96 protein-coding genes and 1 tRNA gene (1 of these 97 running past the window's edge) are annotated in these 115,343 nt (G+C 71.0%); 45 read left to right on the top strand and 52 right to left on the bottom strand.

Features of this window, described 5'->3' with window-relative positions:
• From ABT147_RS28730 to ABT147_RS28715, 4 genes are all read right to left on the bottom strand, one after another.
• A protein-coding gene (locus ABT147_RS28730; RefSeq protein ID WP_351411305.1) for a DUF742 domain-containing protein crosses the window boundary here: on the bottom strand, positions 1-245 show its 5' portion. The gene continues 187 nt to the left of window position 1, outside the view; only the first 245 of its 432 coding nucleotides appear in the window; its start codon is at positions 243-245; the stop codon falls past the left edge of the window.
• The gene (locus tag ABT147_RS28725) at positions 242-649 is read right to left on the bottom strand and encodes a roadblock/LC7 domain-containing protein (RefSeq protein ID WP_351411302.1); all 408 of its coding nucleotides are present in this window, start codon (positions 647-649) and stop codon (positions 242-244) included. The genes ABT147_RS28730 and ABT147_RS28725 overlap by 4 nt, the downstream gene beginning before the upstream one ends.
• A complete protein-coding gene (locus ABT147_RS28720) occupies positions 646-2,283 on the bottom strand; it encodes an ATP-binding protein (protein WP_351411300.1) in 1,638 nt (545 codons plus the stop codon). The genes ABT147_RS28725 and ABT147_RS28720 overlap by 4 nt, the downstream gene beginning before the upstream one ends.
• Positions 2,284-2,598: 315 nt before the next feature.
• Positions 2,599-3,234, bottom strand: coding sequence for a TetR/AcrR family transcriptional regulator (locus tag ABT147_RS28715; RefSeq protein WP_351411297.1), 636 nt, complete (start codon positions 3,232-3,234; stop codon positions 2,599-2,601).
• A 192-nt stretch (positions 3,235-3,426) separates the two neighbouring features.
• On the opposite strand from ABT147_RS28715, the gene ABT147_RS28710 reads away from it, so the two are divergent.
• The 4 genes from ABT147_RS28710 (at position 3,427) to atzF (ending at position 10,259) form a co-directional block, all read left to right on the top strand.
• Positions 3,427-4,251: an urea amidolyase associated protein UAAP1 gene (locus tag ABT147_RS28710; protein ID WP_351411295.1), complete on the top strand. Its 825-nt coding sequence runs from the start codon at positions 3,427-3,429 to the stop codon at positions 4,249-4,251.
• A complete protein-coding gene (locus ABT147_RS28705; RefSeq protein WP_351411293.1) occupies positions 4,248-4,937 on the top strand; it encodes an urea amidolyase associated protein UAAP2 in 690 nt (229 codons plus the stop codon). The genes ABT147_RS28710 and ABT147_RS28705 overlap by 4 nt, the downstream gene beginning before the upstream one ends.
• Positions 4,934-8,482: a 5-oxoprolinase/urea amidolyase family protein gene (locus ABT147_RS28700; protein ID WP_351411291.1), complete on the top strand. Its 3,549-nt coding sequence runs from the start codon at positions 4,934-4,936 to the stop codon at positions 8,480-8,482. Before ABT147_RS28705 ends, ABT147_RS28700 begins: the two co-directional genes overlap by 4 nt.
• Positions 8,483-8,609: 127 nt before the next feature.
• Positions 8,610-10,259, top strand: a complete 1,650-nt coding sequence (gene atzF, locus ABT147_RS28695) for an allophanate hydrolase (protein ID WP_351411289.1) — start codon at positions 8,610-8,612, stop codon at positions 10,257-10,259.
• Between the two features lie 137 nt (positions 10,260-10,396).
• Here atzF and ABT147_RS28690 read toward each other — a convergent pair whose 3' ends face one another.
• The 11 genes from ABT147_RS28690 to ABT147_RS28640 form a co-directional block, all read right to left on the bottom strand.
• On the bottom strand, positions 10,397-13,246 hold the full coding sequence (locus ABT147_RS28690) for a DEAD/DEAH box helicase (protein WP_351411287.1): 2,850 nt from the start codon (positions 13,244-13,246) through the stop codon (positions 10,397-10,399).
• A gap of 153 nt (positions 13,247-13,399) precedes the next feature.
• A complete protein-coding gene (gene tatC / locus ABT147_RS28685; protein WP_351411285.1) occupies positions 13,400-14,359 on the bottom strand; it encodes a twin-arginine translocase subunit TatC in 960 nt (319 codons plus the stop codon).
• Between the two features lie 50 nt (positions 14,360-14,409).
• The gene (gene tatA / locus ABT147_RS28680; RefSeq protein ID WP_351411283.1) at positions 14,410-14,697 is read right to left on the bottom strand and encodes a Sec-independent protein translocase subunit TatA; all 288 of its coding nucleotides are present in this window, start codon (positions 14,695-14,697) and stop codon (positions 14,410-14,412) included.
• Positions 14,698-14,955: 258 nt separating this feature from the next.
• Positions 14,956-15,150 carry a hypothetical protein gene (locus tag ABT147_RS28675; RefSeq protein ID WP_351411280.1) on the bottom strand — a complete coding sequence of 65 codons (195 nt, stop codon included), beginning with the start codon at positions 15,148-15,150 and terminating at the stop codon, positions 14,956-14,958.
• Between the two features lie 10 nt (positions 15,151-15,160).
• The gene (locus tag ABT147_RS28670; protein ID WP_351411327.1) at positions 15,161-15,421 is read right to left on the bottom strand and encodes a hypothetical protein; all 261 of its coding nucleotides are present in this window, start codon (positions 15,419-15,421) and stop codon (positions 15,161-15,163) included.
• 142 nt (positions 15,422-15,563) lie between these two features.
• Complete coding sequence (locus ABT147_RS28665; RefSeq protein ID WP_351411278.1) at positions 15,564-16,562, bottom strand: helix-turn-helix transcriptional regulator; 999 nt, start codon at positions 16,560-16,562, stop codon at positions 15,564-15,566.
• Positions 16,563-16,576: 14 nt separating this feature from the next.
• Positions 16,577-17,530, bottom strand: coding sequence for a helix-turn-helix transcriptional regulator (locus ABT147_RS28660; protein ID WP_351411276.1), 954 nt, complete (start codon positions 17,528-17,530; stop codon positions 16,577-16,579).
• A gap of 152 nt (positions 17,531-17,682) precedes the next feature.
• Positions 17,683-18,054 (bottom strand): FKBP-type peptidyl-prolyl cis-trans isomerase, encoded by a 372-nt coding sequence (locus ABT147_RS28655; RefSeq protein ID WP_351411274.1) that lies wholly within the window; start codon positions 18,052-18,054, stop codon positions 17,683-17,685.
• A 62-nt stretch (positions 18,055-18,116) separates the two neighbouring features.
• Entirely contained in the window at positions 18,117-19,109 is a 993-nt protein-coding gene (locus ABT147_RS28650; protein WP_351411272.1) for an FKBP-type peptidyl-prolyl cis-trans isomerase, read from the bottom strand.
• A 130-nt stretch (positions 19,110-19,239) separates the two neighbouring features.
• Complete coding sequence (gene pafA / locus ABT147_RS28645) at positions 19,240-20,601, bottom strand: Pup--protein ligase (RefSeq protein WP_037701799.1); 1,362 nt, start codon at positions 20,599-20,601, stop codon at positions 19,240-19,242.
• Positions 20,602-20,610: 9 nt separating this feature from the next.
• Complete coding sequence (locus ABT147_RS28640) at positions 20,611-21,870, bottom strand: MFS transporter (RefSeq protein WP_351411270.1); 1,260 nt, start codon at positions 21,868-21,870, stop codon at positions 20,611-20,613.
• Between the two features lie 108 nt (positions 21,871-21,978).
• On the opposite strand from ABT147_RS28640, the gene ABT147_RS28635 reads away from it, so the two are divergent.
• A complete protein-coding gene (locus ABT147_RS28635; RefSeq protein WP_351411268.1) occupies positions 21,979-22,998 on the top strand; it encodes a LacI family DNA-binding transcriptional regulator in 1,020 nt (339 codons plus the stop codon).
• Positions 22,999-23,142: 144 nt separating this feature from the next.
• Here ABT147_RS28635 and prcA read toward each other — a convergent pair whose 3' ends face one another.
• The 6 genes from prcA to arc all read right to left on the bottom strand — a co-directional run bounded on the left by prcA (position 23,143) and on the right by arc (position 29,290).
• The gene (gene prcA, locus ABT147_RS28630) at positions 23,143-23,883 is read right to left on the bottom strand and encodes a proteasome subunit alpha (protein ID WP_351411266.1); all 741 of its coding nucleotides are present in this window, start codon (positions 23,881-23,883) and stop codon (positions 23,143-23,145) included.
• 67 nt (positions 23,884-23,950) lie between these two features.
• A complete protein-coding gene (prcB, locus tag ABT147_RS28625; RefSeq protein ID WP_351411263.1) occupies positions 23,951-24,796 on the bottom strand; it encodes a proteasome subunit beta in 846 nt (281 codons plus the stop codon).
• Positions 24,748-25,260 (bottom strand): endonuclease VII domain-containing protein, encoded by a 513-nt coding sequence (locus ABT147_RS28620; RefSeq protein ID WP_351411261.1) that lies wholly within the window; start codon positions 25,258-25,260, stop codon positions 24,748-24,750. The genes prcB and ABT147_RS28620 overlap by 49 nt, the downstream gene beginning before the upstream one ends.
• A gap of 120 nt (positions 25,261-25,380) precedes the next feature.
• On the bottom strand, positions 25,381-25,596 hold the full coding sequence (locus ABT147_RS28615) for a ubiquitin-like protein Pup (protein WP_123544333.1): 216 nt from the start codon (positions 25,594-25,596) through the stop codon (positions 25,381-25,383).
• Between the two features lie 181 nt (positions 25,597-25,777).
• The gene (gene dop, locus ABT147_RS28610) at positions 25,778-27,289 is read right to left on the bottom strand and encodes a depupylase/deamidase Dop (RefSeq protein WP_351411259.1); all 1,512 of its coding nucleotides are present in this window, start codon (positions 27,287-27,289) and stop codon (positions 25,778-25,780) included.
• A 234-nt stretch (positions 27,290-27,523) separates the two neighbouring features.
• Positions 27,524-29,290 (bottom strand): proteasome ATPase, encoded by a 1,767-nt coding sequence (arc, locus tag ABT147_RS28605; RefSeq protein WP_351411257.1) that lies wholly within the window; start codon positions 29,288-29,290, stop codon positions 27,524-27,526.
• Positions 29,291-29,543: 253 nt separating this feature from the next.
• Between arc and ABT147_RS28600 the strand changes: the two genes are divergently transcribed.
• Entirely contained in the window at positions 29,544-29,849 is a 306-nt protein-coding gene (locus ABT147_RS28600; protein ID WP_351411255.1) for a ferredoxin, read from the top strand.
• Between the two features lie 91 nt (positions 29,850-29,940).
• Here the strand turns inward: ABT147_RS28600 and ABT147_RS28595 are convergent, their stop codons facing one another.
• The 3 genes from ABT147_RS28595 to ABT147_RS28585 form a co-directional block, all read right to left on the bottom strand.
• Complete coding sequence (locus tag ABT147_RS28595; RefSeq protein ID WP_351411253.1) at positions 29,941-30,516, bottom strand: hypothetical protein; 576 nt, start codon at positions 30,514-30,516, stop codon at positions 29,941-29,943.
• Between the two features lie 229 nt (positions 30,517-30,745).
• Entirely contained in the window at positions 30,746-31,648 is a 903-nt protein-coding gene (locus ABT147_RS28590; protein WP_351411251.1) for a tRNA (adenine-N1)-methyltransferase, read from the bottom strand.
• Between the two features lie 125 nt (positions 31,649-31,773).
• The gene (locus ABT147_RS28585) at positions 31,774-33,579 is read right to left on the bottom strand and encodes a site-2 protease family protein (RefSeq protein WP_351411249.1); all 1,806 of its coding nucleotides are present in this window, start codon (positions 33,577-33,579) and stop codon (positions 31,774-31,776) included.
• A 219-nt stretch (positions 33,580-33,798) separates the two neighbouring features.
• On the opposite strand from ABT147_RS28585, the gene ABT147_RS28580 reads away from it, so the two are divergent.
• The gene (locus ABT147_RS28580; RefSeq protein ID WP_351411247.1) at positions 33,799-34,722 is read left to right on the top strand and encodes a RecB family exonuclease; all 924 of its coding nucleotides are present in this window, start codon (positions 33,799-33,801) and stop codon (positions 34,720-34,722) included.
• Between the two features lie 84 nt (positions 34,723-34,806).
• Positions 34,807-35,478, top strand: coding sequence for a response regulator (locus tag ABT147_RS28575; RefSeq protein ID WP_351411245.1), 672 nt, complete (start codon positions 34,807-34,809; stop codon positions 35,476-35,478).
• Positions 35,479-35,559: 81 nt separating this feature from the next.
• Here the strand turns inward: ABT147_RS28575 and ABT147_RS28570 are convergent, their stop codons facing one another.
• The 4 genes from ABT147_RS28570 to metH form a co-directional block, all read right to left on the bottom strand.
• Positions 35,560-37,143 (bottom strand): ABC transporter substrate-binding protein, encoded by a 1,584-nt coding sequence (locus ABT147_RS28570; protein WP_351411242.1) that lies wholly within the window; start codon positions 37,141-37,143, stop codon positions 35,560-35,562.
• Positions 37,144-37,235: 92 nt separating this feature from the next.
• Positions 37,236-38,840 carry an ABC transporter substrate-binding protein gene (locus ABT147_RS28565; RefSeq protein WP_351411240.1) on the bottom strand — a complete coding sequence of 535 codons (1,605 nt, stop codon included), beginning with the start codon at positions 38,838-38,840 and terminating at the stop codon, positions 37,236-37,238.
• A gap of 407 nt (positions 38,841-39,247) precedes the next feature.
• Entirely contained in the window at positions 39,248-39,952 is a 705-nt protein-coding gene (locus tag ABT147_RS28560) for an HAD family hydrolase (protein WP_351411237.1), read from the bottom strand.
• 214 nt (positions 39,953-40,166) lie between these two features.
• Positions 40,167-43,694, bottom strand: a complete 3,528-nt coding sequence (metH, locus tag ABT147_RS28555; protein ID WP_351411235.1) for a methionine synthase — start codon at positions 43,692-43,694, stop codon at positions 40,167-40,169.
• 415 nt (positions 43,695-44,109) lie between these two features.
• Here metH and ABT147_RS28550 point away from each other — a divergent pair, with 415 nt between their 5' ends.
• The 4 genes from ABT147_RS28550 to ABT147_RS28535 all read left to right on the top strand — a co-directional run bounded on the left by ABT147_RS28550 (position 44,110) and on the right by ABT147_RS28535 (position 49,454).
• Positions 44,110-44,874, top strand: coding sequence for an IclR family transcriptional regulator (locus tag ABT147_RS28550; RefSeq protein WP_351411233.1), 765 nt, complete (start codon positions 44,110-44,112; stop codon positions 44,872-44,874).
• A 473-nt stretch (positions 44,875-45,347) separates the two neighbouring features.
• Positions 45,348-46,136: an MIP/aquaporin family protein gene (locus ABT147_RS28545; protein ID WP_351411231.1), complete on the top strand. Its 789-nt coding sequence runs from the start codon at positions 45,348-45,350 to the stop codon at positions 46,134-46,136.
• A gap of 99 nt (positions 46,137-46,235) precedes the next feature.
• Entirely contained in the window at positions 46,236-47,774 is a 1,539-nt protein-coding gene (glpK, locus tag ABT147_RS28540; RefSeq protein ID WP_351411229.1) for a glycerol kinase GlpK, read from the top strand.
• Positions 47,775-47,837: 63 nt separating this feature from the next.
• Entirely contained in the window at positions 47,838-49,454 is a 1,617-nt protein-coding gene (locus tag ABT147_RS28535; RefSeq protein ID WP_351411227.1) for a glycerol-3-phosphate dehydrogenase/oxidase, read from the top strand.
• Positions 49,455-49,705: 251 nt separating this feature from the next.
• On the opposite strand, the gene mtnK is transcribed toward ABT147_RS28535, so the two are convergent.
• The 4 genes from mtnK to ABT147_RS28515 are packed head-to-tail and all read right to left on the bottom strand — an operon-like array spanning position 49,706 to position 54,666.
• Positions 49,706-50,914: an S-methyl-5-thioribose kinase gene (gene mtnK, locus ABT147_RS28530; protein WP_351411225.1), complete on the bottom strand. Its 1,209-nt coding sequence runs from the start codon at positions 50,912-50,914 to the stop codon at positions 49,706-49,708.
• Positions 50,915-50,929: 15 nt separating this feature from the next.
• Positions 50,930-51,976, bottom strand: a complete 1,047-nt coding sequence (locus ABT147_RS28525) for an ABC transporter permease (RefSeq protein ID WP_351411223.1) — start codon at positions 51,974-51,976, stop codon at positions 50,930-50,932.
• A 28-nt stretch (positions 51,977-52,004) separates the two neighbouring features.
• Positions 52,005-53,570 carry a sugar ABC transporter ATP-binding protein gene (locus ABT147_RS28520; protein WP_502983177.1) on the bottom strand — a complete coding sequence of 522 codons (1,566 nt, stop codon included), beginning with the start codon at positions 53,568-53,570 and terminating at the stop codon, positions 52,005-52,007.
• Positions 53,557-54,666, bottom strand: coding sequence for a substrate-binding domain-containing protein (locus ABT147_RS28515; RefSeq protein WP_351411221.1), 1,110 nt, complete (start codon positions 54,664-54,666; stop codon positions 53,557-53,559). Before ABT147_RS28515 ends, ABT147_RS28520 begins: the two co-directional genes overlap by 14 nt.
• A 561-nt stretch (positions 54,667-55,227) precedes the next feature.
• Between ABT147_RS28515 and ABT147_RS28510 the strand changes: the two genes are divergently transcribed.
• The 3 genes from ABT147_RS28510 to mtnB are packed head-to-tail and all read left to right on the top strand — an operon-like array spanning position 55,228 to position 57,154.
• Complete coding sequence (locus ABT147_RS28510) at positions 55,228-55,827, top strand: 1,2-dihydroxy-3-keto-5-methylthiopentene dioxygenase (RefSeq protein ID WP_351411218.1); 600 nt, start codon at positions 55,228-55,230, stop codon at positions 55,825-55,827.
• Positions 55,824-56,549 carry an acireductone synthase gene (gene mtnC, locus ABT147_RS28505; protein WP_351411216.1) on the top strand — a complete coding sequence of 242 codons (726 nt, stop codon included), beginning with the start codon at positions 55,824-55,826 and terminating at the stop codon, positions 56,547-56,549. The genes ABT147_RS28510 and mtnC overlap by 4 nt, the downstream gene beginning before the upstream one ends.
• Positions 56,546-57,154: a methylthioribulose 1-phosphate dehydratase gene (gene mtnB, locus ABT147_RS28500; RefSeq protein WP_351411214.1), complete on the top strand. Its 609-nt coding sequence runs from the start codon at positions 56,546-56,548 to the stop codon at positions 57,152-57,154. The genes mtnC and mtnB overlap by 4 nt, the downstream gene beginning before the upstream one ends.
• Before the next feature lie 220 nt (positions 57,155-57,374).
• On the opposite strand, the gene mtnA is transcribed toward mtnB, so the two are convergent.
• A complete protein-coding gene (gene mtnA, locus ABT147_RS28495) occupies positions 57,375-58,406 on the bottom strand; it encodes an S-methyl-5-thioribose-1-phosphate isomerase (RefSeq protein WP_351411212.1) in 1,032 nt (343 codons plus the stop codon).
• Between the two features lie 359 nt (positions 58,407-58,765).
• Here mtnA and ABT147_RS28490 point away from each other — a divergent pair, with 359 nt between their 5' ends.
• The 9 genes from ABT147_RS28490 to ABT147_RS28450 all read left to right on the top strand — a co-directional run bounded on the left by ABT147_RS28490 (position 58,766) and on the right by ABT147_RS28450 (position 70,549).
• Complete coding sequence (locus tag ABT147_RS28490; RefSeq protein ID WP_351411210.1) at positions 58,766-59,854, top strand: BMP family ABC transporter substrate-binding protein; 1,089 nt, start codon at positions 58,766-58,768, stop codon at positions 59,852-59,854.
• Entirely contained in the window at positions 59,835-61,466 is a 1,632-nt protein-coding gene (locus ABT147_RS28485; RefSeq protein ID WP_351411208.1) for an ABC transporter ATP-binding protein, read from the top strand. Before ABT147_RS28490 ends, ABT147_RS28485 begins: the two co-directional genes overlap by 20 nt.
• A 1-nt stretch (position 61,467) precedes the next feature.
• A complete protein-coding gene (locus ABT147_RS28480; protein ID WP_351411205.1) occupies positions 61,468-62,544 on the top strand; it encodes an ABC transporter permease in 1,077 nt (358 codons plus the stop codon).
• Positions 62,544-63,422: an ABC transporter permease gene (locus tag ABT147_RS28475; RefSeq protein ID WP_351411203.1), complete on the top strand. Its 879-nt coding sequence runs from the start codon at positions 62,544-62,546 to the stop codon at positions 63,420-63,422. Before ABT147_RS28480 ends, ABT147_RS28475 begins: the two co-directional genes overlap by 1 nt.
• Positions 63,419-64,210: a nucleoside phosphorylase gene (locus tag ABT147_RS28470; RefSeq protein WP_351411201.1), complete on the top strand. Its 792-nt coding sequence runs from the start codon at positions 63,419-63,421 to the stop codon at positions 64,208-64,210. The genes ABT147_RS28475 and ABT147_RS28470 overlap by 4 nt, the downstream gene beginning before the upstream one ends.
• Positions 64,207-65,505 (top strand): amidohydrolase, encoded by a 1,299-nt coding sequence (locus ABT147_RS28465; protein WP_351411199.1) that lies wholly within the window; start codon positions 64,207-64,209, stop codon positions 65,503-65,505. The genes ABT147_RS28470 and ABT147_RS28465 overlap by 4 nt, the downstream gene beginning before the upstream one ends.
• Positions 65,506-65,584: 79 nt before the next feature.
• Positions 65,585-66,256 (top strand): FadR/GntR family transcriptional regulator, encoded by a 672-nt coding sequence (locus ABT147_RS28460; RefSeq protein WP_152167661.1) that lies wholly within the window; start codon positions 65,585-65,587, stop codon positions 66,254-66,256.
• A gap of 181 nt (positions 66,257-66,437) precedes the next feature.
• The gene (locus tag ABT147_RS28455; RefSeq protein WP_351411197.1) at positions 66,438-69,386 is read left to right on the top strand and encodes an NACHT domain-containing protein; all 2,949 of its coding nucleotides are present in this window, start codon (positions 66,438-66,440) and stop codon (positions 69,384-69,386) included.
• 143 nt (positions 69,387-69,529) lie between these two features.
• Positions 69,530-70,549, top strand: a complete 1,020-nt coding sequence (locus ABT147_RS28450; RefSeq protein ID WP_351411194.1) for a PAC2 family protein — start codon at positions 69,530-69,532, stop codon at positions 70,547-70,549.
• Between the two features lie 119 nt (positions 70,550-70,668).
• On the opposite strand, the gene ABT147_RS28445 is transcribed toward ABT147_RS28450, so the two are convergent.
• The 5 genes from ABT147_RS28445 to ABT147_RS28425 all read right to left on the bottom strand — a co-directional run bounded on the left by ABT147_RS28445 (position 70,669) and on the right by ABT147_RS28425 (position 75,834).
• Positions 70,669-71,685: an SMP-30/gluconolactonase/LRE family protein gene (locus ABT147_RS28445; protein ID WP_351411192.1), complete on the bottom strand. Its 1,017-nt coding sequence runs from the start codon at positions 71,683-71,685 to the stop codon at positions 70,669-70,671.
• 364 nt (positions 71,686-72,049) lie between these two features.
• Positions 72,050-73,279: a cysteine--1-D-myo-inosityl 2-amino-2-deoxy-alpha-D-glucopyranoside ligase gene (gene mshC / locus ABT147_RS28440; protein ID WP_351411190.1), complete on the bottom strand. Its 1,230-nt coding sequence runs from the start codon at positions 73,277-73,279 to the stop codon at positions 72,050-72,052.
• Between the two features lie 336 nt (positions 73,280-73,615).
• A complete protein-coding gene (locus tag ABT147_RS28435; protein ID WP_351411187.1) occupies positions 73,616-74,497 on the bottom strand; it encodes an SCO1664 family protein in 882 nt (293 codons plus the stop codon).
• Positions 74,461-75,051 (bottom strand): DUF3090 domain-containing protein, encoded by a 591-nt coding sequence (locus ABT147_RS28430; protein ID WP_037701872.1) that lies wholly within the window; start codon positions 75,049-75,051, stop codon positions 74,461-74,463. Before ABT147_RS28430 ends, ABT147_RS28435 begins: the two co-directional genes overlap by 37 nt.
• A gap of 96 nt (positions 75,052-75,147) precedes the next feature.
• Positions 75,148-75,834: a histidine phosphatase family protein gene (locus ABT147_RS28425; protein ID WP_351411185.1), complete on the bottom strand. Its 687-nt coding sequence runs from the start codon at positions 75,832-75,834 to the stop codon at positions 75,148-75,150.
• A gap of 89 nt (positions 75,835-75,923) precedes the next feature.
• On the opposite strand from ABT147_RS28425, the gene ABT147_RS28420 reads away from it, so the two are divergent.
• Positions 75,924-76,919 (top strand): magnesium and cobalt transport protein CorA, encoded by a 996-nt coding sequence (locus ABT147_RS28420; protein WP_351411182.1) that lies wholly within the window; start codon positions 75,924-75,926, stop codon positions 76,917-76,919.
• Positions 76,920-77,009: 90 nt separating this feature from the next.
• On the opposite strand, the gene ABT147_RS28415 is transcribed toward ABT147_RS28420, so the two are convergent.
• Together ABT147_RS28415 and ABT147_RS28410 are read right to left on the bottom strand one after the other, a co-directional pair.
• On the bottom strand, positions 77,010-77,798 hold the full coding sequence (locus ABT147_RS28415; RefSeq protein WP_351411180.1) for a ferritin-like domain-containing protein: 789 nt from the start codon (positions 77,796-77,798) through the stop codon (positions 77,010-77,012).
• Between the two features lie 308 nt (positions 77,799-78,106).
• Positions 78,107-79,162 (bottom strand): LLM class F420-dependent oxidoreductase, encoded by a 1,056-nt coding sequence (locus ABT147_RS28410; protein ID WP_351411178.1) that lies wholly within the window; start codon positions 79,160-79,162, stop codon positions 78,107-78,109.
• A gap of 308 nt (positions 79,163-79,470) precedes the next feature.
• On the opposite strand from ABT147_RS28410, the gene ABT147_RS28405 reads away from it, so the two are divergent.
• Together ABT147_RS28405 and ABT147_RS28400 are read left to right on the top strand one after the other, a co-directional pair.
• On the top strand, positions 79,471-80,454 hold the full coding sequence (locus ABT147_RS28405) for an aldo/keto reductase (RefSeq protein ID WP_351411176.1): 984 nt from the start codon (positions 79,471-79,473) through the stop codon (positions 80,452-80,454).
• A complete protein-coding gene (locus tag ABT147_RS28400; protein WP_351411173.1) occupies positions 80,451-82,811 on the top strand; it encodes a helix-hairpin-helix domain-containing protein in 2,361 nt (786 codons plus the stop codon). The genes ABT147_RS28405 and ABT147_RS28400 overlap by 4 nt, the downstream gene beginning before the upstream one ends.
• Positions 82,812-83,029: 218 nt before the next feature.
• Here ABT147_RS28400 and ABT147_RS28395 read toward each other — a convergent pair whose 3' ends face one another.
• Positions 83,030-83,719, bottom strand: coding sequence for a hypothetical protein (locus tag ABT147_RS28395; protein WP_351411171.1), 690 nt, complete (start codon positions 83,717-83,719; stop codon positions 83,030-83,032).
• 48 nt (positions 83,720-83,767) lie between these two features.
• Here ABT147_RS28395 and ABT147_RS28390 point away from each other — a divergent pair, with 48 nt between their 5' ends.
• Positions 83,768-83,956, top strand: a complete 189-nt coding sequence (locus ABT147_RS28390; protein WP_005485166.1) for a DUF5703 family protein — start codon at positions 83,768-83,770, stop codon at positions 83,954-83,956.
• A gap of 85 nt (positions 83,957-84,041) precedes the next feature.
• Here the strand turns inward: ABT147_RS28390 and ABT147_RS28385 are convergent, their stop codons facing one another.
• The 3 genes from ABT147_RS28385 to ABT147_RS28375 form a co-directional block, all read right to left on the bottom strand.
• Positions 84,042-85,037 (bottom strand): chaplin family protein, encoded by a 996-nt coding sequence (locus ABT147_RS28385; protein ID WP_351411169.1) that lies wholly within the window; start codon positions 85,035-85,037, stop codon positions 84,042-84,044.
• A 130-nt stretch (positions 85,038-85,167) separates the two neighbouring features.
• The gene (chpH, locus tag ABT147_RS28380; RefSeq protein WP_351411167.1) at positions 85,168-85,401 is read right to left on the bottom strand and encodes a chaplin ChpH; all 234 of its coding nucleotides are present in this window, start codon (positions 85,399-85,401) and stop codon (positions 85,168-85,170) included.
• Between the two features lie 217 nt (positions 85,402-85,618).
• On the bottom strand, positions 85,619-86,944 hold the full coding sequence (locus ABT147_RS28375; protein WP_351411165.1) for a M20/M25/M40 family metallo-hydrolase: 1,326 nt from the start codon (positions 86,942-86,944) through the stop codon (positions 85,619-85,621).
• A gap of 198 nt (positions 86,945-87,142) precedes the next feature.
• On the opposite strand from ABT147_RS28375, the gene ABT147_RS28370 reads away from it, so the two are divergent.
• The 4 genes from ABT147_RS28370 (at position 87,143) to ABT147_RS28355 (ending at position 93,384) form a co-directional block, all read left to right on the top strand.
• Positions 87,143-87,227 (top strand) — tRNA-Leu (locus ABT147_RS28370).
• Between the two features lie 282 nt (positions 87,228-87,509).
• Complete coding sequence (locus tag ABT147_RS28365; protein ID WP_351411163.1) at positions 87,510-91,385, top strand: Pls/PosA family non-ribosomal peptide synthetase; 3,876 nt, start codon at positions 87,510-87,512, stop codon at positions 91,383-91,385.
• Between the two features lie 77 nt (positions 91,386-91,462).
• A complete protein-coding gene (locus ABT147_RS28360; RefSeq protein ID WP_351411160.1) occupies positions 91,463-92,845 on the top strand; it encodes a M1 family metallopeptidase in 1,383 nt (460 codons plus the stop codon).
• Positions 92,846-92,946: 101 nt separating this feature from the next.
• A complete protein-coding gene (locus tag ABT147_RS28355) occupies positions 92,947-93,384 on the top strand; it encodes a YchJ family protein (protein ID WP_351411158.1) in 438 nt (145 codons plus the stop codon).
• Between the two features lie 15 nt (positions 93,385-93,399).
• Here ABT147_RS28355 and ABT147_RS28350 read toward each other — a convergent pair whose 3' ends face one another.
• Positions 93,400-94,125 (bottom strand): FadR/GntR family transcriptional regulator, encoded by a 726-nt coding sequence (locus ABT147_RS28350; protein WP_351411156.1) that lies wholly within the window; start codon positions 94,123-94,125, stop codon positions 93,400-93,402.
• A gap of 143 nt (positions 94,126-94,268) precedes the next feature.
• On the opposite strand from ABT147_RS28350, the gene ABT147_RS28345 reads away from it, so the two are divergent.
• Complete coding sequence (locus tag ABT147_RS28345; RefSeq protein WP_351411154.1) at positions 94,269-94,787, top strand: gluconokinase; 519 nt, start codon at positions 94,269-94,271, stop codon at positions 94,785-94,787.
• Positions 94,788-94,929: 142 nt separating this feature from the next.
• Positions 94,930-96,327, top strand: coding sequence for a GntP family permease (locus tag ABT147_RS28340; RefSeq protein WP_351411151.1), 1,398 nt, complete (start codon positions 94,930-94,932; stop codon positions 96,325-96,327).
• A 61-nt stretch (positions 96,328-96,388) separates the two neighbouring features.
• Here ABT147_RS28340 and ABT147_RS28335 read toward each other — a convergent pair whose 3' ends face one another.
• The 3 genes from ABT147_RS28335 to ABT147_RS28325 all read right to left on the bottom strand — a co-directional run bounded on the left by ABT147_RS28335 (position 96,389) and on the right by ABT147_RS28325 (position 99,531).
• On the bottom strand, positions 96,389-97,012 hold the full coding sequence (locus tag ABT147_RS28335) for a cytochrome b/b6 domain-containing protein (protein WP_351411150.1): 624 nt from the start codon (positions 97,010-97,012) through the stop codon (positions 96,389-96,391).
• Positions 96,996-97,790, bottom strand: coding sequence for a molybdopterin-dependent oxidoreductase (locus ABT147_RS28330; protein WP_351411148.1), 795 nt, complete (start codon positions 97,788-97,790; stop codon positions 96,996-96,998). The genes ABT147_RS28335 and ABT147_RS28330 overlap by 17 nt, the downstream gene beginning before the upstream one ends.
• 85 nt (positions 97,791-97,875) lie before the next feature.
• Positions 97,876-99,531 carry an FAD-binding dehydrogenase gene (locus ABT147_RS28325; protein WP_351411146.1) on the bottom strand — a complete coding sequence of 552 codons (1,656 nt, stop codon included), beginning with the start codon at positions 99,529-99,531 and terminating at the stop codon, positions 97,876-97,878.
• 307 nt (positions 99,532-99,838) lie between these two features.
• Here ABT147_RS28325 and ABT147_RS28320 point away from each other — a divergent pair, with 307 nt between their 5' ends.
• From ABT147_RS28320 to ABT147_RS28285, 8 genes are all read left to right on the top strand, one after another.
• Positions 99,839-100,747 (top strand): DMT family transporter, encoded by a 909-nt coding sequence (locus tag ABT147_RS28320; protein ID WP_351411143.1) that lies wholly within the window; start codon positions 99,839-99,841, stop codon positions 100,745-100,747.
• Between the two features lie 289 nt (positions 100,748-101,036).
• The gene (locus tag ABT147_RS28315) at positions 101,037-101,552 is read left to right on the top strand and encodes an NUDIX hydrolase (RefSeq protein ID WP_351411141.1); all 516 of its coding nucleotides are present in this window, start codon (positions 101,037-101,039) and stop codon (positions 101,550-101,552) included.
• A 51-nt stretch (positions 101,553-101,603) separates the two neighbouring features.
• Positions 101,604-101,996: a YidH family protein gene (locus ABT147_RS28310; protein WP_351411139.1), complete on the top strand. Its 393-nt coding sequence runs from the start codon at positions 101,604-101,606 to the stop codon at positions 101,994-101,996.
• The gene (locus ABT147_RS28305) at positions 101,993-102,337 is read left to right on the top strand and encodes a DUF202 domain-containing protein (RefSeq protein ID WP_351411137.1); all 345 of its coding nucleotides are present in this window, start codon (positions 101,993-101,995) and stop codon (positions 102,335-102,337) included. The genes ABT147_RS28310 and ABT147_RS28305 overlap by 4 nt, the downstream gene beginning before the upstream one ends.
• 110 nt (positions 102,338-102,447) lie before the next feature.
• Positions 102,448-102,744, top strand: coding sequence for a hypothetical protein (locus ABT147_RS28300; protein ID WP_327743595.1), 297 nt, complete (start codon positions 102,448-102,450; stop codon positions 102,742-102,744).
• A 112-nt stretch (positions 102,745-102,856) separates the two neighbouring features.
• A complete protein-coding gene (locus ABT147_RS28295) occupies positions 102,857-103,768 on the top strand; it encodes an MBL fold metallo-hydrolase (protein WP_351411135.1) in 912 nt (303 codons plus the stop codon).
• A 153-nt stretch (positions 103,769-103,921) separates the two neighbouring features.
• Positions 103,922-104,956 (top strand): phosphotransferase family protein, encoded by a 1,035-nt coding sequence (locus ABT147_RS28290; RefSeq protein WP_351411323.1) that lies wholly within the window; start codon positions 103,922-103,924, stop codon positions 104,954-104,956.
• Positions 104,957-104,961: 5 nt separating this feature from the next.
• Positions 104,962-106,176, top strand: coding sequence for an acyl-CoA dehydrogenase family protein (locus ABT147_RS28285; RefSeq protein ID WP_351411133.1), 1,215 nt, complete (start codon positions 104,962-104,964; stop codon positions 106,174-106,176).
• Positions 106,177-106,395: 219 nt separating this feature from the next.
• Here ABT147_RS28285 and ABT147_RS28280 read toward each other — a convergent pair whose 3' ends face one another.
• A complete protein-coding gene (locus ABT147_RS28280; protein WP_351411130.1) occupies positions 106,396-106,989 on the bottom strand; it encodes a TetR/AcrR family transcriptional regulator in 594 nt (197 codons plus the stop codon).
• A 140-nt stretch (positions 106,990-107,129) separates the two neighbouring features.
• Entirely contained in the window at positions 107,130-107,894 is a 765-nt protein-coding gene (locus tag ABT147_RS28275; RefSeq protein WP_351411320.1) for an SDR family oxidoreductase, read from the bottom strand.
• Positions 107,895-108,105: 211 nt separating this feature from the next.
• On the opposite strand from ABT147_RS28275, the gene ABT147_RS28270 reads away from it, so the two are divergent.
• Both ABT147_RS28270 and ABT147_RS28265 read left to right on the top strand, forming a co-directional pair.
• Positions 108,106-109,365, top strand: coding sequence for an exo-beta-N-acetylmuramidase NamZ family protein (locus ABT147_RS28270; RefSeq protein ID WP_351411318.1), 1,260 nt, complete (start codon positions 108,106-108,108; stop codon positions 109,363-109,365).
• A gap of 104 nt (positions 109,366-109,469) precedes the next feature.
• Positions 109,470-110,789 carry a serine-threonine protein kinase gene (locus ABT147_RS28265; protein ID WP_351411128.1) on the top strand — a complete coding sequence of 440 codons (1,320 nt, stop codon included), beginning with the start codon at positions 109,470-109,472 and terminating at the stop codon, positions 110,787-110,789.
• Positions 110,790-110,830: 41 nt separating this feature from the next.
• Here the strand turns inward: ABT147_RS28265 and ABT147_RS28260 are convergent, their stop codons facing one another.
• Complete coding sequence (locus ABT147_RS28260) at positions 110,831-113,650, bottom strand: penicillin acylase family protein (RefSeq protein WP_351411126.1); 2,820 nt, start codon at positions 113,648-113,650, stop codon at positions 110,831-110,833.
• A gap of 334 nt (positions 113,651-113,984) precedes the next feature.
• On the opposite strand from ABT147_RS28260, the gene ABT147_RS28255 reads away from it, so the two are divergent.
• Positions 113,985-114,587, top strand: coding sequence for a hypothetical protein (locus tag ABT147_RS28255; protein ID WP_351411124.1), 603 nt, complete (start codon positions 113,985-113,987; stop codon positions 114,585-114,587).
• A gap of 60 nt (positions 114,588-114,647) precedes the next feature.
• Here ABT147_RS28255 and ABT147_RS28250 read toward each other — a convergent pair whose 3' ends face one another.
• Complete coding sequence (locus tag ABT147_RS28250) at positions 114,648-115,169, bottom strand: hypothetical protein (RefSeq protein ID WP_351411122.1); 522 nt, start codon at positions 115,167-115,169, stop codon at positions 114,648-114,650.
• Between the last annotated feature and the right edge of the window lie 174 nt (positions 115,170-115,343).

Below are 115,343 nucleotides of genomic sequence, written 5' to 3'. Positions count from 1 at the left end.
ATTCGGAGCAGCGCCGACTGCTCCGGAGCGGAGGACGGCGGCGGATCGGCGCGCGCCACGATTAACGTGACGAGGTCGATCGGGGCTCGCTCGCCGTCCTCACCGGTGAGGATGTAGAGCCGCTCGGGCGGCCGCCCCCCCGTGTCGCCCGTGGACTCGTCCTCGGACGCCGACGCGGGCGGCGGTGAGGGAGGGGGAGGCGGCTCGTGCTTGGGCTGGCGCCGGCGGCGACGCGGAGGGGTCATACGGTCTGCCCGTTCCGCCGCGGCGGACTGGTGAGGTGGGAGCCGATGCGGTCGACGAGGTCGCGCATGCGGTTGCTCATCAGCCCGGGTTCGGCGACCGAGTTGGCGAGCACCGCGAGGTAGGCGTTGGAACCGGCGGCCATCAGATAGAAGTAGCCGCCGTTGATCTCGATGATGACCATCCGCATGTGGCCGTCGCTCTGCGGGATCTCACCGGCCACGGCGCCGGCCAGGCTCTGCAGTCCCGCGCAGGCCGCGGCGACCCGGTCGGCGGCGTCCGGGTCGCCGCCGTGGCGGGCGATCCGCAGACCGTCGGCGGAGAGCACCACGATCTGCTGGATGCCGGGTACGCCGTCGGCCAGATCCTTCAGCAGCCAGTCGAAATTGGCCCGTTGCTGGATCACTTGAGGTCCCCCTCGTCGTCGGCCTCGATACGGGCCGGCTCGGTGTTCGCGGTGCTTGCGGTGGACGCCGTCGGGTCGTCCGGGTTCCGAAAGGCGTTCGGGTCGGGGTCGCCCTTGAGCCCGGCCATGAACGCCTCGACCCACATGCCGGGTGGGGCCTGCTCCTTCTCCGGTTCGGGCTCCGGCTGCCACACGGGGGCGGCGGCCATGGCGGCCTCGGCCGCGGCCTCCGCGGCGGCGGCCTCGGCGTAGCGCTGGCTGAGCGGGATCTTGCTGCGGCTGCGGCGCTGCGGCAGGCCGTTGGCCGTCCACTCGGTGACGACGGGGACGTCGTCCTCCATGCCCTGGCCCATGTCCTCCGCGGAGCTCGGGATCCGCGGTCCGGTGGTCGGGCGGCGACGCTTGGCCTTGCGGTTGGGGCCTTCGACCCCGCCGTTGTCCATGATCGTCACGGCGCCGGCGCCGATGCCGTGGGCGAGGCCGGGGGCGGGCTCCTCGGTGAGCAGGTCGCGCGGTACGACGACGACGGCCCGGACGCCGCCGTAGGCGGACGGCCGCAGCGAGATCTGCATGTTGTACATGGTCGACAGACGTCCGACGACGGCGAGGCCGAGGCGCGGGGTGTCGCCCATGTCCTGTACGTCGATGCCCTGCTGGGCCGCGGCGAGCATGTTCTCGACCTTGGTGCGGGTCTCCTCGCTGAGGCTGATGCCGCCGTCCTCGATCTCGATGGCGATACCGGTCTGCACCTCCACGGCGGTGACGTGCACCTTGGTGTGGGGCGGCGAGTAGCGGGTGGCGTTGTCGAGGAGTTCGGCGCAGGCGTGGATGATCGGCTCGACGCCGACGCCGTCGACGTTGACCTTGGCGATCGAGTCGAGCTCGATGCGGCGGTACTCCAGGATGCGGGACATGGCGCCGCGCAGCACGCTGTACAGCGGGACGGGCCGGGACCAGACACGGCCGGGGCGGCCGCCGCCGAGCACGGCGATGGAGTCGGCGAGGCGGCCGATCAGCGCGGTGCCGTGGTCGATGCGCAGCAGGTCGTCGAAGACCTCGGGGTTGCGCCCGTGGTCCTCCTCCATCTCCCGGAGTTCGTTGTTCTGCTGGTGGACGATCGCCTGGACCCGGCGGGCGATGTTCACGAACGAGCGCTGCGAGGAGTCGCGGAGCGCGTCCTCGCGGTCGACGATGGTGAGCAGGATGCGCAGCAGTTCGCGCTGCGACTCGGGGAGTTCGCGCCACTCGGTGTCGCCGTCGACGACATGGCGAATCACCTCTGCGGGGGATTCTCCACCGCGCAGCCGGTACAGCGCGGCGGGCAGGATCTCCTTGCCCAGCCGGATGAATTCCTGGTCGTGGGCGGCGATCCGCTGTTCGAGAAAGACGGTTCGCCGCTGTTGTTCGGCGCGCAGTTCACGGACCGTGCGACGGCCGCCGCGCATCGCGACGACGGCGACCGCGATCAGCAGGAGCGTCGCGAAGGCTCCGCACAAGCCGACGGCGAGCCGGACCGGTCCCGTCACCAGGGAGACGGTGGTCCCGGTCGCCGCGGCCATCAGTATCGCCGGGAGCGGCAGCACGCGCGCGTAGGGAAGTTCACGGCCACCGGGAGGCGATTGAACACTCACCATGTATGCCCTCTAAAAGCAGATCGGCTGAAGGTCGGGGGACTGGCGGGGAGTTGCTGGGGGTTGTTCGGGTTCATCCTCGAATCAAACTGGATCTTCGGTATTTTTTGGAACAAGCGCCCGAATACACCTCAACTCGGTGCGCTGCGGGCGAGCTTAGTCCGACCGGATCATCGCTGTGTCATATTCAGCAACCGACTGAAATCACCCTCGCGACAGGAGTACGCTCTGGTGATTTACACGCTGGGAGATCATTCGCACACAGTGCGTAACGTCGTACGGGCGTACGAGAAGAGGCTCTTGACAGGCCGAGGAACCTCAGACGCCGGCGATGCGCAGCGCGGCGTCCGCCGTCGCCTCGGCGAACACGGAGACGGATCGGTCGGGGTCGGAGCGGTGGACGAGGATGACGCCCTCGATCAGCCCGAAGACGAGATCCGTCCGCAGATCCAGCTCACTCTTGGCCAGCGCCCCGCCCGCGGCCGTCGCCGCGATCAACTGCCGGTAGGCGTCCTTCAGTTCGGCCCGTACGGCATGGAAGCCGGCGAAGCGTTCGGTGCGGACCTCCGGGAGGAGGTAGAGGCCGCCGAGGTTGTGCGGGCCCCCGCAGAGCAGGGCGACGTCCGCGCGGCACAGCTCCCACAGCCGCTCCCCGGCGGCGGTGCCGTCCCGGGCGAGGAGTTCACGGGCGTACGCGAGCGACGGCGTGACGGTGGACTCCAGCAGCTCGGCGAGCAGCTCCTCCTTGCCGGAGACGTAGTGGTACATGGACGCCTGCCGCATCCCGGCGCGCTCGGCGACGGCCCGGGTGGTGGTGGCCGCGTAGCCCCGGGTCGTGAACAACTCGGCGGCGGCCGCGAGCAGTTCGTCGCGGGGCGACAGCCCGCTCTCCGGGCGCCCTTCGGCCCGGGGCCTGCCGACCCGACGCCCACCGGTGCCCGCCGCGCTTCCCATGCGTTCGATCCTCGCACACGGCACCCGCGCCTCCGCTGTGACCGGTCGCACGGTTCGCCGCACCCCTGACGAGGCACGACCATCGTGAGGGGTCGGTAACTGCCCCGCAACGCAAGGGACATGGCGGCGACCCGCCCCGCCCTTAATTTCTGTCGCACGACAGAAATACACGCCGCACCCGGAGGTCCCGCGATGGCGACATCGACGACGTACGGAGCACGTGACCACGCCCGCGCACAGGAGGGCGCCCAGGCCGAGGCGATGCCCGTGGTGCCCGCGAGCCGCTGGCCGGACCCGCCCGGCGAGGCCGAGCGGCTGGTGTGGGCGGAGACGGTGGCGGGCGGCAACTACACCCACCGCGTGCTCGCCCGGGGCACGGAGTTCCGCCTCACCGATCCGCGCGGCGACGCCTGCGCGCATCTGCTCCTGCACCACGCCGACCGCCCCTGGGAGCGGCTGAACGTCGCCGACACCGTCAAGGTCCAGTGGAACGCCTACCTGGGCGAGGGCGTCCTGCTCCTGTCCGACCAGGGCCGCGTCCTCGCCTCGGTGATCACCGACACCTCCGGCCGGCACGACGCGCTGTGCGGCACCTCCACCCTCGTACGCAACACCGAGCGGTACGGCGACGGCACCCCGCAGTCGCCCTCCCCCGCCGGGCGCGAGCTGTTCAAGCTGGCCGCCGCCAAGAACGGCCTCGAACCCCGGGACCTGCCGCCCTCGCTCTCCTTCTTCCAGGGCGTGGCGGTACGCGAGGACGGCACCCTCGACTTCACCGGCTCCGCCGGCCCCGGCGCCGCCGTGACCCTGCGCGCCGAGCAGGACGTGACCGTACTGATCGCCAACGTGCCGCACCCCGCCGACCCGCGCCCCGAGTACGTCAGCACCCCGCTGGAGGTGCTCGCCTGGCGCGCCGAGCCGACCAGGCCCGGCGATCCCCTGTGGGACGCCACCCCCGAGGGCCGCCGCGCCTTCCTGAACACCGCCGAGTTCCTCACCGCGAGGGGGATCGCATGAAGACATCCGCTGCGGCGAGGTCGGCCGATCCGGTGACGGCCGTGGTCCCGGCCCGCGCCGCCTGGTCGTCCGTGATCCGCGCCGGCGAGTCCCTCACGATCACCGATCTGCACGGCAACCAGGCCGTCGACTTCCTCGTCTACGACGCCCACGACACCGCCGTCCGCTACAGCGCGCCCGACACCATCCACGCGCAGGGCGGAATCTTCCTCACCACCGGCAGTGTGCTGATGTCCAACGAGCACACCCCGCTGATGACCGTGACCGCCGACGACGTGGGCCGGCACGACACGGTCGGCGGCGCCTGCTCCAAGGAGTCGAACACCCTGCGGTACGGGCACCACACCTGGTCGCAGCACGCCTGTGTGGACAACTTCCTCGCGGAGGGCGCCAGGCACGGCCTCGGCAAGCGCGACCTCGTGTCGAACATCAACTGGTACATGAACGTGCCGGTCGAGAAGGACGGCACCCTGGGCATCGTCGACGGCATCTCCGCACCGGGCCTCGCCCTGACCCTGCGCGCCGAGCGCGACGTACTGGTCCTGATCTCCAACTGCCCCCAGATCAACAACCCCTGCAACGGCTTCCACCCGACGGCCGTGCGAGTGACGATCACCGGCGAGGCGACGACGACCGAACACATGACGCCCGTCCAAGACGTGACGACCACCGGAGCCGGCGCATGACCTTCGACACCGTGCTGGTCGCCAACCGGGGCGAGATCGCCGTCCGGATCATCCGCACCGCCCGCGAACTGGGCCTGCGCACGGTCGCGGTGTACTCCGACGCCGACCGTTCCGCCGCGCACGTCCGGCTCGCCGACGAGGCGGTACGGCTCGGCCCGGCGCCCGCGAAGGAGTCGTACCTCGACGCGGACCTGATCCTCAAGGCCGCCAAGGACACCGGCGCGGGCGCGATCCACCCCGGCTACGGCTTCCTGTCCGAGGACGCGGCCTTCGCCCGCCGCTGCGAGGACGCGGACCTCGTGTTCGTCGGCCCCACCCCCGACCAGCTGGAACTGTTCGGCGCCAAGCACACGGCACGGGAGGCGGCCGAGGCCGCGGGCGTCCCGCTCCTGCCCGGCACCGACCTGCTGCCCTCGCTCGCCGAGGCCCTCGACGAGGCTGCGACCATCGGCTACCCGGTGATGCTCAAGGCCACCGGCGGAGGCGGCGGCATCGGCATGTCGGCCTGTCACTCCGCCGCCGAACTCACGGAAGCCTGGGACCGGGTGCAGCGCGTCGCCGCCGCCTCCTTCTCCTCCGCCGGCGTCTACCTCGAACGCCTCGTCGAGCGGGCCCGCCATGTCGAGGTGCAGGTCTTCGGCGACGGCGACGGCCTCGTCGTCACCTTCGGCGACCGCGACTGCTCCCTCCAGCGCCGCAACCAGAAGGTCGTCGAGGAGGCCCCGGCCCCCGGCCTCCCCGACCACGTCCGCGAACGGCTGTCCGCCGCCGCCCGCGATCTGTGCGCGAGCGTCGAGTACCGCTCCGCCGGAACCGTCGAGTTCGTCTACGACGCGGCCCGCGAGGAGGCGTACTTCCTGGAGGTCAACGCCCGCCTCCAGGTGGAACACCCGGTCACCGAGGAGATCTACGGCGTCGACCTCGTCGCCTGGATGCTGCGCCTGGCCCGCGGCGACTCCGCCGTCGTCCAGGCCCCGGCCCAGCCCCGCGGCCACGCCGTCGAGGCCCGCGTCTACGCCGAGGACCCCTCCCGCGAACACCGGCCCAGCGCGGGCCTGTTGACGCGGGTCGAGTTCCCGGGGGGCGTCCGCGTCGACGGCTGGGTGGAAACGGGCACCGAGGTCACCACGTCGTACGACCCGCTGCTCGCCAAGGTCGTCGCGTACGGCCCCGACCGCGCGCACGCGCTGCGCAGGCTGGACGAGGCGCTGGCCAGGACCCGGGTCGACGGCATCGAGACGAACCTGGGCCTGGTCCGGGCGGCCCTCGACGACGAGGACTTCCGGCGGGCCACGCACTCCACGGCCACCCTCACGACCGTCACCGACCCGACCCCGCGCGTCGAGGTCGTCTCCGGCGGCACCCTCACCACCGTCCAGGACTGGCCCGGCCGCACCGGCCACTGGCAGGTCGGCGTCCCGCCCTGCGGCCCCATGGACGACCTGTCCTTCCGCCTGGGCAACCGGGCGCTCGGCAACCCCGAGGGCGCCCCCGGCCTCGAATGCACCCTCCAGGGCCCGTCCCTCCGCTTCACCCACGCCACCACGGTCTGTGTGACGGGCGCCCCCGCCCCGGTGAGCGTGGACGGCACCCCGGTCGCCCAGTGGGAGCCGGTCACGATCCCCGCAGGAGCGACGCTCTCCATCGGCGCCCCCACGGAACACGGCCTGCGCACCTACCTCCTCTTCGCGGGCGGCGGCCTGGACGTCCCCTCCTTCCTCGGCAGCGCGGCCACCTTCACCCTGGGCCGCTTCGGCGGCCACGGCGGCCGGGCCCTGCGCACGGGCGACGTCCTGCACGGCGGCGCGGCCACGGACGCGGGCGGCCCCGTCCCCCCGGAGTCGCGCCCGCACTTCCCCACCTCCTCCTGGCAGCTGGCCGCCCTCGAAGGCCCGCACGCGGCACCGGAGTTCTTCACCGAGGAGGACATCCACGAGTTCTACGCGGCCGACTGGAAGGTCCACTTCAACTCGGCCCGCACCGGCGTACGGCTGGTCGGCCCCAAGCCCCGCTGGGCCCGCACCGACGGCGGCGAGGCGGGCCTGCACCCCTCCAACATCCACGACACCCCGTACTCGGTCGGCGCCGTCGACTACACCGGCGACATGCCGGTCCTCCTCGGCCCCGACGGCCCCTCCCTCGGCGGCTTCGTCTGCCCGGCCACGGTGATCTCCACCGAACGCTGGAAGCTCGGCCAGCTGCGCCCCGGCGACACGGTCCGCTTTCTCCCGGTCACGGACGACGCCTCCCCCCGCCCCGCGATCGTCGACGGCGGCGTCCTGGCCCGCGACGGCGACGTGACCTACCGCCGCAGCGGCGACGACAACCTCCTGGTCGAGTTCGGCCCCATGCAACTCGACCTGGCGCTGCGGATGCGCGTCCACGCCCTGATGGAAGCGGTCGCGAACGCGGCCCTGGACGGCGTCACCGACCTCACCCCCGGCATCCGCTCCCTCCAGATCCAGACGAACCCGACGCTGCTCCCCCAGCCCGAACTCCTCACCGCCGTACGGCGGATCGTGTCGACCCTGCCCCCCGCCGACGAACTGGTCGTCCCCTCCCGCACCATCCACCTGCCCCTCTCCTGGGACGACCCCGCGACCCGCGAGGCCATCGCCCGCTACATGGCGGGCGTCCGCGACGACGCGCCCTGGTGCCCCTGGAACATCGAGTTCATCCGCCGCGTCAACGGCCTCGCCTCGGTGACCGACGTGTACGACACGGTCTTCGCCGCCGAGTACCTGGTCCTGGGCCTCGGCGACGTCTACCTGGGCGCACCGGTCGCGACGCCCCTGGACCCCCGCCACCGCCTGGTGACGACGAAGTACAACCCGGCCCGCACCTGGACGGCGGAGAACTCGGTCGGCATCGGCGGGGCCTATCTCTGCGTCTACGGCATGGAGGGCCCCGGCGGCTACCAGTTCGTCGGCCGCACCACCCAGGTCTGGTCCCCCTGGCAGCAACGCGGCGCCTTCGAGCCCGGCTCCCCGTGGCTCCTGCGCTTCTTCGACCGCATCAAGTGGTACCCGGTGGACGCCGACGAACTGCTCTCCCTCCGGGCGGACATCATCGCGGGCCGCTTCGTCCCACGCGTGGAGCACGGCACGTTCTCCCTGGCGGCGTACCGGACCTTCCTGTCCGAACACGCCGACTCGATCACCGATTTCAGGACCAGGCAACAGACCGCCTTCGCGGCGGAGCGGGCGGCCTGGGAAGCGGCCGGCGAGTTCACGAGAGCGGAGGCGGTGCCCACCCCTCCCACCACCCAGGCGGAGGTGCGCGTCCCGGAGGGCGGCCACCTGATCGAGGCCGAGTTCACCGCGTCCGTCTGGCAACTGAACGTACGACCGGGCGACCGGGTGACCACCGGCCAGCCCCTGCTGACCCTGGAGGCGATGAAGATGGAGTCCCGCGTCCTCTCGCCGACGGACGGCGTGGTCCATGAGGTCCTGACCCGACCGGGGGCCCAGGTGGAGGCGGGCACGGCATTGGTCGTTCTGGCGCCGACGGGCACCGGGGGCGACCGAAAGCCGGGTGGTCCGTGACCGCCCCACCGGGCGCCTTACAACTCTGCTGGTGGTGTGTGGGCAATCGTTCCGCAGGGCGGAACGGGTGGGCACACACCACCCACCGGCCCGCAGCCGACAGAACCACCCCCGCCAAGGAGCACAGATGTCGACCGTGACCCGAGTCCGCATGGCCTACGCCCGCATCGAAGCCGTGGACCGCCCCGAGATCTGGATCGACCTACGCCCCCAGCCCGAGGTCGAGGCCGAAGCCCGCGCCATCGACGCCCGCCTCGCCGCAGGCGACCCCCTCCCCCTCGCCGGCCGCCTCTTCGCCGCCAAGGGCAACATCGACGTCCACGGCCTCCCCACCACCGCCGGCTGCCCTGCCTACGCGTACACCCCCGACGCCGACGCCCCCGTCGTCGCCCGCCTCCGCGAGGCCGGCGCCCTCGTCCTCGGCACCACCAACCTGGACCAGTTCGCCACAGGCCTCGTCGGCACCCGCTCCCCCCACGGCGCCGTCCGCAACGCCCACGACCCGTCCAGGATCAGCGGAGGCTCCAGCTCCGGCTCGGCCGTGGCGGTGGCGCTCGGCATCGTCGACTTCGCGCTCGGCACCGACACGGCCGGCTCCGGCAGGGTCCCCGCCGCCTTCAACGGCATCGTCGGCCTGAAGCCCACCCGGGGCCTGGTCCCCACCACCGGTGTGGTCCCGGCCTGCGCCTCGATCGACTGCGTGACGGTGTTCGCCCGCACCCTCCCCGAGGCCGAACAGGCCCTGGCCCACATGACCTCCCCACCCGACCGCGCCCTCCCGCCGCTTCCGCCGCGCACCCCGGGCCCCTGGCGCGTCGCCGTCCCCCCACGCGACCAGCTGGGCGAGCTGGACGAGGGCTGGGCGGAGGCGTACGAGGCGGCGGTGACCCGGCTGACGGCCGCGGGCGCGGACGTACGCCCCCTCGACCTCACCCCGTTCACGGAGGCCGCGGCCATGCTCTACCAGGGCGCGTTCGTGGCCGAGCGCTACACGGCCGTGGGGAGCTTTGTCGACAAGGCGATCGCGGACGGCGTCGAGTCGCTGGACCCCACGGTCGCCGGCATCATCACCCGAGCCCGCGACATCCCCGCCCACCAGCTCTTCGCCGACCAGGACCGCCTGGCCGTCCTACGCGCCCGCGCGCTCGCCGAACTGGCCGACGCGGACGCCCTGTTGCTGCCGACGGCGCCGGGCCACCCGACGCTCGCGGAGGTCGCCGCCGACCCGCTGGGCGCGAACGCCCGCCTGGGCCGTTTCACCAACTCCACGAACCTGTTCGACCTGGCGGCGGTCGCCGTGCCCGCGGGCGAGGTGAACGGTCTCCCCTTCGGCGTGATGCTGATCGGCCCGGCCTTCACGGACGACCGCCTGGCCCGTGTCGCCGCCCTCCTCCGGCCGGAGGCCCACCTGGCGGTCGTGGGCGCCCATCTCTCGGGCCAGCCTCTGAACCCCCAACTGCTGTCCCTGGGCGCCCATCTGGAGCGGACGACCACGACGGCCCCCGTCTACCGCCTCCACGCCCTCCGCACGACCCCGCCGAAGCCGGGCCTGGTCCACGTGGGCGAGGGCGGCGCCCCCATCGAGACCGAGATCTGGCGCCTCCCCCCGGAGGGTCTGGGCCGCCTCCTGACCGCCCTCCCCCGCCCCATGACCCTGGGCACCATCGAACTGGCCGACGGAACCCGGGCCCCGGGCTTCCTCTGCGAGCCCGCAGCCCTCGAAGACGCCCCGGACATCACTCGGTACGGCGGCTGGAGGCACTACTTGGCCCGCTGAGCCCAGCTCCAGGCCTCCGTCAGGGGGACGGGCAGGCTTCTGCTGTCTTGGGGGCGCGGGGGACAGCGCGACCAGCCACAACTCACCCGCACCCGCCACACAACCCACCCCACCCCCCACAGCGGGCGCCCCACCACTCACCCCACCGAGGAGTAAGCCACAACCCCCCTCAACAACCCCTCGACCGCCTTACGCGCACTCTTCCCCACGGTCGACCCGGGCGGCGCGGCGGCCGAGATCTGCCCCAGCACATCGATCACCTGCTTGCACCACCGCACAAAGTCCCCGGCAGGCATCTCCGCCTCCCGCAACACCTCGTCCAGCCCCGACCCCGAGGCCCACATGTACGCGGACCAGGCGAAGCCGAGATCGGGCTCCCGCTGCCCCACCCCTTCGCTCTGGGTGATCCGGAACTCCTCCTCCAGCGCGTCCAGCCGCCCCCAGATCCGCACCATCTCCCCCAGCGCGGCCTTCGCGTTCCCGGACGGCAGCTTCGGCGCCATCGCGTCGTCCCCGACACGGGCCTCGTACACGAGCGCGGAGACACAAGCCGCGAGCTCCGCCGGCCCCAGCCCCTCCCACACCCCCGCCCGCAGACACTCACTGGCGAGCAGATCCAGCTCGCCGTAGAGCCGCGCGAGCCGCTTCCCGTGCTCGGTGACCTCGTCACCGCGCAGATAGTCCAGCTCGGTCAGCAGGGCGACGATCCGGTCGAAGGTCCGCGCGATCGTGTTCGTACGGCCCTCGATCCGCCGCTCCAGCTGCGCGGTGTCCCGCTTGAGCCGGTAGTAGCGCTCGGCCCACCGCGCGTGGTCCTCACGGTCGTCGCACCCATGGCACGGATGCGCCCGCAGATCGGCGCGCAGCCGGGCGATCTCACGGTCGTCGGCCGCCGCGGCCCGCCGCTTGCGGTGCCGGTCGGGCACGAGATGCCCGGCCTTGGTGCGCAGCGCGGACGCCAGATCCCGCCGTGACTGCGGCGAGCGCGGATTGAAGGACTTCGGGATCCGCATCCGCTCCAGGGCCTCCACCGGCACCGGGAAGTCCATCGACGCCAGCCGCTTGACCTGCCGCTCGGCGGTCAGCACCAGCGGACGCGGCCCGTCGTGATGCTCGAACCCGCGGTGGCCGTTGGACCGCCCGGCGGGCAGCCCGGGGTCCAGCACCAGCGCGAGCCCGGCGTACTTGCCGGTGGGGACATGGATGACGTCGCCCGGCTTGAGCTTCTCCAGCGCGACGGCGGCCTCGGCGCGCCGCTGGGCGGCCCCCTGCTTGGCCAGTTCGGTCTCGCGGTCCTTCAACTCCCGCCGCAGGCGCGCGTACTCCTCGAAGTCCCCGAGGTGGCAGGTCATGGACTCCTGGTAGCCCTCCAGGCCCTCCTCGTTGCGCTGCACCTGCCGGGAGATCCCGACGACCGACTTGTCGGCCTGGAACTGCGCGAAGGAGGTCTCCAGCAGCTCGCGCGACCGGTGCCGCCCGAACTGCTCGACCAGGTTGACCGCCATGTTGTACGACGGCTTGAAGCTGGAGCGCAGCGGATACGTACGGGTGCCCGCGAGTCCGGCGAGGTGGTCGGGGTTCAGCCCGCGCTGCCAGAGCACCACGGCGTGGCCCTCGACGTCGATGCCGCGCCGTCCGGCACGCCCCGTCAACTGCGTGTACTCGCCCGGTGTGATGTCGGCGTGCTGCTCGCCGTTCCACTTGACGAGCTTCTCCAACACCACCGAGCGGGCGGGCATGTTGATGCCGAGCGCGAGGGTCTCGGTGGCGAACACCGCCTTCACCAGGCCGCGTACGAAGAGTTCCTCGACGACCTCCTTGAACGTCGGCAGCATGCCCGCGTGGTGGGCCGCGATGCCGCGCTCCAGGCCCTCCAACCACTCGTAGTAGCCGAGGACATGGAGATCCTCGTTCGGGATGGAGGCGGTGCGCTCCTCGACGAGGGCGCGCACCTTGTGCCGGGACTCGTCGTCGTTCAGCCGGAGCCCGGCGTACAGGCACTGCTGGACGGCGGCCTCGCAGGCGGCGCGGCTGAAGATGAAGGTGATGGCGGGCAACAGGCCTTCGGAGTCGAGCCGTTCGATGACTTCGGGGCGGCTCGGGATCCAGATCCGGGAGCGCTGTCTGCGCTCTCGCTCACGGTCGGCCTCGCGCATGGCACGGCCCCGCCGGCGGTCCTGGTAGGAGGGCCGGCTCGCCTCCATCCGCGCCATCCTCGTCAGATCGGGGTTGACGGCCTTCTTGCTGCCCTCGCCCTCCTCGAAGAGGTCGTACATCCGCCGTCCGGCGAGCACGTGCTGGAACAGCGGCACGGGCCGGTGTTCGGAGACGATCACCTGGGTGTCGCCGCGCACGGTGTCCAGCCAGTCGCCGAACTCCTCCGCGTTCGACACGGTGGCCGACAGGGAGACGAGGGTGACCGACTCGGGAAGGTGGATGATCACCTCTTCCCAGACGGCGCCCCGGAAGCGGTCGGAGAGGTAGTGCACCTCGTCCATGACCACATAGCCGAGACCCAGCAGTGTCTGCGAGCCCGCGTACAGCATGTTCCGCAGCACCTCGGTGGTCATCACGACCACCGGGGCGTCGGAGTTGACGCTGTTGTCGCCGGTGAGCAGGCCGACCTTGTCGGCGCCGTAGCGACGGCACAGGTCGGCGTACTTCTGGTTCGACAGGGCCTTGATGGGTGTCGTGTAGAAACACTTCTTGCCCTGTTGCAGGGCGAGATGGACGGCGAACTCGCCGACGATCGTCTTGCCCGAGCCGGTGGGGGCGGCCACCAGGACGCCCTTGCCCGTCTCCAGCGCCTGGCAGGCCTCGATCTGGAAGGGGTCGAGGCCGAAGTCGTACATCGCGCGGAAGTCGGCGAGCGCGGTGGCCTGCTCGACAGCACGCTTGCGGGCTGCCGCGTACCGCTCGGCCGGTGAGAGGTCCTCTGTCATCGTGCTTTCGAGCGTACCGGGCCCCACTGACAACAGGACGATCATTATCCGGATCGTGCCACCGTCGAGATCCGGACCGCCTTCCGTCCGAAAAGAAGTCCGACCGCGAAGAAGGTCCGACAACGGCGGTGGGCCCCACCGAGAACGTTCGGTGGGGCCCACGGGCGTCGTCGCCGCACCCGGCGCGTCGGCCGGTGCTCAGGTGACGTCGTCGTATCCGTTGATCCGTTCCCGCTCGGGCTCCGTCTGCGCGGGGAGCGCCCTGCTCGCCGAGACGGTCTCGATCTCGCCGATGTCCTCGGGGGTGAGGTCCAGCTCGGAGGCCTCGTCGTCGGCGGGCTTCAGAGCGTCGCGTCGGTTCCGGCGCCTGTCGTTGGTCAGCGCGACGGCACACGCGCAGAAGTACAGGACCCAGATGGGACCGGCCAGCGCCATCATCGAGATGGGGTCGGTGCTGGGGGTGGCGATCGCCGCGAAGAGCGTGATGCCGAGGATCATGCCCCGCCACCAGCCGGCCATCTTCTTGCCGGAGAGGACCCCGCCGAAGTTCAGCATCACCAGGAGCAGGGGCAGCTCGAAGGAGAGGCCGAAGACGACGATCATCCGCATGATCAGGTTCAGCAGATCATCGAGGGGAAGCTGGTTGTCGCTTCCGATGATCGAGAACTGCAGCATGACGGACGCCATCTTGGGCAGCGACCAGTAGGCGAAGTAGGAGCCCATGAGGAACAGCGGGAAGCCCGCCGCCACGAACCCGAGGCCGTACTTCTTCTCGTTCCGGTGCAGGCCCGGCGCGACGAACGCCCAGAGCTGGTAGAGCCAGACCGGGGCGGCGAGCACCACGCCCGACGACAGCGCGACCGTGAGGGCGAGTGTGAACGGGCTCAGCAGACCGTTCTGCACGATGCGCGCGCAACTGGTCTGGCTGCTGTCCTTCGCCAGTTCGGCGAAGCTGTAATCGCACCCCACCGCCTGGAGGATGGGATCCGTGAAGAACTGGATGATGTCCTTGTAGAACATCGCCGCGACGACCGTCGTGACGACGATGGCCAGCAGGCTCTTGACAAGGCGGTTTCGCAGCTCGCGCAGGTGCTCCGCGAGGGGCATGCGCCCCTCGGGATCCTTGTCCTTCTCCGTCTTGCGGGCAGACTTGAGCAACCCACGTCCTCATCTCGTGCGGCAGGCCGGAAATCCTGTCCGGCCTTGCGTCAGCGCTTGGTCGTGTCCGTCGGCTCGGCGACCGGCCGGGCGGTGGTCACGTCGCCGGGAGCGGCCTGGATGGTGCGCTGCGCCGGGGTCTCGCTGTTGGCGTGCGGAGGCGCGGCCGCCGCGGTGGTGTCGTCCTGGCCGTCGGACTTCATGGCCTTGGCCTCGCTCTTGAGGATGCGGGCGGACTTGCCCAGCGAGCGCGCCATGTCGGGCAGCTTCTTCGCACCGAACAGCAGGATGATGACGACAAGGATCAGAATGATCTCGGTGGGGCCGAGGTTACCCATAGCTGTCTACCTTCTTCACCGAGGCGGCGGGTGGGGGCTGTCCGACCGGTCGGACACATGTCCGAACGATCGTGCTGGCAGCGATCGTAACGCTCAGGGGTAAACGTCGGGCAATCCCCGTGCGTACTCCCGATTCGCGACCCGGGCCTCGCTCTCCGTGCCGCGACAGGCAGCGTACCTGCCGAAGGTGAGAAGGTGACAGGTCGAAGTGGCGCAAAACGCACTCACCGGCCAAGTCACAGGGGCCTCGACGGCAACTCACAGAGCGTCCACAGAGCGGGCCGCGCTCGCCGTCGCCCGCTCCAGGTCCTCCGCCGCCCGGCCGATCCTCCGCGCCGACTCCGTGACCTGCGTACCCAGCCGCTGGGCCTCCAGAAAGACCCGCACGGCCAGCACCCCGAGCACGACAAGCCCCACAAAACCCACAGCCACCGCGACCATCGCCCAGAACATACCGCCGACCCTAGCCCGCCGAATGCAGCCGCAGGGTCCGCACCCCGCCCCCGGTGAGCAGCTCGACGATCCGCTCCCCGGCCGGTTTACGGACGGCCATGCCGCACTCGGGGCAGGTGAAGGAGTAGAAGGTGGTCTTGCTGGTGGCGCCGATGGCCAGGCGCAGCGCGCTCGCGCCCAGCTCGAAGTTGGCCCGGCAGTCGGGGCAGCCGGCCCTGAACACCACGTCGACCGCCTTCTGCATACCCGCGAAGGCGACCGCCACGGTCATCTCCCGGATCTCCTGGATCTCCTGCACACCGGACTTCACGCCGGCCTTCACACCCGACACAACCGACCCGCCGCTCACAGCCCTCGCATCTCCTTTTCCGGTCGTACGCCGTCCCCGCGACCTCGTCGTCACGGTCCCGTCGTCACGGTCCTGAGGTCCCCGCCTCGTCATAGGCCGCCAGCGCCTCGCGGGCCGCCCGGCGGGCCGCGTCGGCGAGATCCTGCGGGGAGACGATCCGGCCGTCGCGCCCGAGCCGCAGCGCCAGGCGCCGCAGCGAGGCGGGATCGGGCGTGCGCAGGCTGATGCGCAGCCCGCCGTCCGGCAGCTCCTCGGCGCTGTCGTGCGGGTAGTACTCGGCGACCCAGCGCCCACCGGGCCCCACCTCGACGACGACCTCCGGGTCCTCGGCGGCGGGCTGCACCAGCGCCTCCGACAGGTCCCGCAGCTCGATCTCGGGCGGCGCGGACGGCTCGTCGAGGATCTTGATCTCGGCGACCCGGTCCAGCCGGAACGTCCGCCGGGCCTCGGAACGGCGGCACCAGGCCTCGACATAGGTGTGCCCGACGCTGACCAGGCGGATCGGGTCGATCTCGCGCTCGGTGACCTCGTCACGGGCGGGCGAGTAGTAGCGGATCCACAGCCTCCGGCGCTCCGAGATCGCCCGGTCGACGTCCGCGAAGACCCCGCCCTCGGCCTCGAAGGTGACCGACAGCCGCGAGCTGGCGCCCGCCGCCTCCCCGGCCGCGCCCTCGACCTTGGCGGTGGCCCGCACCAGCGCCTGCCGGTCGCTCTCGCGCAGCCCGGGCAGCGTGGCCACCGCACGGGCGGCCACCAGCAGGGCGGTGGCCTCGTCGGCGGCCAGCCGCAGCGGCTCGGCCGCCTCCGCGCCGAGGGCGGCCGGGTTGTGCCACCAGATGCGCTCGCCGTCGGTGTCGATGTCCAGCAGATCACCGCCGCGGAAGCTGGTCCCGCACATGGGCAGCACATCGAGGTCCGAGACCAGCTCGTCCTCGGTGATCCCGAAGGCACGGGCGACGTCCTCGATCCGGGCGCCGGGCCGCTCCCGCAGATACGTCACCAGGGAGAGCATCCGCCGGGTCTGGTCGATGGCGTTCCCCGGCCGCGCCGGTTTTCCCACCACGTTCTTACGTCCCCTCAACCCTTGGCCACGGCACGCAGCCGGTCCACCACATCGGCCCGCAGCTCGGCGGGCTCCAGGACCACCACATCGGGCCCGAACTCCACCAGCCAGGCATCCAGACCGTGCCCGTACGGAATCTCCAACTCGTCCCAGCCGCCCCCGAGTTCCCGTACGGCGGAGGCCTTCGCCCGCAGCGGGTAGCCGGCACCGGAGCGCAGCCGGATCAGCGCGGAGCGGTCGGCGGTCTCCCCCGCCCAGCTCGCGACCGTCTCCCGTACGGTGACGACGTCCGGCACCTCGGCGGTGAACGCACCGCCCCGGCTTCGGACCTTGCCGGTGATCCGGGAGAGCCGGAAGACCCGCTCGGCGCCCCGGTCGCGGTCGAAGCCGGCCAGGTACCAGTGACCGCGCCAGCACTCCAGGGCCCACGGCTCGACATGGCGGGGCTCGGGGCGGGCGGCGGTGGCCTTGCGGTACTCGAACACCACCGGGCGGCGGTCGCGGCAGGCCAGCATCAGCGGTTCGAAGGCGGCCTCGTGCACCGGAATGCGTGGCTCCAGCGCGCCATGGCTCTCGTACGGGTCGACGTCCTCCGGCAGTCCGGCCGCGCGCAGCTTCTGCAGGGCGCCGCTCGCGGCACCGGCGAAGCGGGCCTGCTGCCAGACCTTCGCGGCGAGCCCGAGGGCGGCGGCCTCCTCGGCGTCGAGGGTGATGGGCGGGAGGCTGTTGCTGTCACGGCGGGCCAGATAGCCGACCTCGCCGTCGAGGTTCTCCACCGTCTCGATGACCAGGCCGAGTTCACGCAGGTCGTCCTTGTCGCGCTCGAACATCCGGTTGAACGAGTCGTCACTTCCGGCTTCGAGATAGGCCTCGATGGACTCCCGCAGCTCGCGCTTGCTGAGCGGCCGGCGCGTCCCCAGCAGACACAGCGCCAGGTTCATCAACCGCTCGGCCTTGGCAATGGCCATCGACGCCCTTCCCTCATGGGTGTTTCCGCGGCACGACCGTACCGCTACGAAGCGTCGCGGCAAAAGCCGAGGGCCCATGCCCGAACAGGCATGGACCCCTGACAGTCGACACCGGTCACGGCGCGATCGGCCACGACGCGGATTCCGACAGATCAGACCCCGAGCAGGTCCACCACGAAGATCAGCGTCTCACCGGGCTTGATCGCCGGAGTCGGGCTCTGGTTGCCGTAGGCGAGGTGCGCCGGGATGGTCAGCTGGCGACGGCCACCGACCTTCATGCCCTGCACGCCCTGGTCCCAGCCCTTGATGACACGACCGCCACCGAGCGGGAAACGGAACGGCGCCCCGCGGTTCCAGCTGGCGTCGAACTCCTCACCGGTGGAGAAGGACACACCCACGTAGTGCACGGTGACGGTCTGACCCGCCTGGGCCACCTCGCCGTCGCCCTCCCAGATGTCCTTGATCGCCAGCTCCGCCGGCGGCTCACCCTCGGGGAAGTCGATCTCGGGCTTCTCAATGCTCACGTCTTCAGGCTCCTGCTTGTATATGTACGGGACAACGCCGGACAGTCTCGCATCCCCGGGTCTCACATCTTCGCGAGGATGTCCACGGTGAACACCATCACGGAGTCCTTCTTGATGTCGCTGCCACTGGGCGGCGTGTCCCCGTAACCGAGCTTCGGCGGGATGACGATGAGAAGGCGACTGCCCACCTTCTTCCCGGTCATGCCCTGCGACCAGCCCTTGACGACCTGCTGCAACCCGAACGAACTGAGCGCCTCCCGGCTGTACGAGGAGTCGAACTCCTTGCCGGTGTCCCAGAGCACGCCCTTGTACTGCACCAGCAGACTGTCGTCGGCACCGACCTCGGGACCGTCACCCTCGATGATGTAGTTCGCGACGAGCTTGGCCGGCGGGTCGACCTTCGGGATCTCGATCGAGGGAGCCTTGCCGTCGGTGTTGGTGCCCACCTTCGGCAGATCCACGTTGTCCTGCGCGACCTTCGTGCCCTTGGCCGAGCTCTTGCCGTTGAACGTGTTCTGGATGTCGACGACGAAGACCAGCGTGTCGGTGCCCTTGATCCCCGCCTGCGCGTTGCCCTCGGTGCCGTAGCCCCAGGTCGGCGGCACCGCCATCTGCACCCGGCTGCCGGCCTTCTTGCCGGCCAGCGCGTACCGCCAGCCGTCGATGATGCCCTGCGGGGTGAGCTGGATGACCAGCGGCGTCTTACGGTCGTAGGAGTTGTCGAAGACCTTCGCCGTGGACCAGATCTGCCCCAGGTAGTTCGCCTGGATGTAGTCACCCTCGGCGACCGTCCGCCCGGTGCCCGCGATGACCGTCTTCACCGCCAGGTCCTTCGACGGATCCCCACTGCCCTTGGCGACGGTCGGCTTCTCGTCGAACTTCACCCCGCCCGTGATCGCCGGCAGCGGACCGTCCACGATCTTCGGCGGCTTCGCCCCGCTCGCCGACGCGGACGGGCTGCTGCTCGCCTTGGCCGAGTCGGACTCACCGTCACCACAGGCGGCGAGCGTGACCAGTCCAGCGGGAACAGCGATGAGGAGTGAGCGTCGGCGCACGGTGAAGGCCTCGTATCGGTCGATCTTGTCGGATGGCGTGCGCGCAACTCTACGACGTGAGAAGGGCGCCGTACGGCAAACGTACGGCGCCCCGCGTTGCGTTCCGGAAAGCCTCCCGGAACATTTCGGCTCACATTCCCGCGATCAGCTTCTCCACCCGGTCGTCGACGGAGCGGAACGGGTCCTTGCACAACACCGTGCGTTGTGCCTGGTCGTTGAGCTTGAGATGCACCCAGTCGACCGTGAAATCCCGACGCTGTTCCTGCGCACGCCGGATGAAGTCACCGCGCAGCCGCGCCCGAGTGGTCTGCGGCGGAACCGACTTCCCCTCGAAGATCTTCAAGTCATTGCAGATGCGGGTGGCTTGACCTTTCCTCTCCAACAGGTAGTAGAGGCCACGACGGCGGTGGATGTCGTGATACGCGAGGTCTATCTGCGCGACCCGCGGATGCGACATGGTCATGTTGTGCTTCGCCCGGTACCGCTCGATGAGCTTGTACTTCATCACCCAGTCGATTTCGGTACCGATCCGGTCGAGGTCCTCCGCCTCGATCGCGTCCAGCGTGCGGCCCCACAGCTCCAGGACCTGCTCGACGGTGCCCGTACGGATGCCGCGGCGCTCCACGAAGTCCACGGCCTTCTCGTAGTACTCGCGCTGCACCTCCAGCGCGGAGGCCTCACGGCCACTGGCCAGCCGCACCTTGCGACGGCCGGTCAGATCATGGCTGACCTCGCGGATCGCCCGGATCGGGTTCTCCAGAGTGAGGTCACGCATGACCGTGCCCGCCTCGATCATGCGCAGCACCAGGTCGGTGGCACCGACCTTCAGCAGCATGGTCGTCTCGGACATGTTCGAGTCGCCCACGATGACGTGGAGACGGCGGTACCGCTCGGCGTCCGCGTGCGGCTCGTCGCGGGTGTTGATGATCGGCCGGGAGCGGGTGGTCGCCGAACTGACGCCCTCCCAGATGTGCTCGGCACGCTGGCTCACGCAGTACACCGCACCACGCGGGGTCTGCAGCACCTTGCCCGCGCCACACAGCAACTGCCGCGTGACGAGGAACGGAATCAGGATGTCCGCGAGCCGGGAGAACTCCCCGTGCCGGGCCACCAGATAGTTCTCATGGCAACCGTATGAGTTGCCCGCCGAGTCCGTGTTGTTCTTGAAGAGGTAGACGTCGCCCGCGATTCCCTCCTCGTGCAGGCGGCGTTCGGCGTCGACCAGCAGTCCTTCGAGAATGCGCTCGCCGGCCTTGTCGTGAGTGACGAGTTCCGTCACGTTGTCACATTCGGGTGTCGCGTATTCCGGATGTGAGCCCACGTCGAGATAGAGGCGGGCCCCGTTCCGCAGAAACACATTGCTGCTGCGGCCCCATGACACGACACGGCGGAAGAGGTACCGCGCCACCTCGTCAGGAGACAGACGGCGCTGTCCCCTGAACGTGCACGTGACGCCGTACTCGTTCTCCAGCCCGAAAATGCGGCGGTCCATGACTGAACATTACGCCCGATCCACCGAGCTGAAACGGGGTTCGGCAGCACGGTTTGGATCATTTTCCGATGAGACCGCAACCACGGCACCCTCAGAAGGAACAGCGAGAACCCTCCCCGTGGCCAGCAGAACCAGCAACGACACGGCCCCCGCGGCACCCGGCACCACGAACCCCCACAGCGTCCCGCCCCACTCGACGACCGGCCCCGCGACCGCCGCTCCCGCCGACTGGCCCACCGTGAACGTCGTCACGATCCACGAGAACGCCTCCGTGACCGTGCCCCGCGGCGCGTGCCTGTCGACCAGAACGAACACACAGGCGATGGCCGGCGCCAGGAACACACCCGCGAGCGTCGTCAGCCCCGTCATCCCCACCGGACCCGGCATCAGCGTCAGCGGCACATAACAGACCGCCAGCAGCGCCACCAGCACCCGCAGACGACGCTCCGGCGCCCCGCTCCACCGCCGCGCACCGTACGCCGTACCACCCACCAGCGCGCCCAGCCCGACACCCGCCATCAGCCAGCCGTACACGGCGTCCCCGCCGTTGTCGTCCGCGTACGACACGGCCGCCACCGTGATCGAACCGAGCGCGACACCGACGAACAGGAACGCGCCGAGCAGCGCGAGCAACCCGGGCGAGCGCAGCGCGCCCAGCCAGTGCGCCTCGCGCGGCGCGGAACGCCAGGCCCGCGACGGCGGCGAGACCACCACCCACAGGGCACCCAGCACCCCGATGACACTGAGCACGACGAGCGCCACCGACGCCGACCACAGCGCCACGCACAGCGTCACCACCAGCGGACCGACGGTGAACATGACCTCCTGGGCCACCGCGTCCATCGCGTACGCCGTGTGCACCTGCTCCTCCTTGCGGAGCACCGTGGACCACAGGGCCCGCAGCCCGCCCTCCAGCGGCGGCGTGAACAGACCGGCGACCGCCATCGCGAGATACGCCACCGGCAGCGGATCCAGCCCCGAGAGGGCGAAGACGGTCATGGCGAGGGCGGAGACGACGGCCGCCGGCAGCTGCACGCGCGGCTGTCCGCGGAGGTCCACGAGCCGCCCGAGCAGCGGCTGCCCGACCGCGTTGGCCACCCCGTACACGGCCGCCAGCGCGCCCGCCAGACTGTAGGTGCCGCCCTCCGCGCGGACGAAGAGCACGATCGCGATCGCGGCGGTGGCGTTCGGCAGCCGGCCCACCAGCGTCCCGGCGAGCAGCCGCGCGGCGTGCCGCGTCCTGAGGATCTCGAGATATCCGGCGGCCATGTCCTGCCTCTCGATGAGCTCTCGACGAGCGAAGTGTTACGTATAACGTCCTCCGTCATACGTACCATGTGCCCTGTCCGCGAGTCCAGACGAAAGAGCAGGCCCACGGTGGCACGAGGTAGTACGCGCCCCACGAGCCGTGACGTCGCCCAGGCCGCCGGCGTCTCCCAGGCCGCCGTCTCCCTGGTCCTCGGCGACAAATGGCGCGGCCGCGTCTCGGAGACCACCGCCGAACGCGTACGCCAGGCCGCACGCGAACTCGGCTACCGCCCCAACCTCGCCGCCCGCAACCTCCGCCTCGGCCGCACCCGGACCGTCCTGCTGGTCGTCCCCGCCCTCACCACCGAGTTCTTCGCCGGCGTCTACACCGGCGCCGCCCGCGTCGCCGCCCGCCACGGCTTCGGCGTCGTCCTGTACCCCTCCCCCGAAGGCGTCGGCCCCGCCCGCGACCCCTTCGCCTCCGCCCAGGCCGCCCTCGACGGCGTGATCGCCTCCTCCATGGCAGCGGACGCCCTCACCGCGATCCGGGGCGACCAGCTCCCCCTCGTGATGCTGGACAGCGACCCCGAAGGCAGCCTCGGCGCCGCCACCGTCAACCTCGACATCCGCGACGGAGTACGCCAGGTCGCCGACCACCTGCTCGGGCTCGGACACCGGCACTTCCTGCACCTGGCCGCCGACATCCCCTCCTGGACCTTCGACGTCCGGGCCCGCGCACTCGCCGCACGGCTGGACTCGACACCGGGCACCACCCTGCGCACGGCCGCCGCACCGATCTCCATCGAAGGGGCGCTGGCCGCCGCCGTGGCGGCCCTGGCGGAGCCCGGCGGCCATGGGCGGCCCACCGCCGTGGTGTGCGACGACGACAAACTCGCCGCCGGCGCGTACAAGGCCGCACGGCGGCTCGGCCTACGCGTACCGGAGGACATCTCCGTCACCGGGCTCGACGACCTGGCCCTCGCCACGGCCCTCGACCCCGAGCTGACGACCGTACGGCTGGACGCGGAGCGGTTCGGGGAGCGCGGGATGGAAGCGCTGCTGGCCGTCCTGGAGGGGCGTACACCGGCGGAGGGGGACATTCCCGTGGAGCTGGTGGTGCGGGGGTCCACGGCACCACCAAGGTCCTGAGGAGGGGCGCCCGGCCGCGGGTCGTCGGTGGCTGACCGCGCAGTTTCCCGCGCCCCTTCCGGGCGCGCTGTCACTCAACGCCGTGCGCCCCGGCCTGTGTCGGCCGGGGCGCACTACGGGCGGGCTGTTTCCGGGGTGCTGGTGCTACTCGTCCTCGTCGGCGCTCTCGGCCTCGGTGGCGGCTCCGTCGGTCTCCAGCAGACGACCGAGCTGACGGCCGACGATCCGCTTGAACTTGCGCTTCTGCGGGCGCGTGCGGTCGAGGACGGCGACTTCGAGACGCTCGGCGGGGATCTCCCGCTGCGTGCCGTTGGTGTCACGGGACAGAGCCTGGACGGCGAGCTTCAGCGCCTCCGCCAAAGACATCCCGTCCTGATGACGCTGGTCCAGATAGCTGCTGATCTGCTCGGCGTTACCACCGACCGCGACCGAGCCGTGCTCGTCCACGATCGAACCGTCGTGCGGCAGCCGATAGATCTGGTCGCCCTCGGGGGTCTCCCCCACCTCGGCCACGACCAGCTCCACCTCGTACGGCTTCTCGGCCGCCGAGGAGAAGATCGTGCCCAGCGTCTGGGCGTAGACGTTTGCGAGACCACGGGCGGTCACGTCGTCACGGTCGTAGGTGTACCCACGGAGATCGGCGTAGCGCACACCACCGATCCGCAGGTTCTCGTACTCGTTGTACTTGCCGGCGGCCGCGAAGCCGATCCGGTCATAGATCTCGCTGAACTTGTGCAGCGCGCGGGACGGGTTCTCGCCGACGAACACGATGCCGTCGGCATACTGCAGCACGACCAGGCTGCGGCCACGGGCGATGCCCTTGCGGGCGTACTCCGCCCGGTCGGCCATGGCCTGCTGGGGTGAGACATAGAACGGCGTCGACACCGGTTATCCGTCCCTTTCTGTCGAAGTCACTGGATCACCTTGATAAGAGGGCCGTCGACCGGACCGGCTAGAGCAGCGCGGCGCGCGGGCCGTCGGGCTGCTCCAGACGCCGTTCCAGGATCGAGCGGGCGATCTCGGAGGACTCGTCGTCGGTGAGCCGACGGAAGCCGCTTTCGGTGATCACGGTGACGATGGGGTAGATCCGGCGGGCGACATCGGGACCACCGGTGGCCGAGTCGTCGTCTGCCGCGTCGTAGAGGGCCTGGATGACGAGAGTCGTGGCCTCGTCCTCGGAGAGGTCGGCACGGAACAGCTTCTTCATGGCCCCGCGCGCGAAGATCGAACCGGAGCCGGTGGCCGCGTAACCGCTCTCCTCGGAACGGCCGCCCGTCACGTCGTACGAGAAGATGCGGCCCTTGTCGCGGTCGACGTCGAAACCGGCGAAGAGGGGGACGACGGCCAGACCCTGCATGGCCATGCCCAGGTTGGAACGGATCATGGTCGACAGACGGTTCGCCTTGCCCTCCAGGGAGAGCTGCGCGCCTTCGACCTTCTCGAAGTGCTCCAGCTCCAGCTGGAACAGCTTCACCATCTCCACGGCCAGACCGGCCGTGCCGGCGATGCCCACCGCCGAGTACTCGTCCGCCGGGAACACCTTCTCGATGTCCCGCTGCGCGATCATGTTCCCCATCGTGGCCCGGCGGTCACCGGCGAGCACCACACCACCGGGGAACGTCACGGCCACGATCGTCGTGCCGTGCGGGGCCTCGATGACACCCTGGGTCGGCGGCAGCTGCCGCTTGCCGGGGAGCAGCTCCGGCTGGTGGTCCGACAGGAAGTCCATGAAGGACGACGACCCAGGCGTCAGGAAGGCAGCTGGTAGACGCCCGGTGCTACGAGTGTTGGCTTCCACGCGTTTCCTTCCACATATGTCGCAGCCCGCCTTATGACGTCGGGCCGATCCTTGAACTGCCCCAGCGCCGCGTTGCAGCTGAAGCACAGTACGCCTCGGACCCTACCCGTGTTGTGGCAGTGATCCACATGTTCGGCGGGGGCGGCAAGACAGATGCAACAGATGCCCTGCTGCTCGGCGAGCATCGCGTCCAACTCAGCTGGAGCAAGGCCGTACTTGCGCTGGAAGTAGCTGGTCCGGTTGCGCTCCGCACGACATCCTCGGCAGTAGCTGGCCCAGCCGTCCGAGGAGGACCTGTTGCGCTCCCACTCGGAATGCGGCTTGATCTGTTCGCATTGGGGGCATCGTTTGTGTCCGTGCGGGACAGGCACCTTGGGCCGGACCCTTTTCCCCTTGGCCTCCTGGCGCTGCCGGTAGTACTCGGCTGAGCACTCTCGGCAGTACGCCTGGAGGCCGTCGGGCATGGACTTATTACTGGCGAAAGCGGTTCGCGACAGATACTGCTTGCACCGCGAGCAGCGCCGCGATTCCGACTCTTCACCCACCGAACAATCCCCCGCTTCACCTTGAATTCAAAGGTGAAATCACTCGCCACCCTTCTGAACGAAGGACCTCACGAAATCCTCTGCGTTCTCTTCGAGCACATCATCGATTTCATCGAGAACCGAGTCCACGTCGTCGCTCAGCTTCTCCTGTCGTTCCTTAAGGTCTTCCGAGGCCTGCGCCTCGGGTGCTTCCTCGACCTCCTCGGTGGAACGGGTCGCCTTCTGCTGGCCGCCGCCGGTGTCCTTGGTCGCCATAACCCTCACCCCGCTCAGTTCGCCCGACATGGTCGGCATTCCTGCCGATCGGTCATGATCAGACCCTACAAGCCGGGTCTGACATTGGCCCCGTTGTTTGCACAACGTCCGGGGACCACCTCGATGATTCCCGGACGCCGCTGTTTCCACCCTGCCCGGCGGAACCGGATCAAAGCCCGGTTCAGCCGCCGGACAGGACCCTGACCAGGTCTTCTGCCGTGCGGCAGCGGTCCAGGAGCTCCTTGACGTGATTTCGCGTTCCGCGAAGCGGTTCGAGGGTTGGGACCCGCTGGAGCGAATCCCGCCCCGGAAGATCGAAGATCACCGAGTCCCACGAGGCCGCCGCGACGTCGTCCGCGTACTGCTCCAGACAGCGCCCGCGGAAGTACGCCCGGGTGTCCTCCGGCGGCTTCGTACGGGCCCGGTCGACGTCCGTCTCGGTCAGGAGCCGCTTCATCTTGCCGCGGGCCGCGAGACGGTTGTAGAGGCCCTTCTCGGCGCGTACGTCGGCGTACTGGAGGTCGACGAGGTGGAGCCGGGCGGCGTCCCAGTCGAGGTCGTCCCGGCGCCGGTAGCCCTCCATGAGTTCCCGCTTGGCGACCCAGTCCAGCTCGCCCGAGAGGCTCATGGGGTCGTTCTCCAGGCGGTTGAGGGTGTCCTCCCAGCGGCTCAGGACGTCCTTGGTCTGGTCGTCCGCGTCGGCCCCGAACCGCTCCTCCACGTACTTGCGCGACAGCTCGTAGTACTCCATCTGGAGCTGTACGGCGGTCAGGGTGCGCCCGCTGCGGAGGGTGACGAGGCGTTGCAGGGTCGGGTCGTGCGAGACCTGGTGGAGGGTGCGTACGGGCTGGTCGACGGCCAGGTCGACGGCGATGAAGCCGTCCTCGATCATCGAGAGGACCAGGGCGGTCGTCCCCAGCTTGAGGTAGGTGGAGATCTCCGAGAGGTTCGCGTCGCCGATGATCACGTGGAGGCGGCGGTACTTCTCCGCGTCCGCGTGGGGTTCGTCGCGGGTGTTGATGATGGGGCGCTTGAGGGTGGTCTCCAGGCCGACCTCGACCTCGAAGTAGTCGGCGCGCTGGCTGAGCTGGAAGCCGTGTTCGTGGCCGTCCTGGCCGATGCCGACGCGGCCGGCGCCGGCGAAGACCTGGCGGGAGACGAAGAACGGGGTGAGGTGGCGCACGATGTCCGAGAAGGCGGTCTCGCGCTTCATCAGGTAGTTCTCGTGCGTGCCGTAGGAGGCGCCCTTGTTGTCGGTGTTGTTCTTGTAGAGGTGGATCGGTTGGGCGCCGGGGAGCTGGGCGGCGCGTTCGGCGGCCTCGGCCATGATGCGTTCGCCGGCCTTGTCCCACAGGACGGCGTCCATCGGGTTGGTGACCTCGGGGGCGCTGTATTCGGGGTGGGCGTGGTCGACGTAGAGCCGCGCGCCGTTGGTGAGGATGACATTGGCGAGGCCGATGTCCTCGTCGGTGAGCTGGCTGGAGTCGGCGGCCTCGCGGGCGAGGTCGAAGCCTCGCGCGTCCCGCAGCGGGTTCTCCTCCTCGAAGTCCCAGCGGGCCCGGCGGGCCCGGTGCATCGCCGCTGCGTAGGCGTTGACGATCTGGGACGAGGTGAGCATGGCATTGGCATTGGGGTGGCCGGGGACGGAGATCCCGTACTCCGTCTCGATGCCCATTACTCGCCGTACGGTCATGCGGCCCTCCTTGCCCGGCGGCGTCCTCGGTCGGGGACGCTGCTCAAGTACCGCTGGCGCTCCGGTGCGTGTGCGGTGCCCGTCCCCGCACTGCGCGACTCGGCGGTACGAAAGAGCCTAGAACGGCTCTGCGCTGGTGGGGAGATCATTTGCGTCATTGCCTTGCTCCGGCCTTTACCCGAAAAACAGTCGGCTGCGGGTACCCACTGAGGGCACCCGCAGCCGCCCTGTGTTTTACAGGTACTGTCCGGTGTTCGCCACCGTGTCGATGGAGCGTCCGGTGTCGGAGCCCTGCTTTCCGGTGATCAGGGTACGGATGTAGACGATCCGCTCGCCCTTCTTTCCGGAGATTCGGGCCCAGTCGTCCGGGTTGGTGGTGTTGGGCAGGTCCTCGTTCTCCTTGAACTCGTCCACGCAGGCCTGGAGGAGGTGGGAGACGCGCAGGCCCTTCTGGTTCTTGTCGAGGAAGTCCTTGATGGCCATTTTCTTGGCGCGGCCGACGATGTTCTCGATCATGGCGCCGGAGTTGAAGTCCTTGAAGTAGAGGACTTCCTTGTCTCCGTTGGCGTAGGTGACTTCCAGGAAGCGGTTTTCCTCGGTTTCGGCGTACATGTGTTCCACTGCCGTCTGGATCATGCTCTGGACGGTGGTGGTCTTGGAGCCGCCGTGTTCGCCGAGGTCGTCCGTGTGGAGCGGAAGGCGCTCGGTGAGGTACTTCTGGAAGATGTCCTTGGCGGCTTCGGCGTCCGGACGCTCGATCTTGATCTTCACGTCGAGCCGGCCGGGTCGCAGGATGGCGGGGTCGATCATGTCCTCGCGGTTGGAGGCGCCGATGACCACGACGTTCTGCAGGCCTTCCACGCCGTCGATCTCGGCGAGCAGCTGCGGGACGATGGTGTTCTCCACGTCCGAGCTGACACCGGAGCCGCGGGTGCGGAAGAGGGATTCCATCTCGTCGAAGAAGACGATGACGGGGGTGCCCTCGCTGGCCTTCTCCCTCGCACGCTGGAAGACGAGGCGGATCTGTCGCTCGGTCTCGCCGACGTACTTGTTGAGGAGCTCGGGGCCCTTGATGTTGAGGAAGAAGCTCTTGCCCTGGGCCTGGCCGGTGACTTCGGCGACCTTTTTGGCCAGTGAGTTGGCCACGGCCTTGGCGATGAGCGTCTTGCCGCATCCGGGGGGTCCGTAGAGGAGGACGCCCTTGGGCGGGCGCAGTTCGTGCTCCTTGAACAGGTCCGGGTAGAGGTAGGGGAGCTCGACCGCGTCGCGGATCATCTCGATCTGGTTGCCGAGGCCACCGATCTGCTCGTAGCCGATGTCGGGGACCTCTTCGAGGACCAGTTCCTCGACCTCGCTCTTGGGCACGACCTCGTAGACGTAGCCGGAGCGGGGTTCGAGCAGGAGGGCGTCGCCGGGGCGGATGGTGATGTCCAGCAGGGGCTCGGCGAGCCGCACCACCCGTTCCTCGTCGGTGTGCCCCTGCACGAGGGCGCGCTCGCCGTCCTCGAGGATCTCCTTGAGGGTGACGATGTCGCCGACGCTCTCGTACTCCATGGCCTCGACCACGTTGAGCGCCTCGTTGAGCATCACTTCCTGGCCGCGCCGGAGCTCTTCCAGGTCGACGCTGGGGCTGACGTTCACGCGGAGCTTTCGGCCTCCGGTGAAGATGTCGGCCGTGCCGTCCTCGTTCGCCGTGAGGAAGACACCGAAGCCGGCCGGCGGCTGTGCGAGCCGGTCGACTTCCTCCTTGAGGGCCACGATCTGGTCGCGGGCCTCACGGAGTGTGTTGGCGAGCCGCTCGTTCTGTGCGGACACGCCGGCCAGATTGGTCTGCAACTCGACGATCCGCTCTTCGAGAATCCTCGTGTGTCGCGGAGAGTCGGCGAGCTTGCGTCGCAGGACGGCGATCTCCTGCTCAAGATAGGCAATCTGCCCGGCCGGGTCGTCGGACCCTCGTCCCGGGCGGATGCCGCGGTTCATGTCGTCGTCGTGGGCTGCCACGGTCCTCACCTCCTCCAAGGGGAGCTGGACGCTTCCAGACCCTACCTGGGTGGGTGTCGATTGAAACCCCTAGATCACAAAGACGGTCGGGGTGTGTCCGATCTTCACCCTTGCGCTCTCCCTCACGCCAGGGGAATACCCACCGAACATGATTGGGAAGCCGCCCCGGGTAGGGTCGAAGTGTTCAACACCCGTCAGAGCCCGCATCGTTCCCGACCGGCTCGACGATGGAATCGGCAGGACGGCAGGAGAGATGACCGTGCAGCAGGAGGCCGGGACCGGGGCCGAGGCGCTCGAGGTCTGGATCGACCAGGATCTGTGCACCGGTGACGGCATCTGTGTCCAGTACGCGCCCGAGGTGTTCGAGCTGGACATCGACGGGCTGGCCTATGTGAAGAGCCCGGACGACGAGTTGCTGCAGGCCCCGGGGGCCACAACGCCCGTGCCGCTGCCGCTTCTCATGGATGTGGTGGACTCCGCGAAGGAGTGTCCGGGTGACTGCATCCATGTACGTCGCGTTTCGGACAGCGTGGAGGTCTACGGGCCTGACGCGGAGTGATCCTGCGGGCACTCCGCGTCGCCCTGTGTCTGCTTTCTCACACCGGGTTTGCCGGGTGATCACTTCCCGTTCGCCCGGGGGCGGGCGGTGATCAGACGCTTTGTTCCCCGGCGGGTGTCGAGCGTACGAACGCCCCGTTCTTCCACTGCCACTTGACGGGGTCCGTGACGTCCGGGCAGCAGTTGGGCACGTCGGCCGACGAGTAGCCGTGCAGGGTCGCGGTGACGGCTGCGTCACGGACGGCGAAGTCCGTGACGGTCTTGCGGTCCTCGGGGTTCACCAGGGTGGCGACCACGCGGGGCCGCGCGGCGTCGGTGGAGCGGGTGAGGACGTACACGCCGTCGGGCGGGGTGCCCATGCTGGCGTCGCAGTGCGCGACGGCCACGGTCTCGGGGCGGCCGTCCCCGTCGAGGTCCTCGGAGCCCTTCTTCTTCACGACGACGCCGACGGGTCCGCAGTCGAGCGGGAGGTCGACCTCGGCGGGGTCGGGGGCCGCCACGATCGCGGGGGCCGGGGCCGCCTTGGGGACGGGCTGGGCCGCTCTCGCCGCGTCGGGCTGGAGGGCGGACGACAGGGCGACGACGCCGGCGAGGGCGGTGGCCGTGGCGAGCCAGTGGATGGGGCGGGTGTGGGTGTGTGCCAGTTCCGGGACGGCGGATTGCTGCACTAGGAGCGTCTCCTGAGGGTGCTGTGCCGGTTGGGATGTCCCGCATGGTGCCACACGTCACAGCGGGGGTGGAACGGCGGGGTACGTGGTTCCCGCAGCTTTCTGGCGGCGCGTCAACGGGAGAGCGCCGTGGCCGAGTTCCCGGGCGCTGCGGGGAACTCGGCCACGTCAAGGGCGCGTTGTACGCGGTGGGCGGGCCGCCCGTGGTGAGGGGTGGGCGGTGGCCCGGTCAGCGGCCGGTGCCGCCGTCGGCGTTGGGGCCGGAGTAGTCCTCGCCGTAGGCGCCCTTGGCGGGGCGGCGGCGGCGCATGGGGGGCTCGACGCCGTCGGCGAGGCGGCGGGCGGTGAGCAGGAACCCGGTGTGGCCGATCATGCGGTGGTCGGGGCGGACGGCGAGGCCCTCGATGTGCCAGTTGCGGATCATCGACTCCCAGGCGCTCGGCTCGTTGAAGCAGCCGATCTCGCGGATGGACTCCACGGTCCGGGCGAGCTGGGTGGTGGTCGCGACGTAGCAGCAGACGATGCCGCCGGGGACGAGGGCCTTGGAGACGGCCTCCAGGCATTCCCAGGGGGCGAGCATGTCGAGGATGACGCGGTCGACCTCGGTGTCGCTGAGGTGGTCCTGGAGGTCGCCGACGGTGAGCTGCCAGGCGGGGTGGGGGCCGCCGAAGTAGCGCTCCACGTTGGCCTGGGCGATCTCGGCGAAGTCCTCGCGGCGCTCGTAGGAGTGCAGCATGCCCTGGTCGCCGATGGCGCGCAGCAGGAAGCTGCTGAGCGAGCCGGAGCCGACGCCGGCCTCGACGACGCGGGCGCCGGGGAAGATGTCGGCGAAGGCGAGGATCTGCCCCGCGTCCTTGGGGTAGACCACGGCGGCGCCGCGGGGCATGGACAGGACGTAGTCGGGGAGCAGGGGGCGCAGCGCCAGGTAGGCGACGTTCCCCGTGGTGCGGACAACGCTGCCCTCGGGAGCGCCGATCAGCTCGTCGTGCGGGAAGGAACCCTTGTGGGTGTGGAAGTTCTTCCCCGCTTCGAGCGTGAACGTGTAGTGGCGGCCCTTGGGGTCGGTCAGCTGAACCTGGTCCCCGACCTTGAAGGGCCCGCGTCGGCGGGCGGCACCGGTCGGTTCGGACATGTGACCCAGCCTACCGGCGATTGGGAGGGCCGAGGACCACGGTGGGGATGCGCTCAGGTGCGCGGGGCACTTCGGGTCCGTCGTGGCTGGTCGCGCGATTCCCCGCGCCCCCTTCGGGGCGCGTCTCAGCTGGGCCGGGCCATCGCCTTCACGAACGCGCGTTCCACGTCGGCCGCCGAGAGGACGCCGTAGATCTCGCCAGAGTCCTCCACCACGAGGTATTCGGTGGCGGGGGCGGCGCGCAGGGCGTCGAGGAGTTCTTCGCCGGCGAGTTCCGCGGAGACGCGCATGCCGTCGGTGAGGTCCTGGGCGAGGCCGCTGACGGCGACCCAGGGGCGGCGGTGTTCGGGTACGCCGACGATGGCCGCCTCGCGGACGAGGGAGACGGGTTCGCCGTCGGGGCCGACGACGACGAGGGCGCGGGCGCCGGCTTCGTTGGCGCGGCGCAGGGCTTCGGAGAGGGGGGTGTCGGTCTCGACGGGGACGGCGCGGCGGGTGAGGGCGCGGGCCTGGAGTTCGGGCAGGTGTTCGCGCAGGCGGGCCATGCGGAGGCTGTTGCCTGCGCCGGTCCAGATGATGGCGGCGAGGATCGCGGCCAGCAGGGCGTCCAGGACGGTGTCCATGCCGACGCTGTCCTCGGCGGCGGAGCCGAGCAGTCCGGACTGGGTGAGCAGCGGGAGTCCGATGAGGACGGAGACGGCGAGGGCGCGGCCGACCCAGGCGGCGGCGACGGTGCCGGTCATCGGCTTGCCGGTGATCTTCCAGACGACGGCGCGGAGCATGCGGCCGCCGTCGAGGGGCAGCCCGGGGAGGAGGTTGAACGCGGCGACGATGAGGTTGGAGATCATCAGGCCGGCGAGCAGGACGCCGGGGACGGTGCCCGGTTCGACGGCCAGCAGGGCGACGTAGAAGACGCCGGCGAGGACCAGGGAGAGCAGGGGGCCGACGAAGGCCAGGACGAATTCGCGGCCGGGGGTCTCGGATTCCTTCTCGATCTCGGAGACGCCGCCGAAGAACTGGAGCTGGATGCGGCGTACCGGCAGCTTGTAGCGCAGGGCGGCGATGGTGTGGGCGAGTTCGTGGACGAGGACGGAGGCGTAGAAGGCGACCGCGAAGAACAGGGCGACGAGGTAGCGGAGGGCGCCGAGTTCGGGCAGGACGCGGTCGAGCTGGCCGCCGAAGACCCAGGTGATCAGGGCGGCGACGAGGAACCAGCTGGGCGCCACGTACACGGGTACGCCGAAGGGGCGGCCCATGAGGATGCCGCCACCGGGCCCCTTGGGGCGTCCGGGTGGTTTGGGCGCGGTGTCCGAGTGGGCGTGGGGGCGCGCGGACGACGCCGTGCGCTCCGAGTCGTCCGCCGGCGCCTTGTCCGGGTCGGCCCCGGTCGTGGGGGTCGCCGGGTCCGCCGGGGCCTTGCTCATCGGGTTCGCCCACGGTTCGTTCGACGGGGCGGGCCGCGGTCGGTCGCCGGGGGCCGGGGACGGCTGGTGCGCTGGGGCCGGGGACGGCTGGTGCGCGGGGGTTTCCGACGGGTCCGACGGCTTCGGGGGCTCGGGGGCGCGCTGTCCCTCGGCGGCGGTCTCCCTCTCGGCGGCGGTCTGCCCGGCGGTGGCGTTCTGCCCGGTGCCGCTCCGCTCCTCGTCGGTGCCGTGTCCCCCGGCGGTGTCCCGTGCTTCGCCGGGTCCCTCTCCCTCGGCGGCGCCGGAGTGGCGGGGCGTGCCCGGGGCTGCGGAGGCGTCGGCCGTGTCGCGGGGGGCTGCCGCTCGGGGGGTCTCGGGGGTGGGGGCGGCCTCGTCGGGGGTGGGGTGGGTGGGGGCCGGGGTGGGGGCGCCGTGCTCCGCCGGTGGCTCGGTCGTGTCGCGGTGTGCGCGCTCGGGCGCCTCGCCGCTGTCGGACCGCGGCTGCCCGCTCCCGCCGCTCGTCTCCACGATGTCCCCTCGTTCGAAGCGTCTTCCGCGCCCGGTGGCCGGGCGGAAGGGTCTGCGGTCGATGCTATGCCGTCGCCGGGGCGCGTTCCGCCCCGGCACCCCCTCTGTTTTCCCTCGCGTCGCACAGGGCACACGGGTGTCAGGCGGGTGTGGTGCCGGACCGTGGTCGGACGGGCCCGTGGCTGTCACTGTCAGTGGTGGGCCGTATGGTCTGGGGTCATGGAAACCAGCACCGACGGCACGCCGGCCGTCCCCGTGGGCGGCGAGGAAGGCCGTCCCGCCGTGCGGGCCGCCGCGCCGCCTGCCTCGCTGTCGCCGTCGCGCGCCAGTGACTTCATGCAGTGCCCTTTGCTGTACCGGTTCCGGGTGATCGACCGGCTGCCCGAGAAGCCGAGCGAGGCGGCGACACGCGGCACGCTGGTGCACGCGGTGCTGGAGAGACTCTTCGACGCTCCGGCGGCCGAGCGGACGGCGCCGCGGGCCAGGTCGCTGGTGCCCGGGCAGTGGGACCGGCTGCGGGAGACCAGGCCGGAGGTCGTGGAGCTGTTCGCGGACGACGCGGAGGGTGAGCGGCTGGCGCGCTGGCTGGCCGAGGCCGAGCGGCTGGTGGAGCGCTGGTTCACGCTGGAGGACCCCACGCGTCTGGAGCCCGCCGAGCGGGAGCTGTTCGTGGAGGCGGAGCTGGAGTCGGGGCTCAGGCTGCGCGGGATCATCGACCGGGTGGATGTGGCGCCCACCGGGGAGGTGCGGATCGTCGACTACAAGACGGGCAAGGCGCCGCGGCCGGAGTACGCCGAGGGCGCGCTGTTCCAGATGAAGTTCTACGCCCTGGTGGTGTGGCGGCTGAAGCAGGTGGTGCCGCGGCGGCTGCAACTGGTCTATCTCGGCAGTGGTGATGTGGTGACGTACGACCCGGTGGTCGCGGATCTGGAGCGGGTGGAGCGCAAGCTGCTCGCGCTGTGGGAGGCGATCCGGCTGGCCACGGAGACGGGTGAGTGGCGGCCCCGGCCGACGAAGCTGTGCGGCTGGTGCGATCACCAGTCGGTGTGTCCGGAGTTCGGCGGCACTCCCCCGCCGTACCCCCTCCAGGTGAGGTCGCCCGAGTCGGCCGCCGGTGGACAGGGCAGAATGGGCCCGGACTAGGGCCTGTCCGGTGGATCAGGTCTGGGCCACGGGGGCCCGCAACCGGCCTGATCCGAAGTCAGGCTCTAGCGAAGGAGACTTTTCGTGGCCGTCCGCGTCCTACTGGTCGACGACCAGCCGCTGCTGCGTACCGGTTTCCGGATGATTCTGGAGGCGGAGCAGGACATCGCGGTCGTCGGGGAGGCCGGAGACGGTCTGCAGGCGCTCGACCAGGTGCGGGCGTTGCAGCCCGATGTGGTGCTGATGGACATCCGGATGCCGCGGATGGACGGGGTGGAGGCGACCCGGCAGATCACCGGGCCCGGGCGGGACGGTCCGGCGAAGGTGCTGGTGCTGACCACGTTCGATCTGGACGAGTACGTCGTGGAGGCGCTGCGGGCGGGGGCCAGCGGGTTTCTGCTCAAGGACGCCCCGGCCAATGAGCTGGTGCAGGCGATCCGGGTGGTGGCGAACGGGGAGGCGATGCTCGCGCCGAGCATCACGCGTCGGCTTCTCGACAAGTACGCGGAGCATCTGCCGTCGGGCGACGAGCCGGTGCCGGACACGCTGCACACGCTGACCGACCGTGAGGTCGAGGTGCTGAAGCTGGTGGCCCGGGGTCTGTCGAACGCGGAGATCGCCGCCGATCTGTTCGTCAGCGAGACCACGGTCAAGACGCATGTGGGTCATGTGCTGACCAAGCTGGGGCTGCGCGACCGGGTGCAGGCGGCGGTGTACGCGTACGAGAGCGGGCTGGTGCGCCCCGGCGCGCAGTAGGAAACCGAGTGGCGGTACGCGCCGAGGGCGCCCTCTTCGCAGGTGGAAGAGGGCGCCCTCGGCGTGTGTGGCGGTCGCGTGTCAGTCCTTGCTGATCTCCCAGAAGCGGAAGACGGTCGACGCGTCCAGGCAGTACTCCAGGCCGTAGACGTTGTCGCCGACGACGGCGTACTGCTTGGCCTGCCAGACGGGGAGCAGGGGGACGTCGGTGGCGACGATGTTCTGCAGTTCGGCGTACTCCTTCTCCGTGCCCGAGCGCTCGCTCTGGGCGGCGGTCTTGGGGAGGAGTTCACCGGTGATGGTGGAGTTGCTGTAGTTGTTGTCCAGCACGTTGCCCTTGCCGAAGAAGGGGCTGGTGAAGTTGTCGGGGTCCGGGTAGTCGGGGATCCAGCCCTTGACGTACACGCCGTACTTGCCGGCGGCGATGTCCTTCTCGTACTGGTCGAAGGCGACGGACTCCACGGTGGCGTCGAACAGCCCGCTGTCGTTGAGCTGCTTGGCGATGGCCTCCAACTCCTGGTCGGTGGAGGGGCCGTAGCGCGTGGGGGTGGACCAGAGGGTCAGTTCGACCTTGTCGGTGATGCCGTCGGCGCGCAGGGCGGCCTCGGCCTTGTCCTTGGAGGGACGGGCGCCGTAGGTGTCGAAGAAGGCCGTGTTGTGGCCGGTGATACCGGCCGGGATGATCGAGTACAGCGGGGTGGCGGTGCCCTGGTAGACCTCGTCGACGAGGGCCTCGCGGTCCAGGAGGTGGGCGATGGCCTGGCGGACGCCGAGCTTGCCGGTGACGGGATCGTCCATGTTGAAGACGAGGTGCTGGACCTCGGCGCCGGTGCCGTCGACGATGTCGACGCCGTTGGCGGTGGAGGTGTCGGTCTCGATGTCGGAGATGTCGGAGGCGCTGAGGCCGCGGTAGGTGACGTCGAGGTCGCCCTCCAGCAGGTCCTTCTTCAGGGCGTCCTGGTCGCCGTGGAAGAACTTGAGGGTGACGCCGGTGTTCTCGACGTCGGCGGTGCCCTGGTAGTTCTCGTTGACGGTGAAGACGGCCTCGTCCTCGCCGAAGGACTCCAGCTTGTACGGGCCGGAGCCGACCGCTTCGCCGTCCTCGCGGAGGCCGTCGGCGTCGTAGGAGCTCTCGTCGACGATCGAGCCGGCGCCGGAGGCGATCTTGCTGGGGAAGGTGGCGTCGGCGTACTTGAGGTCGAAGCGGACGGTCTTGTCGTCCGGGGTCTCGACCTTGTCGAGCATGGGGAACATGATCGCGGGGCCGGCGTCGTCGTTGATCTTCAGCATGCGGTCGAAGGAGAACTTGACGTCCTTCGCGGTGAGCGCCTCACCGTTGCTGAACTTCAGGCCGCCCTTGAGCGTGCACTCGTAGACGGTGGTGCCGTTGTCCACGAAGGAGCATTCCTCGGCGAGGTCCGGTTCGGGTTCGGTGGCGCCGTTGGGGAAGCTCAGCAACGACTGGAAGACGTTGTTGAAGAGGAGCCAGGAACCGGGGTCGTAGCCGGAGGCGGGGTCGGTGGCCAGGACGTCGTCGGACATCCCCATCACGACGTTGGAACCGGAGTCCCCGGCGCCCCCCGAATCGGAGCCGCAACCGGTCAGCAGGCCGGCGGCAAGCCCTGTCGCCATGGTCAGGACGGGCCACTGGGTGCGTATGTTCACGTATGGATGCCTTGTGTCGTCGGGTGCATTGCGGGCGCTCCGGGCTCCCCCGAGGCCGACCGGCCTCTGTCCGGAGGGGTGGTGAGGTCCGGTCAGTCGCTTCTGCCGCGGCTCAGCTCCCAGAGCTGGAGCGTCGAGGCGGCGTTGAGGGCGTACTCGGTGCCGGTGATGTCGTCGCGGGCGGCGACATACTGCTTGCCCTGCCACAGCGGCAGGATCGGCACGTCGTCGGCGACGATGTCCTGGATGCCGGTGAGGCTGTCCGCGGCGGTGAGGCGGTCGGCCGCACGGCGGGACTCCGGGATCAGAGTGCCGCGGATCTTGCGGTTGGCGTACGGCGAGCCGAGGAAGTTGTCCTTGTCCAGGAAGGGCGCGATGTAGTTGTCGGCGTCGGGGAAGTCCGGGAACCAGCCCATGCCGTAGACCGCGTACTCGCCTTCCTGTTCGGCGGGGCGGAACGTGGACCAGGGGGTGCCCTTGATGGTCACGTCGAACAGGCCGCTGTCGTTGAGCTGCTTCTTCAGCAGCTCGAACTCTGTCTTCGTGGCCGCGCCGTAGTGGTCGGTCGTGTAGTGCAGGGTGAGCTTCACCGGGGTGGTGACGCCCGCGGTCTCCAGGGTCGACTTCGCCTTGGCGACGTCGGGTTCGCCGTACTTGTTGAAGAACGAGTTGGAGTGGCCGGTGATGCCGGCGGGGACCAGCGAGAAGAGGGGCTCGGCCTGGGAGCCGTACACCTTGGCGACGAGTTCGCCGCGGTCGATGACCTCGGCCATGGCCCGGCGGACGGCGGTGCTCCGGACCGGGGAGGCCTCGGTGTTGAAGGCGAGGTAGCGGATCTCCAGGCCGGCGGACTCGATCACGTCGATGTCGCTGTCGGCGGACTCGGAGAGCTTGGTGATCTGCTCCGGCGTCATGGTGCGGGCCATCAGGTCGATGTCGCCGTCCTCGAGGGCGGTGCCCATGGCGTCGGCGCTCTCGAAGGAGCGCAGCTCGACCTTCTCGTTCTGCGGGTCCAACTGCCCCTTGTAGTGAGGGTTCTTGGTGAAGACGGCCTTGACCAGCTCGTCGTTCTCGACCTCGGCGTCCAGGGTGTACGGGCCTGAGCCGTCGACCTCGAAGCCGTCGCGGAGCTTGCCCTTGTCGTAGTCGGCCGGGTTGACGATGCCGGCGACCGGGGTGGACAGCTTGTACGGGAGGGTCGCGTCGGGGCTGTTGAGGTGGAAGATCACCTCTTTGTCGCCCTTGGTCTCGACGAGGTCGATGGTGGACAGCAGGGCGAAGACACCGCTGTCGGCCTTGATGGAGCGGGCGCGGTCGATGGAGAACTTCACGTCCTCGGCGGTCACCGGGGAGCCGTCGGCGAACTTCAGGCCGGAGCGCAGGGTGCAGGCGTAGCGCTCGTTGCCGGTGTCGGTGAAGGAGCAGCTGGAGGCGGCCTCGGGTTCCGGTTCGCCGTCGCCGCGGGGCTGGACCATGAGGGTCTGGACGGTCTGGCGGAGGATGTTCCAGGTGCCTACGTCGTAGGCGTAGGCCGGGTCGATGGGGGCCGGGGCGTCCTTCGTGGCGGTGAACCGGTCGGTGGTGCCGACGGCGATCGCGTCACCGCTGTCGCCCGCGCTGTCGGTGGCACCGCAGGCGGCGAGTACCGGGGCGAGCAGACCGATCACGGCCGGCAGCACCAAGGTCTTGCGGTTCATGCGCGCTTGTTCTCCATAGCTGTGGTCCAGGACGGGTGCTGGCGGGGTGGTGCGAGCGCGTCCTGGGATGTACGGCGATGTTCTCGCGTCGAGATTAGCCCGCACCGCCAGAGAGGCCCGCGCACACCGGAGTTGAGTTCCCATCACGCTGCGGAACCGGCCGCGGACGCAAACGGTGTAGTGCGCACGGAATGTTTGGGTGCACCCTTCACCAATCGGGACACAAGGGCGTGCCCGGCACCCCTGAACGGGGGGATCGGAGGGGCCGGAAGGCCGTCCGGGACCCCCCTTCGAGTGGTAAACGTCACAGCCGAAAAGGGGTTCCCGGGCGCGGGAATTCCGTCATCGCGAGCGGTCGGAATTTCCTCTTCCGAGCCCTGTGCGTGATCTTGGAATTCCTTGCGCTTTCAATTTCCGGGCGTTGTCATCAGGCCGCGCAGAAAGGGCAGGTCGACCTCTTCCAGCGAGGTCACGACGGTGCGCCGGACGGCGGGGGCGATGGGGGCCACGGACGGGACGGCGACCACATGGCAGCCGGCGGCCTCGGCGGCGGCGACGCCGGTCGCGGTGTCCTCGATGACCGCGCACCGGGCGGGATCCGCGCCGAGGCCGGAGGCCGCGAGGAGGTAGGGGTCGGGGAACGGCTTGGTCCGCTCCACCTCGTCGCCCGCGACGGTCAGCGCGAAGTGCTGGGGACCGAGCGAGGTCAGGACGCGGTCGATGATGCGCCGGTGCGAGGCGGAGACCAGGGCGGTGGGGACGCCGTGCGCGGCGAGTTCGGCGAGGAGTCTGGAGGCGCCGGGCATCAGCGGCAGCGCGTGCCCGATACGGGCCTCGAAGCCGTCGTTGAGCAGCACGCTCAGCTCGGCGAGGGTGATGTCGGCGCCGGTGGCCTCGATCAGGAAGCCCGCGCTGCGGCTCATGGGGCCGCCGACCACGACATGGCGCCAGGAGTCGTCGAGGGCGTGGCCGAGGCCGGCGAAGATCTCGACCTCCACGTCCCACCAGAAACCCTCGGTGTCCACCAGGGTGCCGTCCATGTCGAGGAGCACGGCCTGCAGCGCGGAGCCTTCGGCCGTACGGGTTCCTAGCGCGGGGATCGTCGTGGTCATCCGGCGCACCTCCTTGGGGGACGAGCAGGCCGGCTCCCGGATGGGGAACCGGCCTGCGGTGGACCGACCAGTCTACGACGCCACGCGGGGAAGCGCCTTTCGTGAGGCGGCCCGCGCCCCGTGAGGGCGCGGGGTGCGCCCCGACAGGGGCGCGAGGAACTGCGCGACGAGCCACGACGCACCCGCAGCCGAAGACGGTCGGCCCAGCGGAGCGCTACCGCGCGTTGAAGTACTTCGCCTCGGGGTGATGGATCACGATCGCGTCCGTGGACTGCTCGGGGTGGAGCTGGAACTCCTCCGAGAGCTGTACGCCGATCCGCTCGGGCTCCAGCAGTTCCGCGATCTTGGCGCGGTCCTCCAGGTTCGGGCAGGCGCCGTAGCCGAGGGAGAAGCGGGCGCCCCGGTACTTGAGGTCGAACATGTCCTCGATCGCGGTCGGGTCCTCGCCCGCGAAGCCCAGCTCGGAGCGCACGCGGGCGTGCCAGTACTCGGCGAGGGCCTCGGCCAACTGCACGGACAGGCCGTGGAGTTCGAGGTAGTCGCGGTAGGAGTTGGCCTCGAACAGCTTGGCGGTCTCCTCGCCGATGCGGGAGCCGACGGTGACGACCTGGAGGCCGACCACATCGGTCTCGCCGGACTCCTCCGGGCGGAAGAAGTCGGCCAGGCACAGCCAGCGGCCACGGCGCTGGCGCGGGAAGGAGAACCGGGTCCGCTCGTTGCCGTCGTCGTCCAGGATGATCAGGTCGTCGTCCTTGGAGACACAGGGGAAGTAGCCGTAGACGACGGCCGCTTCGAGGAGGTTGTCGGTCTGCAGCTTGTCCAGCAGACCGCGCAGCCGGGGCCGGCCCTCGGTCTCGACGAGCTCCTCGTAGGTCGGACCGTCGCCGGTGCGGGCCTGCTTGAGCCCCCACTGCCCCTTGAAGAGGGCGCCCTCGTCGAGCCAGGTCGCGTACTCCTTGAGCTGGATGCCCTTGATGACGCGGGTGCCCCGGAACGGGGGCGTGGGGACGGGGTTGTCGGTGGCGACGTCGGAGCGGACGTGGCCCTCCTCCGGGTGCTCCTCGGCCAGGGGGGCCGCGGCCGTGGCCCGGACCCGGCGCTGCTTCAGCTCGGGCAGGACCGCTCCCGGCACGCCCCGCTTGACGCCGATGAGGGCGTCCATCAGGCGCAGGCCCTCGAAGGCGTCGCGGGCGTAGCGGACCTCGCCCTCGTAGATCTCGTGCAGGTCCTGCTCGACATAGGCGCGGGTGAGGGCGGCGCCGCCGAGGATGACCGGGTAGTCGGCGGCCAGGCCGCGCTGGTTCAGCTCCTCCAGGTTCTCCTTCATGATCACCGTGGACTTGACCAGGAGGCCGGACATGCCGATGACGTCGGCGCGGTGTTCGGCGGCGGCGTCCAGGATCGCGGATACCGGCTGCTTGATGCCGAGGTTGACGACGTTGTAGCCGTTGTTGGACAGGATGATGTCGACGAGGTTCTTGCCGATGTCGTGGACGTCGCCGCGGACGGTGGCCAGGACGATGGTGCCCTTGCCCTCGGCGTCCGACTTCTCCATGTGCGGCTCCAGATGGGCGACCGCGGTCTTCATGACCTCGGCGGACTGGAGCACGAACGGCAGCTGCATCTGTCCGGAGCCGAACAGCTCACCGACGACCTTCATGCCGTCCAGGAGGATGTCGTTGACGATGTCGAGGGCCGGTCGGGTCTGGAGGGCTTCGTCGAGGTCGGCCTCCAGGCCGTTCTTCTCGCCGTCGATGATGCGGCGCTTGAGGCGCTCCTCCAGCGGCAGGGCGGCCAGTTCCTCGGCCTTGCCGGCCTTCAGGGACTTGGCGGTGGCACCCTCGAACAGCGCCATGAGCTTCTGGAGCGGGTCGTAGCCCTCGGCCCGGCGGTCGTAGACGAGGTCGAGGGCCGTCTGCACCTCTTCCTCGCTGAAGCGGGCGATCGGCAGGATCTTGCTCGCGTGGACGATCGCCGAGTCCAGGCCCGCCTTCACGCACTCGTCGAGGAAGACGGAGTTGAGGAGGATACGGGCGGCCGGGTTGAGGCCGAAGGAGATGTTCGACAGACCCAGCGTCGTCTGCACCTCGGGGCGGCGGCGCTTGAGCTCGCGGATGGCGTCGATGGTGGCGATGCCGTCCTTGCGGGACTCCTCCTGACCGGTACAGATGGTGAAGGTCAGGGTGTCGATGAGGATGTCCGACTCGTGGATGCCCCAGTTCCCGGTGAGGTCGTCGATGAGCCGTTCGGCGATCTCGACCTTCTTCTCCGGGGTGCGGGCCTGGCCCTCCTCGTCGATGGTCAGCGCGATCAGCGCGGCGCCGTGCTCCTGGGCGAGCGCGGTGACCTTGGCGAAGCGGGACTCGGGGCCGTCGCCGTCCTCGTAGTTGACGGAGTTGATGACCGCCCGGCCGCCGAGCTTCTCCAGCCCGGCCCGGATGACGGGCACCTCGGTGGAGTCCAGGACGATCGGGAGGGTGGAGGCGGTGGCGAAGCGGCCGGCGAGTTCGGCCATGTCGGCGACGCCGTCGCGGCCCACGTAGTCGACACAGAGGTCGAGCATGTGGGCGCCCTCGCGGATCTGGTCGCGGGCCATCTCCACACAGTCGTCCCAGCGGGCCTCCAGCATGGCCTCGCGGAACTTCTTCGAGCCGTTGGCGTTGGTGCGCTCGCCGATGGCCATGTACGAGGTGTCCTGACGGAACGGGACGGTCTGGTAGAGGGAGGCGGCGCCCGGCTCGGGGCGCGGGTCGCGGGCGGTCGGCGCGAGGTCGCGGACGCGCTCGACGACCTGGCGCAGATGCTCGGGGGTGGTGCCGCAGCAGCCGCCGACGAGGGAGAGGCCGTACTCGCGGACGAAGTTCTCCTGCGCGTCGGCCAGCTCCGGCGCGGTGAGCGGGTAGTGGGCGCCGTCCTTGGTCAGCACCGGCAGGCCGGCGTTGGGCATGCAGGACAGCTGGATACGGGAGTGGCGGGCCAGATAGCGCAGGTGCTCGCTCATCTCGGCGGGGCCGGTCGCGCAGTTCAGGCCGATCATGTCGATGCCCAGCGGCTCCAGCGCCGTCAGCGCGGCACCGATCTCGGAGCCGAGCAGCATCGTGCCCGTCGTCTCGACCGTCACCGAGACGATCAGGGGGACGTCGTATCCGGCCGTCTCCATCGCCCGGCGCGCGGCGACCACGGAGGCCTTCGTCTGCAGCAGGTCCTGGGTCGTCTCCACCAGCAGCGCGTCGGCGCCGCCGGCCAGCAGGCCCTCGGCGTTCTGCTGGTAGGCGTCACGGATGGCGGTGAACGTGGTGTGGCCGAGAGTGGGCAGCTTGGTGCCCGGGCCGATCGAGCCGAGGACCCAGCGCTGCCGGCCGTCACGGGCGGCGTACTCGTCCGCAGTCTCGCGGGCGATGCGGGCGCCGGCCTCGGACAGCTCGGCGGTGCGTTCGGGGATGTCGTACTCGCCCAGCGCGGTGAGGTTCGCGCCGAAGGTGTTGGTCTCCACGCAGTCGACGCCCGCGTCGAAGTACGCGGAGTGCACCGAGCGGACGATGTCGGGGCGGGTGACGTTCAGGACCTCGTTGCAGCCCTCCAGCTGCTGGAAGTCCTCCAGTGTGGGGTCCTGGGCCTGAAGCATCGTGCCCATCGCGCCGTCGGCGACCACCACACGGGTGGCGAGAGCCTCGCGCAGGGCTTCGGATCGGGCCCGGCCGGCGGCGGCGGACGAAGGGGACGGGTTCGGCAACGAGGCCATGGAGCTGCTCCCTGGAGTGCGACGGCTGTCGGCTTTGCGACTTCCCATGGAAGCCGCACGCCGCAAGGGTAGCCCGGAGCGCCACGGACGGTCAGGGGAGTCCACGGGACGGACGGGCGTGGCGTACGCGGCCGAGTGCGGTTTACTCCGACGACGAAACGAACGACGGACACCACTCCGGCACCACACGCACACCCCACGATCACACGATCGCCGAACGGACACCGGTCGGGCACGGGTCGGGCACGGGTCGGGCACCGGTCGGGCACGGGAGCGTCACCCCGCGGCGAGTGTGGCCGAAAAGCTGTTGACGGCCATTGGCGAGAGGTCGGCAACGACCGGTAGTGTTCGACATTGCCGAACGATGGAAGTTCAGTCGCGTACGGCGGCCGAAGGGGACGGAGGCAGGACGGCGATGGCACGGAACATCCAGTCGCTCGAACGGGCGGCCGCGATGCTGCGCCTGCTCGCGGGCGGTGAGCGGCGACTCGGTCTGTCGGACATCGCCTCGTCGCTGGGCCTCGCCAAGGGCACCGCCCACGGCATACTGCGCACGCTCCAGCACGAGGGGTTCGTCGAGCAGGACGACGCCTCGGGGCGCTACCAACTGGGCGCCGAGCTGCTGCGGCTCGGGACCACGTATCTGGACGTCCACGAGTTGCGGGCGCGTGCCCTGGTCTGGACGGACGACCTGGCCCGTTCCAGCGGCGAGAGCGTCCATCTGGGGGTGCTGCACCAGCAGGGCGTGCTGATCGTGCACCACGTCTTCCGGCCCGACGACAGCCGGCAGGTCCTGGAGATAGGGGCGATGCAGCCCCTGCACTCCACGGCCCTGGGCAAGGTCCTGGCGGCCTACGACCCGGTGGCGCACAGCGAGGTCCTGGAGGGCGAGCGCAAGGCGTTCACCGACCGGACCGTCCATGCGCTGGACGACTTCGAGGGCGTCCTGGACATCACCCGCGCGCGCGGGTACGCGGCCGACGTCGAGGAGACCTGGGAGGGCGTGGCGTCCATCGCCGCCCCCATCCACGACCGGCGGCGCATGCCCGTCGGCGCGGTCGGCATCACCGGCGCCGTGGAGCGGCTGTGCCGCGAGGGCGAGCTGCGCCCCGAGCTGATCGCGGCCGTACGGGACTGCGCCCGCGCGGTGTCGCGGGACCTGGGCGCCGGACGGTTCTGACGGGCGCTGGGTCCGGCTCCGGCGGGCGTGGAGCCCGGCTCCGGCGACACCCGACCCCTCCCCTGACCTGCTCACCCGACCTGCTCGCCGACCTGCGCCCCGACCCATGAAGGCCGGGACACCCCCGCGGTGTCCCGGCCTTCGGCGCGTCCGGGCCGCCACGCGCGTACGCGTGGCGGCCCGGCCAGCGACCCGGCGCGGACACGCGTGGCGGCCGCCATAGCAGCCGCCTCAAGATCGATAGGCCACTTCGATCAATAACGATCGCGTTTTCGATAACAGGACCCTTGACTAGGCACTCTCGCCACAGCGAGACTCCCGTCCATCGGTCGACATTGTCGAACACCTACCGGCAATACGCGCTAGAGTGTGACGACGCCATGGGCCGACATCGCTCTCAGCCAACGAGAGCACGAACCACCGGTGGGACCCGGGGTTCGACTTCCCCTGGACGAAGGACAAAGGAGTCGCGGGTGTCCAGCTCCGACATCTTCATCGGCGAGACCATCGGTACCGCCATACTCATCCTGCTCGGCGGCGGTGTCTGCGCCGCTGTCACGCTGAAGGCCTCCAAGGCACGTAACGCCGGCTGGCTCGCCATCACCTTCGGGTGGGGCTTCGCCGTTCTGACGGCCGTCTACACCTCCGCGCCGCTCTCCGGCGCCCATCTGAACCCGGCCGTGACCCTCGCGCTCGCGCTGAAGAAGGACGGCATCGACTGGGACCAGGTCCCGGTCTACTGGGGCGGCCAACTGCTCGGCGCGATGATCGGCGCCGCGTTGGTCTGGGTGGCCTACTACGGCCAGTTCCACGCCCACCTCACCGACCGCGAGATCGTGGGCGAGCCGGACGTGTCCAAGTCCGTCGAGGCCCGGGAGACCGGCGCCGGCCCCGTGCTCGGCGTCTTCTCCACCGGCCCCGAGGTCCGCGTCGCCTGGCAGAACATCGCCACCGAGGTCATCGGCACCATCGTGCTCGTCCTGGCGGTCCTGACGCAGGGCCTGAACGGCGAGGGCAAGGGTCTCGGCACCCTCGGCGCCCTGGTCACCGCGCTCGTCGTGGTCTCCATCGGTCTGTCCCTCGGCGGCCCGACCGGCTACGCGATCAACCCGGCCCGTGACCTCGGTCCGCGTATCGTCCACGCCCTTCTGCCCCTGCCCAACAAGGGTGGCTCCGACTGGAGCTACGCCTGGGTCCCGGTGGCCGGCCCCCTGATCGGCGCCGCCATCGCCGCTGGCATCTACAACGTCGCCTTCGCTTAAGAGCACCGAGCCGCAGATTCCGGAACCACGTGATTTCGCGAAACGCTCAGCACGCGCCGTACGTACAGCCCCATACCCAGTGACTTTCAGGAGCACACCGTGACCGACGCCCACACCGCCGGCCCCTTCATCGCCGCCATCGACCAGGGCACCACCTCCAGCCGCTGCATCGTCTTCGACCGCGACGGACGCATCGTCTCCGTCGACCAGAAGGAGCACGAGCAGATCTTCCCGAAGCCGGGCTGGGTGGAGCACAACGCCACCGAGATCTGGACCAACGTCGAGGAGGTCGTCGCCGGAGCCATCGCGAAGGCCGGCATCACCCGCGACGACATCAAGGCCATCGGCATCACCAACCAGCGCGAGACCACGCTGCTCTGGGACAAGAACACCGGTGAGCCCGTCCACAACGCCATCGTCTGGCAGGACACCCGCACAGACGCCCTCTGCCGGGAGCTCGGCCGCAACGTCGGGCAGGACCGTTTCCGCCGCGAGACCGGCCTGCCGCTGGCCTCGTACTTCGCCGGTCCGAAGGCCCGCTGGCTGCTCGACAACGTCGAGGGTCTGCGCGAGCGCGCCGAGGCCGGCGACATCCTGTTCGGCACCATGGACAGCTGGGTCATCTGGAACCTGACCGGCGGTGTCAACGGCGGCCACCACGTCACCGACGTCACCAACGCCTCCCGCACCATGCTGATGAACCTGCACACGCTGGAGTGGGACGAGAAGATCGCCGAGTCCATCGGCGTCCCGCTGAACATGCTGCCCGAGATCCGCTCCTCCGCCGAGGTGTACGGCGAGGTCACCGGCGGCCGCCTCGGCGAGCTGCTCGGCGGCATCCCGGTCGCCTCCGCGCTCGGCGACCAGCAGGCGGCCCTGTTCGGCCAGACCTGTTTCGCCGAGGGCGAGGCCAAGTCCACGTACGGCACCGGCACGTTCATGCTGCTGAACACCGGCGAGAAGATCATCAACTCCTACAGCGGCCTGCTGACCACGGTCGGCTACCGGATCGGCGACCAGAAGCCGGTCTACGCGCTGGAGGGCTCGATCGCCGTCACCGGTTCGCTGGTGCAGTGGATGCGCGACCAGATGGGCCTGATCTCCACGGCCGCCGAGATCGAGACCCTCGCGCTCTCGGTCGAGGACAACGGCGGCGCGTACTTCGTACCGGCCTTCTCCGGACTCTTCGCCCCGTACTGGCGCTCCGACGCCCGCGGTGTGATCGCCGGCCTCACCCGGTACGTCACCAAGGCGCACCTCGCGCGCGCCGTCCTGGAGGCCACCGCCTGGCAGACCCGTGAGATCACGGACGCCATGACCAAGGACTCGGGCGTCGAGCTCGCGGCCCTCAAGGTCGACGGCGGCATGACCTCCAACAACCTGCTGATGCAGACCCTCTCGGACTTCCTCGACGCCCCCGTGGTGCGCCCGATGGTCGCCGAGACCACCTGCCTCGGTGCCGCCTACGCCGCCGGTCTCGCCGTCGGCTTCTGGACCAACACCGACGATCTGCGCGCCAACTGGCGGCGGGCCGCCGAGTGGACCCCCCGCATGGACGCGGACACCCGCGACCGTGAGTACAAGAGCTGGCTCAAGGCCGTCGAGCGGACCATGGGCTGGCTCGAGGACGAGAACTGACGAGAGCCGAGAAGAGCCGAAGCAGGCTCCGACCCACGCTCTGATGAGGAGTAAGAACCCCACATGACCAGTCAGACCACCCTGCAGACCCTGCCTGCCCTGGGAACGCGCCCGGCGTCCGGCTCGAACCCGAGCCGTGCCGAGACCCGGGAGCAGCTCTCCAAGGCGTCGTACGACCTCCTCGTGATCGGCGGCGGCATCCTGGGCATCTCCACCGCCTGGCACGCCGCGCAGTCCGGGCTCAGGGTGGCCCTGGTCGACGCCGGCGACTTCGCCGGTGCCACCTCCTCCGCCTCCTCCAAGCTGCTCCACGGCGGTCTGCGCTATCTGCAGACCGGCGCGGTGAAGCTGGTGGCGGAGAACCACTTCGAGCGCCGTGCGGTGTCTCGCCAGGTGGCTCCCCACCTGGCGAACCCGCTCACGTTCTACCTCCCCGTGTACAAGGGCGGCCCGCACGGCGCGGCGAAGCTCGGGGCGGGCGTCTTCGCCTACTCCGCGCTCTCCGCCTTCGGTGACGGCGTCGGCCACCTGCTCTCCCCCGCCAAGGCGGCGCAGGACGTGCCCGAGCTGCGCACCGACAACCTCAAGGCCGTGGCCGTGTACGGCGACGACCAGATGAACGACTCCCGGATGGCGCTCATGACGGTCCGCGCGGCCGTCGAGTCCGGCGCGGTGGTGCTGAACCACGCCGAGGTCACCGGCCTGCGCTTCACCAAGGGCCGGGTCACCGGCGCCGAGCTGCGCGACCGCCTCTCCGGCGACGAGTTCGGCGTCAGCGCCCGTCTGGTGCTGAACGCGACCGGCCCCTGGGTCGACCACCTGCGCAGGATGGAGAACCCGAACGCGGCCCCCTCCATCCGCCTCTCCAAGGGCGCGCACCTGGTCCTGAAGCGGACCGCGCCCTGGAAGGCCGCGCTCGCCACCCCCATCGACAAGTACCGCATCACCTTCGCCCTCCCCTGGGAGGACATGCTGCTGCTCGGCACGACCGACGAGGTCTACGAGGGCGACCCGGCGGACGTCTCGGTCACCGACAAGGACATATCCCAGATCCTGGACGAGGCCGCGTTCTCCATCCGGGACCAGCAGCTCGACCGCGACCTGATCACCTACTCCTTCGCCGGCCTCCGGGTACTGCCGGGCGGGCCCGGTGACACCGCGAAGGCCAAGCGCGAGACGGTCGTCACCGAGGGCCGGGGCGGCATGCTGTCCGTCGCGGGCGGCAAGTGGACGACCTTCCGGCACATCGGCCGCACCATCATGAAGAAGCTGGAGGCGCTGCCCGGGGCCCCGCTGGGCGAGGACTTCGAGCCGGTCGCCTCACTGCCCAAGAAGCTGCCGCTGCCGGGTGTCGCCAACCCGCGCGCGGTCGCCCACCGGCTGCTGGTGGACCGTCCGGCGCCCGGCCCCCGTATGGGCGCCGACACCGCGCGGCACCTGGCCACGCACTACGGCTCCCTGGCCTTCGACATCGCCCGTCTCGCCAACGAGAACCCCGAACTGGGCGAGCGCGTCCACCCCGACGCCCCGGAGATCTGGGCGCAGGTCGTCTACGCCCGCGACACCGAGTGGGCCGAGACCGCCGACGACGTCCTGCGCCGCCGGACGACGCTGACGATACGGGGGCTGGCCACGGACGAGGTCCGCGCCAAGGTCCAGGACCTGCTCGACAAGAAGTGACCGACTCTCGGTCCGGCCCCTCCCCCTGACCGGGGCCGGACCGAGTGATTCCGAGGCGGCCCCGTCATCGTTACGGCGACGGGGCCGCCTCTTGTGCGTGTGGCACCCGGCGGCCGGGGCTGGGCCGGGCCGGGTCGCGCGGCCCGGCGCTCACAGGGCGCCGCCTGCGCCCACCCGTGCCGCCCCAGCGGCACGATTGCCCGCAGCTGAGGCGGTGGTTGGCCGTGTGCGGGCCAGACAGCCGCGCCCCCTCAGGGGCGCGAGGAACTGCGCGAGAAGCCCTGCCCGGCCGCAGCCGACTCGACAACCGCCCGTACTGCCGCCACGTCCCGCAACTCCGCCCGCCGCACGATGAGTTCACGTCCCACCAGCAGCGCACGGCGGGACGCCGGAACCGGATCCTCCAGCGTCGTCAGATCCGTCAGATGGGCGAACCCGATGATCCGCCGGATGATCTCCGTCCCGGCGAAGCCCAGCGACTCCGTCCAGACCCGGCGCAGGAACCGCTCCAGATAGGCGTCGTCGAAGAACGTGTCGACCCGCGTCGGCCACAGCCGACGGAACTCGGACTCGAACGCCTCCCAGGACAGCCGGAGCTGGTCGCCGTGATCCGTCAGGGACCCCAGCGCACGAGCCCGCTCCTCCGAGACGAGCGCGTTGGCCCAGTACAGCCCGAGGTCGAACCCGATGGGCCCCACGAACGAGAACTCGGGGTCGAAGACCCGTACGACATGGGCACCTTCACGCTCGCCGACCATCACGCTGCCCGAGTGGAGGTCGCCGTGGAGGAGGGCCTGGGCACTCGTCATGAAGACATGGCGGAGGTCGGCGACCTCGGTACGGAGCACGGCGTCCGCGCGGAACGCGGCGGCAAGGTCGTCCACCCCCGGATGCCAGTGGTTGTGCTCGTGCTCGACATACGGCTCGGACAGCACCACGTCCTCGGTGATCTTGCACAGCTCGGGATTGACCGACGCGGCCAGCAGCGCCTTGCGCTCGCCGGACTCCATACCGAAGTCGCTCGTGGCGAAGGAGAGCCGCGCGACGAGCCGCCCGATCTGCGGCGAGGTGTACGGCCCGTACGACGCCCCGTCGTTGAGCAGCGTACGCAGCACCTCCAGGTCGGAGAGGTCCTCCATGACGAGGGCGTAGTTCTCGGGGTCGTAGCCGTGGATCCCCGGGATCTCGTCGGGAGCGACCTTCCCGAGCTGCTCGTACGCACGCGCCTCCGCGTCGGCCCGGTCCGGGCTCAGCGGCCAGGAGGGCCCGGCGACACGCACCCACGGCAGGGCCTGCTTGAGGGCGAGACCACGCGTGCCGGCGGCGTTCGAGGCGAGGAAGACGCGGTTGACGTTGCCGTCCGACACCTCGCGGACGGTGATGTCGTCGACGTCCTCCCAGTGCCCCCGCTCACGCAGGTACGCGGGGATGTCGTCGGTCTCCAGGATGCGGTAGCCCATGGTCGGTGAACTCCCTTATGCGGTGCGGCGCTTGGACAACGTGAAGCTGAAGACCAGGGCGAGGATGAGGACCGCGCCCTCGACGACGTCCTGGGTGTAGTACGGCAGGCCCTTGATGGTGAGGCCGGTGGTGATGATGCCGATGAGCACCGCGCCGAGGGCGGTGCCCCAGACGTTGGGGCGTCCTCGCCCCAGCACCGACGTGCCGACGAGTGCCACCGCGACCGCCTCCAGGAGCTGCGACGTGCCCGCGGACACATCGCCCTGGCCGATCCGCGACGCGAGGATCAGTCCGCCGACGGAGGCGAGGACGCCGGACAGGACGTACGCCAGCGCGCGGTACGCGCCGACGCGGATACCGGCCAGACGCGAGGCCTCCGGGTTGGCGCCGATCGCGTAGAAGACGCGGCCCCAGCGGGTGCGGGCCAGGAAGACCCAGGCGGCGACGGTCAGCGCGCCGAACACGACGACCGAGATCGGGATGCCGAGCACCGTGCCGCGGTCGATCTTCAGGAAGCCTTCGGTGAATTTGCCGGGGGCGGTCGTGCCGTCCTCCAGGGTCATGCCGGGGGTGATCGACTGACCGTCGACCAGGATCAGTTTGGTGCCCTGGATGACGAACATGGTGCCGAGCGTGGCCAGCATGTCGGGGATCTTCATCACCACGATCAGCAGGGCGTTGAGGAGACCCGCGAGGGCGCCCGCCGCGAGGACCGCGAGGATCGCGACCGTGCCGATCTGGTTGTAGACGACCATCGTGTGCGCGGCGACCGAGACACCGAGGCCGGCGACCGCGCCGACGGACATGTCCATTCCGCCGACGGCCATGGTGAGGGTGACGCCGAGGCCGAGGATGGCGGCGACGGAGACGTACCGGAGGGTGTCGAGGAGGGTCGCCGACTCCCGGAAGGAGCCCTCGCTCAGCGCGAAGTACGCGAAGAGCGCGACCGTGACGAAGATGAAGCCGTACTTGATGACGGCGTTCTGGACGCGCACGGCCGTGGAGGTCGCGGGCGGGAGCGCCGCCTTGGTGGGGACCTCGGTGCTCTGGGTGGTGGTCATGGGCTGCTTCCCGGGACTTCGTGGGGCATCACACGGACGCCGAGATGGTCTGGATGACGCGGTCGCGTTCCGCGTCCTCGCCGTACGCGTCGAGGTGGATCTCTCCGGCGGCGAGCACGACGACCCGGTCGGCGACCTCCAGGACCTCGTCGACGTCGGCGGAGAGGACGAGGACGGCGGCGCCCTCGGCGGCGAGCGCGCGGGCGCGGCGGCCGATGTCGCGCCGGGCACCGATGTCCACGCCTCGGAACGGTTCGTCCAGGATGAGGACACGGGGGGTCTCGGCGAGCCAGCGGCCGACGACGACCTTCTGCTGGTTGCCGCCTGACAGCTCCTCGACGGTGCTGTGCTCGTCGCGGGTGACGACACCGAGGGCGTCGATCGTGTCGCGGCCGAGGGCGTTCTCCCTGGCCGTGTTCATCAGGCCCAGCCGGGACAGGGACTTCAGGAACGGCAGGGAGATGTTCTGGGCCACGGACCAGCCGGGGACGAGGGCGTCGGCGTGCCGGTCCTCGGGGACGAGGTGGACGCCGCCGCGGATGGCGTCGGCGGGGCGGCGGGGCGCGTACGGGCTGCCGTCCAGTTCGACCGTGCCGGTGGTGAAGGGTTCGGCGCCGAAGAGGCCCCGGGCCAGCTCGGTCTTGCCGGCGCCCAGCAGGCCGACGACGCCGGTGACCTCGCCGGTGCGGAGGTCGAGGTCGAGCGGGGTACGGCCCTCGAAGAGGCGTACGCCGCGCAGGGAGAGGACGATGTCTCCCTGGTCGCCCTCGCGGACCGGGCGGGCGGTGGTGGTCTCCTGGGCCTGGGCGAGCATCGCGCGCAGGGCGGCGTCCCAGTCGAAGGGGCGGGCCTGGTCCTCGGTGAGACGGCCGTCTCGGAGTACGACCAGGCGGTCGGCCAGGGCGTCGATCTCGCCGAGGCGGTGGGAGACGTAGAGGACGGCGATACCGTCCGCCCGCATCCGCTCGACCAGGGCGAACAGGCGCTCGGCCTCGGCGGCGGAGAGCGCGGAGGTCGGTTCGTCGAGGATGAGCAGCCGGGGGCGGGTGGCGAGGGCGCGGGCCAGGATGAGCAACTGGCGGTCGGAGATGCCGAGTTCGGTGACGTCCCGCTTGAGGACGGCGTCGCTCCAGTCGAGGCCGAGGGCGGCCTGGATCTCGCGGGCGCGGGCGAGCAGCCTGCCGCCGTTGAGGAAGGGGTTGCCTCGGCTCTGGGCCAGCTCCTCGAAGACCAGGTTCTCGGCGACGGTGAGTCCGGGGACGACGCCCTCGCTGATGCGCTGGTGCACGGTCTGGATGCCCAACTGCCGGGCGGCCAGGGGCGACTGGAGAGCCGCGGGCTCCCCGGCGACGAGCACCTGACCGCCGTGGTCCGTGTGCACGCCCGACAGGATCTTGATCAGCGTGGACTTGCCGGCGCCGTTCGCGCCGAGCAGCGCGACCACGCTGCCCGGTGCGATGTCCAGCGAGACGGAGGCGAGCACCGTCTTGCCGCCGAAGGCCATGCTGACGTCCCGCAGACTGACGGCGGGAGCACCACCGGACGGCGGGCCCGAAGGCCCGCCGGTGGGGTCGGTCGTCTCAGTGGGCGACATTCGAGATCCAGTCGGCGGTCGAGACCTGCGACAGGTTCAGCGCGGGCAGCGCCTTCCGCAGCTGGTCCATGTTCTCGATCTTCTTCTCGCGCAGGAAGTCCTGGGTGATGGCGACGGCCGGGAACTCGACGGAGGCCTTGTTCAGTTCACCGGCCAGCTCCAGGGCGGTCGTACGGACCACGGCGGCGCCCACGGCGGACGGGTCGGTGCCCGCGGTGGCGACCCAGGGGCTGTCCTTGGCGGTGATGGCCTGGATGTCGGCGTTGGAGACGTCGGCGCCGAAGACCTTCACCTTGTCCTGGAGCTTCTTGTTCTGCACGGCGAGGACGGTGCCCTTGGCCAGCTCGTCGTAGGGGGCGAAGACGCCCGCGACGTCGGAGTTCTGGGTGAGAGCGGCGGAGACGAGGGGCACGTTGTCCGTGGCCGTGGAGTCGGTGACCTTGCCGACCTTGAAGGCCTGCTTCCAGCCCTGGGCGTCGACCGTGGACTTCCAGACGGTGTCGCGCTTGTCGAGGGCCGCGTAGCCGGCGACGTTGACGTAGCCGACCTTGGCGTCCTTGCCGACCTCCTTCGCCATCACGTCGAGGACGGCCTGGGCCATGCTCGCGTCGTCCTGCTTGGTGGAGACGACGCCCTTGGTGTCGGTCTCGACGTCGTAGACGACGACCTTGATGCCCTTCTTCACGGCCTTGTCGATCTCCGGCTGGATCGTCGCCGGGAAGCCGTGGTCGATGATGATCGCCTTGGCGCCGGAGTTGATCGCCGAGGACAGGTCGGTGGCCTGCTTGGCGTTGTCGGCCTGGGCGTCGTACACGGTGAGGTCGATACCGAGGGCCTTGGCCTGTGCCTTCGCGCCGTTGCCCCACTGCTCGAAGTAGTCGCCGGCGCCGCTCTGTCTGACCAGCGCGACCTTGACGGCGCCGTCGCTGAAGGGGGCGGGCTTCTCGCCGGTGGCGGCGGAGGCCGAGGCGGCGCTGTCGCCGGTGTCCTTGGAGGCGTCCGTGGACTGCGCGCAGGCCGACAGGAGCAGGGCCGAGGCGGAGGCGAGGGAGAGCGCGGCGAGGGGCAGGCGGGTACGGCGGGACGAGCGGGACATCACGGCTCCAGGTGCGGTGCGAAGGGAGGAAGGGAGTACTCGACCCGGAGCAGGGGCGGAAACGCGCCACCGTGCGGCGCACGGCGAACACCCGGTACGTCAGGGCGCGTCAGGGTGTGTCGGGGCTCCGGGAGTGGTCAGCGACAGCTGGCCGTGGTCGACCGGAGCAGGTCCACGTACAGCCGCCGCACGAGCAGCAGCGTCTTCATACACAGATCATGAGAACGATTTCAGCCATGCGTCAAAGCAATGAGAGCGGTTTCTCAGCAGGTGAGACAGCGACTACGTCACACATGTCCGTACATGGACCGGCGTTACCATCTCGGTACCGGCACCCGACCGGCACCACAGTGAGGTCCCGATGACGACATCCGACGCGAAGGCGCAGCGCATGCCCGGCATGCGCTGGTGTCCCGGCGCGCTCTGTCGCGGCTGACCGGCCGCTCGTCCCTCACGTTCCCCCCTTCCCGCCTGCCCAGCCGTCCGGGTGCTCGTCCCGGCATCCGGACACCCGTTCCGGATTCCTCCCAGACTCCCTTTCCTACCTCTGGAGTTGCTCCCATGACCTTGCTGACCACCTGGCCCGAGTCCGGTCCGGAGACCCTGGTGCGTCGTACCTCCGACCCCGTCGAGATCGCGGCCGCGCTGGCGCCGCTCGGGGTGCGCTACGAGCAGTGGCCGATCCGTGAGGAGGTGCCGTTCGACGCGGACGGCGAGACCGTGTTCGCCGCGTACGGCCCGGAGATCGACCGGCTCAACGCCGAGGAGGGCTTCACGACCGTCGACGTCCTCGGGCTGCACCCGAGCGACGACCCCGGGTTCCCGGCGAAGGCGAAGGCCGCCCGCGAGAAGTTCCTCCAGGAGCACACGCACGACGACGATGACGAGGTCCGCTTCTTCGTCTCCGGCTCCGGCATCTTCTATCTGCACGTCAACGGCGAGGTGCACGCGGTCTACTGCGAGAAGGGCGACCTGCTGGGCGTGCCGCGCGGCACGACGCACTGGTTCGACATGGGCACCAACCCGTCGTTCACCGCGATCCGCTTCTTCCACGAGGAGGACGGCTGGATCGGCAGCTTCACCGGCTCCACCATCGCCTCCCGCTTCCCGGACTACGACACGATCGACGCCGGGTACCAGCAGGACAAGGCAGCGGTGTGAGCCAGGTCTTCGACATCGACTCCGTGGTGCTCGACATCGAGGGCACCACGAGCGCCACGGGGTTCGTCGTGGATGTGCTCTACCCGTACTCCCGCTCTCGCTTCGGAGCACTGCTCTCGGAGCGGAGCGGTGATCCGGAGGTGGCGCGGGCGGTCGCGCAGGTGCGGGAGCTCATCGCCGAGCCGGACGCCGACGCCGTACGCGTCGAGAAGGCCCTCAACGAGTGGCTCGACGAGGACCGCAAGGCGACGCCGCTGAAGACCCTCCAGGGCGTCATCTGGTCCGAGGGCTTCGCGCGCGGCGACCTCGTCTCCCACTTCTACGCCGACGTCCTCCCGGCCCTGCGTGCCTGGCACGCGGCGGGCGTACGCCTCCACGTGTACTCCTCGGGTTCCGTGGCCGCCCAGCGTGCCTGGTTCCGGTCGAGCCCCGAGGGCGATCTGCTGCCGCTGGTCGAGGGGTTGTACGACACCGAGAACGCGGGACCGAAGCAGGAGGCGGACTCGTACCGCACGATCGCGGCGGCCCTGGGCCTCGCCGCCACCCCCGACCGCGTCCTGTTCCTCTCCGACCGGCCCGGCGAGCTGGACGCGGCGCGGGAGGCCGGCTGGCACGCCGTCGGCATCCGGCGGCCCGGGGAGCCGTACTACGAGCAAGGCGTCGGCGATCACGCGCAGGCGGGGACGTTCGACGAGATCACCATCACGAGGAGCACCGCATGACCACCGAGATCTCGCCCCTGGACCTGGAGGAGGCGGGCGCCGTCCTGGCCGCCGAGTCGGCCCGCTTCGCCTCCTTCGGCTGGATGCGCGGCACCTCGGGGAACCTGTCGGTGGTGCTGTCCCGCGATCCGCTGCGGCTTGCGGTCACCGCGAGCGGCCACGACAAGGGTGAACTGACGCCCGCGGACGTGGTGTTGGTCGACGGGAACGGTGCCGCGGTCCAGGGCGGCAAGCCGTCCGCCGAGGCCGAGTTGCACGCGCGGGTCGCCGCGCTGACCGGGGCGGGTGCCGTGGTCCACGTCCACACGGTCGCGTCCGTGGCGATGGGGCGCCGTGAGCCCGCCGGCATCGTCTTCAGGGACCTGGAGATGCTCAAGGGCGTCGGCCAGCCCGCCCACGACGTCGAGGTCACCCTCCCGGTCATCACCAACAGCCAGGACATGAAGGTGCTGGGCGACCGTCTGGAGGCCGCCCGCGACCCGCGTATGCCGGCGGTGGTCGTCGCGGGCCACGGCCTGTACGTGTGGGGGGACACGCCCCGCCAGGCCCGCCACCACACCGAAGTGGTCGAGTGGCTGCTGGAGTTGGAGCTCTCCGAGCGGTGACCGTGCACGGGGTGAGGGTCCGTGGCCATGCCGCCGGACCCTCGCCGTCGTGGTTGCGCGCCGCTGCGGCGGGAGGAAAGTGCCGATGGACATCCCGTCCCGGCAGCTGTCTTCCGCCGCTCTGTCTTTCCCCGGCCGCCCCTTTTTCTCCGCCGGAACGGCGCGCGACCACGACGGCGAGGGCTCGACGGCATCCGTGTGTCGCTCGGCCCGCCGCCCGCTACCTCAGGCGCTCGCCCGGCACTTCGCCCGCCGAGACCTCCAACACGCCCCGCTCGGTGACCAACCCCGTCACCAGGCGCCCCGGTGTCACGTCGAACGCCGGGTTGTGGCCCCGGGACTCGGCCGGAGCGGTACGCACCCCGCCCCACTCCAACACCTCGTCCTCGCCCCGGAGTTCGATGTGGATGTCGGTGCCGGAGGCGGTGGCGAGGTCGACCGTGGTCGTGGGCGCGGCGACGACGAAGGGGATGCCCGCGTCGGCGCAGGCGAGGGCGACGCCCACGGTGCCGACCTTGTTCGCGGTGTCGCCGTTGGCCGCGATGCGGTCGGCGCCCACGATCGCCGCGTCGACCTCGCCGCGCAGGATCGTGCCGGCGGCGGCCCCGTCCGCCTGGACGTAGTGCGGGATGCCCTCCTGGACCAACTCCCAGGCGGTCAGGCGGGATCCCTGGAGGAGGGGACGTGTCTCGTCGGCGTACACCACCTCGATACGGCCGCGCGCGTGCAGTTCACGGATGACGCCAAGTGCCGTACCCCAACCGGCGGTTGCGAGCGCGCCCGTGTTGCAGTGGGTGAGCACCCGCAGCGGACGGTCGACGCCCACCCGCTTCAGCAGCCAGTCGGCGCCGAACACCCCCATCGCCCGGTTCGCCTCGACGTCCTCGCGCTGGACGGCGGCGGCCTCCTCCAGCACCGCCTCCAGCCCCTCGTCGAAGCGGGTCATGACGCGGTCCACGCACACCATCAGGTTCACGGCGGTGGGCCGGGCCTCACGGACGCGGGCGACGGCGGCGCGCACCTCCTCGGCCGACCAGCCCTCCCGCTCGCCCTCCAGCAGCGCGAGCGCCACCCCGTACGCGCCCGCCGCGCCGATCGCGGGCGCGCCGCGGACGACGAGGCGCTGAATGGCGGCGACCAGGGCGTCGACGTCGCGGATCTCGACCGTCTCGGTGCGGTGCGGCAGGACCGTCTGGTCGATGAGCGCAAGGCTGTTTCCGGCCCAGTCGACGGCGCGCAGTTCCTGGGGCATAGCGGGGCACTCCTGGTGTTCCGAAGGTGCCCGACACCGTACATGACCTCGAAGAACCGTCAGGAACCACAGTTCGAGACAGCGGGGCGTGCGTCCGGAAAGCGGTGTTACAGTCCAGCACCGCCCGCAGCCCGAAGGCCGATGTGAAGGAGGATCCGTGCTGCTCACCCTGCGCCGTTTCCTCGACCACGGCCGCTGCGCGAGCGACGGCTGTCGCCGCTGACCCGGTCGCGAAGACCACGTCGGCGCCCCGCCGTTCCTCCCCCACACGGATCCACACCTCGCTCCACCTCCCTCCCCAGGGCTCGTCAACGGCGACGATCCCGGCCCTTGCCGCACCCTCCGGAAGGTCGCCCCCGATGTCCCGCACCGCCGACGTCATCGATGTCACCCGTCTCTCCCGCAGATCCAGGCGCCCGCTGCGACTGGCCGCCCTCGCCACCGGCACCGTCCTGCTGGCCACCGCCTGCAACGCGGCCGCGCAGAAGGACGACGCGTCCGGCGCCGCCAGTGGTGGCAGCGGCAGGAGCTTCACGCTCGTCACCCCGGACGCCGTCGGCCAGAACGAGTTCCTGAAGGCCGCCGTCACCGGTGTGAAGGCGGCGGCGAAGGCGCACGACGGCTCGCAGAAGGTCTACGAGTCCACGGACTCGGCCTCGCAGCAGCAGAACGTGCAGGCCGCCGTGGACGAGAAGCCGGACGTGATCGTGCTGGTCGGCTTCGAGTTCGCGGACCTGGTCGCACAGCAGGCCGAGGCCCACCCGAAGCAGCAGTTCCTGCTGGTGGACGCGTGCACGGAGAAGACGCTCGAGAACGTGTCGTGCGCGGTGTTCCGCGAGCACGAGGGCGTCTTCCTCGCGGGCGCCGAGGCCGGTCTGCTCAGTGAGAGCGGCAAGGTCGGAGCCGTGGACGTGCTGGACACGCCCCAGTTCCGCCGCTTCAGCGACCCGTTCGCCGCCGGTGCCAAGCACGTCGCCGCCAAGACGGAGACCTCGACCCGCTTCGTCGGCGGCCAGTCCCCGTTCGACGACTCCGCCCGCGCCAAGGAGCAGGCCAACTCCCTGCTCGCCAAGGGCTACGACCAGATCATGGCCGCCGCGGCGGCGGGCAACTACGGCGTGTTCGAGGCGGCGAAGGCCAAGGGCGCGTTCGCGTACGGCGTCGACGTCAACCAGTGCCCCTCCGCGCCCGGCACGGTCGTCGACAACGTCGTCAAGCGGACGGACGTCGCCGTGGAGAAGGGCATCGAGCAGGTCCTCGACGGCAAGGTGGGCACGGTGTCGTACGGCCTGAAGGAGGGCGGCATCAGCCTCACCGGGCTGGAGGACGGTGTGGAGTCCTCCCAGTGCGTGATCGCCGACCACAAGGACGTGCTGGAGAAGGTCGAGGCGCTGCGCGACCGAATCGTGTCGGGAGAGCTGAAGGTCGATGACCCCGCGGCTGCCTGACGAACCGGCGGGGGCCGGGGCGTCCACGGACGACGCCCCGGCGACCCACGCTGCCGCGCACGGCACCGCCACCGCCGCCCCGGCCGCCGTCGAACTCCTCGGCATCACCAAGCGCTACCCCGGCACCCTCGCCAACGACTCCGTCGACCTGACCGTCCGCCCCGGCGAGATCCACGCGCTCATGGGCGAGAACGGCGCGGGCAAGTCGACGCTCATGTCGGTGCTGTACGGGATGGAGCGCCCGGACGCCGGCACGATCCGGGTCGACGGGCGCGAGATGTCCTTCGCCGGGCCCGCCGACGCGATGGCCGCCGGGCTCGGCATGGTCCACCAGAGCTTCAAGCTGTTCGACTCGCTGACGGTCGCCGAGAACGTGGTGTACGCCGCCGAACCGCGCCGCTTCGGCCTGGTGGACCGGGCCGCGGCCCGCCTCCGGGTCCGTGAACTCGGCGCGGAACACGGCCTGGTGGTCGATCCGGACGCCCGGGTCGGCGACCTGCCCGTCGGGCTGCGCCAGCGCGTGGAGATCCTCAAGCTCCTCCACCGGGGCGCCCGCACCCTCATCCTCGACGAGCCGACCGCCGTGCTGACGCCCGCCGAGGCCGACGCCCTGTTCACGGTGCTCAAGTCGCTCGCGGCGCGGGGCCGTACGGTGATCCTCGTCACGCACAAGCTGCGCGAGGTGCTGGAGGGCAGCGACAACGTGACCGTCCTGCGGGACGGCCGGGTCGTCGCCCGGCTGCGCACCGCCGACACGACCGCCGACGCGATCGCGGCGGCTATGACGGGCCGCGCCGTGGAACTGGACCGCGTCCACGCGACCGGCACGCCCGGCGAAGTGATCCTGGACGTCGACGGCCTCACCACCGACGGTGTGCGCGGTGTCGCGCTCACCGTCCGCGCAGGGGAGATCGTCGGTATCGCGGGGGTCGCCGGCAACGGCCAGAGCGAACTGGTCGAGGCCCTCGCCGGACTGCGCCCGGTGGCCTCGGGCCGGGTCCGGCTGCGCGGCGAGGACATCACACACGCCTCGGCGACGCGACGGCGCGCCCGGGGCCTCGCGTATGTGCCGGAGGACCGTCACGCGGTGGGTACGGCACCCGCCGCGTCCGTGGCGGAGAACCTGGCGATGGGCCATCACCGTACGTCGCTGTCGTCCGGGTCCCGGCTCGGACTGCTCCCGCCCACCGCCGTACGCGACCACGCGCGCCGCCTGATCGAACGGTTCGGCATCAAGGCGTCGAGCCCGGACGTCCCCGCGTCGGCGCTGTCCGGCGGCAACCTCCAGAAGCTCCTCATCGGCCGCGAACTCGCCCACGACGCACCGCTGTTGCTCGTCGAGCAGCCCACCCGCGGTGTCGACATCGGGGCCGTCCAGAACATCCACGACCAGCTCGTCGCCCACCGCGACGCCGGTCACGCCGTCCTCCTCGTCTCCGCCGAACTGAGCGAGATCCGGGGCCTGTCGGACCGGGTGCTCGTCATGTACGAGGGTCGCGTGACCGCCGCGTACGACAAGGCCGAGGCGCACGAGAGCGTGCTGGGGCTCGCGATGGCGGGCAGTGGCAGCGACAGCGACGACCGTGCGCGACCGGTGGAGGCCGGGGACTGACATGAACCCGATACCCAAGGCCCGGCTGGTGGGCGCCCTGCGCTCCCCCGTCGCCTTCTCCGTCCTCGCCGGTGTCCTCATCGGCGCCCTGTTCCTGCTCGGTACGGGCGCCGACCCGCTGACCGCGTACGGCGCCGTCCTCACCGGATCGCTCGGCGCGGACGGCATCGGCGCCACATTGAGCACCGGCACGAGTGTGCTGGGCATGGCCCTGGCGCTCGCGATCCCGCTGCGCGCCGGACTGATCAACCTCGGCGGCGACGGACAGCTGGTCCTCGGCGGCATCAGCGCGGCCGTCACCGGCCTGTACTCACCGCTCCCGGCGCCACTCACCGTCGTCCTGGCCCTGCTGGCGGGCATGGCGGCCGGTGCCGCGTACGCCGCCCTCGCCGCGCTCTGCGAGAACCGGCTCGGTGTTCCTCTGCTGGTCAGCAGCCTTCTGCTGAGCTACCCGGCGGTGTCGCTCGCCTCCTATCTGGCCCGTTACCCGCTCAAGGAGCCCGGCTCCAGCCTCCCCCAGACCCGTCGGCTCCCGGAGGGCGTGGCACTGCCCGCGTTCGGGGAATCGACGGTGACCGTCGGGCTGTTGCTCACGGTCCTCGCGGCGGTCGTGTACTGGTTCACCGACCGGCGCACGGCGCTCGGCTACGAGATCCGGATGACCGGCCTCAACCCGCGTTTCACCGCGTACGCCGGGGTGGAGCGCGCGGGGCTGACGCTGCGGCTGATGGCGGTGTCGGGCGCGCTCGCCGGGCTGGTGGGCGCGATCGGGGTGCTGAGCTTCCCGTACCGCTTCCTGGACGGCTCGCTCACCGCCCCCGGTTACACCTGGACGGGTCTGACGGCCGCGCTGCTCGCGGCGGCGGCACCGCTCGGCACGCTCCTCGCCTCGTTCTTCTTCGCCGTCCTCCAGGTCGGCGGGCTGTCGATGGAGCGGACGACCGAGGTGCCGCGCGAGCTGACGCAGGTCCTCCAGGCCATCGTCATCGTGTTCCTGGCGGCCCGACTGCGGTTCCCGCAACAGTGGTTCCCGCGACGGTGGTTCGGCGGGCGGGACCGGCGGAAGGCGGCCGTGTGATGTTCTTCGACTCCGATCTCCTCATGTCCGCGCTGCGCGCGCTCACCCCCATCCTGCTGGCCGCGCTCGGCGGCGCCCTGTGCGAGCGGGCGGGCGTCTTCAACATCGGCCTCGAAGGCATGATGCTGCTGGGCTGCTTCACCGCCGTGACGACCAGCTGGTTCACCGGCAGCCCCTGGCTCGGCGTCCTCGCGGCGGCCCTGGCGGCAGCCGCGTACTCCCTCGTCCTGGCCGTCGGCGCGGTGACGCTGCGCGGCGACGCGGTGGTCCTCGGCATCGCCATGAACCTGCTCGCCGTCGGCCTGACCAGCTTCCTGCTCCGCACGGTCTTCGGCGTCCAGGGCACCTTCGACGATCCGTCGCTCGCCGGACTCCCGCTGATCGGTGGCCTCTCCCCGCTGGCGTATCTGGCGTGGGCGGCGGTCGGTGTCGCCGCGCTCGCCCTGTCCCGGCACGTATGGGGGCTCAGGCTGCGCGGGGTCGGCGAGGCACCGGACGCGGCGGCGACGCTCGGGGTGAGCCCGGCCAGGTACAAGTACGCGGCGGTGCTCGTCTCGGGTGTGCTGTGCGGGCTCGCGGGCGCCCAACTCGCCCTTGGTAACGTCACGTTGTTCTCCGAGAACATGACGGCGGGCCGGGGCTGGATCGCCGTGGTCGCGGTGATGCTCGGCCGTGCGCTGCCGCTCGGCGTGCTGCTCGCCGCGCTCCTCTTCGGTGTCGCCGAGGCCGCGGGCTTCCGCCTGCAGGGGCTCGGCCTGCCGCAGCAGGCGACGGACGCCGCGCCGTACGTCGTCACCCTCGGCGCCCTCTTCCTGACGACGGCCCGCCGCCGCACCAGGAGCACCACCCGTACCGACAGCACTGGAGCCACCACATGACACAGGACCTCGGCCTCCTGCCCGTCACCCGAATACCCCGCACCGGGCTGCCGCCGCGCGCGGTCGTGGTCGGCGACCCGGCACGCGCCGCGGCCGTCGCCGCGCTGCTCGACGGGGCCGAGGAGGTGTCGTACCACCGCGAGTACCGGGTGTTCAGCGGGAGTTGGAAGGGTGTGCCGGTCGTCGTCGCCTCGCACGGCGTGGGCGGCCCGGGCGCGATCCTGCTGTTCCAGGAACTGGCGGACGCGGGGGTCCGCACCTTCCTGCGGTTCGGTACGGCGGGCGCGATGAAGCCGGGCATCGGCGACGGCGACCTCGTCATCGCGGAGGCGGCCGTGCGCGACGACGGGGTGACCCAGCAGTTGCTGCCGCCCGAGTACCCAGCGGTCTCCGCCCCCGAGGCGGTCCTCGCGCTCCAGCGCGCCGCCCGTGAGGTGGGAGCGCCGCACCATCGGGGCATCGTATGGACGAGGGCGGCCTTCCAGCCGGGTCTCATCCCGCTCGACGCCTACGACCGGGCCGGACTGGCGGCCATCGAGATGGAACTGTCCGCGCTGTATGTGACGGCCTCGCTGCGGGGCCTGGTCGCGGGCGGCGTCCTCGTGGTGGACGGCGCGAACGCCGACGAACTGGTCGACGTCGAGACCACCGGCGGCTACGACCCGCACCGCGAGGTCGTCGCACTGGGCGTGGAGCGCGGGGCGGTCGTCGCGCTGGAGGCGCTGCGGCTGCTGACCGAGGAGTACGGGTTCGAGGACGGCGACGGCTTCGAGGGGGACGCCGCGTGAGCGAGCACGTCGACCTGCTGGTCCACGGCGGTGACGTCCTGACCATCGACCGGGCCGGAACTCTCGTACGGGGCGGGGCCGTCGCCGTCCGCGACGGCGAGATCGTCGCGGTCGGACCGGCGGAGGAGTGCCGTACGGCGTACACGGCGGCGGAGACCATCGACGCCGAAGGCTGTCTCGTGCTCCCCGGGCTCGTCAACGCCCACACCCACCTCGCGATGACCCTTCTGCGGGGGCGCGCGGACGACGTCACCCTCCAGGGGTTCCTGGAGCGGGTGCTGCGGTGGGAGGCGCAGCTGCTGTCGCCGAAGAACGTGGCGGCGGCGGTGCGGGTCGCGATCGCCGAGAGCCTGCGGGCCGGGGTGACGTCCGCGCTGGACATGTACTGGTTCCACGAGGCGGCCGAGCGGGTCGCGCGGGAGACGGGCTGGCGGCTGCACACGGGCCCGACCTTCATGGACGTGCCCGATCCCGCCGACGGCCTGGCGTACGGGGAGCGGCTGGAGTGGGCCCGGCGGGACCTCGCCGACCGTTCCCGCCGGCCGGGGACGCGCCCGGTCCTGTTCGCGCACTCGACGTACACGCTCGACCCGGACCAGCTGCTCGACATCGCCGCCCTGGCAAGGGAGTTCGGGGCGCTGCTGCACCTGCACGCGGCGGAGAACGCCACCGAGGTCGCGACCGTCGAGGTCCGTCACGGCAAGCGTCCGGTGGAGCTGCTGGACTCGCTCGGGCTGCTCGGCCCCGATCTGCTGCTGGCCCACGCGGTCGATCTCACCGGCCCGGAGATCGCGGCGCTGGCCCGCACCGGGACCTCGGTCGCGCACTGCCCGGTGTCGAACCTGAAGCTGGGCTGCGGGATCGCCCCGGTGCCCCGGCTGCTGAGCGCGGGCGTCACCGTCGGGCTGGGCACAGACGGGGCAGTCAGCTCGAACACACTGGACGTGCTGGGTGCCGTACGGCAGGCCGCGCTGGTGCACAAGGCCGCCGGCGACCCCACGGCGGTCGGCGCCGAGCAGGCGGTGCGCATGGCGACGATCGAGGGCGCCCGCGCGCTGGGGCTCGGCGACCACCTGGGCTCCCTGGAGCCCGGCAAACGGGCCGATCTGATCGTGCTCGACCTGGGCGGACCGCATCTGCGCCCGCGCCACGACCCGTGGTCCACCCTCGCCTACGCCGCGCACTCGGCGGACGTGCGCGACACGGTCGTCGAGGGGCGGGTGTTGATGCGTGAGCGCGTCCTCACCACCCTCGACGAGGCCGCGGCCCTGGCCGACCTGGAGGCTTTGGCCTGATAGAGGTGCTGGAGCCCGCATAATGGCCTGATACATCGGACGTCTGAACGCAGGGTCTGAACGACAGGGAGAGTCCGCGATGGCAGTCACCGACGAGGCGATCGAGAAGATCAAGGGCATGATCGTCTCCGGCGCGCTGCGCCCCGGCGACCGGCTCCCGAAGGAGAGCGAGCTGGCCGCCGATCTCGGGCTGTCCCGCAACTCCCTGCGCGAGGCCGTACGCGCCCTGTCGCTGATCCGCATCCTGGACGTACGGCAGGGCGACGGCACCTATGTCACCAGCCTCGATCCCCAACTCCTCCTCGAAGCACTGAGTTTCGTCGTCGACTTCCACCGCGACGACACCGTCCTGGAGTTCCTCGCCGTGCGCCGCATACTGGAGCCGGCGGCGACGGCGATGGCCGCACTGAAGATCAGCGAACAGCAACTGGACGCGCTGGCCTCCCAGTTGGACAAGCTCGGCACCGAACCGTCGGTGGAGGAGCTGGTCGCCTGCGACCTGGAGTTCCACAAGGGCATCGTGCAGAGCTCCGGAAACTCCGTGCTCTGCTCGCTCCTTGACGGGCTGTCGGGTCCCACGACCCGGGCCCGCATCTGGCGCGGCCTGACCCAGGAGGACGCCGTCAGCCGGACCCTGCACGAGCACCGCGCCATCCTGGCGGCCCTCCGCGACCGCGACGCCGACGCCGCGCGTTCCTGGGCCACGGTGCACATCGCGAGCGTGGAGCAGTGGCTGCGCTCGACGCTGTGAGGCTCCCGGCCCACGTTGTACGGGGCACGCCCCCGTAGCGCCACACTCCCCCACCGCTTCCACACGCCCCCACCGACACTTCCCGTGCGCCGTCCGTGAGTCGTTCTCCCTTGCGGAACGGCGATTTTCATACCTGTCGGCCCGCACAGGGGCAGGGGTGAACCGGAACGGGAGGTGCGTCATGCGGGGGCGACAGGCACGGGCGGCCGTGCGCGGGCTGTGGATCGGTATCGGGTGCGCGTCGCTCGTCGCCCTCGCGGTCACGCTCAAGTCGGCGCTCGACCGTTCGGGATCGTCGTCGGATGCCTACGCCGGTCCCAGTCTTGTCGTGGCGGTCATCGGCGGTGTCGTGTCCGTGACGGCGCTGCTCGCGGACGCCCTGCGCGACCAGACGGGGACCGCCGTACCCGCCGACCCGGCGGAGGACCGGGTCCGAGCGGCGGACGCGCTCGCCGGAGCGGTGCGCGCGCAGTGGTCCGAAGAGGCACGTCTGCGGCGCCTCCAGGACCCGGAACCCCTGAACACCCGCTGGCGCACGGCCGACCGGCTGCTGCGCGACGACCCCCGCAACATCCACCGCGGCGGGCCCGAGCCCACCCCGCAGGACGGCCGGTACACACTCAGCCGCGTCACCCGGGCCTTCGCCTCCGTGCCGTCGCGCCGCCTGGTGGTGCTGGGCGCCCCCGGCTCCGGCAAGAGCGTCCTCGCCACCTGTTTCACACTGGACCTCCTGAACGAGCGCGAGCCCGGCACCGCCGTCCCCGTGGTCTTCCCCCTCACCACCTGGGACCCGGAGACCTCCGGCCTGCGCGCCTGGCTCGCCGGGCGGCTGGCGGCCGAGTACCGGCCCCTGGCGGCAGCCGCCGAGGGCGGCACCCTGGCCGCCGCACTGCTGGACGCGCGCCTCGTCCTGCCGGTCCTGGACGGCTTCGACGAACTGCCGCCCGCCGTACGCGGCAACGCCTTGCGCGCTCTCAACGCCGAACTCGACGACGACCTCCCCGTACTGCTGACCTCCCGGACCTCCGCCTGGCGCGACGCGGTCACCACGCACGACGTGCTCACCGGCGCCGAGGTGGTGGAACTGCTGCCGCTCGACCTGCCGGAGGCGGCGGCCTACTTGGAACGCACGGCCCGCCCCGTGCGACTCCCGGACGGCACACGGGGAACGGTCTGGACGCCCGTGCTGAGCGCGCTGCGCCCACAGCCGCGCGGCCTGGCCGCCCACGCGCTGTGCGAGACGCTCTCCTCGCCACTGATGGTCGCGCTGGCACGCACGGTGTACGGCGACGGTGCCCCCCGCGACCCGGCCGAACTGCTGGACGCCCGCCGCTTCGGCACGACCGACCGGATCGAGGCGCATCTGCTGGACGCCTTCGTACCCGCCGCCTTCGGGGCGGGCGGCACGGTCGAGGGCGCCCGGCGGGGGGCGGTCGCGCAACGCCGACTCGCTTGGCTGGCCCGGGAGTTGGAGCGGCGGGGTACGGGACGCTTCGCATGGTGGGGGTTGTACGCCGGCCTGCCCGCGGTGGTGCGGGTGGGTGCCGTGGCGCTGCTCGCCCTGACCGCGATGTTCGCGCCGGCCCTGCCGCTGGTGGTGCCGGCCGCGGGCAGCACGGGAAGCCTCTTCGTCGTGGGCGGCTGGCCGACGCTCGTGGCCAACCTTCTCGGCGATCTGCTCGGCCTTGTCGTGGGCCTGGTGTGGCTGTTGCCCCGCACCGCGTCAAGCGGTGCCCGGCGAGTGCCGCTGCGCAGCCGCCTGCTCTTCCTCCTCGTGGTCTGTACCGGGATCGGCGTGGGATTCGGCGTCACCGACACCGGCTTCCTCGGCTTCCGGCCACGCTCGGGCACCGAGGGTCTGCTGCCCGAGTTCTCCGGTGGCGTCGCCATCGGAGTGCTTCTCATGATGCTCTTCTCCGCCGCCGGACTGCCGCGCCGGGCGGAACCGCTCGGATTCCCGTGGTGCGGCAGCCACGGGGGGCGCCTGGCCGCACGAACCGGCGGTGCGGTACTGGCGTGTGCCGCCGGGCTGCCCCTGTTCGGCTCGCCGCTCGTCCGCCCGGCGGACTCGGCGTGGTCGACGATCGCCGCCCTCACCTGTGTCACGGCCGGTGCGATCTTCTTCGTCGCCGGGCAGCGTCCCTCGGCCCGCACGACGGGGGCAGGCAGCTACGGCCGACAGTTCTTCGGGCGCTTCCTGGCGGGTGCCCTGCGCGGCTTCGCCGTCGGTCTCGCCCTCGGTATGTGCTTCGTCCTCGCGCTCGGCGCGGTCTGCGGAGCCGTCGGCGCCGCACGGGTGGCCTCGGCCCCCGACCTCGACGGCCACCGGTCGTCGACCTGGGCACACGAGGTACGGCCGGACGGCACCCGTGTCGTCGCCTCCCTCCACGCGATCCCCCTGCTTCTCGTGGACTCGACCTCGTCCGACGCGACCGCCGCGTACCCCGGGCACCTCACCCCGCTCGGTTGCCACACGGCGACCCGGACCTGTGACCGCTTCACCGCGTACGTCACCTTCATCGGCTCCGACGGCACGGTGAGAGCGGACATCGCGGGGCACGACACGGCCGAAGCGGCCGGCCTCTTCTCCGAGCTGCCCCTGCGGTCCCGGGCCTGGCTCGCGTACGACGCCCCCGCGCCGATGATCCTGGGTCGCCTCGTATCCCTCGTCCCCGTCGGCGTTCTGATGGGCGTCCTGGGCGGCCTCGCCTCCGGCCTGTACCGGGCCCTCGACATCCCGTCCGAACCGATGCGCGCCGCCGGTCCGGGCGCGACCCTGCGGACGGACCGGCTCGCGTCCCTGGCACGGGCCACGCTGGTGGCGGTGTCGGCCGGAGGGGTGTGCCTCCTGCTGTCCCGTCTGCGCGGCCTGCCGGACTCCGTCGACACCGCCACCATCCAGCTCTGGCTCCCTCTCGGCACCGCCGCCCTCGCCCTCAGCGCCTGGGCCCAGTTCGCCGTGGCCCGCTGCTGGCTGGCCCTGACCGGAAAGCTGCCCTGGCGGCTGATGGCCTTCCTCGACGAGGCCCACCGTCGGGGTGTGCTCCGGCAGTCCGGGGCGCACTACGAGTTCCGGCATCTCAGGCTCCAGCAACGGCTGGCCCGTGTCCGGGATGAAGTCGATCACTGACGGCTCGGATGACCGACGGGTGTTTCGGTCGTGCGATCGGGGCATTGATCCGTTCACTCCCCCGTGCAAGGGGGCTGCGGAGGCCCCCTCGGCACGCCGTAAGGTTGGGGCGTACGCGAGGGCACGTCGGAAGGAGGCGCTGGGTGATCGAGCTGGAGGGGGTTCCCGAGCTGATCGACCCAGTGATGGTGGCCGCGTTCGAAGGCTGGAACGACGCCGGCGACGCCGCCTCCACCGCGGTCGCGCATCTGGACAGGGAATGGAAGGGCGAGGTGTTCGCGGCGCTGGACGCCGAGGACTACTACGACTTCCAGGTCAACCGTCCCACGGTGTGGCTGGACGGCGGCGTACGGAAGATCACCTGGCCGACGACAAGGTTGTCGGTGGTCCGGGTCGGCGGCGACAAGCCCCGCGATCTCGTACTCGTCCGAGGTATCGAACCGTCGATGCGCTGGCGCTCGTTCTGCAACGAGCTGCTGGGCTTCGCCCACGAGCTGGGCGTGGAACTGGTCGTCATCATGGGCGCGCTACTCGGCGACACCCCGCACACGCGTCCGGTTCCGGTCAGCGGTGTCACGTCCGACGCGGACCTGGCGCAGCGGATGGATCTGGAGGAGACCAAGTACGAGGGCCCCACGGGCATCGTCGGCATCCTCCAGGAGGCGTGCACGCACGCGGGCGTCCCGGCGGTCTCGCTCTGGGCGGCGGTGCCGCACTACGTGTCGCAGCCGCCGAACCCGAAGGCGACGCTGGCCCTCCTGAACCGGCTGGAGGACCTCATCGACGTGCGCATCCCGCTGGGCGAGCTGCCCGAGGACGCGCGCGCCTGGCAGGTGGGCGTGGATCAGCTGGCCGCGGAGGACAGCGAGGTCGCCGAGTACGTGCAGACGCTGGAGGAGGCCCGGGACACCGCGGAGCTGCCGGAGGCGTCGGGTGAGGCGATCGCCCGGGAGTTCGAGCGGTATCTGCGGCGCCGTGACGGGGGTGGTCCGGCGTCGGGTGGTCACGCCACGGTGGACGGCGGCGACGGGACCACCGGGGCGTGGAATCCCAAGGACACTCCCGGCGGGCGTACGCGGCCGCCGAAGCCGCCTCGCCCTGAGACCGAGGCTGAGACCGAAGCTGAGGCTGAGGCTGAGGACGAGGATTCGTCGGACGACTGAGCCGGGGATCGCGGCGGATTACGTGACGCCGCGCGGGATCCGCGGGTTCGTTGTGGCTGGTCGCGCGGATCCCCGCGCCCCTTTGGGCGCGGGGAACCGCACCGGGAGGTACCAGGTGCTCAGCGCTTGATCGCCACCACCGCGTATGTCGTGTCCGGGGTCGGGGGCGTCGTGAAGCGGGCGTTGGGCAGGTAGAGGCGGTTCCGGTGGGACGCGACCGTCGTCGGGACGTCGAAGTCGGAGTCCGTGAGGCGGCCCTCGAAGATGCCACTGCGTCCGTCGGCGGCGAGCTGGAACACATCGACCGCGTTCTGGCGGTTCTGGACGACATAGAGCCGCCGGCCGAGGAGCAGCAGGCCGTCGCCGTTGGTGAGGGGTGCCGCGTCGCCGAGGTCGACCAGTGTTGTGACGCCGGTCCTCGGGTTCACCCGGTGCAGGCCGCCCGCGCCGGACTGGACGACCAGGAGGGCCTTGCCGTCCGGGGTGCCGGTGATGCCGTTGGCGTTGACGACCTCGCCGGGGGTCTGGGTCCAGGCGCCGCTCAGGGTGACCGTGACGACCTCGTCCGGGTCCGGCAGCGCGCCGTGGCGGCCGAGCGGCAGGGCGTACAGGGCGGGCTGGAACGAGTCGGTGAACCAGGCGGCGCGCGGGGTGAGGAAGACGTCGTTGGCGAAGGTCGGCGTCTTCGTGGTGAGGGTGTACGACGCGATGACCGCGCCGGTACGGGCGTCCACGACCCGGGCGCCCTGACCGCGCCCGGCGACGAACAGCCGCCCCCGGTCGTCGAGTTTGAGCCCGACGGAGGGCGTACCGGGGCCCGCGGAGATGATGGTGCCCTCGCCGGTGCGCAGGTCGGCGCGGTAGATCGAGCCGTCGCCGAGGGAGCCCAGGTAGGCGTAGGGGCCGCTGCCGATGGTGATGCCCTCGGGGCGGAAGCCGTTGGGCAGGGGGATGAGGTCGGGCCAGGTGTCCCCGGAGGACGAGGGGACGGTCGCGGAGGCGGTCGCCGCCGAGGACCCGACGAGCAGTGCGCCCGCGGTGGCGGCGGACGCCGTGAGCAGGCTTCGCCGACTGAGCTGACGTGCGGAGGGGGCTTGCGAGGCGTGCGGGGGTTGCGGAAGTTGCGGGGGAGCCACTGTGCGTCCCTTCCACGAAGGGACCGGCAGCCGGCCGGTCCGGCTTCAACTGACGTCTGTCACCCCATCACATGCCGACCGCCCCCGCAGCCCCTCCACGATCGACCGACAGCGCCTTGACAGCCCCGGGACCGCTGCCGGGAGCAGTGGGCGCCCCCTTCCGGCCGGAGGGGGGCGCCCACTGCTCCCGTTCGAACGACCCGCGTGACACGTGTGACGTCTCCGACGCCTGTGCAGAGTCGTTACTGCAGGAGTTGTTACTGCGAGAGTTGTCGCAGGAGTCGTTGCTGCGGCAGTCGTTACTTCCGGAGTCGTTGTCTCTGGAGCCGACGCCGCCGCTCAGGGCCTCGTCGCCTCAGGCCGTTCACAGGGCCACGCCGAGCAGCGCGTCCACGGCACGGGACACGACGCCGGGCGCGCCCTCGTCCGTACCGCCCCGCTCCTGCTGGAGCGCGGCCCAGCGGTCGACGGCGGCGAGCGCGGTCGGCGCGTCCAGGTCGTTCGCGAGGGCCTCGCGGATCTCCTCGACGAGGGCCTCGGCGGACGGTCCGTCGGGGCGGGAGACTGCGGCGCGCCACCGGTCGAGGCGGGCGACGGCGTCCTGGAGCACCTGGTCGGTCCACTCCCAGTCGGCCCGGTAGTGGTGGGCGAGGAGCGCGAGCCGTATCGCGGCCGGGTCGACCCCGTCGCGGCGCAGCCTGGAGACGAAGACCAGGTTGCCCTTGGACTTCGACATCTTCTCGCCGTGCAGCGCGACCATGCCGGCGTGGACGTACGCCTTGGCCATGGGGAACTCGCCGGTCAGCGCCTGCGCGTGCGAGGCGCCCATCTCGTGGTGCGGGAAGGCGAGGTCGGAGCCACCGCCCTGGACGTCGAAGCCCATGCCCAGGTGGTCGAGGGCGATGGCGACGCACTCGATGTGCCATCCGGGCCGGCCACGCCCGAGGGAGCCGCCGTCCCAGCTGGGCTCGCCCTCGCGCGCGGCCATCCAGAGCATCGGGTCGAGGGGGTTCTTCTTCCCCGCCCGGTCCGGGTCGCCGCCGCGCTCGGCGGACAGCACCCGCATCGCGGCGGCGTCGAGGCCCGACACCTTGCCGAAGTCGGGGTCGGCCTCGACGGAGAAGTAGATGTCCCCTTCGAGTTCGTAGGCGGCGCCGGAGTCGCGGAGCCGCTCGACGAGCGGAACGATTCCGGGGATCGCCTCGACCGCGCCGATGTAGTGGCGCGGCGGAAGCATCCGCAGGGCGGTCATGTCCTCACGGAAGAGGGCGGTCTCCTTCTCGGCGAGGGCCACCCAGTCGATGGCGTCACGCGCGGCACGCTCCAGCAGGGGGTCGTCGACGTCCGTCACGTTCTGGACGTAGTGAACCTGCCGCTTGGTGTCGAGCCACACGCGCTGTACGAGGTCGAACGCGTTGTAGGTCGCCGCGTGACCGATGTGGGTCGCGTCGTACGGGGTGATACCGCAGACGTAGATACGGGCGACGGGACCGGGGTCAAGGGTGATGAGCCCATCGGTCGCGGTGTCGTGGATCCGAAGGTCGCGGCCCTTGCCGGGCAGGGCGGGGACCTCAGAAGCGGGCCAGGCATGCATGCCACGAGCCTAACCCGATCGCTGCGTCACTATGCCGGGCGCCTGAGCACTCGGGGGTACGCCCTGTTTTGTGGCTGCGGCTGGTCGTGGACAGGCCGCCTACTGACTCGGGGGTGCGTCCTGTTATGCGAGTGCCGCCGGTACGTGGACAGGCCGCCTACTGACTCGGGGGTGCGCCTTGTTCTGCGACTGCCGCTGGTACGTGGCTGATCGCGTCCCCGCGCCCTGACGGGGCCCGGCCCCAGCCACGCCCCCAACTGCGGGCAATCGCGCAGGCGGCGCCTCGTAGCCGCCGAGTTGCGGAACCGACCTCGGCCGGCCCCGGCGAGGGGTGCCTCAGACCGGGGGCCAGGGGATCGCCGGCCAGTCGCCGGTCGGCTCCGGGTGCCGTCCGCTCGTCAGCAGCGCGGCGACCCGCGACCGCGTGGCGTCCAGCTCGGCCGGTGTGATCAAAGAGGCAAGCTTCCCGGCCAGCACCCCACCCTCACCGAGCGAGTCCCGCAACCGCCCCAGCACCTCCACGGCCTCGTCCGTGAGGGGCTCCCCGGCCCACCCCCACAACAGCGTCCGCAACTTGTTCTCGACGTTGAAGGTCACCCCGTGGTCGATGCCGTACAGCCGCCCCTCGGCGGCCGGCAGCAGATGCCCGCCCTTGCGGTCGGCGTTGTTGACGACCGCGTCGAGCACGGCGAGCCGCCGCAGCCGCTGGTCGTCGGCGTGCACGAGGAGCGCGGTCTCGCCCTCCCCGACCTCTGCGAAGCCGACGGCCTTCCAGCCCTCCCCGGCTTCCTCGCCCTCGACGAGGGCCAGCAGCTCGGACCCGGCCTCGCCCTCGATCCACAGCTGGCACATGCCCTCGCCGTACGGGCCGTCCCGCAGGACGGTGGGCGGGACGAGCCCCCAGCCGGTCGCCTCGGACACCTCGTACGCGGCGACCTCCCGCTGGGCGAGCGTCCCGTCGGGGAAGTCCCACAGGGGCCGCTCCCCGGCGACGGGCTTGTAGACGCAGGCGGCCTCGCGTCCCTCGTACGAGACCGTGCAGTACAGCACCGCGTTGGACGCCTCCCGCACCCGCCCGCGCACGGTCAGCTCGCCCTCGGCCAGCAGCACGACCAAAGGCTCGGCGGACGGTTCGGCGGGGGACGCCGAGCCGGCGGAGGCGGAGGCGGGCACGGAGGAGGTCACGCCCCGCGCCGGTATCCGTTCTGGCGCGGACATACGTGTCCCTCCGGATCGAGCGGCAGACTGCACAGCGGGCACGGCGGCCGCCCCGCGTTGACGACGTCGAGGGCGCGCTTGGCGAAGGCCCGGGCCTGGGAGCCGGTGAGCCGGACGCGGAGCATCGGCGGGCCGTTCTCCTCGTCCTGGAGCATCCGCTCCTCCGCCTCGGCGAGGTCCTCCTCGGAGTCGGCGTCCAGCTCGACCAGGGCCTGGGCCTCGACGATCATCCGCTCCTCGTCGCCGTCCCAGGCCAGAGCCATGGTGCCGACCCGGAACTCCTCCTCGACGGGGGCCTCCAGCGGCGCCGTGTCCGACACCTCGGTGGGCGCGACGGCCGGTACCGCGGCGCTGCCGCCGCTGCGCCGCACGACCTCGTCGAGCAGTTCGTCCATGCGCTCGGCGAGCGCGGCGACCTGCGTCTTCTCCAGGGCCACGCTGGTGACACGCTGCCCCGAGGAGGCCTGCAGGAAGAAGGTCCGGCGCCCGGGCAGCCCGACCGTACCGGCCACGAAGCGGTCCGGGGGGTCGTAGAGGAACACCTGACGGGACACGTCCTGTCTCCATTGGAATCGACGTCGGGACCGGCCGCGTCGGCTGCTGACTGGTTCAGCGCCGCCGCGACCGCTTCACCCTACTGCGGTTGACGATCACGGTGCCCCCGCACCGCCCCCGACGGTCGCGTCACCGCTCGGGGGCTCCTCGCGCGGCGCCAGGGACGTGAAGTCCCCGGTGTCGCCGAGGCGGACGAGAAACGGCCTCAGTCGTGTGTAACGGATCGCGGTGATGGAACACGGTTCGACAGAGATCCGCTGGAAGAGGTCCAGATGAAGTCCGAGTGCGTCCGCGACGAGCGACTTGATGATGTCGCCGTGCGAGCACATCAGATACACGGCGTCCGCCCCGTGGTCGCGCTCCACGCGCGCGTTCCACTCCCGCACCGCTTCAGCGGCCCGGTGCTGCATGGCCCGCATCGACTCGCCGCCCGGGAACTCGACCGCCGTCGGATACGTCTGTACGACCTCCATCAGCGGCTCGTCCTTCAGCTCGGCGAGCTTGCGGCCGGACCAGTCGCCGTAGTGGCACTCGCCGATGCGCTCGTCGGTGTGCGGGCTGAGGTCGGGCCGGGCGTCGAGGAGCGGGCGAATCGTTTCCTGGCAGCGCTGGAGCGGGCTGGTGACGACCTCGGCGATCGGCAGCCCGGCGAGGCGGCCGGGCAGCGCCGCGGCCTGCGCGGCGCCCCGCTCGTCGAGGGCGATCCCGGGCGTCCACCCGGCGAGCACTCCCTCGGTGTTGGCGGTGGAACGTCCGTGCCGGACAAGGATCAACGTGGGCATGCGCCCCAGCGTAGGCGCTCCGCCGGAGGCACAGTGATGAACTGCGGGCCGGGACGGCGGAAGAACGTTTTCGGAGAAAGGAACCTCCCGTGATCGTCGACTGCGCCGTCTACCGTGACGGCCACCGCACCGAGGGGCCCGACGACCTGTCGGACGCCCTGGCCGCCGCCCGCGCCTCCGGCGGCTTCGTGTGGATCGGTCTGCACGAGCCGACCGAGAAGGAGTTCGCCCTGGTCACGGAAGAGTTCGCGCTGCATCCACTGGCCGTGGAGGACGCGCTGAAGGCCCACCAGCGGCCCAAGCTGGAGGTGTACGACGACTCGCTGTTCATGGTCCTCAAGCCGGTCGTGTACGAGCCGTCCAGTGACACCGTGACCTCCGGCGAGGTGATGGTCTTCCTGGGCCATGCCTTCGTGGTGACCGTCCGCCACGGCGAGGGCTCGCCCCTGGGCGCCGTACGCGGCCGGCTGGAGCGGGAGCCCGAACTGCTCGGCAAGGGGCCCACGTCCGTCCTGTACGCGATCACGGACGCCACCGTCGACCACTACCTGGACGTGGCCACCGAACTCCAGACCGACCTGGAGGAGCTGGAGGCGGAGGTCTTCTCCCCCGACGGCGGCGGGTCCCGGAACACGGCGTCCCGGATCTACACCTTCAAGCGCCAGGTCCTGGAGTTCCGCCGGGCCACCGGGCCTCTCGCCGCCCCGCTGGTCCGCCTCTCGGGCACCGGCAACCTCACCGACGCGGTGCCGTTCGTCGACGAGAAGGCACAGCCCTTCTTCCGTGACGTCAACGACCACCTCACCCGTGTCAACGAGTCCGTCGAGGGCCTGGACCGGCTCGTCTCCGACATCCTCTCCGCGCACCTGGCGCAGATGAGCGTCCGCCAGAACGACGACATGCGGAAGATCTCCGCCTGGGCGGCCATGGCCGCGATCCCGACCATGGCGGCCGGCGTCTACGGCATGAACTTCGAGCACATGCCCGAACTGCGCTGGGTGTGGTCGTATCCCGCGCTGATGGCGCTGATGGTCATGACGGAGGTACTGGTGTTCCGGCTCTTCAAACGCCGGGGCTGGCTGTAGCCGCTGCCTCCCGGGGCCATGCCGTAGGCGCGCGTGGACGACGATCGACGCCCACGCGCGCGTGAGTGTTCGGCCGGTGCGGAAGGCGTCTCAGGCGAACTCGGGGGCCGCCGTCGCCGGTCCGCCCAGGGCGTCACGGCGGGCCGGCATCTCCAGGGTGACCATGCGGCGCCAGCCGAAGGCCCGCTCGTACGCGTACATCGCGCGGATGCCCGCGGCGAGGACGGCCGCCTTGGGCTTCGGCCAGCCCAGGATGCGGCCCATGCGGTCCATCACGGCGAGGCTGACGTCCCGGTAGACGGTGATCTCCGCGAGGGCGCACTCGCGGAGGGTCTTCTGGATGAGGCGGCCGTGTCCGGCGGCGGCGAAGCGCAGCAGTTCCTCGTGGGTGTAGGCGAGGTGGTTGTCCTCGTCGTCGGAGATCATCCGGACGGCCTTGCCGATCTCGGGGTGGGTCTCGAAGTTCTTGCGGAGCATCACCATCTGGTCGGCGGCGCGCTGTTCGGTGACCCGGCTGTGGGACAGGTAGACGATGATGTCCCGCACCGTGAGGGCCTGGTCGGCCTTGAGCTTCTCGTGCGCGAGGCCGATGCCGTTGCGCTCCAGGAGCATCGTGTAGTCGGTGTCGGGCGGGACCTCCACGGGCTGGAGGCCGCGCTTCTTCATGAGGGCCTTGAAGATCCGCCCGTGCTTGTCCTCGTCGGCGCCATGGCGGGTGATCTTGGGTGCGAGCGCGCGCTCGGTGGGCGGGACGAGTGCGGCGATGCGCGCGTTCTCCCAGCCGCCCTGTGTCTCCCCGCTGGCGGCGATGGAACAGAACAGGCGGAACGACTCGTCGTTGTCGACGATCTCCTGGAACAGACTCTTGGCCGAAAGCATCGAAGGACACCTCTCTGCAGGGGGCCTGGCAGGGTCCTGCAGAAAACGAGTCAAATGGGGTACCAGGAGCCGGGCAACAGCTGTGTCGGACAAATCCGCCGAACGAAGGATGCCGGGGCGGCGCGGAGGCGTAACCGAGCGGGCCGTGCCGCGTTGTCACCGGTGACGGCCGTGGCGGGGAAGACCCCCGAGCCCCCACCACGGCCGTAGTGCTTCCCGGCCGGCCGTCCGCCCCGCGCCCCCGAACCTTCTGTTCGATTCCACCGTTCGACTGTTCGCGGCTCTAGTCGGCCGCTGCGCCGTTCGGGTTACGCGAGCCCGGCCAGCTCCATGGCCTCCGAGCCGGCCCGGAGCGAGGCGATCCGCTCGTCCAGGGTGAAGCCGGCCGGGGCGAGCGTGAGGGTGGTGACCCCGGCCTCGGCGTAGGCCTTCATCCGGTCGGCGATGCGCTCGACGGAGCCGAGCAGCGTCGTCTGGTCGATCAGCTCGTGCGGGATGGCGGCCGCGGCCCCGGCCTTGTCACCGGCCAGGTACTTGTCCTGGATCTCGGCGGCCTCCTTCTCGTAGCCCATGCGCTGGGCGAGCTGGTTGTAGAAGTTCTGCTTGCGGCTGCCCATGCCCCCGACGTACAGCGCGGTGTACGGGCGGAAGGTGTCGGCGAGCGTCGTCACGTCCTTGTCGTCACCGACGGCGAGGGGCAGGGTCGGGCAGACGTCGAACCCTTCGAGGGTCTTGCCGGCCTTCTCCCGGCCGGCCCGCAGGTATTTGATCGCGGTGTCCTCCAGGTGCGCCGCCGAGGGGAAGATCAGCAGGGCGCCGTCGGCGATCTCGCCGGTCTGCTCCAGGTTCTTCGGGCCGATCGCGGCGATGTACAGCGGGATGTGCTCACGGGTGGGGTGCACGGTCAGCTTCAGCGGCTTGCCGGGGCCGCCGGGCAGCGGCAGCGTCCAGTGCTCGCCGTCGTGCGACAGGCGTTCGCGGGTCATCGCCTTGCGGACGATCTCCACGTACTCGCGGGTGCGGGCCAGCGGCTTGTCGAACTTGACCCCGTACCAGCCCTCCGAGACCTGCGGTCCCGAGACTCCGAGGCCGAGGCGGAAACGGCCGCCGGAGAGCGAGTCCAGCGTCGCGGCGGTCATCGCGGTCATCGCCGGCTGGCGGGCCGGGATCTGGAAGATGGCCGAGCCCACGTCGATGCGTTCGGTCTTGGCGGCGACCCAGCTGAGCACGGTGGCGGCGTCCGAGCCGTACGCCTCCGCCGCCCAGCACACCGCGTAACCCAGCCGGTCGGCCTCCTGGGCCACGGCCAGGTTGTCGCCGTCCATTCCGGCGCCCCAGTAGCCGAGGTTGATCCCGAGCTTCATATAGATCAGCCTTCCCCTTACCGATCAGTAACGTCTTTGTTTCGCCGACCATACCGGGCGGGGCCGCGTCGGAGCTCGGGAGGCGGGGGTTGTACGGCGGGTGCGGGCGGGTCGTGGCCGGTCGCGCAGTTCCCCGCGCCCCTCAGGGCGGCCCTGCGGGCCGATCTTGAAGGGCCGCAGGCTCTTTCAAGGGGCGCGGGGAACTGCGCGACCAGCCCCCACTCGGCCGCAGCCGACGACCGCACCCCTCGAAATCGGTTATCCACAGGCCCCCACGTGACGAACCGTGGCCAGTAATGTCGCCGTTCATGGAGCAGAGGCATCTCGGCCGTACCGGCCTGCGTGTGTCCCGGATCGGGCTCGGCACCCTGACGTGGGGCCGTGACACGGACGAGCATGACGCCGCGGACATGTTGAAGGCGTTCTGGGAGGCGGGCGGCAATCTCGTCGACACGGCGGACGTGTACGGGGACGGCGAGGCGGAGTATCTGCTCGGGCAGTTGATGGACGGGCTCGTGCCCCGCCGCGATCTGGTCATCTCCACGAAGGCCGGCAGCGTCCCGGACCCCGACCGCCGTTTCGACGGCTCCCGCGGCCATCTCCTCGCCGCCCTGGACGCCTCCCTCGCCCGCCTCGGCACGGACTACGTCGACGTCTGGCACATCCACGCCTACGACCCCGGAACCCCGCTGGACGAGACGCTCCAGGCCCTCGACCTGGCCGTCAGCAGCGGCCGGGCCCGGTACGCCGGGGTCTCCAACTTCTGCGGCTGGCAGTTGGCGAAGGCGGCCACCTGGCAGCTCGCGGCCCCCGGCATACGCACCCGCCTGGCCAGTACGCAGCTGGAGTACTCCCTGCTGCAACGCGGCGTCGAGCGCGAGGTGCTGCCCGCCGCGCTGGATCTGGGCATCGGTCTGCTGCCGTCCTCGCCGCTGGGCCGCGGGGTGCTGACCGCCAAGTACCGTCACATCACTCCTCCGGACTCGCGGGGCGGGTCGGAGCACATGGCGGCGTTCGTCGCGCCGTACCTCGACGAGACGGCGACCAGCATCGTGGACGCGGTGCAGACCGCCGCGGACGGCCTCGCCGTGACCCCGATCCAGGTGGCCCTCGCCTGGGTGCGCGACCGGCCCGGTGTGACCGCGCCCATCATCGGCGCGCGCAACGCGCTGCAGCTCACGGGGGCGTTGTCAGTGGAGACCCTTAGTCTTCCTGACGAGATCTGCCGGGCTCTCGACGATGTGTCGGCGCCCGTGCACCGCTATCCCGATCACGACTGGAGCACGCTGTGAGCACGGAGCCCGCGACCACGGGGACGGACGAGCCGGGGGGACGGGGCGACGGGACGCCCGCCGCCGACGCCCGTGCGACCGAAGGCACACCCGAGGACCGGGAGGCCACGCTCGCGGCGACACCGGAGGGCGAGGCCCCGGCCGAGAGCGGGGCCGGCGCGGCAGCCGACGGCACGGGTGGCGAAGGCGACGGAGACGAAGCCGACGCGGGCGGGCAGGGCTCGTCCGCGGAAGACGGTGAGTCGGCAGCAGGGGGCGCCGAGCCCGCAGAGGGCACTGAGGCCGCCGACGAAGCCGCAGCCGCAGCCGCAGCCGCAGCCGAAACGTCCGAGGCGCAGGCCGAGTTGGCGGCTCAGCGGCTGGAGCGGGAGCGGATCGAGCGGCGCAAGGCGGAGAAGAAGGCACCGATCGCGAGCGGGACCAAGCTCAGCGGGACGGCCGCCGATCTGCTGGCCGCCGTACGGGCCGTGGAGGGCGGCCAGAAGCCCACGGCCACCGCCTTCGCCGAGCCGGACCCCGCTCCGCGCAGGCCCGCCGCCGAGCCGGTGCGGCGACCGGAGCCCGTGGCGGCCCCGGCCGGTGGCGCGGCTCCCTCCGGTGAGACCGTCGAGGCGGTGCGCGCGGTGCTGGCCGAGGGCGGCGCCCCCGAGGCGCTGGTGCCCCAGGTCGCCGAGGCGCTCGGCGAGGGCGCCGGGGCCCGACTGCGCGAGGATCCCTGGCAGTTGCTGCGGGTGCCGGGCGTACGGCCGGAGCAGGCCGACGGGTTCGCGCGGGCGCTGCTCGGCGCGGAGTGCGGCCCGGACGACGAGCGGCGGGGCCGGGCGGTCACCGTATGGCTGCTGGAGCAGGCGGCCGTCGCCGGGCACACGGCGCTGGAGGCCCCGGCGCTGGCCGCCGCGCTCGCCCAGCGTTCCGTGCCCGACCCCGAGGAGGCCGTCCAGAGCACCGTCGCCGAGGGCGAGGCCCTGGTCTTCCAGGACGCGCTCGACGACGCCCCGACCGCCGCGGCCACCACGGACACCGAGGACGGCGAGGCGGAGGAGGAGCGCCCGGTGCGCGTCCTCATCGGCCTGGAGCGTTACGCCCTCGCGGAGGAGAGCCTCGCCGACGCGCTGGCCCGCGTCATGAACTCCCTGCCCAAGGAGGACACGACGGCCTGGGACTCGGCGGCCGCGTCGGCACCGCGTTCCGCCGCGGAGCTGATCCGGGCCGTCGCCGGACACGGGCTCGTGTTGCACACCGGCGGCGACGCGGCCCGCGCGGAACCGGCGGCGCTGGTCACGGCCGCCCGGGCGCTCGGACTGCGGGCGTACGCGGCGACCCACAGCACGGACGGGAAGCGGCGGTTCGCCTCCGAGCCGTCCGAGCCGTCCGAGCCGACCTCCGTCGAGGGCGGCGACACCGTCGTGACGACCCTCGCCGGGCTGCTGTCCGGCGCCGAGGGGCCCGGCCGGGACATGGACGGCGCGCTCGCTCTCGATCTGCTCGTGGTCCTGGACGCCCCCCAGTTGGACGTCGAGACCGCCGCCCTGCTCGCCGAGTCGCTGCCCGACGGGGCCCGGCTGGTGCTCAGCGGCGACCCCGGGGTGCTGTGGTCCGCCGGGCCTGGCCGGGTCTTCGCGGATCTGCTCGCCGCCCGTGCCTGCCCGCAGATCGCCTCGCGGACGCCCGACCCCGGGCCCATCGGCGAGCTGGTCTCCGGGATCGGGATCGGGGAGCTGAACCAGGTCGACGCGCCCGGCAAGGAGGTCGTGATCGTGCCGGTGCGGGACGCGGGCGAGGCGGTGCACCGGACCGCGCAGCTCGTCGTGGACTCGGTGCCGAGAGCGTTCGGGATCCCCGCCGAGCAGGTGCAGGTGATCACCCCCGGCCATGGGGGCGCGGCCGGGACGCGTGCGCTCAACACGGCGCTCAAGGAGCGGCTGAACCCCGGGCCGGGCCGCTTCGGCGGATTCGACCCGGGCGACAGGGTCGTCCACTCCCCCGCTCCGGGCCGTACGACCCCCGGTCGTGTGGTGAAGGCCGACGCCGAGGGGCTGCACCTGGACTGCGCGGGCGTGGCCGTCGTCGTACCGAAGGAGCGGGTCGAGCAGACCGTGCGGCACGGGTGGGCGCTGACCGCGCACCAGGCCGTGGGGCACCGGTGGCCGGCGGCGGTCGTGGTCCTGCCGGGCGACGCCGCGCAGGCCCTCACGCGCCCCTGGGTCTACACGGCCTTCAGCCGCGCCGAGCGCCACCTGTCCGTGGTGCACGGCGTCGAACAGGCCCTGCCCCGCGCCGTCGCCGAGACCCCGGCGAAGCCACGCACCACCCGACTGCCGGCACTGCTGAAGGCCCTGGTACCGGCGGCCGATTGACAGTGCCGCAGGGTCGGGGGCCGCGCAGGTGGCGCTCACCGGCGCTTGCCGGGCACCGCCTGCGGCACGACTGCCCGCCGTCAAGGTGACGAGAGCGCGCCCCTGAGGCGGCCCGCAGGGCCGTCTTTCAGGGGCGCGGGGAACTGCGCGAGCAACCACGAACCACCCGCAGCCGCCCGCCGAGGGACGCCCCGAGCTATTGGGCGCCCCACAAACCGCTAGCGGTCCGCGTCCAACGGCTCCAGATCCTCGTCCTCGTCCAGCTCCCCCACAAGCCGGAGGTCATCGTCCAGATCGTCGTCGTCCGGCTCGTCGTCGAAGACCGCGCTGACGTCGAAACGGCAGACGACCCGCTGCGGATCGACCTGTTCGAAAGGCGCCTCAAGCCACTCCCCCGGCTCCGCCGTATCGTCCGCGGCGGTCACCCAGAGCGTGGAGTCCCCTTCCTCCAGACCGAACTCCTTGTGCCGGGAGGCGATCTCGTCCGGCTCGAACTCGCCGAACAGCAGACCGAGCGCCCCGTGCACCGTGCTGGCCGCCCCCTCGGAGCCGACCGGCTCCTCCGCGGCCTCCACCCGCTGGGCCTGTGCCAGCAGCCGCTGTGGCTCGGCCACCGTGTAGTCCCGGCGGATCAGCACGCTGAGCGCGCCGGGTTCCTCGGGGCCGGTGTAAGGCGGCATGTCCTCGGTGCCGGGGATCTCGAAGGGGGTGACCTCGTCATAGCGGTCGTAGAGCAGTTCGTCGTACTCCTCGGCGGCGGCGGCCAGCTCGTTGAACGCTTCGTAGACGGCCGGGTCGTCCTCCCCCGACCGGCGTTCGACCGCGGCCAGGTGGCGGTCGAGCGCGGTCTTGACCGCCTCGGCGGCGGCGCGTACCTCGGCAGCGGTGGGCTGCGCAGCATCAGACATAGTGCAGACGCTATCCGTACCGGGCCCCAGCCCGCACAATAGATACCGATGCCGGAATACGAATTTGTCGACGTGTACGTACCACGCGGGGTCTCCCGCAAGGACGCCACACGCCTGCTGACGGACCATGCCGAGTACGGACACTGGGAGTTGGACCGACTGAGCCTGCTGCGTGATGGCAGCCGCAGGGTGCGGTTGCGCCGGCGGATCATCCGCCAGGTGCGTGCCACGTGGTGAGTGGGCGGATCGAAACGGAGCGGGCCCCGCAGGTGCGGGGCCCGCTCCGTTCGTGCGCGTCTTGCGCGCGCCGGGCCGGGTCGGGCTACAGCGCCGCGGCCCGGGCCTTGCGGTAGATCAGGGCGCCCCCGATCAGTGCGCCCGCGCCCACCGGGAGGGCGAGCCCCAGCGGCAGCTCCGCGCCGGTCTGGGCGAGCTGTGCGGCGCCGTCGGGCCGGCTGACGGTCTGCGCGTCCGGGGTGTTGGAGTCACCACGGGAGACCTCACCGCCGGGCTTGCCCGGCGCACCCGGCTGGGCCGGCTTGGTCGGGACCTGCGGGGACGCCTCCTCGGAGTCGCCCGGCGGGTTCTGGTGGCCACCACCCGGATTCTCGTGCGCCCCTCCGCCGCCCGAGTTCCCGCAGTCGTTGCCCGTGACCCCGTTGCCGATGCCGACCACGCCGATGTTGTTGCCGCACACGTTGACCGGCACATCGACCGGAACCTGTACATGGTTGCCGGAGGCCACGCCCGGCGAGCCGCCGGTGTGACCGTCGGCCTGGGAGCCCCCGTTCGAGGAGCCGTGGCCGCCGTTGTCGTAACCGCCGCCCCCGCCGTTGTAGCAGTCGTTGTCGGTGGCGGGGTTGCCGATACCGATGACGTTGACGCTGTTGCCGCACACGTTGACCGGCACATGCACCGGGACCTGTACATGGTTGCCGGAGGCCACGCCCGGGGAGTCACTGGCGTGACCGTGGGCCTGGGAGCCACCGTGCGACGAACCGGAGGAACCGGACGAACCATGGCCTTCGTTACCGTAACCGCCGCCGTGGCCGCCGCGGGCGTGCTTGCCGCCTCCGCCGTTGGAACACTTGTTGCCCGCTGCCGGGTTGAGCAGTCCGACCACGTTCACCGTGTTGCCGCAGACGTTGAGTTCGGCCTCCACCGGCGCCTGCACGGTGTTGCCGGAGAGCACGCCGGGCGAGTTGGTGGCGGAGCCCTGCGCACCGGAGTCGGCGTGCGCCGCACCGCCGCCCGCCGCCGCGAGCACACCGGACGCGGCCGCCATTGTCATGAGGCCTTTGCGGGTGACCTGTCGCATTGCTGTATACCTGCCTTATCCCACATTCTGATCTTCAACACCTTGCCGGGATACCGATCGGCCCCGGAGTGCATGGCGCGCACTCCGGGGCCGACGGTTTTTTCAGACCCTCACCGGGTGAGGCACAACGTCACTTGTTGATGCAGGTGTTGCCGAAGGCAGGGTTCAGCAGCCCGATCACCGAGATCGTGTTGCCGCACACGTTCACGGGGACGTGAACCGGCACCTGGACGACGTTGCCGGACGCGACACCCGGGGAGCCGACTGCGGCACCCTGGGCCCCGGCGTCGGCGACGGCCAGACCCGCGCCCGCGAGAACCAGACCACCGGTGGCAGCCGCGACGGCGACGACCTTCTTGAGCATTATTCCTCCTTGTTGGCAAAGCGACCCCAAGTAGCGAGTCGCATCACCTGTAACGAGGAGGGAGTAATGGAGCTACGAGCTTATGGTCGGATTCACCCGTCACGGTCGATCTTCGTACGTGCTGCCGAATAGTGGAGTCTCGTTTCAGCACGCATTTCCGGACAGAACAGAGGGGGTTCAGGAAGTTTCAGGGATTTCAGCGGGAAGGTCGGGGAGTTCAGGACGCGTCGATGAACCGGTCGAGCACGCGTACGCCGAACTTCAGCCCCTCCACCGGCACCCTCTCGTCGACGCCGTGGAACATGCCCGCGAAGTCCAGCTCCGGCGGCAGCTTGAGCGGTGCGAAGCCGAAGCCGCGGATACCGAGGTCGTCGAAGGACTTGGCGTCCGTCCCGCCGGAGAGCATGTAGGGGACCGCCCGCGCCGCCGGGTCCTCGGCGAGCAGCGCCGACTGCATGGCGTCGACGAGCGCCCCGTCGAAGGAGGTCTCCAGCGCCTTGTCGGAGTGCACGTCCTCGCGCCGCACCTTCGGGCCGAGGATCTTGTCGAGGTCGGCGAGGAACTCCTCCTCGAACCCGGGCAGGAACCGCCCGTCCACATGGGCGGTGGCCTCGCCCGGGATGACGTTGACCTTGTAGCCGGCGCCGAGCTGGGTGGGGTTGGCGGTGTTCCGCAGGGTCGCGCCGATCAGCTTGGCGATGCCGCCGAGCCGGGCGAGGGTGCCCTCCATGTCCTCCGGGTCGAGTTCGGTGCCGAGCGCGTCGCCCAGCTCGTCCAGGAAGGCCCGGGTGGTCTTGGTGACCCGTACCGGGAACTGGTGGCGGCCGAGGCGCGCGACGGCCTCCGACAGCTCGGTGATGGCGTTGTCCCGGTGGATCATCGACCCGTGCCCGGCGGTACCGGCCACGGTGAGCTTCATCCAGTGCATGCCCTTCTCGGCCGTCTGGATCAGATAGAGCCGCCGCTGCTCGCTCACGGTGAACGAGAACCCGCCGACCTCGCTGATCGCCTCGGTGACGCCCTCGAAGAGATCGGCGTGGTTCTTGACGAGGTGCTTGGCCCCGTACGTGCCGCCGGCCTCCTCGTCGGCGAGGAAGGCGAGCACGATGTCGCGCGGGGGCTTGCGGCCGCTGCGCAGCCGGTCGCGGACGACCGCCAGCGTCATGGCGTCCATGTCCTTCATGTCGACCGCGCCCCGGCCCCACACACAGCCGTCCGCGACCTCGCCGGAGAAGGGGTGGTGGGTCCAGTCCGCCGCGTTGGCCGGTACGACGTCGGTGTGGCCGTGGATGAGCAGCGCCGGCCGGGACCGGTCCACGCCCTCGATCCGGGCCACCGTGGAGGCGCGGCCCGGGTGCGACTCGAAGATCTCCGGTTCGAGACCCACCTCGGCGAGCTTCTCGGCGACCCACTCGGCGGCCTTGCGCTCACCCGGGCCCGAGTGGTCGCCGAAGTTGCTGGTGTCGATCCGGATCAGCTCGCGGCAGAGGTCGACGACCTCGTCCTCACCGGTCACGTGCCTGCCCGCGTCCGTCTCGTTCACGCTGGTTCCTCCCGCTGTCGCTGCTGGTGGTTCCCCCTCATCCTCCTCCTGCCCGACCCCCCGCCCCAAGACCGGGACCGGCCCGTCACAAGCCGTTCACGGCCGGTCCCGGCGGAGACGGGGTGTGATCGAGGGCCCCGGAAAGCCTGGTAATGTTTCCTTCGTCGCCGCGAGGGAAACCCGCGCGACAGACACCTTGTCCGGGTGGCGGAATGGCAGACGCGCTAGCTTGAGGTGCTAGTGCCCTTTATCGGGCGTGGGGGTTCAAGTCCCCCCTCGGACACACAGTGGCGAAGGCCGCGACCCCAGGGTCGCGGCCTTCGCGCGTTACACTGACGAAATGTGGGCGACGTCTCTCCCCACCGGTAAAACCCCAGGTCAAGGCCCATGCTTCCACCCCTCCGGGTCGCCCGGAGGTCGCCCCCGCTTGGCCGACACGACAGGCCGTAGTCACCCGAGCACTAGAGTATTGGGCTTGTTCGGTGCCGATACGGAAATATCCCCAGGCAGACCTGGTGGCCCGTCGGCGCCCCCGGATGGTCCGGGTTCGAGAGGCGAGGATCCGATGGCCGCCGTATACGAGAGTCCTGACCTGACGCTGCTCGACGGAGAGTTGGCGGAGGGAGCCGGGGGGTTCGGCGGGGCGGCGCGGTTCACGGCCGGTCCGGCGGCGTCCCCGCGCACGCTCGTCGATGTCTTCGAGGCGTCGGTGCGCTCGTACCCGGACGAGCCCGCGCTGGACGACGGGAAGCGGCGCCTGACCTATCGCGCGCTGGCCGTCGAGGTGGAGCACCTGCGGCGGAAGCTGGGGGTCGCCGGGGTCGGGCTCGGGGACCGGGTGGGCGTACGGGTGCCGTCGGGCACCAATGATCTGTATGTGGCGATCCTCGCGGTGCTGGCCGCCGGAGCCGCGTACGTCCCCGTCGACGCCGAGGACCCCGATGAGCGGGCCGAGCTGGTGTTCGGTGAGGCGGAGGTCCGGGCCGTCGTCGGGGCCGGGCACGAACTGACCGTGAACGGCGCGTCCGACTCCCCCGCCGCCAGGCCCGGGGTCGAGCACGACGCGTGGATCATCTTCACCTCCGGGTCGACCGGCAAGCCCAAGGGTGTGGCCGTCAGTCACCGCAGCGCCGCCGCGTTCGTGGACGCCGAGGCGGAGCTGTTCCTGACCGAGGAGCCGATCGGGCCCGGCGACCGGGTGATGGCCGGGCTGTCCGTGGCCTTCGACGCGTCCTGCGAGGAGATGTGGCTGGCCTGGCGGTACGGCGCCTGTCTGGTGCCGGTGCCGCGCTCGCAGGTCAGGAGCGGCGCCGATCTGGGGCCCTGGCTGGTCGAGCAGGAGATCACGGTCGTGTCGACCGTGCCGACGCTGGCCGCGCTGTGGGAGCCCGAGACGCTCAACGACGTACGGCTGCTGATCTTCGGTGGTGAGGCCTGCCCGCCGGAGCTGGCGCAGCGGCTGGTGACCGAGGGACGCGAGGTCTGGAACACCTACGGACCGACCGAGGCGACCGTCGTCGCCTGTGCCTCGCTGATGTCCGGCGAAGAGCCGATCCGGATCGGGCTGCCGCTCGACGGGTGGGAGCTGGCCGTCGTCGACGAGGCCGGGGAGCCGGTGCCCATGGGCGGCAGCGGGCAGCTGGTGATCGGTGGTGTGGGGCTCGCGCGGTATCTCGACGCCGAGAAGGACGCGGAGAAGTACGCGCCGCTGGAGTCGCTGGGCTGGGAGCGCGCCTACCGCAGCGGTGACCTGGTGAAGGCCGAGCCCGAGGGGCTGGTCTTCCTCGGGCGGGCCGACGAGCAGATCAAGCTCGGCGGGCGGCGGATCGAGCTGGGCGAGGTCGACGCCGCGCTGCAGGGGCTGCCCGGGGTCGCCGGCGCCGCGGCGGCCGTACGGACCGCGCGCAGCGGCAATCAGCTGCTCGTCGGGTATGTCGTGACCCAGGACGGCTGGGACCAGGCGACGGCCGTGGAGAAGCTGCGGGCCGAGCTGCCCGCCGCCCTGGTGCCGCTGCTGGCGCCGGTGGCCGAGCTGCCGACCCGGACGTCCGGGAAGGTCGACCGGGACGCGCTGCCGTGGCCGCTGGCCGACCTGGAGACCGCCGGGCCGGCCGAGGAGCTGTACGGGACCGAGGCGTGGCTCGCCGAGCAGTGGGCCGAGGTGCTGGGTGTCCCGGTCGGCAGCGCTCAGGACGACTTCTTCGCGATCGGCGGCGGCAGCCTGGGCGCCGCCCAGCTGACGACACGGCTGCGGAGCCGGTATCCGAGCGTCGCGGTGGTCGACATCTACCAGCGGCCCACGCTCAGGAAGCTGGCCCGGTATCTGGAGGAGAGCGGCGAGGAGGACGGTGCCAGCCGGGTGGTGGAGCCCGTGCCCGCGCGGGCACGGCTCGTCCAGCTCCTGCTGCTCGTGCCGCTGTTCACGCTGCTCGGGCTGCGCTGGATCGTTCCGCTGGCGGCGCTCGGGAATCTGCTGACGCCGTACGCCTGGCTGCCGACCGCGTCCTGGTGGGCCGTGGCTGCCGGGGCGGTGCTGTTCTACACGCCGCCGGGGCGGCTGGCGATCGCGGCGGGCGGGGCGCGGCTGCTGCTGCGCGGGGTCGAGCCGGGGCGGTACGCGCGCGGCGGGAGCGTGCACATGCGGCTGTGGGCGGCCGAGCGGCTGGCCGAGTTCAGCGGGGCCACCTCGCTGACCGGGGTGTGGCTGGAACGGTACGCCCGTGCCCTGGGCGCCAAGGTCGGGGCCGATGTCGATCTGCACGCGCTGCCGCCGGTGACCGGGATGCTCAAGCTCGGGCGGGGCGCGGCCGTGGAGTCCGAGGTGGACCTCTCCGGGTACTGGCTCGACGGGGACCGGCTGGAGCTCGGGGCCGTCAAGGTGGGCGCCGGTGCGGTCGTCGGGACGCGGAGCATGCTGCTGCCGGGGGCCAGGGTCGGCAAGCGGGCCGAGGTGGCGCCCGGGTCGGCCGTGGCCGGGCAGATTCCCACCGGGCAGCGCTGGGCCGGGGCACCGGCGGGCAAGCTGGGCAAGGCGAAGCGGAACTGGCCCAAGGAGCGGCCGCAGCGTGGCCTGTTCTGGCGGGTGTCGTACGGCGTGACCGGGGTCGGGCTGACCGCGCTGCCGGTGCTCGCCGGGGCCGCCGCGCTGGCCGTGCTGACTCTGTTCGTGGGCCCGGACGCCGGGCTCGGCGCCGCCGTGCGCGGTGCGGCGCTCGGGCTGGTGCCGGCCACGCTGGCGTTCGGGGCGGCCTATGCGCTGCTGCTGCTCGTCGCCGTACGGGTGCTGAGTCTGGGGCTGCGGGAGGGTACGCATCCGACGCACAGCCGGGTCGGGTGGCAGGCGTGGACGGTCACGCAGTTGATGGACCGGTCGCGGCAGACGCTGTTCCCGCTGTACGCCGGGCTGGTCACGCCGGTGTGGCTGCGGCTGCTCGGGATGCGGATCGGCAAGGGCGCGGAGGTCTCCACCGTCCTCGCGCTGCCGAGTCTGACGACGGTCGGCGACGGGGCGTTCCTCGCGGACGACACCCTGACCGCGCCGTACGAGCTGGGTGGGGGCTGGCTGCGGATCGGGCGGGCGGAGATCGGGCGGCGGGCGTTCCTCGGGAACTCCGGGATGACCGCGCCGGGGCGTTCCGTGCCGGACGGCGGTCTGGTGGGTGTGCTGTCGGCGACGCCGAAGAAGGCGAAGAAGGGCAGCTCGTATCTGGGGCTGCCGCCGGTGAAGCTGCCCCGGTCGGCCGCGGACGGCGACCAGAGCCTGACGTACGAGCCGCCCGCGCGGTTGCTGTGGGCGCGGGCGCTGGTGGAGCTGTGCCGGATCGTGCCGGTGTTCTGCTCGGCGGGCCTCGCGCTGCTGACGGTGGCGGCCCTGAGCCTGCTGGACGGCTGGGCGTGGCTGCTGGGCGGGGTCGTACTGCTCGGGGTGGGGCTGCTGGCCTGTCTGGTGTCGATCGCCGCGAAGTGGCTGCTCGTCGGGCGGCACCACACCGGTGAGCATCCGCTGTGGAGCGGGTTCGTGTGGCGCAACGAGCTGGCGGACACCTTCGTGGAGGTGCTGGCCGTGCCGTGGCTGGCCGGTTCGGTGCCCGGTACGCCGGTGCTGAACGTGTGGCTGCGCGGGCTCGGCGCCAGGATCGGCAAGGGGGTGTGGATCGAGAGTTACTGGCTACCCGAGACCGACCTCGTCACGCTCGGCGACGGGGCGACGGTGAACCGGGGATGCGTACTCCAGACCCACCTCTTCCACGACCGGATCTTGCGGACGGATACTGTTGAACTCCGTGAGGGTGCCACCTTGGGCCCCGGCGGAATCGTCCTGCCCGGCAGCGTGGTCGGGGCCCGCACCACGCTGGGGCCCGCGTCGCTGGTCATGGCCGCGGAGTCCGTTCCCGACGACACCCGGTGGCTGGGCAACCCGATCGAAGCATGGCGCCGCTGAGTGCGGCTCGTGCGGCGTCCGGGGACTCGGGGGACGATGGACGTCGTACGAGAGCACAGCGGGGAGCAGAAGCGGCAGTGGCGGTTCAGCAGACGGTGGGTCCGGACCCGTACTTCCCGGCGAACGGTGATTCCCGTTACCGGGTGCATCGGTACGAGCTGGCTGTGGACTACCGGCCGGGGCCGAACCGGCTGTCGGGCAGCGCGCGGCTCAATGCCATCGCGGGCCGGACGGCGCTCGCCGAGTTCCAGCTGAACCTCGCCGACTTCAAGATCGGCCGGGTGCGGGTGGACGGCCGGGCGCCGCACTACTCGCACCGGGGCGGCAGACTGCGCATCCGGCCCGCGAAGCCGATCCGGGCGGGGGCCGCGTTCACGGTCGAGGTCCACTGGTCGGGCAACCCCAAGCCGGTGAACAGCCCCTGGGGCGGGCTCGGTTGGGAGGAGCTGACCGACGGGGCGCTGGTGGCGAGCCAGCCGGTCGGGGCGCCCTCCTGGTATCCGTGCAACGACCGGCCCGCCGACAAGGCCTCGTACCAGATCTCGGTCACGACGCCGTCCGCGTACCAGGTGGTGGCGGGCGGGCGGCTGCTCACCCGTACGGCGAAGGCGTCCACGACGACATGGGTGTACGAGCAGTCGGCGCCGACGTCGAGCTATCTGGTCGGCCTGTCGATCGGCAAGTACCAGACGGTGCTGCTGGGCGATCCGCGCCCCGGCGGCATACCGCAGCACGGGCACATACCGGCCCACCTTCTCACCGAGTTCTCCCGGGACTTCGCGCGGCAGCCGGCCATGATGGAGCTGTTCGAGGAGCTCTTCGGGCCGTACCCGTTCGGGGAGTACGCGGTGGTGGTGACCGAGGAGGAGCTCGATGTCCCGGTCGAGGCACAGGGGTTGTCGCTGTTCGGCGCCAACCATGTGGACGGGGCCCGGGGTTCGGAGCGGCTGGTCGCGCACGAGCTGGCGCACCAGTGGTTCGGCAACAGTGTGTCCATCGCCGACTGGCGGCACATCTGGTTGAACGAGGGGTTCGCCAAGTACGCGGAGTGGCTGTGGTCGGAGCGCTCCGGCGGGCGTACGGCTCATCAACTGGCCGCCGCCGCGCACCAGAAGCTCGCCGCGCTCCCCCAGGATCTGCGGTTGGCCGATCCGGGCCGGAAGCTGATGTTCGACGACCGGCTCTACGAGCGCGGCGGTCTGACCGTGCACGCGGTGCGCTGCGCGCTGGGTGACGACGCGTTCTTCCGGATGCTGCGCGGCTGGGCGACCGTGCATCGCGGGGGCGCCGTGACGACGGCCGGTTTCACCGCGCACGCCGGGCGGTACGCGGACGGCCCGCTGGACGCCCTGTTCCGGGCGTGGCTGCGGGAGCCGGCGCTGCCGCCGCTGCCCCTGCCGAGGGGGCCCGTGGTCCCGGCGCGCCCGCCGTATCCGCCGTCGAACGCGGGCTCGGCGTAGGGCGCGACGCGGGGGCCGACGCGGGTTCGTGCGGGCCCCGGTTCGCGGGGCGGCGCGGGTTCGTGCGGGCCCCGGTTCGCGAGGCGGGCACAATGGCGGGCATGTCGTCGCGTCGTAGCGGTTCCAAGGCCAGGTCGAAGAGCGGGGCTTCCCGGGTCTCCTCGCCGACCCCTCGCACCTGCCCCTGCGGGCTGTCCGAGGCGTACGAGGCCTGCTGCGGCCGGTACCACTCGGGCGGGGCCGCCGCGCCGACCGCCGAGGCGCTGATGCGGTCGCGCTACAGCGCGTTCGTCGTGCGCGACGAGGCGTATCTGCTGCGCAGTTGGCATCCCCGGACGCGGCCCGTCGCCGTCGACTTCGACACGACCATGCGCTGGACCGGCCTGGAGATCCTGGACACGCAGGACGGCTCGGCCTTCCACACCACCGGCACGGTCACGTTCCGCGCCTCGTTCCGGGGCGGCTCGATGCACGAGCGGAGCCGGTTCGAGCGGGTGGACGGGGCCTGGGTCTATGTGGACGGGGAGTTCCTGGAATAGGGACTGGGCTCCGGGTCAACCGGCGGCCGGGGCATGGCCGTTGGGGGCCAGGATGTCGAGTTCCTGGAGGGCGCCCACGGTGATCTCGCGGGTGAGTTCCTCGGCCCGTACGGCGTCGTGTTCGCGGATGGCCTCGGCGACCTGGACATGGAGGGTCACGGCGGCGGGGTCGGGGTCGTCGAACATGACGGCGTGGTGGGTGCGGCCGGCGAGGACCTCCTCGACGACGTCGCCGAGGCGGGCGAACATCTCGTTGCCGGAGGCGTCGAGGATCAGACGGTGGAAGGCCACGTCGTGGTGGAGGTAGCCGTCCAGCTTGTGGCCGCGTGAGTGGGCGACCATGCCGATGGCGCACTCGGTGATCGCGGCGCACTGCTCGGCCGTGGCGTGGCGTGCGGCGAGGCCCGCGGCGATCGGTTCGACGGCCGAGCGCAGGACCGTGAGCGAGCGCAGCTGGCGGGGGCGGTCCGCGCCCGCCAGCCGCCAGCGGATGACCTGGGGGTCGTAGACGTTCCACTCGGCGGACGGGCGGACGATCACGCCGACCCGGCGGCGGGACTCGACCAGGTGCATGGACTCCAGGACGCGGACCGCCTCACGCATCACCGAGCGGGAGACCTCGAAGGTCTGGGCGAGTTCGTCCGTGCGCAGCACGCTTCCCGGCGGGTACTCGCCCGCCGTGATCGCCGGTCCGAGGGTGTCCAGTACTCGGCCGTGCAGCCCCCGGCCCGGTGTGGTCATGGGGAGAAGGGTACGAGCAGCGGGGAGTGAAGAAAAAGTCAGACTTATTTATGTCGAGGGCTTGAATTCGTCGTACCTAATGGGTTTCAGTGTCGTCGACGTCGGGTGACGTCTCAGATGTCGACGAAGACAGCGAGGTAGTGATGCGTACCCCTCATGTCGTCGTGGTGATGGGCGTGGCAGGTACCGGGAAGACGACGATCGGTCCCCTGCTCGCGGCCCGGCTCGGCGTTCCGTACGCCGAGGGCGACGACTTCCACCCCGCGGCCAACATCGCCAAGATGTCGGCCGGGACACCCCTGGACGACGCGGACCGGGGGCCGTGGCTGGACGCCATCGGCGCGTGGGCCCACGGCCGGGACGGGCTCGGCGGGGTGGTGAGCTGTTCCGCGTTGAAGCGCGGGTACCGGGACCGGCTGCGGTCGGCCGCGCCCGGACTGGTCTTCGTGCACCTCGCCGGTGACCGTGCGCTCATCGAGGACCGGATGTCCCACCGGCAGGGCCATTTCATGCCGACGGCGCTGCTCGACTCGCAGTTCGCCACGCTGCAGCCGCTGGAGGCGGACGAGGCGGGTGTCACGGTCGAGGTCTCGGGCACGCCCGAGGAGATCGCCGAGCGGGCGGTCGCCGCGCTGCGGGAACGCGACCCGGCGACGTCGTAGGCCGCCACCCGGTAGCCGCCGCCCAGTAGCCGCCGCCCAGTAGCCGCTGCCCAGTAGCCGCTGCCCAGTGGCCCCGCTTTCCTGGGCGGCCCTCCTCATCCCCTGTAACTTCCCCCCTCCTCCACACAAGGACGTTCTCACCGTGACCGGACTCAACGTCGAGTTGCTGGCAGCGGACCCCGTCGAGCCGATCACCTCGGCGGGACACGCTCAGCTGGGCATCGCCGTACTGGCGGGCATCGCCGTCATCGTCGTGCTCATCACCAGGTTCAAGGTGCACGCCTTCCTGGCGCTGACCATCGGCTCGCTCGCGCTCGGCGCGTTCGCCGGGGCGCCGCTGGACAAGGCGATCCTGAGCTTCACCACCGGACTCGGGTCGACCGTGGCCGGGGTGGGCGTGCTCATCGCGCTGGGCGCGATCCTCGGCAAGCTCCTGGCGGACTCCGGGGGCGCCGACCAGATCGTCGACACGATCCTCGCCAGGGCCGGCGGGCGGGCGATGCCGTGGGCGATGGTGCTGATCGCCTCCGTGATCGGGCTGCCGCTGTTCTTCGAGGTCGGGATCGTGCTGCTGATCCCGGTGGTGCTGATGGTCGCCAAGCGCGGCAACTACTCGCTGATGCGGATCGGCATCCCCGCCCTGGCCGGTCTGTCCGTCATGCACGGGCTGATCCCGCCGCACCCCGGCCCGCTGGTCGCGATCGACGCGGTACAGGCCAACCTGGGGGTCACGCTGGCGCTGGGCCTGGTCGTGGCGATACCGACCGTGATCATCGCCGGGCCGCTGTTCTCGAAGTACGCGGCGCGCTGGGTGGACGTGCCCGTGCCCGAGCGCATGATCCCGGCGCGCGCCTCGGAGGAGCTGGAGAAGCGGCCCGGGTTCGGCGCGACCATCGCGACCATGCTGCTGCCGGTGGTGCTGATGCTGGCCAAGGCGCTGGTGGACATCATCGTGGACGATCCCGAACAGATGATTCAGCGGGTCTTCGACGTGGCCGGTTCACCGCTGATCGCGCTGCTGGCCTCCGTGATCGTGGGCATGTTCACGCTGGGGCGGGCGGCCGGGTTCACCAAGGAGCGGCTCGGTTCGACCGTCGAGAAGTCCCTCGCGCCCATCGCGGGCATCCTGCTGATCGTCGGTGCGGGCGGCGGCTTCAAGCAGACGCTCATCGACTCCGGGGTCGGCCAGATGGTCCTGGAGATCTCCGAGGACTGGTCGATCCCCGCGCTCGTCCTGGCCTGGCTGATCGCGGTGGCGATCCGGCTGGCCACCGGTTCGGCGACGGTCGCCACGATCTCGGCGGCGGGGCTGGTGGCCCCGCTCGCCGCGGACATGTCGACCACCCATACGGCCCTGCTGGTCCTCGCGATCGGCGCCGGCTCGCTCTTCTTCAGCCATGTCAACGACGCCGGGTTCTGGATGGTGAAGGAGTACTTCGGGATGACCGTCGGCCAGACCATCAAGACCTGGTCGGTGATGGAGACGATCATCTCGGTGGTGGCGGGGGCGATCGTGCTGCTGTTGTCGCTGGTGATCTAGGAGCACGCGGCGCCGGTGATCCCGGCGGTACGGGACCGGGGGCGCCCGCACGCGTACGGCCTCACGGCCGCCACAGCGGGTGTTCCCGGTCCGCCCACTCCTTGCTCACCGACCCGGTCCGCAGTCCCCGCCGGGCCTCCGGGTCGCCCAGGGCCATGCCGATGTGGCCGGCCAGGACGATGCCGATGGTCAGGGCCAGCCAGTCGTGGACGAAGGTCGCGCTGGTGCGCCACATCAGCGGGGTGAGGTGGGTGAACCACATCATCAGGCCCGTGGCGAGCATGACGAGGGTGGCGCCGGCGATCCAGGAGGCGTAGAGCTTCTGTCCCGCGTTGAACTTGGCGGCGGGGCGCGGGCCGGGGACGCGGCGGCGGGCGGCGCGGAGCCAGACGCGGTCGTGCGGGCCCCAGCGGTTCAGCCGGCCGACGTCCGCGCGGAACGCGCGGGAGGCGAGGCCCGCCAGGACCGGCAGCGGCAGGAGCAAACCCGTCCATATGTGGACCGTGACCACCAGGGCCCGGCGGCCGACCAGTTCGGCGAGGGCGGGGAGGTAGAGACAGGCCGCCGTCGCCACGCAGACGCCCATCAGGGCGGCCGTCGTGCGGTGGATCCAGCGTTCGGCGGCCGTGAAGCGCCGGACGCGGGTCTCGGCCCGGACCGGGGGTGTCTCAAGTCGTTGGCGCATCGTCCCGCCCGTTCGATCGGCCGACCCACGCGTCGATGTCGTAGCCCCGCTCCTCCCAGTAGCCCGGCTCGACCTTCTCCGTGATCTCGATGCCGGAGAGCCACTTGGCCGACTTGTAGAAGTACATGGGGGCGACATAGAGGCGTACGGGGCCGCCGTGGTTGTGGCTGATGTCCTTGTCCTGCATGCGCAGGGCAACCAGGACGTCCGCGCGGCGGGCCTGTTCCAGGGTGAGGCTCTCGCTGTACGCCCCGTCGAAGCAGGTGAAGCGGACCGCGCCCGCCGAGGAGCGGACGCCGGCCGCGTCCAGCAGCGTGGAGAGCCGTACGCCCTCGAACGGGGTGTCCGGCACGCGCCAGCCCGTGACGCACTGGACGTCCTTGACCATCCGGGTCTGCGGGAGGGCCCGCAGGTCGGCGAGGGTGTACGAGCCGGGCTTGTCGACCAGGCCGTCGACGGTGAGGCGGTAGTTCTTCGCGGTCTTGCGCGGCACGGACGACGTCACCGAGTAGTAGCGGAAACCGCCGCCGTTGGGCAGCAGGCCGGTCAGCCCGGTGGGGTCCTTCTGGGCCGCCTCGCCGAGGAACGCCTCCATGCCGCGCTGGAGCACGGGCGCGGAGACCACGCCGAGGGCGCCGAGTCCGAGGGTGCCGAGGAGGATACGGCGGCCGATGGGTTTGCCCGGCTCGGGTTCCCGGCCGCCGGGGCCTTCCCGGTCTTCCTGGTCTTCGGGGTGCTCCGTCGGCGCTTGCCGCGCTTCGGGATGTTCAGGGTTCACACACCGATTCGACCATCCGCCGCCCCGGTCGGGCCAGTGGCGGCGGATATCCGTCAGGATTCGGTAAGCCTTCGCCGCTCCCGGCTCAGCTCAGCGCCTTCGCCGCCGCGCGGCCCGCCGTACGGCCGGAGAACAGGCAGCCGCCGAGGAAGGTGCCCTCCAGGGAGCGGTAGCCGTGCACACCGCCGCCGCCGAAGCCGGCGGCCTCGCCGGCCGCGTACACGCCCTCCAGCGGGTCACCGCCCTCGGTGAGGACGCGGGAGGACAGGTCGGTCTCCAGGCCGCCGAGGGACTTGCGGGTCAGGATGTTCAGGCGGACGGCGATCAGCGGGCCCGCCTTGGGGTCGAGGATGCGGTGCGGGGTGGCGGTGCGGATGAGCTTGTCGCCGAGGTAGTTGCGGGCCCCCCGGATCGACATGATCTGCAGGTCCTTGGTGAAGGGGTTGGCGACCTCGCGGTCCCGGGAGACGATCTCGCGGCGCAGCTCGGCCTCGTCGATCAGCGGCTCCTTGGTGAGGGCGTTCATGCCGCGGACGAGGGAGCCGAGGTCCTTCTCGACGACGAAGTCGACGCCGTTGTCCATGAAGGCCTTCACCGGGCCGGGGACGTCCGCGCGGGCCCGGATGAAGACGTCCTTGACGGACTTGCCGGTCAGGTCGGGGTTCTGCTCGGAGCCGGAGAGGGCGAACTCCTTGCCGATGATCTTCTGGTCGAGGACGAACCACGTGTAGTCGTAGCCGGTCTTCATGATGTGTTCCAGCGTGCCCAGGGTGTCGAAGCCGGGGAACAGCGGGACCGGGAGCCGCCTGCCGCGGGCGTCCAGCCAGAGCGAGGACGGGCCGGGGAGGATACGGATGCCGTGGTTCTCCCAGATCGGGTTCCAGTTCTGGATGCCCTCGGTGTAGTGCCACATACGGTCGCGGTTGATCAGGTTCGCGCCCGCCTCCTCGGCGATGCCGAGCATCCGGCCGTCCACGTGCGCGGGCACACCGGAGATCATCTTCTCCGGGGGGTTGCCGAGGCGCTCGGGCCAGTTGGCGCGGACGAGATCGTGGTTGCCGCCGATGCCGCCGGTGGTGACGATCACGGCCTGGGCCTTCAGTTCGAAGGCGCCGGTGACCGTGCGGCTGCTGGCCTGGCCGCGCTCGATGCCCGACGCCTCCAGGATCTCGCCGGTGACGGTGTCGACGGCGCCCGCGCTGCGCGACAGGCCGGTCACCCGGTGCCGGAACTTCAGCTGGACCAGCCCCCGGGCCACGCCGTCCCGCACCCGCCGCTCGAAGGGCGCGACGAGGCCGGGCCCGGTGCCCCAGGTGATGTGGAAGCGGGGGACGGAGTTGCCGTGGCCGTTGGCGTCGTAGCCGCCGCGCTCGGCCCAGCCGACCACCGGGAAGAACCGGACGCCCTGCCGGTGCAGCCAGGACCGCTTCTCGCCGGCCGCGAAGTCGACGTACGCCTCGGCCCACTTGCGGGGCCAGTGGTCCTCCTCGCGGTCGAAGGCGGCGGTGCCCATCCAGTCCTGGAGGGCGAGGGCGTGGCTGTCCTTGATCCGCAGACGGCGCTGCTCGGGCGAGTCGACGAAGAAGAGTCCGCCGAAGGACCAGTGCGCCTGGCCGCCGATCGACTGCTCCGGCTCCTGGTCGAGGAGGATCACCTTGCGGCCGGCGTCGACGAGCTCCGCGGTCGCCGCGAGCCCCGCGAGGCCCGCCCCGATCACGATCACATCTGCGTCGTACGACATTCGAGGACGTCCTCTCGGGAACGGGGCGGGCAAGCGGGGGCAGGGCGAAGCAGGCCAGGCACGGCCCCACGCTTTGTTACTGGCCGGTCAGCAGCTTTGGGATCAGATCCTTCGGCAGAAGGAGTGACCTAGTCAACTGCCGAGATGTGTCTCCTCTTACGGACAGCCTCCGGCGGGGCGGCTAGAGTCGCCTGAATACGTACCGGGCCACCCGTCGGGGCACATATCGCCCTCCGACCGGGATGCCGAGCGGATGCCCCTCCGGGGCCACGCGCCGCCGCCCGTCCGACGACCCGAGGTATTCCGCGTGTCGGTTCTCGTTCTCCTTCTCGCCGTGGGCGCCGCCTGCTGTCTGGGATTCGGCTTCGTTCTCCAGCAGCAGGCCGCCGCGCACGCCCCGCTGGGCGACTTCCTCTCGCCCCGGCTGCTGCTCGACCTGATCCGGGTGCCGCGCTGGCTCGGCGGGATCGGGCTGATGGTGTGCGGCATGGCCCTGGGCGCGGTCGCGCTCAGTCAGGGCGAGATCACCCTCGTGGAACCGCTCCTCGCCACGAACCTCCTCTTCGCGCTGGCCCTCTCCCGCCGGCAGACCCGGCAGCCGCTGGGCCGGCAGGGCTGGGCGGGGCTGGTACTGCTCGCGGGCGGCGTCACCGCCTTCATCGTCGCCGGTCGGCCGGAGGGCGGGGCGGCGGTCGGCGGGCCCTTCCGGCAGTGGCTGATCATCGGCGTGATGCTGGGGCTCGCGCTACTGCTCACGGCGTACGCGAAGCGGTCGCGGCTCAGTGCGGCGCCGGTGCTCCTCGCGGTCGCCGCCGGGCTCCTCTACGGCGTCCAGGACGCGCTCACCCGGGTCAGCGGGCAGCTGTTCACCGAGGCCGGATGGGGCGGGCTGTTCACCTCGTGGCAGCCGTACGGGGTCGTGCTGCTCGGTGTGACGGGACTGCTGCTCGTGCAGAGCGCGTTCGAGGCGGGGCCGCTGCGGATGTCGCTGCCCGCGTTGACCGCCGCGCAGCCGTTGGCGGGGATCGTGTGCGGGGTGGGGTTCCTGGGGGACCGGCTGCGGATGGACGCGGGGGCGCTCGCGTGGGAGGCGGTGGGGTTGGCCGGGGTCGTGGTGGGGGTGGTGCTGCTCGGGATGCATCCGGCCATGCCCTGTGGCTCCGCGGGGGGCTCCGCCGGTGCGGTGCGGGAGAGCGCGGGGGTTCGGGTCGCGTAGCGGGTGCGGGTTCGGTGGGGGCTGGTCGCTCAGTTCCCCGCGCCCCTGAAAAGCGAAGCGGGGGCTGCGCCCCGCTTCGCTTTTCGGCCCGCGGTCCCGTCGACTTCAGGCCCGCAGTCCCGTCGACTTCAGGCCCGCGGTCCCGTGGTCGTTTCAGGCCCGCACAGGTCCGTCGCCCTTCAGGCCCGCAGGGGCCTGAAGCTTTTAGGGGCGCGGCGAACTGCGCGAGAAGCCCCACCCACCCGCGGTCGACACTCGCGGTCAACCCTCCCCCTGCTTGGATGGAGCCATGAGCGCCGCAGACGAGATCCTCGACATCGTGGACGAGAACGACGAGGTCATCGGGCAGGCCCCGCGGGGGGAGGTGTATGCCCGGGGGATGCGGCACCGGGCCGTGTTCGTGCTGGCCCGGGACGCCGAGGGGCGGGTGTTCGTGCATCGGCGGACGGCCACGAAGCTGGTCTTTCCGGCGCTGTACGACATGTTCGTGGGCGGCGTCGTCGCGACGGGCGAGTCCTACGACGACGCGGCGCTGCGCGAGGCCGAGGAGGAACTGGGCGTCTCCGGGCTGCCCAGGCCCGACCCGCTGTTCAAGTTCCTGTACGACGACGGGGCCGGGCGCACCTGGTGGTCGGCCGTGTACCAGGTCCGCTGCCCGCTGCCGGTGAACCCGCAGGTGGAGGAGGTCGCCTGGCACGGCTTCCTGACCGAGGCGGAGCTGGAACAGCGGCTGGGCACCTGGGAGTGGGTGCCGGACGGGCTGGCGGCGTACGAGCGGCTGAGGGCGGGCCGGGCCGCGCAGTAGAGCCTGGGGAGGGCGATCTGCACCCCGAAGGCGACCGGTACTGTCCTGTACGTGATCGAATTTGTACGGAACGTCCGGCTCTGGTTCGCCCCCGAGGGGGTCCGGGCGGAAGGCCGGACCCCGGACTACCGGTTCTCCCTCGCCAACGAGCGGACCTTCCTGGCCTGGCTGCGCACCTCGCTCGCCCTCATCGGCGGCGGTTTCGCGGTGGACCAGTTCCTGCCGGACCTGCGCTGGGGCTGGCGCGTCGGGCTCGCGCTCGCCCTGCTGGCCGCCGGGGTGCTGTGCGCGTTGCGGGCCGTCAACCACTGGGTGCGCTGCGAGCGGGCGATGCGGCGCGGGGAGGATCTGCCGGTGTCCCGCTTCCCGGCGGTGCTCGGCCTCGTGGTCGCCGTGGTCGCCGTCGCCATGGTCGTCGTGGTGCTGCTCGGGTGGGAGGGGTGAGCCCGCCACCGTCCGCCCCGTCCGCTCCCCCCGAGGCGCCCGACCGTGACCCCGGCCTCCAGCCCGAGCGCACCCGGCTCGCCTGGCGGCGTACGACCCTGACGGGCGCCGTGATCGCCGTGCTCGCCGCGAAGTCCGCGCTGCACGGCGCCCCGTCCACGGCGGGCGTGGTGGCCGCGGCCCTGTGCGCGGTGCTGTGGCTGGGCATCCTGGCGCTCGCCCATGGCCGTATCCACGCCCTGACCGCCACCCGCCCGCCCGTGCTCGAGCCCCGGATCGCCGCGACGGCCGTCCTGTGCGTGATCGCCCTCGCGGTGTGCGGCGCGGCCCTGGTCCTCTGACCAAAGCCAGGACAGGGCTTGGGGTGTGCATGGAGTTTCAGAAAGGAAGAATTGGGGCTTCTGTGACTAGCCTGGATATGTCACCCACTGCCCCACCGAAGGTGAGCGCGATGACCACCCTGCACCAGGAACACCCCGTCCACGACCACGACCACGGCCCGGCCTGCGGGCACACCGCCGTGTCGCACGGTGACCACACCGACTACGCGCACGACGGGCATCTGCACCGCGAGCACTCCGGCCACTGGGACGAATGCGAGCCGAGCGGGCACACCGCGCACGACGGCCACTCCCACGAGCACGGCGAGGACTGCGGGCACCAGGCGGTCACCCACGGGGACCACGTGGACTACGTGCACGACGGCCACCGGCACGCCGCCCACGACGGGCACTGGGACGACCACTGACGGCACCCCCACCCGCACCGCTTCCGTACACCCCGGATTCCACCGGATCGTCGCCGACTGGCAGGCTCTGACCACCAGTTGGCGACGATCCGGGGGGATGAAGGGGGTCACTGTGACCGCAGAAGATCCGTACACCGTCGAGCTCGCGAGCGACGTGTACGCGTATGTGCAGCCGGACGGCGGATGGTGTCTGAACAACTCCGGTTTCGTGAGTGACGGGACCACCACTCTGCTCGTGGACACGGCGGCGACGGAGCGCCGGACCCGGGCTTTGGGCGCCGCGCTCGACGCGACCGGTGTCCCCAGGCCCCGATTCCTGGTCAACACCCACCACCACGGGGACCACACCTACGGCAACGGCTTCTTCACGCCGGCCGCCACCCTCGTCTCGCACTCCGCCTGCCGCCGCGAGGCCCTCGCCAGCGGGCAGCACCTCCATCTGCTGTGGCCGGACACCGACTTCGGGGACGTCGAGATCCAGGGCGCGGACCTGACGTACGACGACCGGGTGACGCTGCACGTCGGCGACATCGAGGCCCACGTCATTCACCCGGGCATCTCCCACACCGTCGGCGACTCCGTCGTATGGCTGCCGCACCGGCGGGTGCTGTTCGCGGGGGACCTGGTCTTCGAGGGCGGGACGCCGTTCTTCCTGATGGGGTCGCTGAGCGGTTCCCTGCGGGCGCTGGCGCTGCTGCGCGAGCTGGGCGCCGAGACCGTCGTACCGGGGCACGGGCCGGTGACCGACCCGTCCGCGTTCGACAGGGCCGAGCGGTACATGCGGTTCGTGGCCGAGGTCGCCGAGAAGTCGCACGCGGCCGGTCTCACCCCGCTGGAGGCGGCCCGGAACACGGATCTCGGGGAGTACGCCGCGCTGCCGGAGAGCGAAAGGCTGGTGGCGAACCTGCACCGGGCGTACGCCGAGCTGGACGGACACCCGGAGGGTGAGGGCGTGGACCCGTTCGCCGGGTTCATCGACATGGCGACCGTCAACGGCGGGGAGATGATGACCTGCCACGCGTGACGGCGTGCGTGGTTCTCCGCCGCGGGATCCGGCCACGTACGGCCGGATCCCGTCGAGACTCCGATCACTTTCGTGCCGCCCACTGGACGACATACCGACCGGTCGGCATCATGAGTCGGGTCAGATCCCCGTACACCGCGCGTAGGAGCGATGATGCACCCAGACCATCCGCCAGGTCTCGACCTCGACCGGCTCCGCGCCCTGCTCGACGGCGAGCGGCCCGGACTCGTGGGCGGCCCGCTCACCGGCCGGCTGATCGAGGGCGGACGGTCGAACCTGACGTACGCGGTCACGGACGGTGTCGCGAAGTGGGTCGTACGGCGCCCGCCGCTGGGCCATGTGCTGGCGACCGCGCACGACATGAAGCGCGAGCACCGGGTGATCAGCGCGCTGCACCCGACGGAGGTGCCGGTGCCGCGCCCCGTGCTGCTCTGCGAGGACGAGGACGTGCTCGGCGCGCCCTTCTACGTCATGGACTTCGTCGAGGGCACCCCCTACCGCACCGCCGAGCAGCTGGCCCCGCTGGGCCCGGAGCGCACCCGGGCCGCCGTGCTGAGCCTCGTCGACACCCTCGTCGAGCTGCACGCGGTCGACCCCGCCGAGGTGGGCCTCGCCGACTTCGGGCGCCCGGAGGGCTTCCTCGACCGGCAACTGCGGCGCTGGGGCAAGCAGTTGGACGCGTCCCGCAACCGCGAGCTGGCCGGTATCGACGAACTGCACGCGGCGCTGGGGCGACAGCTGCCCCACTCCCCCGCGGCGACCGTCGTGCACGGCGACTACCGCCTCGACAACGTCCTGCTCGGTGACGACGACCGGATCAGGGCCATCCTCGACTGGGAGATGTCCACGCTCGGTGATCCGCTCACCGATCTGGGGCTGCTGGTGATGTACAGCGTGCCGCTCGCCACGCCCGACTCCCCCGTCTCCACCACCGCGGCGGCGGCCGGGCACCCGGATCCGGCCGAGATCGTCGAGCGGTACGCGGCGCGCTCGGGCCGCGACGTCTCCTCGGTGTCCTGGTACACGGCGTTCGCGTGGTTCAAGCTCGCCGTGATCCTGGAGGGCATCCACTACCGGTACACCCTCGGCCAGACGGTCGGCCGCGGCTTCGACCGCATCGGCGACCTGGTCCCCGTCTTCATCGAACACGGCCTGACGACTCTGCGCGCCGGCTCCCAGGAAGGCTGATCAGCATGGACTTCGCATTCGACGCCCGTACGGAGGAGCTGCGCGCCAAGCTCCTCGCCTTCATGGACGAGTACGTGTACCCGGCGGAGGCCGTGGCCGAGGAGCAGCGGGCCGAGCTGGCCTCGCCCTGGGACACACCGGCCGTGGTGGAGGAGCTGAAGGCCGAGGCCCGCCGCCAGGGCCTGTGGAACCTCTTCCTGCCCGACTCCGCGTACGGGGCCGGGCTCACCAACCTCCAGTACGCGCCGCTCGCCGAGATCACCGGCCGCAGCCCGCACCTGGCGCCGACGGCCACGAACTGCGCGGCGCCCGACACCGGGAACATGGAGGTGCTGACCCAGTTCGCCGACGAGCAGCAGAAGAAGCAGTGGCTGGAGCCGCTGCTGGCCGGTGAGATCCGCTCGGCGTTCGCGATGACCGAGCCGGACGTGGCCTCCTCGGACGCCACCAACATCACCACCCTCATCGAGCGGGACGGCGACGAATACGTCATCACCGGCCGCAAGTGGTACATCTCCGGGGCGATGAACCCGGACTGCAAGATCTTCATCGTGATGGGCAAGACGGACCCGGACGGCGCGGACATCCGGCGTCAGCAGTCCATGGTGCTGGTGCCTCGTGACACCCCGGGTGTGACCGTCAAGCGGGCCATGCGGGTGTTCGGCTACGAGGACCACTCGCACGGCGGTCACGCGGAGGTCGTCTTCGAGGGTGCGCGGGTACCGGTGGCCAACCTGATCGGCGAGGAGGGCGGCGGGTTCGCCATCGCCCAGGCCCGGCTCGGGCCGGGGCGCATCCACCACTGCATGCGGCTGATCGGCATGGCCGAGCGGGCGATCGAGCTGATGTGCCGGCGGGCCGTGTCCCGTACGGCGTTCGGCAAGGCGCTGGCCCAGCAGGGTGTCGTGCACAACTGGATCGCCGACGCGCGGGTGACGGTCGAGCAGTTGCGGCTGCTGGTGCTGAAGACGGCCTGGCTGATGGACACCGTCGGCAACAAGGGCGCCCACACGGAGATCCAGTCCATCAAGATCGCCACGCCGCGTGCGGTCGTGGACATCCTCGACCGGGCGATCCAGTTGCACGGGGCGGGTGGGGTCAGTCAGGACTTCCCCTTGGCCGAGCTGTACGCGAGTGCGCGGACGCTGATGATCGCGGACGGGCCGGATGAGGTGCATCAGCGGTCGTTGGCCCGACGGGAGCTGAAGCGGTACGTGTGAGGCCGGGCGCCTCATAGCTCGGGGGGCGCGGGTTCGTTGGCGGGTGCGGGTGCGTGGGGGCTGGTCGCGCAGTTCCCCGCGCCCCTGAAAAGCAGGGGCTGCGCCCCGCCCTTTTCAGGCCCGCAGGGGCCTGAATCTTCAGGGGCGCGGGGAACTGCGCGATCAGCCACGACGTGGCCGCACTCGCCGATGAACCGGCGCCCCCGAGCTATGAGGCGTCTACGGTCGCAACGCCCGGAGCAGGAGGTCCGCCAGGTGGTTCGCGACCTCCTGGGGGCCCATGGGGCCGTCCGGGCGGTACCAGGTCGACAGGTGGTGGACGGAACCGAAGTGGTAGTCGACCACCAGATCGGCAGGGGTCGCCTTGGAGAAGACGCCGGTCTCCTGCCCCTCCTCCACGAGCGCACGGAACCGCTCGTGATAGCGACGACGCTCCGCACGGACCTGCTTGTTCTTCTCGGGACTCAGATGGTGCATGGACCGGAAGAAGATCATCGCGTCGTCGAGATTGTCGATCGTGGTGACGACGACATCCGCGGCCGCCCCCCGCAACCGCTCCTCGACCGGCGCGTCGGCCCCCGCGAACGCGTCCAGCCGCTCCTGCTGGAGCCGCAGCACGCGCGCGTACACCTCGTGCAGCAGGTCGTCCTTGGAGCCGAAGTAGTGGTAGAGCGCGCCCTTGGTGACACCGGCCGCCTCGACGATCTCCTGCACGGAGGTACGGTCGTAGCCCCGCTCGGCGAAGAGCCGGGTGGCGGCGGCCAGCAGCCGCTGCGGGACGGGCGTACCGTCTCCGTCCGTCGTCCTGGGCACTGCCGCCACCTGCCTTCCGAGGTTCTGTTGTCGCCTACTGGTCGCCCGCCGGCCGCCGATCGGTTCCCGACCGGCCGGTATCGGGCGCTCCCGCCGGAGGATCATCCCACTCTCCGGCGCCCGTGCGCCGGGCAGGGCGGTCAGCCCGTCGTCTCCCACTTGCGCTGGATGTGGTTCATGTTCGTCAGCCAGCGGTCCGGGTCGGCGGCCCTGGCCTGGTAGAAGCCGGCCACCTCGGGGTGCGGCAGGATCAGGAAGCGGTCCTTCTCGATGCCCTCGAAGAGCGCGTCGGCCACGTCCTCCGGTTCGATCGCGGTCGGGGTGAGCACCAGGTCGCCCGCGCTGCCGGAGGCGGTCAGCATGTCGGTACGCACTCCCTGCGGGCAGATCGCGTGGACCTTGAGGCCCCGGTGGCGGTAGGTGAGGGAGAGCCATTCGGCGAAGGCGTACGCCCCGTGCTTGGTGACGCTGTAGGGCGCGGCGCCGATCATCGTGAGCAGCCCCGCCGCCGAGACCGTCGAGACGAAACGCCCGCTGCCCCGCTCCAGCCACGCCGGCAGCAGCTCATGGGCCGCCCGGACGTGCGCCATGACGTTGACGTCCCAGGCGAGCGCCCAGACCTTCTCGTCGGCCGCCTCGGTGCCACCGGAGGCGAGCCCGGCGTTCGCGCAGTACACGTCCACCGTTCCGCCGAGCGCGTCGCGCGCGTCGGCGACGATCGAGGACGCGTCCCCCGGCACGGCGATCCCGCCGATCTCGTCGGCCACCGCCTTGGCCCGGTCCCCGTCCAGGTCGTTCACGACGACCCGCGCCCCCTCGGCCGCGAACCGCCGCGCCAGAGCGGCCCCGATCCCCCCACCGGCCCCTGTGACGACCACACCCGCATCCCGCACAGCTCCCACGATCGGTCTCCTTCGACGCGACACCTCAAGAACAGCCTGCCAAGAGGGCCAGACTAACCGGTCGGTATGTGCCAGAGGAAGGGCGCCACCGAAGCCCCCGCAAGGGGCGCGGGGAACCGCGCGACCAGCCACACACGACCCGCGGATCACAAACCACCCGAGGAAGCGCTAGCTTGCACATACACCGCTCCCCGCGATGACGGAGGTCACCCCCATGCACCTCTCCCGCCGCACCTTCCTGGCCGCATCCACAGCGGCCACAGCGGCCACCGCCTCCACCACCGGCCTCACGACCGGACCCCCCGCCGAGGCCGCCCGCCAAGGGCAACGGCTACGCACCGGCTTCGAGCGCCTGGCCGGGGACGGCTACAAACTCCTCGGCGGCCAGAAGGTCGGCATCGTCACCAACCCCACCGGCATCACCCGCGACGCCCGCCACATCGTCGACGTGATGCACGCCGACGACCGCGTGGACCTCAGGGCCGTCTTCGGCCCGGAGCACGGCTTTCGCGGTACCGCCCAGGCCGGCGGCTCCGAGGGCCGCCACGACGACCCGGCGACCGGGCTGCCGGTCTACGACACGTACCTGAAGAGCGGCCGGCCCCTCGCGGACATCTTCACCGCCTCCGGCGTGGACACGGTCGTCTTCGACATCCAGGACGTGGGCGCCCGCTTCTACACGTACATCTGGACGCTGTACGACTGCATGGAGGCGGCCCAGCTCGCGGGCAAGCGTTTCGTGGTGCTGGACCGGCCGAACCCGGTGACCGGGCGGAGCGCCCAGGGGCCCGTGCTGCACAAGGAGTTCGCGACGTTCGTCGGGCGGCAGCCGATCTCGCAGGCGCACGGGATGACGGTGGCCGAGCTGGCGCGGCTGTTCAACGGGGAGTTCCTCACCACCCCCGTACCGCTGGAGACCGTCCTGATGTCGGGGTGGAAGCGGTCGCGGTTCTTCGACGACTCGGGGCTGCCCTGGGTGCCGCCGAGCCCGAACATGCCGACGCCGGACACCGCGCTCGTGTACTCCGGGACGTGCCTGTTCGAGGGGACGAACCTGTCGGAGGGGCGCGGCACGACCCGGCCGTTCGAGCTGCTCGGCGCGGAGGGGATCGACCGGCGGTGGGCGGCCGCCGTGAACGGGCTCGGGCTGCCCGGCGCGCACTTCAGGGAGGCGTACTTCGCGCCGACGTTCTCCAAGTTCCAGGGGAAGACCATCGGCGGCGTACAGATCCATGTCCACGACCGGGCCGCGTACGACCCCGTGCGCACCGGGATCGGTCTCCTCGTGACCGCCAGGAAGGTGTGGAGCGGCTTCGCCTGGCGTCCGGACGACTGGATCGACAAGCTGACCGGTTCGGCGCGGGTGCGGACGATGATCGACGCGGGCGCGGACACGGACGAGGTCGTGGCGGGCTGGCAGGAGGAGCTGACGGCGTTCCGCGGGGTGCGCGCGGAGTATCTGCTGTACCGGTAGCCCGCACCACGGGTACGGGCCGTACGTGACGTATGGCCATCCTTCGCCGTTGGCAGGACCATGCGCCTGAGCGCACCACCAACGGGGGCCGAAGGGGGCTCGTCATGGCGGATCCGGGAATGAGCGTGACTCCCTACTGGGAACTGACCTTCGACGCGGACGGGGACGTGGACACCGGTCAGCGGGACCGGCTGCTCGACGGGGTCGGCAGGCGCGGGGTCGTGGATCTGGTCGTCTTCGCGCACGGCTGGAACAGCGACCGGTCCGGCGCGACCGGGCTCTACAGCCGCTTCTTCGCCCCGTTCCCGGCGCTCGCACCGCACGCCAGGCTGGGCTACGTGGGTGTGCTGTGGCCCTCGATGCGGTTCTCGGACGAGCCGATCCCGGACATCAAGCCGGTCCCGGCCGTCGCGCCCAGCCGCCCCACGCTCGACAAGAACACCCGGCACGCGCTCCTGGAGGTCTTCCCCGGGCGGGCCACCCTCGTCGAGCAGTTGGCGCGGCTGCTGGAGCAACGGCCGGACGAGGGTGCCTCGTTGGAGGAGTTCGGGCGGCTCGTACGGCTGCTGGTGGAGGTGCCGCCCCAGGGGCCGCAGGGCGCGTTCACGGCGGACACCATCGTGGAGGGGGTGCCTGAGGGCACGCCCGGGATGCTGTGCGGGGACGCGGTGACGGTGTGCGCGGACTTCGCGGCGGGGCTGGCCGAGGTCGAGACCTCGGGGGTGATGACCGGGGCCGTCGTCACCCCGCCCCGGGCCTGGGACGGCGCGCATGAACTTCTGCGTCAGGCCACCTACTTCGCGATGAAGCGCCGGGCGGGGACGGTCGGCGAGCGGGGGCTGGGGCGGCTGATCGGACAGCTCGCGCGGAAGGCGCCGAAGGTGCGGGTGCACCTCGTGGGGCACAGCTTCGGCGCGCGTCTCGTGTCGTTCGCGCTGCGCGGGCTGCCCGAAGGGGTGCACACGGTGAAGTCGGTGACGCTCCTTCAGGCGGCCTTCTCCCACTACGCGTTCGCGGCGCGGCTCCCTCACGACTCCCGGGCGAGCGGTGTCCTCAACGGCCAACAGAAGCGGATCGACGGCCCGTTGGTGTGCTGCCACTCCAAACACGACTCGGCGCTCGGCACGATCTATCCGCTGGCGTCCCGGATGGCGGGCGACGCGCGGACGGTGCTGGGCCTGAGCGTGAACAGCCTCCTCGGCGCCAAATGGGGCGCCCTCGGCTACGGCGGCATCCAGGCGGTGAAGGGCACCCGGTCGTTCAAGCTCGCCGACGCCCTCAAGGCCCAACTGCCGACCGCGGGCTGTGTGAACATCGACGCCTCGGCGGTGGTGAGACGCGGCGGCGCGCCCTCCGGCGCCCACAGCGACATCTGCCACCGGGAGCTGGCGCGGGTGGTGCTGGCGGCGGGCCGTGTCGCCTGACCACGGCCCGCCGCCCGCGGGACCTCACCGGTGCGGGCGCGTCACCGGTGTGAGGTGAACTCCACGACCTGCTGATAGGTCGGCCGGTTCTGCCAGCTGATCTTGTTGTGCTTGATGCCTCCCAGGGGCTGCTGGATGATCGAGTCGGCGCACCACTGGTCGCCCGCCGAGCAGAACGCGTCGCCGGGGTAGACCTGTGCGGCGGTCTTGCCGGCGGCCTCCTTGAGGGTGTTGATCAGGAGGGTGCGGCAGGCGCCGACACTGCCGCCGCCGCAGTACTTGTTCGCCAGCGGGCCCCGCACCGTCTCGCCCAGCACCGAGCGGATGTCCTTGTCGACGTAGCTCCACCAGCCGTACTGGAAGGAGCTGCCGGCGTGGGATCCGGTCGGGCCGTGCGCGGCCGACGGGGACTCGTCGATCGGCAGGTTGGCGGTGATGGCGGTGTAGAGGTCGGTGCCGAGGCCGGGTTCGAACTGGGCCTTCACCAGCAGGGGCCACCAGGCGTCCAGGATGCGGATGGCCTCGGCGTCGGCGTAGGTCTTGGAGCCGGCCGAGGTCTCCGTGCGTTTGGAGCCGGAGGTGACCCAGGTCTGAAGCTTGCTGACCGCCGCGGCGGCCGTGGAGTCCGTGACCGTGCTGCTGTTGATCACCTTGAGCAGGTCCGGGACGACGTCCTCGGCCCGCAGGTCGGCGAGGCCCGCCTCGGCCATGGCCTTCGTCAGCGAGGCCCGGGTGACGCCGCCCGCGGCGACCAGCTTCTTCACCCGGTCGTCGAGGAGGTTGCCCCGGTGGACGGAGCCGTTGCCCCAGGGGGCGGTGGTGTAGTCCGCGGCCTGTTTGTTGTTCCAGGAGATGTAGTAGTCCTGGTCGACGGAGTTCGGGTGCTCGGCGGGCGGGGTGTAGTCGGCGGTGTTGGTGGTGGGGTTCCAGTTCCGCCACTCGTACGCGGACTGGGCCCAGGCCGGGAACTCGGGGTCCACGCTCGTGGCGCGCACCGGGTTGTCACCGCTGTTGTAGTACGCGGTGTGGGTGGAGTCGGCGTAGAACCAGTTGAAGGTGTAGTTGATGTTCTGGACGGCCTTCTGGAAGGTCTCGGGGCCCTTGACGTAGTCCGGGTCGTTCAGCATCTGGAAGCCGATGATCGACTCGGCCTCGTTCAGGTAGGAGGAGCGCAGGGTGGTGTAGGCGACCTTCTTGCCGCCGACCGTGGCGCGGTGGGTGACGGGGCCGTACTTGGTGCGCCAGACCTGCATGCGGTACGAGCCGGCCGGGGTGGAGTCGGCGGTCGTGGGCTTCCAGGCGTTGGTCTGTTCGATCTTCTCCATGGCCGTGCAGGTGCCGTGGTACAGGTAGTGGACGTCGTCCTGGCACAGCTCGACGGCGTACGAGTCGATGATGTCCTGGCCCGAGGTGGTGGCGCTCCAGGCGTAGTCCTGGCCCCGGCCGAGTTCGACGTACATGCTCAGGCCCGCGAAGGAGGCGCCTCGGGCGCTGATGCCCGGGCCCTGGATCTCCTGGAGCATGAGCAGCTGCGGGGCGAAGTAGCCGGTCTGCGGGCCGAAGACGGCGACGGGATGCCCGCTCGCGGTGTGCTCGCCGCTGACGACGAGGGCGTTGGACATGCCGCGCCGGGCTGAGCTGAGGGCGCTGTCGGTGGCCTCGGAGGAGACGTTCGTGGAGGCGGCGCCGGCGGCGCTGCCGGTGCGGTCGTACACCAGCGGCTCCTCGGCGACCGTGCCGTCGTCGGGGAGGGCCATGCCCTGCGGGTTCGCGGGCTTGGTGGCGTAGGGGAAGCTGCCGTCGTGGACGGTGAGGGCGGCCTCGGGGTCGTTGCGCTCGCGGAAGGACTCCCAGACCTTGGTGCCCTCGGTGACGCCGTACTTCTCCTGGGCGGCCAGCAGGGACAGGGCGTTGTTGACCTCGCCGCCGCCTCCCGAGCCGAAGAGGGCGCCGATGACGGAGGCCAGGGCGACCAGGTCGGTGGACTTGAACTTCTCGATGGTGCCGGCGTTGGTGACGGAGTCCTTGTGGCCGGTCAGGACGTACTCGCCGGGGTAGTTGCGGGCGCTGTCGGAGGCGTCGATGTAGGCGTTGATGCCGGCGACATAGGCGTTGACGTCGGCGAGGGCCAGCTGCCCGCGCTCGCCGTTCGTGGCCACCGCCTTGTCGATCTGGGCCTGGAGGTCGGCCTCGGTGTAGGGGGCATGGCGCCAGAACTCCTGCTCCAGGCCCTGGTTGGAGGCGGCGCCGCCCGCGAACGGGGTGAGCTTGCCGCGGCCGACGTGCCGGAAGACGTCCATCAGCCACAGCCGGTCCTGGGCGGCGGCGTAGCCCGCGCCGAACTCGGTGCCGTAGCGGGTGGTGCCCGTGATGTGCGGCACACCGGTCTTCTTGTCGCGGACGATCGTGACGTCGGTGCGGCCGGCCGGTTTCAGGGTGGAGGCGACCTGGTCGGAGGCGACGCCGAAGGAGGCGTCGTTGAAGAAGGTGTTGATGGTGGAGTTGGTGAGACCCGGGTAGCCGGTGGCCAGGTTGTTGTAGGGGCCGAGCTGGTTGCTCGCGTTCTCCGGCATGGAGCCGAAGGCCTGGTTGAGGAGGATCTGGGCGAGGGTCGCGTTGCCGTTCTGGCCGGGCGGCAGGATGTCGGAGCACTGTCCGCCGCAGTGATCGGTCACCGCGGCCGCCTCGACGGCGGCGGTGTCGGTGTCAGCGGCAGCGGCCGGGGAAGCCGGGGAAAGAGGCGACAAAAGACCGGCAACGAGTGCGCATATCGAAGCGGCCTTGAGGAACTCCGGGAATCTACGGGGAGTTCTCAGTCTGTCCAGTGCGTTGCGTGAGGTGTGTGGGGTGCGCCAAGGCATGGCAGCTCCTCCCGACGGGGGTGGGCCGGACGTTACCGCCGGTATCCCCGGGTTGGAAGATGAACATGCGTCACGTTTTTTCGATCACCGCCGCCGGACAGGTGACTCACAGCGTGAACAGGTACTCAGAAGTAGTCGTAAGCAGACAAGAAGAAGTCAGAGACAGTCAGACGTAGGCAGGAACGGTCCGTGAACGGCTCAGTAGACGACTTATGGAGGTCATCGGAAATCGGATGGAGCCGAATCGCGTGTCGATACGTCTATTCGGCGACGTCCCGACGACGACGCCGAAGTGACCGAAGTACAGGTGCAGGTGTGACGGAGGTGCAGGGCGATGGCCGGTTTCCGGAGTCTGGCAAGACAGGTGCGAGATCCCAGGTGCGACCTGGCACTGCGGCGCTACTCGCTGCGCAAGTGCCTTGAGCGGTTCGCCCCCTACGGGCATCGGGCGACCTGGGACCACTTGTGCGCACGGGCCGGCTTCGGCCCCGAGGACCGCAACCCCGACCCGGCGCGGCTCGTGGCCGCACTGGAGGAGTTGGAGGAGGCCCGCTCCGTCTGGCTCGACTACGAGGTGCAGTTCGCGCAGCGCCGCAAGAAGGAGAAGCACGACGGGCTGCGCAGGCCGGGCAGTGTCGACGACTGGCACCGGCTGACCTGGGGAGGGTTCGGCGTCGCCTGGTGCGACGACCCGAAGGTCCATCCCGACGAACCCCTGGCGGAGGTGCTGCGCCGGCTCATCGCCGCGCTGGAGCGCGAACCGGGCTCGACCTGCCCGGTGTGCGAGGGCGAGCGCCTCGTCTATATGTACGACCTGGCCCATGAACCGTCCTCGGGCCCGGTCTGCACGGAGTGCGGAATCGTGGTGCCACGACCGGTGCTCACACCCGAGGCCCTGGCGGAGTCCAGGCGCGGACGGCTGCTGATCTCGGCGTAGCGCGGCGGGGGTGCGCCGGGGATGCCGCACCCCCGTGTATGAGCGGATACGGCGTGACGACTACGGCCTCCTGATGTCCGTGTGGATGGCGAGCTTGAACTCGGCGAGGGTGAGCGCCGTGGCCCGCCTGGTGTCCCCCGACCCACGCGCGGAGGTCTTCAGCCCGAGCGGCATGCCCTTGTGCACGAACATCTGCCACGTATAGGTGCGGTACTGGCCGCCCCGGGTGGCCGCGATGTCCGTGGTGCCCGTGGAGTTGTACTTCCCCTCCGTGAGGTTCAGCGGATCGCGCACGAAACGGGCCCGGTACTCCAGCGTCCTGGGGTCCGGCTCCCAGAACACCATCGCCGACAGCACGCCCCAGCCGTCGTGGCTGGGCCAGATCAGCCCGGAGCGCGCGTCGGGGAACGTCGAGGCGGTGCCGCCGCCGTGCGCCGGGTCGTGCATCTTCCAGGGGTCGTACGACTCCTCGGTCTTCTCGTACGGGAAGCGGACCAGGTGGTAGCCGTCCGGGTCGTAGGTGATCCGCTGTACTCCGGAGTGCGCCTTCTCCCACTTCAGCGAACAGATGACGACGCTCATCGGGGCGCCCTTCTTTTTGGCCGGGGGGTGGGTGGGCGTGGTGGGTGGGTGCGGGTCCGGTGGGGGCTTCTCGCGCAGTTCCCCGCGCCCCTGAAAAAGCAGGGGCTGCGCCCCGTGCTTTTTCAACGGCCCGCAGGGGCCGTTGCCTTCAGGGGCGCGGGGAACTGCGCGACC

Origin of the sequence: Streptomyces sp. NPDC001868 (assembly GCF_040297125.1) — a bacterium.
Classification (GTDB): domain Bacteria; phylum Actinomycetota; class Actinomycetes; order Streptomycetales; family Streptomycetaceae; genus Streptomyces.
Note: the sequence above shows the minus strand (reverse complement) of the source record. Positions and strands in the feature narration are given on the sequence as shown.

What these genes read in the sequence shown, in the direction of transcription:
- ABT147_RS28325 (WP_351411146.1), bottom strand. Translation starts at nt 99,531, where the DNA reads ATGTCGTACGACGCAGATGTGATCGTGATCGGGGCGGGCCTCGCGGGG.
- ABT147_RS28460 (WP_152167661.1), top strand. Translation starts at nt 65,585, where the DNA reads ATGGCAGTCACCGACGAGGCGATCGAGAAGATCAAGGGCATGATCGTC.
- ABT147_RS28365 (WP_351411163.1), top strand. Translation starts at nt 87,510, where the DNA reads ATGGCCGCCGTATACGAGAGTCCTGACCTGACGCTGCTCGACGGAGAG.
- ABT147_RS28700 (WP_351411291.1), top strand. Translation starts at nt 4,934, where the DNA reads ATGACCTTCGACACCGTGCTGGTCGCCAACCGGGGCGAGATCGCCGTC.
- ABT147_RS28560 (WP_351411237.1), bottom strand. Translation starts at nt 39,952, where the DNA reads ATGACCACGACGATCCCCGCGCTAGGAACCCGTACGGCCGAAGGCTCC.
- ABT147_RS28705 (WP_351411293.1), top strand. Translation starts at nt 4,248, where the DNA reads ATGAAGACATCCGCTGCGGCGAGGTCGGCCGATCCGGTGACGGCCGTG.
- ABT147_RS28255 (WP_351411124.1), top strand. Translation starts at nt 113,985, where the DNA reads ATGGCCGGTTTCCGGAGTCTGGCAAGACAGGTGCGAGATCCCAGGTGC.
- ABT147_RS28525 (WP_351411223.1), bottom strand. Translation starts at nt 51,976, where the DNA reads ATGACCACCACCCAGAGCACCGAGGTCCCCACCAAGGCGGCGCTCCCG.
- pafA (WP_037701799.1), bottom strand. Translation starts at nt 20,601, where the DNA reads ATGGACCGCCGCATTTTCGGGCTGGAGAACGAGTACGGCGTCACGTGC.
- ABT147_RS28260 (WP_351411126.1), bottom strand. Translation starts at nt 113,650, where the DNA reads ATGCCTTGGCGCACCCCACACACCTCACGCAACGCACTGGACAGACTG.
- atzF (WP_351411289.1), top strand. Translation starts at nt 8,610, where the DNA reads ATGTCGACCGTGACCCGAGTCCGCATGGCCTACGCCCGCATCGAAGCC.
- ABT147_RS28535 (WP_351411227.1), top strand. Translation starts at nt 47,838, where the DNA reads ATGACCAGTCAGACCACCCTGCAGACCCTGCCTGCCCTGGGAACGCGC.
- ABT147_RS28485 (WP_351411208.1), top strand. Translation starts at nt 59,835, where the DNA reads ATGACCCCGCGGCTGCCTGACGAACCGGCGGGGGCCGGGGCGTCCACG.
- ABT147_RS28315 (WP_351411141.1), top strand. Translation starts at nt 101,037, where the DNA reads ATGAGCGCCGCAGACGAGATCCTCGACATCGTGGACGAGAACGACGAG.
- ABT147_RS28590 (WP_351411251.1), bottom strand. Translation starts at nt 31,648, where the DNA reads ATGTCCGAACCGACCGGTGCCGCCCGCCGACGCGGGCCCTTCAAGGTC.
- tatA (WP_351411283.1), bottom strand. Translation starts at nt 14,697, where the DNA reads ATGGGTAACCTCGGCCCCACCGAGATCATTCTGATCCTTGTCGTCATC.
- ABT147_RS28490 (WP_351411210.1), top strand. Translation starts at nt 58,766, where the DNA reads ATGTCCCGCACCGCCGACGTCATCGATGTCACCCGTCTCTCCCGCAGA.
- ABT147_RS28355 (WP_351411158.1), top strand. Translation starts at nt 92,947, where the DNA reads ATGTCGTCGCGTCGTAGCGGTTCCAAGGCCAGGTCGAAGAGCGGGGCT.
- ABT147_RS28345 (WP_351411154.1), top strand. Translation starts at nt 94,269, where the DNA reads ATGCGTACCCCTCATGTCGTCGTGGTGATGGGCGTGGCAGGTACCGGG.
- ABT147_RS28250 (WP_351411122.1), bottom strand. Translation starts at nt 115,169, where the DNA reads ATGAGCGTCGTCATCTGTTCGCTGAAGTGGGAGAAGGCGCACTCCGGA.
- ABT147_RS28405 (WP_351411176.1), top strand. Translation starts at nt 79,471, where the DNA reads ATGGAGCAGAGGCATCTCGGCCGTACCGGCCTGCGTGTGTCCCGGATC.
- ABT147_RS28285 (WP_351411133.1), top strand. Translation starts at nt 104,962, where the DNA reads ATGGACTTCGCATTCGACGCCCGTACGGAGGAGCTGCGCGCCAAGCTC.
- ABT147_RS28565 (WP_351411240.1), bottom strand. Translation starts at nt 38,840, where the DNA reads ATGAACCGCAAGACCTTGGTGCTGCCGGCCGTGATCGGTCTGCTCGCC.
- ABT147_RS28510 (WP_351411218.1), top strand. Translation starts at nt 55,228, where the DNA reads ATGACCTTGCTGACCACCTGGCCCGAGTCCGGTCCGGAGACCCTGGTG.
- ABT147_RS28660 (WP_351411276.1), bottom strand. Translation starts at nt 17,530, where the DNA reads ATGGCCATTGCCAAGGCCGAGCGGTTGATGAACCTGGCGCTGTGTCTG.
- metH (WP_351411235.1), bottom strand. Translation starts at nt 43,694, where the DNA reads ATGGCCTCGTTGCCGAACCCGTCCCCTTCGTCCGCCGCCGCCGGCCGG.
- ABT147_RS28390 (WP_005485166.1), top strand. Translation starts at nt 83,768, where the DNA reads ATGCCGGAATACGAATTTGTCGACGTGTACGTACCACGCGGGGTCTCC.
- ABT147_RS28300 (WP_327743595.1), top strand. Translation starts at nt 102,448, where the DNA reads ATGACCACCCTGCACCAGGAACACCCCGTCCACGACCACGACCACGGC.
- ABT147_RS28350 (WP_351411156.1), bottom strand. Translation starts at nt 94,125, where the DNA reads ATGACCACACCGGGCCGGGGGCTGCACGGCCGAGTACTGGACACCCTC.
- ABT147_RS28410 (WP_351411178.1), bottom strand. Translation starts at nt 79,162, where the DNA reads ATGAAGCTCGGGATCAACCTCGGCTACTGGGGCGCCGGAATGGACGGC.
- ABT147_RS28415 (WP_351411180.1), bottom strand. Translation starts at nt 77,798, where the DNA reads ATGCTTTCGGCCAAGAGTCTGTTCCAGGAGATCGTCGACAACGACGAG.
- ABT147_RS28435 (WP_351411187.1), bottom strand. Translation starts at nt 74,497, where the DNA reads ATGTCCGCGCCAGAACGGATACCGGCGCGGGGCGTGACCTCCTCCGTG.
- ABT147_RS28515 (WP_351411221.1), bottom strand. Translation starts at nt 54,666, where the DNA reads ATGTCCCGCTCGTCCCGCCGTACCCGCCTGCCCCTCGCCGCGCTCTCC.
- ABT147_RS28475 (WP_351411203.1), top strand. Translation starts at nt 62,544, where the DNA reads ATGTTCTTCGACTCCGATCTCCTCATGTCCGCGCTGCGCGCGCTCACC.
- mtnB (WP_351411214.1), top strand. Translation starts at nt 56,546, where the DNA reads ATGACCACCGAGATCTCGCCCCTGGACCTGGAGGAGGCGGGCGCCGTC.
- ABT147_RS28720 (WP_351411300.1), bottom strand. Translation starts at nt 2,283, where the DNA reads ATGGTGAGTGTTCAATCGCCTCCCGGTGGCCGTGAACTTCCCTACGCG.
- mshC (WP_351411190.1), bottom strand. Translation starts at nt 73,279, where the DNA reads ATGCATGCCTGGCCCGCTTCTGAGGTCCCCGCCCTGCCCGGCAAGGGC.
- ABT147_RS28640 (WP_351411270.1), bottom strand. Translation starts at nt 21,870, where the DNA reads ATGGCCGCCGGATATCTCGAGATCCTCAGGACGCGGCACGCCGCGCGG.
- ABT147_RS28270 (WP_351411318.1), top strand. Translation starts at nt 108,106, where the DNA reads ATGCACCTCTCCCGCCGCACCTTCCTGGCCGCATCCACAGCGGCCACA.
- ABT147_RS28550 (WP_351411233.1), top strand. Translation starts at nt 44,110, where the DNA reads ATGGCACGGAACATCCAGTCGCTCGAACGGGCGGCCGCGATGCTGCGC.
- ABT147_RS28620 (WP_351411261.1), bottom strand. Translation starts at nt 25,260, where the DNA reads ATGCCCGACGGCCTCCAGGCGTACTGCCGAGAGTGCTCAGCCGAGTAC.
- ABT147_RS28265 (WP_351411128.1), top strand. Translation starts at nt 109,470, where the DNA reads ATGGCGGATCCGGGAATGAGCGTGACTCCCTACTGGGAACTGACCTTC.
- ABT147_RS28290 (WP_351411323.1), top strand. Translation starts at nt 103,922, where the DNA reads ATGCACCCAGACCATCCGCCAGGTCTCGACCTCGACCGGCTCCGCGCC.
- ABT147_RS28395 (WP_351411171.1), bottom strand. Translation starts at nt 83,719, where the DNA reads ATGTCTGATGCTGCGCAGCCCACCGCTGCCGAGGTACGCGCCGCCGCC.
- chpH (WP_351411167.1), bottom strand. Translation starts at nt 85,401, where the DNA reads ATGCTCAAGAAGGTCGTCGCCGTCGCGGCTGCCACCGGTGGTCTGGTT.
- ABT147_RS28520 (WP_502983177.1), bottom strand. Translation starts at nt 53,570, where the DNA reads ATGTCGCCCACTGAGACGACCGACCCCACCGGCGGGCCTTCGGGCCCG.
- ABT147_RS28710 (WP_351411295.1), top strand. Translation starts at nt 3,427, where the DNA reads ATGGCGACATCGACGACGTACGGAGCACGTGACCACGCCCGCGCACAG.
- ABT147_RS28580 (WP_351411247.1), top strand. Translation starts at nt 33,799, where the DNA reads ATGGAAACCAGCACCGACGGCACGCCGGCCGTCCCCGTGGGCGGCGAG.
- ABT147_RS28470 (WP_351411201.1), top strand. Translation starts at nt 63,419, where the DNA reads ATGACACAGGACCTCGGCCTCCTGCCCGTCACCCGAATACCCCGCACC.
- ABT147_RS28600 (WP_351411255.1), top strand. Translation starts at nt 29,544, where the DNA reads ATGACCGTGCAGCAGGAGGCCGGGACCGGGGCCGAGGCGCTCGAGGTC.
- ABT147_RS28425 (WP_351411185.1), bottom strand. Translation starts at nt 75,834, where the DNA reads ATGCCCACGTTGATCCTTGTCCGGCACGGACGTTCCACCGCCAACACC.
- ABT147_RS28615 (WP_123544333.1), bottom strand. Translation starts at nt 25,596, where the DNA reads ATGGCGACCAAGGACACCGGCGGCGGCCAGCAGAAGGCGACCCGTTCC.
- mtnK (WP_351411225.1), bottom strand. Translation starts at nt 50,914, where the DNA reads ATGGGCTACCGCATCCTGGAGACCGACGACATCCCCGCGTACCTGCGT.
- dop (WP_351411259.1), bottom strand. Translation starts at nt 27,289, where the DNA reads ATGACCGTACGGCGAGTAATGGGCATCGAGACGGAGTACGGGATCTCC.
- ABT147_RS28670 (WP_351411327.1), bottom strand. Translation starts at nt 15,421, where the DNA reads ATGACCGTGGCGGTCGCCTTCGCGGGTATGCAGAAGGCGGTCGACGTG.
- ABT147_RS28385 (WP_351411169.1), bottom strand. Translation starts at nt 85,037, where the DNA reads ATGCGACAGGTCACCCGCAAAGGCCTCATGACAATGGCGGCCGCGTCC.
- ABT147_RS28675 (WP_351411280.1), bottom strand. Translation starts at nt 15,150, where the DNA reads ATGTTCTGGGCGATGGTCGCGGTGGCTGTGGGTTTTGTGGGGCTTGTC.
- ABT147_RS28335 (WP_351411150.1), bottom strand. Translation starts at nt 97,012, where the DNA reads ATGCGCCAACGACTTGAGACACCCCCGGTCCGGGCCGAGACCCGCGTC.
- ABT147_RS28480 (WP_351411205.1), top strand. Translation starts at nt 61,468, where the DNA reads ATGAACCCGATACCCAAGGCCCGGCTGGTGGGCGCCCTGCGCTCCCCC.
- ABT147_RS28715 (WP_351411297.1), bottom strand. Translation starts at nt 3,234, where the DNA reads ATGGGAAGCGCGGCGGGCACCGGTGGGCGTCGGGTCGGCAGGCCCCGG.
- ABT147_RS28690 (WP_351411287.1), bottom strand. Translation starts at nt 13,246, where the DNA reads ATGATCGTCCTGTTGTCAGTGGGGCCCGGTACGCTCGAAAGCACGATG.
- mtnA (WP_351411212.1), bottom strand. Translation starts at nt 58,406, where the DNA reads ATGCCCCAGGAACTGCGCGCCGTCGACTGGGCCGGAAACAGCCTTGCG.
- ABT147_RS28455 (WP_351411197.1), top strand. Translation starts at nt 66,438, where the DNA reads ATGCGGGGGCGACAGGCACGGGCGGCCGTGCGCGGGCTGTGGATCGGT.